This window comes from Fictibacillus nanhaiensis, assembly GCF_036213205.1.
Classification (GTDB): Bacteria; Bacillota; Bacilli; order Bacillales; family Fictibacillaceae; genus Fictibacillus; species Fictibacillus nanhaiensis_E.
In genome coordinates, this window is sequence record NZ_JARMFC010000006.1 from 282,938 (window position 1) to 398,280 (window position 115,343).

Below are 115,343 nucleotides of genomic sequence, written 5' to 3' on the forward strand. Positions count from 1 at the left end.
GCTACTCTGAACACAAACAAATGGAGTTCAGAAAAATTCATTCCTATGAAGAACTAGAAAATGTATACATGGATCTATATGAACCTAAGATAGATGTTACTTTGTGCATAGAGCCGTCTCAAATGAACATGATCCTCGTCCCAGGACTTGTATTTGATAAAGAAGGATTCAGAATTGGTTATGGAGGCGGATATTTCGATCGCTACTTACACTCATATGATGGTTCTAAACTTTCACTTGCTTACACCTTGCAGACTACGGATTCCCTTCCACATGAAAACTATGACATTCCTGTTGATTCGATCATTACGGAAGATGGACGGTTTAAGTAGATGATCTTCATACTTGGAGGTATCGCTTTACTTTCCATATTGTCAGCTTTATTTAAATGGCTAACGATCGCAGGAAGTATAACAGCGTTTATATTGGGAGTAATTATTTATCATGCGTTTAGTTGGCAAGGTTTGACCATACTCGGTCTCTTCTTCATAACTTCCACACTTTTAACTAAATGGAAGAAAGATAAGAAACAGGATCAAGACGCATTACACACCGAAGACAAAAAGGGGAGGTCTCTTCTTCAAGTACTTGCTAATGGTGGAGCAGCTCTACTTGCAGCAATAGGTCACCTGACCCTTTCAGATCCTGTATGGCTTATTGTGTTCGCAGCTACCTTTGCTACAGCTACCGCGGATACATGGGCTTCAGAGATCGGCGTCCTGTCAAAGAAAAGACCGTTTCATATTAAAGAATGGAAAAAGGTTGAACCTGGTTTATCAGGTGCCATATCGAGTCTAGGTACTATTGCAGCAGCGTTAGGAGCTTCTTTAATAGGTTTCAGCTTTTATTTACTCTATGATTCATCTATTACTATCGGGTTTTGTATTGCTTTCTCTGGATTCTTAGGGAACTTCGCAGATACACTATTTGGGGCATGGTTCGAACAAAAGTACGTTTGTTCCAATTGTAAAAGAGAAACCGAAAGTCACGTTCATTGTGGGGTTAAGACAATAAGAATATTTGGGTATCCTTTTTTTACAAACAATCTTGTGAACTTTTCTTCTACAATCATTGGTGGTTTAATTGCGGGAGGTTTATACGTATGGATCATGAGCTGACTGTTATAGGGGTTGTTCTTGCAGGCGGTGAATCTAGAAGGTTTGGCAGTCCAAAATTGTTCGCTAAATGGGGAGATACTACTTTTTTTGAAAAAGCGATGAACGCAATCGCTCCACATTCAGATGGGCTCGTAGCTGTCGTTCGTGAAGAATGGATAAAGAAATTAGACCAAAACCATTCTTATGCTGCAGAACTCATTTCCGATGTTGAAGCTTTTAAAGGCAAAGGTCCTTTAGCGGGAATATACAGTGCGATGATGAAAAGGAAAGGTGATTATTATTTGATCATCCCTTGTGATATGCCTATAATGACCAGCTATATGTACGGAAAATGGTTGGGTTTTGTTTATGAGGATCCGAAGTATGATTGTATCGTTCCCGTTTTGAATGGAAAAGTGTATCCGCTTAACGGCTTATACAAGAGAACATGTCTACCAGAAATAAAAAAGAATCTAATGATGGATAACTTAAAGGTTTTATCCTTATTAGAAAGTAAACAAACGAAATACATAGAGGTACAAAAAGAAGAGGCTCGCTTTTTCGAGAATGTTAACACGAAAGAAGATCTTTTAAATCTAAGTGACGAATAAAAAATGCAATCCAAACAGAAAGTAGTAACAAGGAGGTTTTCACATGAAAGGATTTGTGATAAAAAGCTTTTTGATATTCCTTGCTATTATGCTCGGTTACCGAATGAGATACCGTTTGATGAATAACGCGCTTGGTAACCCTTTGATCCGTCGTTTCTTAGTTGGGAGTGCTATGTCATTTCCTGGCTTGCGTTCTAAAATGATGGATGAAATCATTTAATTATGCAAACAAAAAAAACAGCATTCTTCTTTGATCTTGACAATACGCTGTTCGATTATGAAGCCTCCTTTAAGAAGGCTTCTTTATTTGCATTCCGTTCCATCTATTCTTCTGGAGAGCAAAATACGAAGATAGAAGAAAAATGGTTTATCCACTATAAGTATTTTTGTGATTCCTATTGGCAGGCGTATGAAAATCACAGGATTACTCGAGAAGAATATCAAAGCAAACGTCTGTTATCTTCCTTACGTGCAGCAGGATTAAGGAATTTTAGTCATTTAGAATTACAAAAATTTCAACAACTGTTTGAAGTGAATATACATTTATTTGTAGAACCCTATTCATGGATACGTGATATCTTTCAAGTCTTAACTCGTTACGAGATCGTATACGGAATCATAACTAACGGAAGTACTATTGTTCAAAGAAATAAAATAAAACAACTGCAACTACATATACCCGATAAACGGATATATATTTCATCGGAAATAAAAGTGGCAAAACCTAGTCCGGAGATCTTCCATCTTGTAAAAGAGAATACGACAGCATGTGACTTTTACTATGTTGGTGATTCTTATTCATTAGATATGGTCCCAGCTATTCTTGCAAAGTGGACTGCTATATGGTGGAATCCATTGAGACTTTCTGTAATGAATGACAATAATCCTCATCATAATTGCTACTCCAGCAATGAACTAATAGAGACCATCAAAAGATGTATTGAATGAGCTGGATGTTCTCCCCGTTTGATGTTTGGAAGAGAACGAATAGATATTTTTTGTCTTTACTGATTAAGATGAAAGGCATCGAACTTCCTATTGGACTTACTTTTTGTCCATTTTTTGTAGTGATTCCTAAAAAATAATTTTTGTATAAACCTTCCCACAGCTTTCCGATAATCTCCTGACTTTTGGATGGAGAGAAGCCAGGTAGTGGGTTGCTATTATAATCCGTTAGCGATTCTAATGAGATTACGTAATAATCGTTAAGATCAATCTGATAGAAGTTCGTTGTTTGTGTGAGTGTTTGTTGTAAATATTTATTTGTTTTTTCATCGAGTTCATTTTTAGCTTTTCGTTCATCGTTATCTTTAGCGATCTTAAAACCTGAAAACGTTTGATCCAGTTTTGCTGTATATAAAAAATCATTGCTCATTCTCTGTACAGACCGATACTTCTCTTCACTAAGGTGTATTTCTCCTTGGTGGAAGGAGATAGCCTCCCATAGCCCCGGTATTGAACTAATAATGTCTTTTTCTAGGTCAATCTTTGAAGCGGATGTTTTCCATTCTGTCATCTTGTTATTAAGTCTTCCGTTCTCAAAAATCATCGCAATATCCTGTCTCAGATAAACACGTTCAGAAGTCTCTGAGTTTACCTTCCAAAGCACGTCATATTTTGATGAAGTTCCATTTAGAAAAGATAGCTTCGTTTCCGCTTTTTTAAAAGAGAACGTATTATCTAATGGAAAGAACGTTATACTTTCACGTGCCTCTTTTTTGACAAACGGCTGGTAGATGATACCTATTACAAGTATAATAATTAACAGATAAATTGAAATTTTCCACTTCATACAAATTAGCCTCCCTTTCGGACAACTTGTTCCTAAATTTTATGCAATTCTGTCCAATTTAGAAGGGAAGTTCAAGAAAAGGTATGAAAGGGTAAGCGAAAGGGGTTAGTGTAATGGAAATACAAACAGAAGAGATCGTGAGTTACATTAAAGAACTCGTACATATCCCAAGCCCGTCTGGTAATACAGAAGCTGCAATCGAGTTTATGAAATCATTCTTTGAAAAAAATCAGGTGTCATTCAAAACAACGAACAAAGGCGCGGTGATTGCTACCATTTTAGGTGAGGATGATTCGAAACACCGCCTGCTGACTGCACATGTAGATACATTAGGAGCTATGGTGAAAGAGATTAAAAGCGATGGACGTCTAAAATTAGACTTAATCGGCGGATTTTATTGGAATACGATTGAAGGTGAATATTGTACAATACATACGAATTCAGGAAAAACCTTTAGCGGCACGATCATGATGCATCAGACAGCTGCTCATGTATATAAAGGAATGAACGAATTAAAACGGAATGAGAAAAACATGGTCGTTCGAGTGGATGAAGAGTTTCATACTAAAAAAGATGTCGAAGAGGCGGGAATCTCAGTAGGAGATTTTGTCTCTTTTCATCCAAGGTTTGAACAAATGGATAGTGGATTTATTAAGTCTCGTCATCTTGATGATAAAGCTAGCGTAGCGATTTTGATGCATGTAATCAAACAGATCAAGTTAAATTCGATTAAGCTGCCTTACACAACCCACTTTTTGATCAGTAACAATGAAGAAATCGGATATGGTGGTAATTCGAACATACCAACTGAAACAGTCGAGTATTTAGCGGTAGACATGGGGGCAATCGGTGACGGTCAGGCAACAGATGAATTTACAGTAAGTATCTGTGCAAAAGACTCTGGGGGACCTTACCATTATGGGTTAAGAAAACACCTTGTAGATTTAGCACAAAAACATAATATCGGATATAAAGTAGATATCTATCCTTACTATGGTTCAGATGCAACAGCAGCTATTCGTGCTGGCGCTGATATTATGCACGGACTCGTCGGACCAGGGATTGATGCTTCTCATGCTTTTGAGCGTACACACATCAAGTCATTAAAAAATACAGCAGAGCTTATTTACGCATATTTGAAGTCTTCTCTAGTTTAACCTTTAACCCCTTAGCCCATTAGCTAAGGGTTTTTCTTTTTTATTCAATGTCACAATTGAAATAATAAAAGAGTTTATAGCGATCGATCGTATTTGACCTAGGTATGAAACAAGAGAAGAAAGTGAAGGATGATAGGCAGAGGAGTGATGTAAAAAATGTCATATCTGCCCAAAAAACAACCTCTTTCACCAAATTTTGATGAAAACGTTCAGTATATGAAAAATCAACTAGGCGTTGACATAAGTTTTGATTGTATTCATCTTGACTTAGAATATGCCGGAAGAAGAATGGCTTTATTTATGGTAGATGGATTCGTTAAGGATGATATTCTACATTACTTAATGAAGTTACTAGCCGACCTTGAGCCTGGCCAACTAGATCCGGACCCACTTGTGAAGCTGATGAAGACGTATCTGCCCTATATAGAAATCTCTACTTCTGATGATTTGAATCAAGGAATCGATTGGGTATTAAGTGGACCAACCGTTCTGATCGTTGAGGGAGTTTCGGAGATCCTTCAAATCGATGCTAGAACATACCCGGTACGAGGACCCGAAGAACCGGATGTTGAGCGCGTTGTTAGAGGTGCAAGAGATGGTTTTGTGGAAACAATCGTATTCAATACCGCACTTACGAGAAGAAGAGTCCGTGATCGTTCACTACGAATGGAATACATGAGCATAGGCAGGCGTTCAAAGACCGATATATGTATCTCGTATATTGAAGATATTGCAGATCCGCACATTGTTGAACGTATTAAGGACTCATTGAAAAAAATCGATACAGATGGGCTTCCGATGGGTGAGAAAACAGTCGAAGAATTTATTTGTGGCCGGCATCTCAATCCTTATCCGTTAGTGAGGTATACAGAACGACCAGATACAGCAGCCGTTCATTTGTTTGAAGGACATGTCTTAGTTTATGTAGATGGATCACCATCTGTTTTAATTACTCCAACAACATTCTGGCATCATCTGCAGCATGCAGAAGAATACAGGCAGAAACCGGTCGTTGGTGCTTATTTAAGATTTGTTCGATTTTTAGCCGTGTGGATATCCATCTTTTTATTGCCATTGTGGTATTTGTTTTCCGTGCACAAAGAACTATTACCCGTAAACTTATCATTTATAGGCCCTGAAGAGATCGGTGTTGTTCCATTATTTTTGCAGTTTGTAATCATCGAATTAGGTATGGATATGCTGAGGATGGCCACAATTCATACGCCAACATCTGTATCCACTGGACTAGGATTAGTCTCAGCTATAGTAGTCGGACAAGTAGCAATTGAAGCAGGTTTATTTGTTAATGAAGTAGTACTCTATATCGCCATAGCTGCAATTGGAACATTTGCTACTCCGACTTATGAACTTAGCTTAGCAAATCGACTATTAAGACTTTCTTTGTTAGGTTTAACTGCATTGTTAGGTGTACCAGGATATGTTATAGGCTTTACCTTGGCCGTTCTGTTCTTTGTATCATTCAAATCCTTTCATATCCCATACCTTTGGCCATTCATTCCTTTTAATCCAAAAGCAATAAGAGATGTGGTCTTAAGAATCCCTATGCCGTTAAAGAACAGAAGGCCAATCGTATTACACCCGAAAGACCCTGATCGGTAATCGTTAAGGACAGCTGACGTTTTCAGCTGTCTTTTTCTATGTTAATTATGTGCAAAGGCTTGCATTTTTGCCTATATTATTTGTTATAATGACAAAGGTGATTATTATGAAAACAATGTATGATGTTCAACAGCTATTGAAAAGGTTTGGAACTTTCATATATACGGGAAATAAGATAGCTGATCTAGAGTTAACACAAGACGAAGTCAGAGAACTATACGAACAAAAACTTATTGATGTAAACGAATTCAAAAATGCGATCATCATTATTCGAGCAGAACACAATAAATTACAATAGAGGATGAGAAAAGATGGAGAAATGGTTAGTTGGTGTTGATTTAGGTGGAACGACAATTAAAATTGCTTTTGTAACATTAGACGGTCATATTGTAGAGAAATGGGAAATCCCTACCAATATAAGTGAAGATGGAAAGCATATTGTTTCAGATATTACTGAATCTATCCATTTAAAGCTAAAAGACTTATCACAACCAAAAGAAAAGCTTGAAGCGATTGGAATGGGCGCACCAGGTTTCATTGATATGAAAACAGGATTCATCTTTCATGCTGTTAACATCGGATGGAGAGATTATCCGTTAAAAGAAGAGCTAGAAAAAGCAACAGGTCTTTCAGTTATTGTTGATAATGACGCTAACATCGCTGCAATTGGAGAAATGTGGCGAGGGGCAGGTGATGGTGAAGGAAACCTACTGATGGTTACTCTAGGTACTGGAGTCGGTGGCGGAATAATCGTAAACGGACATATCATGCACGGAACTAATGGTATGGCTGGTGAGATCGGTCATATTACGGCTATACCAGCTGGTGGAGCACCATGTAACTGTGGTCGTACAGGCTGCATTGAAACGATCGCTTCAGCAACAGGTATCTCTCGCATTTCCAAAGAAAAAGCGCTCCAAGACGCTTCTTCGTCTCTTCATACATTAATAAAAGAAAATGGTGAGTTACAAGCTAAAGATGTTGTCGCAGCTGCTGAAAAGGGAGATCAAGTAGCGATTGACACGTTGGAAGAAGTAACATTTCATTTAGGATTAGTGATAGCAAACCTTGCTAACAGCATTAACCCCGGTAAGATTGTCATTGGTGGTGGAGTCTCTAAAGCAGGTCATACCTTAATGGAGCGATTAGAGCAGAAATTTAATCAATTTGCACTCAAGAGAGTTGCAGAAGGTGCTGAAATGAAAGTTGCTACGTTAGGCAACGATGCGGGCGTTATAGGAGGAGCATGGTTAGCTAAGCACAATCGTTAACTTAGCGTCGAATATTTTATAGGTAAAAAGAAGGAAATTTTTTCTGTGAATTTCACTAAAATAATTTGATTAAAACGTATTAAGGAAGTACTTAAAAAAAATGAGAGAAAAAGCGAACCGCTTCACTGTGGTTCGTTTTCATTTTTTTGAAACTTTTTTGGTACAAATTCGTCTAATGGTTTATGGATTTAAAAAAGGGGTAAAACTAATATAGTTTTGTTGTCCTATTTGTCAGAATCTTGAAATAGTACGTTAGGGTATTGAATTCTTGTGTGAAACCATTTAATATACTCTTTATGTAATCCTTTGATTAAGGTTTTGTAAATTTGTAAAGGATGAATTTACACTTATAATCAATGCTTACCGGATGCAAAGAGAGACAGTTAATAGGGATTAAAATGAAAAATCGAGAGTTCTTTTTGATTGAGGAGGTCAGAGAACATATGAAAGAAAAAATGAAACAAGCTTTTGCTGAATATAGATTTTTCTTTATCGCAATTGCTTTATTATGGATTAAAACATTTATCATTTATAAAACTGCATTTGAATTGCCTATGGACAACAAAGTTCAAGAGTTAATTCTGTTTATTAACCCAATCAGTTCTATTGTTCTTTTCTTAGGTATAACACTTTACTTTAAAGGAAGAACGCATAGAAGGATGATCGTAGCAGTCAGTGCGATCATGAGTTTTGTTATGTATGCCAATATGGTGTTCTATCGTTTCTTTAATGACTTTATTACCATTCCAGTCTTGTTCCAAACAAGTAACATGGGTGACCTTGGTAATAGTGTATTTGAATTGATTCAACCTACTGATTTATTAGTGTTTATCGATATCGTTATTTTGGCTTATTTCATGAGACGAGCTGATTACCGACCTGCACGTGCTTCACGCAAGCAGATCACGATTACTTTTGCTGCTGCAATCGTATTTTTTATCGTGAATGTTGGTATAGCGGAGACTGAAAGACCGCAATTGTTAACTCGTACTTTTGACCGTGAAATGTTAATTAAAAACATTGGTTCTTATAACTATCATATTTACGATTCCATCATTCAATCTAAAGCAAAAGCACAGCGTGCATTTGCCGATGGAAGTGAAATTACAGATATCGAGAACTATTCACGTGCAAATTACAAAGAACCAAATCCTGAGATGTTCGGTAAAGCAAAAGGCAAGAACGTATTCGTAATCTCAGTAGAATCAACACAGAACTTTGTTATTAATGAGTCTGTGAACGGTAAAGAGATCACTCCGTTTATGAATGATTTGATTAAAGACAGTTACTACTTCCCGAACTTCTATCACCAAACAGGGCAAGGTAAAACGTCTGATTCAGAGTTTTTATTAGATAACTCTTTATACCCACTTCCAAGTGGAGCAGTTTTCTTTACACACTCTCAGAACCAATACAATGCGACACCAGAAATTTTAAAAGAGCAAGGTTACTATTCATCCGTACAGCATGCTAATAACAAAAGTTTCTGGAATCGCGATATCATGTATGATAATTTCGGTTACGACCGTTATTATTCATTAAAAGATTTCGAGGTAACTCCTGAGAATTCAATTGGATGGGGCTTAAAAGATAAAGATTTCTTTAAACAATCTATACCGCATCTAAAAGAGATGCAGGCGATGAACAAACCGTTCTATACGAAGTATATTACGTTAACGAATCACTTCCCGTTCACATTAGAAGAGGAAGATGAAATGCTTCCTGAGTGGACGTCTAACGATGGTACAGTTAACCGATATTTCACAACGGTTCGTTATACAGACGAAGCATTGAAAGAATTTTTCGCTGATGTTAAAGAAGCTGGTCTTTATGAAGATTCAATCTTTATCATGTATGGTGACCATTATGGAATTTCTGAAAACCATAACGATGCAATGGGTCAATTCTTAGGAAAAGAAATTACTCCTTTTGAATCTACTCAATTGCAAAAAGTACCTTTAATCATTCACATGCCAGGGGAAAAAGGAAAGACAATGGATACAGTTGGTGGACAGATCGACCTTAAACCAACAATTCTACATTTGTTAGGTATTGATACAAAAGGTGACATTCAGCTAGGCTCAGATTTATTCTCAAAAGACAGAGAAGATTTTGCTGTCCTTCGTGATAATTCATATATCACTAAGGATAATGTGTTCACAGATGGTAAGTGTTATGACAAAGCAACGGGTAAACCTGTTGAAGGTGAGAACAATGCTTGTGAACCATACAGTGAACGTGCTAAGACTGAACTTGATATGTCTGACCGTATCATTTACGGAGATCTATTAAGATTCTACGATAAAGATAAAGCAAAAGATAAAGCTGTTAAACAAGAAGAAAAGCAAAAACAGTAAAGATTTAGAAGCACTCAACTTCGGTTGAGTGCTTTTTTTCTGCATATCTGCTTAGAGAGAACATACATCTTTAAGAGGAAGGTTTAAAGGGAGGGCTCTGTTTGGAAATTGTCATGCGTAACGGCGATTCATTTTGGTATTACTCACGTCTATTATCTATCCCTTACGTGTTGATCAAAGACTCTAATCCTAACGTAACAGCAGCGAATATGCATGCAGGGGAGAGCGTAGAGATCCCTGGAATGTTTTTAGAAAAATATAAGATAAAAAATGGTGATACCTTTTTTTCAATAGCTGATAAATTCGATATTCCTCTGGATTCCTTATATTTAGTTAATCAAACCGTTAAACCGAAGGAAATATTTACAAAGGATATCATCAATATTCCTAGAGTGTTACCATATTCATCAATTAAATGTCAGAGGAAATACAATACAGCTGCACTAAATCATGATATAGATAAACTTCTCAGCATTTATCCATTCATAAGAAAACAAGAGATTGGTAAATCTGTTCTTGGCCATCCAATAGTTATGCTTATAATAGGAAATGGAAAAAGAAAAGTGCATATCAATGGTTCATTTCATGGAAACGAGTGGATTACTTCAGGAGTTCTGATGAAGTTCATTAATGAGTATGCTGCTGCACTATCAAGTAATAAAGTTTTGAATGGGTACAAAGCTGAAGATTTATATAGGGATACTACACTTTACGCCGTGCCTATGGTCGATCCAGATGGAGTCGATCTCGTATTAAATGGTCCACCTGAAAATTCTGATTGGAAAGAGCTTGTTTTAAAATTAAATAAAAGAAGCAAAGACTTCTCAGGATGGAAAGCGAATATTCGGGGTGTAGACCTTAATAATCAATTTCCTGCAAGATGGGAGCTTGAACAAGTGAGAAAACCAACTTCTCCTGCTCCAAGGGATTATCCTGGTATCGCTCCATTAAGTGAACCAGAAGCTAGGGTGATGGCAGAGGTGACAGAAAAATACAAATTTGACCGGGTGGTAGCTCTTCATACGCAAGGAAAAGAATTATACTGGGGCTTTGAAGGGGAAGAGCCTATGCCCATATCAGGAAAGATCGCAGAAGAATTTGAGAGGGTTAGTGGGTATAAAGCGATAAGGTATGTGGATAGTTATGCGGGCTACAAAGATTGGTTTATCCAAGAATACAGAAAACCAGGATTTACGATTGAGCTCGGAATAGGGGTTAACCCACTTCCATTACGACAGTTTGATAAGATCTATGAAGATACAAGGGGAATCCTGTTAGCAGCTCTTTACATGTAAAGCTGTTTTATAGTCTTCTTCTGGAATCCAAGATTTTCATGCTTCCTCCAATCAACAGTCAAAGAAGGAAATAATAAAGATTTGAAAACAAGAATCTGTTAGAAACCGCCTTAAGAAAGAAAAAACCATCAGAAACTGATTTCTGATGGTTTTTTGAGTTCCTTTAATGGCCAGTAGAGCCGCCGCTGCCTACTAAAACGTCCAGAACAGTCATGACTGTAAACCAGCCAAAAACTGCAAACGTTAAAAAGGCAAAACCTGCTGCCATTAAATTTTTAATTTTTAACGAACGCAATAGTCCCAACGCAGCTAAAATAGCTACTAAGCCGAATATAATGGCTAATCCCATTATTCTGTGCCCCCTTGCTCTGGAGTAATACCAATCCTATGTATAACGCTTTCACACAGGTACAACCTTGTATTATTTTACTTGTTTTATTCGGGTTTGTCGAGTGCACATTGGAACAAAATGAACTCAATTGTTAGTTTATAGGCAGAAGCCCACTTTTTAACAAGGGGTTTATGGTGATTATCAATAATAAAATACAGATGGTTTTTATTTGTGAACTCAGCAATTAATTCTTCCTCTGCTTGAAGCAAAAACATCGTTTTTTCTTGTTCTTCTCCTTCCTTGATATAAAAGACACATATCATATCAAGATAAAGATACGTTTGATCTGAGTCAGAAGTAAATCCATAATCATCAAATAACAGAGTCGTTCTTATAGGTTTGATCGAAAGCAGTGGTATGGCTTCAAAAAGGTAATCATCTCTTTGAGAAGTAATGATCAGATCTTCTTGTTGATCATGCACAGACATAGGAGCGGGCATATCCAAATTTTCGTATCCGAAAAATACTTTCATGTGTTTCCTCCGAAATAATGTTTGTTTTAGTGTAAGATAGAAAGTAATAACTTGCAATTGGAGGCTAATATAATGAAGTGGAAAAAGTTAACGGTAGGCCCTGTACAAGAGAATACATATATTATCTACAATAATCAAAACGAAGCTATAGTCATCGATCCTGGCAGTGAAGGAAGAAGAATCTTACAAACATTAGAATCATTAAATGTAAGACCTTTAGCTGTTTTATTAACTCATGCTCATTTCGATCATATCGGAGCTGTCGATGACGTTCGTGAAAAATATAATATTCCTTTGTATGTTCATAAAAAAGAAGCAGATTGGCTGAGTGATACAAAAAAGAACGGATCAAAATATTTTGGTCAAAGCATCACAGCTAAGCCAGCAAGCCACATCTTAACGAATCAAGACAATACCTTAAAGATCGGAAGTTTTTCATTCGAGGTATTAACGACTCCTGGACATTCACCCGGAAGTGTTTCGTATTATCTGAAGAGCAGTGGAGCTGTTTTTTCAGGTGATGCTTTGTTTGCGGGGAGCATTGGAAGAACAGATCTGCATGGTGGGGATCAGGATCTACTGATCAATAGTATTCATGAAAAGCTGCTTAATCTGCCAGAAGAAACGGTCGTTTTATCAGGTCATGGGCCAGAAACAACAATTGGAATGGAAATGGATAGTAACCCATTTTTAAGCGGGTTCTGATCGTGTCACTCTCGAGCTTGCTGCAAAGAAAAATAAAACAATTTGAATGGATAACGATGGCTGAGTTCATGGAGCATGCTCTGTATCATCCGATAGAGGGTTACTACATGAAAGAGAACACGAAAATAGGTAAAAACGGGGACTTTTATACGGCTAGCCTTGTGTCAGACGTATTCGCCAAGGTGTGGGCTGATTTATTTATAAGAACGATAGCTGATAATAATCTTGATCCAATAGTCGTAGAATTTGGTGGAGGAAGTGGTCATTTCGCTCGACAAGTTCAAGATAGTTGGTCATTAACATCAATCAATCACATTTCATATGTAATTGTAGAACCCAGTCCGTATCATAAAAGTTTATTGGAAACAAAGTTATCTGGATTTCCAATTACGATTCTATCTTCATTGGATGAATTAATAGTGCGATACCCATCATTTAAAGGGATTATTTTCGCTAACGAAGTTCTTGATGCGTTTCCACTTCGAATCTTTCAACAAAAAAATGATGAGTGGTATGAAAAAGGAGTCTCTCTTCTCAAAAAAACTGAAGATCTTTGTTTTCTTTATAGGAAAATGGAGGACCCTTCTTTAGAAAAGAAATTAGGTGAAATCTTTTCTACTAGAGACAAGACTAATGACCTTGAGGTTTCCTTTTCCATGCTCACTTGGCTAAAAACCATTTACGAATGGATAGAAAAAGATACTTGCTTATTTTTTGTCGATTACGGATTGATAGGCGAAGAGTGGAACACTATACATGTAAAAGAGGGAAGTATAAGGGGGTATTATCGTCATCAAATAAAAAAAAATCCGTTAGCATTTCCCGGGATGATGGATATTACGTATCATATAGATTGGAAACAAGTGATAAAAGCAGGTAAAGATTCTGAAGTAACTACATTACGTTTAAAAAATCAAGGAGATTTCTTATTAGAGGAAGGACTATTATCATTGTTAAAGGATACACAGAGTCTTGATCCATTCTCAATAGAAAATAAGAGAAATCGGGCCATACGTTCATTCCTACTCGATCATACACTAGCGAATGGATTCCAAGTTATACAACAAAAAAAGCAGACCGTATCGTAACGGCCTGCTTTTTTGTAGCTACTTTAGAGAACTGATTAATGTCCTCCGCCAGCGCCAGGAGTCATCATAAACGTTGACCAGTATGTAAAACCAACAAAGAAAACAGTTAAATAAGCACCAAAGATATAAATATACATACGCTCAGATAAGTTCAAATACCCTAAAGAAACGAACATAATCGTTTGTCCTAAGAACAATAACGCCATGTCTTGCATATCGCCTAGATAAGCCATGACTCCGATGATTCCAGTCCAAAAGCCTAAAACCTTATACATTCTTGACATATGTATCCCCTCCTTTTTTCGCCAATACTTGTATCCTTTAGTATTATATATGAGTTTCCACTCTCTTGTAAATGCCAATTGTAAGCGGATAAATACACAATTAAAAGATAATTCATGAATATTAGCTGTTTTTTGGTTTATTATGCCTCTTTTAAAGGTAATGTAAACCAAAAGGAGTGAGTCTTATGAGTTCAATAACATTCTACACTTACCCAAGCTGCACCTCGTGCCGTAAAGCGAAAATGTGGCTTAAGCAAAATAAAGTATCGTTTGATGAAAGACACCTATTCAAAGAAACCCCATCGGTTGAAGAACTTAGAGAACTGTTGAAGCTTACAAAGTATGGAACAGAAGATATTTTGGCTAAAAGAAGTCAGTCCTTCAAATCACTTGATGTCGATATCTATGATCTTTCAACCAACGAACTATTAGCATTATTGACTAAAAACCCAAAATTGTTGAAGCGTCCATTAGTGACAGACGGGAAACAGCTCATTGCGGGATATAGTCCTGGAGATATGAAAAAATTATGTACAACAAAAGAAAAAGAACACATTTCTAGTCATGTGTCCTGAACATAGCACTCTTTGCTTTTAAAGAGTGTTATTTTTTTTTGGCTGGGCTAGCTGGATTCGAACCAACGCATGACGGAGTCAAAGTCCGTTGCCTTACCGCTTGGCTATAGCCCAATGCAACAATACTAGTATGAGCTCTGTCGAAATTTATATGCATTCATTTATAAAAAAATGCAGGAATTGTCGTTTTATGACAGAAATAATAAACTATAAACAAAAAGGGAGATGATACCACTTGCCGATAAAGTTGTTAGGCAATTCAATCCTTCATGAGGCAGCAGTTCAGAAAGCATCAGACATTCATTTTATACCGATAAAAAGGGGAGGTATCGTTCAATTTCGTATAGATGATCGGCTGATTGAACACAGAACTCTTACGCAAGAAGATTACATTAGGGTGCTCGCACATTTTAAATATTCCGCAAGAATGGACATTGGCGAACATCGAAAGCCTCAAAGCGGTTCAATGGACGTTATGATCAATAATCTAAATGTACATCTTCGGTTTTCATCCATACCATCCGCATTTAATGAATCACTCGTCATTCGATTACTTCCTCAACAAGAAACATTAACTCTTCATGAACTATCACTTTTTCCTCACGTGTTCCAAAAACTACTATCCCTAATTAAACGATCCAGCGGTCTCTTATTATTTTCTGGCCCGACCGGATCAGGTAAAACCACTATTTTATATTCCTTGCTTCATCACCTTCAGAAAAATTACAAACGTCAAATAGTCACACTCGAAGATCCCGTAGAACGCAAAGTAGATTCATTTCTGCAAATGGAAATTAATGAAAAAGCAGGTCTGACATATGGTGAAGGTTTTAAGTCATTATTGCGTCACGATCCTGATGTGATCATGATCGGTGAGATTAGAGACGAATCAACTGCAAGACTTGTTATTCGCGCATCATTGACGGGGCACCTTGTTCTGTCTACAATGCATGCTGCAGACTGTATTGGGTGTATTGAACGTCTTCGAGAATTTGGTATACAAGAAACGGAACTGCAACAAACATTGATGGGAATTGTATCTCAGCGGCTGATCTCCATACCATGTTCTTTTTGTGGAGACGATTGCGTAGATTTTTGTTTTAAATCCAGAACTTATAGAAGAGCGGGAATTTACGAGATGCTTTGTAATCAAGAATTATTAACTTCTTTAAGTAAGGAGAGTCGTGATAAGTCTGCTTACAAAAATCTCTCATTTTCCTTTAACCATGCCTTTGCAGCAGGTTATGTGACAAAAGAGAGCTATGAAAGATGGATGGGGGGGAGAAACAAAAAGTGATAAGAAGGGGCTGGAAACGGGCTTCTCAAGGGACGTTTCTTTATAAGCTTGGTTTTTTGTTAGATCAAGGCTATACCATTAACAAAAGCATTGAACTCGTCAGGTCTCAGCTTCCACAAAAAAGGCGTGAAGTTGCTGATACTATGCTAGAGATCCTTGCTTCTGGAAGTTCTGTTATCGAGATCTTTACCCCATTACAATTGCCAAAAGAAGTAGTAAGTTCTTTATCTATAAACAGCGCGAATGGCAACCTAACGAGAAGTCTCATGGAAAACGGTACTTTCATGAAGAAAAAAGCTGAATGGCGTGCACGGTTGACCAAAGCTATAAGATATCCCCTCTTCCTTCTATTCCTAACAGCTTGGATTGGGATCGTGTTTTATCAATTCTTATTTCCTCAATTTTCAAACCTATTTTCATCATTGGAAGTCGAAACCCCGATGTTTACTACATGGATGTTAACTTTTTTAGGGATTATACCACTCTTTGGAGTAAGTTTCCTCACCTTATGCATCACATTATGGATTGTTATTATCATGATGAGAAAGAAATCAAAGCCTTCTACTCAGATGGATCTACTCATGCGAGTTCCAATCTTAAGAAAATTTCTTGTTTTATTGAATACTCACTTCTTCAGTGTGAATTTCGGCTCGATGCTGCAAAGTGGTTTATCCGTTTCAGACGCCCTTTTTGTTATGGAGGATCACTTAAACAATGGTTTTTATAAAGAAGAAAGTCAGAGGCTTCACAAAGGTCTCATGAACGGCGCTGAACTAAATGATCTTTTGCTTGAAAAACCTTATTTTACGAGTGAATTGGCTGAAATTGTTCGATTTGGATTAGCTCATGGTGAACTTGGCAGAGAGTTAATTTCATATGGCGAATGGATTTTTAAAGAGCTAGAAGAAAAGATCTATTCATCGTTGCAAAAGGTTCAACCCATTTTATTTGCAGGAATCGGAGTGTTTGTCTTACTGATGTTTGCCTCGATGTTATTGCCTATGTTTACACTCATGGAAGCATTATGAGGAGGATGAAAATGAAAAATGAAAAAGGATTTACTTTGATTGAAATGATGATCGTGCTTTTAATCATTTCGGTGTTGATGCTTATCGCTCTGCCGAGTATGACGAAGAACAACAGTCTCGTTAAATCATTAGGGTGTGAAGCGACCATTGATCTTGTGCAAGGACAGGTTGGAGCGTATGAGGCAGAAAAAAATATACTGCCAACGATCGAAGAACTACATGCCGGAGGATATATTGATACAGTAACATGTCCGGACAAAAAACCATTGCTAATCGACAGTCAAGGAGTCGTTTCAGTGAGCAGTGAAGAGTGAGGAAAGGGTATGGGCACATAAACAAAAGTCAATTAGGTTTTAGTTTGATAGAAGTTATGATCGTCCTTCTAATCATTGCCACGATCGGTGCTGTTTCGTACCCTTCTTATGATAGTTTTAGAAAAAACCGGGAGACCGAATACTTTATCCGAACGTTCCAAAAAGATATTGTCCACATGCAGCAAAGAGCTGTAAATGAAAATCGAATCTATAACTTATCGATCGATAATGAAAACCATATGTATGAAATGCGAGGAAACGGTAGTAAAGAGCCTGTAAAAAAGAACATTCCTCCACACATCTGGTTTGAGAGCTTTTCGATGTTATTATCTGTGCAATTTAACCAGAATGGAAACATCAGCCGTGCAGGGACACTTTATATTCACTCTGCTAATACTTCATATAAGATGGTTTTTCAATTGGGTAAAGGCAAATTTTATGTTGCAAAACAATAATGGTTATCTCCTTCTTGAAGCTATGTTTAGTGTTTTGTTGTTCTCAGCAGTGTTTTCAATCTGTTTACCTTTCATCTATATTTCGTATCAAGAACAAAAAACATCTGAGCAACTATTATATGCGATGACAGAAGTAGATCATGCTGCTGCAATGAGTAGCATGAAGAAGCTTGAGACAGATGAGCTTGTTTGGATAGTTGACGGAATAGAATATAAGCTAAAAACAGGAAAAGGTGTGACGGATGAATACGAAACATGTATTTCGTTCAAAGCTTCTAACCAAAAAGATTATAAAACATGTGCAGGTTCATTGTAGATCTACAAAAGACAAAAACGGCTATACGCTTGTAGAATCCATAATTGCTCTAAGTGTCATATTCGTAACTGCTTTTGTAATTGCCCTGTTATTAACACACTTACAAAAGCATCCGCAATCTGTTCAGTCTGAAGAGGCCGCTTTATTTTTTTCCATGATTGGAAAAGAAATTAGAGAAGCAACGACTGTTGAGGTGAAGAACAACGCGTTATTCATTACATTATCAACGGGTGAAGTGATCAGTTTCACACGTTATCATTCTCTTATACGAAAACAAGTGAATGGATTGGGGCACGAAGTTTGGGTTCAAAATATTCAAGAGATGAAAGTAGAAGAAATAGAGGGTAGCTTTGTGAAGGTTACGCTGACGGATAAGGATGGGAAACAGACACGACGTGGTTTTAGGAGAATAGGTGATGAATGAGAGAGGAATGATTTATCCGTTAATCCTTACTCTTTGCTTTATCGTCTTAATTTTCTTTAGTTATCTAACAGAAAAAGTAGCTTCAGAACGGCATTTTGTATATATGCAAGAAGAACAGCTGAGACAAGTGCGGCTGATCCAGCAAGGTGTCGATCGAGCAATCGTTTTGGCAGATAATCTGACAGTTTATCCATCAGAACGTATATATAACGTTTATGAGGGGCAACTAAAGATGATGGTTACGCAAACATCTGTTGATGAAGTGATGTTTATGATTGAGGCTGTTACAACTCGGCAGTCTACAAAAAGGGTAAAAGTGTATTATAATATTACCCAGAAAAGCGTTACAAAATGGGTGGAGGGTTAAATTTGAACACCATATATTTAATAGGTTTTATGGGTTGTGGAAAAACATCTGTAGGAAGAGAGCTATCAAAACGCTTAGAGGTTCCTCCTTATGATGTCGATTCAACTGTTGAGAAAGATCGAGGACAAACGATAAAAGAAATATTTAAAAACGAAGGCGAAGAGGCGTTTCGTAATTACGAGTCTCTTGCCATTCGACAACTGCCCATACAGCATGCTGTTGTTATGACAGGAGGCGGAGCGGTCGTAAGAGAAGAAAACTTAACGTATATGAAGAACAATGGAATCGTCATCTATTTAAAGACAAGTTTTCCTGTACTTTGGACTAGGCTGATGAAAGAAGGAGAGAAAAACAAGCGGCCAATTCTTTTAACGTCTTCAAAAGAAGAGGTACAGAAACTCTTTAATGAGAGAAGTAAACATTATGAAAAAAGTGATATTGAGATTGTCACAGATCGATTAACAACTGAAGAAGTATGCCATCAAATTTTAGAAAAGTTAAGCCGTTTAAATACACAATAATTGGCCTAAACTAAGAAGTGATTGCTTCTATAAGGGAGTTTTGCCAATGGCCGCAGGATCAGATGTTATCAAGTTTCTTACACAGAGAGTCGTAAAATATTTGGACGAGCCAAAATCGGTAAGAAAAGAAAGGCGTATCACGAAAAAGAATGAGCGAGAGCCTTTACTCACTTATTTATTTGGTGTTGTTCCGATGGGGATTGGTCTAGTGTTTCGTAGAAAAAGAAAGAAATAAGGCTGGAAAAAGGAAGAGCCGGGATACAGTTCCCGGCTCTTATTTTTTATGCAAGATAGAAAAGTCCCCCATTAATGATCTCCACAATAATTTGTGGTTCATATTGGGTACGAAGTGCTTCTTTTTCAATGTGATAAGCTTCTGGTTTCGTTAAAGAATCCTCATAGAAACTCTCTAGTAGTTCCAAATCTTCATTCCATCTTTTTTTAGCATCTTCTGCCCACGTGTGATCATCTCTATCTATGACTTCCTGAATTTTGTTTTCCAGTCTTTTTATCGCACTCTGAGGCTTAATAAAAGGAGAGAGCGTATAACAAAAATCCGGTATTCTCTTCGTTAACAGCATTTTTTGAAGACGTTGGTGAAAATGATCTTCAATCGTTCCGTTGATAAGTTGAATGCCATATGACAATACTTGATCTTTTTTCTGATCGCACTGATATGTTACTTTAACGTTTAAGCATAGCCAGGGTTGTAGGGGTACTTGTGCTCCTTGCTGAGGTACAGATTCATACAGCCGAATGAAAGAGGCGAGCTTTTTTGTCGATCCAAAGATTTGATGAAGCCTTGGCGATCCAAAGTGGATAAATTCACCTTTTCCATCAGGAGCTTGCTGTTGACCTGTTACTAGAGTCAGAGTCATCGGATTAGGCGTGCCTCCCGTTTTCTCGAGATAGTGCCAGTAGAACGGACGATTCATTAGAACTTTATCAAGTTCAGTGGTCAGTTGAACTTTCATATAACTAAAATTCTTCTCTTGAATTCGGCATTCGTTCGCATCAAAATATCGCTCAAGAAAGCGATGAATCTCGTGTTGCTGCATGCTCTTCCCATCCTTTCTGCTTGATTCCGCCATCGAGGTTGATCAAGGAAGCAAGGTTATCCATCTTTACGCGGATCTCACCTTCACTTTCAGACGTATTCATGATGTCCGCAATATGACGCTCTATGTTTTTAATTTCAAATTTCGTTAAAATTTCATCAAGTTCCCCAATGACACTCTCAAACAGATTGATCTTGTTATAAAGCAAGTTTAAGATGTGCTCTTCAATCGTATTCTGAGTAGCGAAGTTATAGATATGAACGTCACCTTGCTGACCGATACGGTGGATACGTCCGATCCGCTGCTCGATCCTCATCGGGTTCCACGGCAGGTCATAATTGATGATATGCTGACAGAACTGCAAGTTAATTCCTTCACCACCAGCTTCCGTTGCGATCAATACTTGTGCTCGTGTTCTAAAGAGATGAGTCATCCAATCCTTTTTGCTTCGCTTAAATCCTCCTCTAAACGGCACTGAAGAGATTCCATGCTGTTGTAAAAACCATTGTAAATACAGTTGAGTGGCACGGTATTCTGTAAAAATGATAACCTTTGAATCAATCGATTGAATCAGTTCTAACGCTTTTAGAGCTTTAGAATTTTGATCAACAAGTTCAATTTTTTTCATTAATTCTAAGACTCGCTGTTCCATTAAGGAGTTTGAAACATCTTTTTGAAGCATATTTTTTAAAGTTAGAAAAACAGCTTCACGCGAACTGCATGCTTCTCGCTGCAGTGTTACGATTGAGAACTTACTTCGGTCAAAGTAAGAGTCTTTTTTTAGTTGAGAGATTTCATCATATAGATCACGTTCTGTTTTTGATAATGTAATAGGAATAGTTTGAACAAGGCGCTTTGGCCATTTAAGACCAGTCTCTTCTCGTCGATTACGAACCATCACCTTATTTACGAGCTGCTTCAGCTTTTCTTCATTTTTTAATGAATATTTATCCTCTTTATAATCTTTGTCAAAGTTCTCTCTATTTCCTAAATGGCCAGGCTTTAATAGAGATACAAGATTAAAAATCTCCTCAACTCTATTTTGAACCGGAGTAGCTGTTAATAGTAAGCAGAACTTCTTTTTTAATAACTGTACAAATTCATAGTTTTTCGTTTTTTTGTTCTTTAACTTGTGCGCTTCATCGATGATAACAAGATCATAGTCTTGATTAAGAACGATGTCTCGATGAGGTGCTCGTTTTGCAGTATCAATGGAGGACACGACTACATCACATTGTTCCCATACATACGCTTTTTTCTGAGCGATAGCAGGAATAAAGAACTTTTGATTCAGCTCGTTCGTCCATTGAATAACGAGTGAAGCGGGAACGAGGATCAAAATTTTCTTAGCGAGCCGGCGTATCATGTACTCTTTTAGAATCAAACCTGCTTCAATCGTTTTTCCTAGCCCTACTTCATCTGCCAAGATTGCTTTTCCGTTCATCTGTTCAATAACGGTAGTCGCAACGTCCAGCTGATGAGGCAAAAAAGTCATCTGTGGGAGGTGATCTGGAGCTTGAAGGCCTAAGAATTCAGGAATTGCTAGGTGGTGTTCTGCTTCAAGTGCTAAGTTATATAATTCCCAATTGGCCCAAGGTCCATCTTCTTCCACACGCTTTAAAAAGTCATCATGCCATTCTCGCTGAAACTGAACGTCGATTTTCATAAGAGATTTCCTTTCTTTAAAAAAGTTCGTTGCCTTTCCTTTTGTAAAAATGATAGGATAATAATGTAGTAAACATAGTAATAGTATGTGCGACCTTGGACAATAACATACTCGCGAATGAAAGTAAGAGGAGAGACTGCGTTAGCGGCGCCGAAGGAGCAAACAACTGTGAAACTCTCAGGCAAAAAGACTCTTGCTAGACGCATCTCTGGAGAGTGCTTTTTTATAGATGAAAGCCACCAACGAAGAAACTCAGGGGAGTTTACTTGAGAAACTTACAGGTTGCAGGACAGAGGATCCCATTATGAAGGGGTCTTTCTGTCCTTTTTTTTGTCCAGAAAAGTCCGAAAATTTTTAAGTATGAAAAAGGAGGAATTCACATGGCTACATTGTTACGAACACCGTTATTTGAGACATATAAAGAACACGGTGGAAAAGTAATTGATTTTGGTGGTTGGGAGTTGCCTGTTCAGTTCTCAAGTATCAAAGAAGAACACGAAGCAGTTAGAACGAAAGCCGGTTTATTTGATGTTTCTCACATGGGAGAATTTGATGTTCGAGGACCAAATGCCTTATCGTTTCTGCAATATACAATGACCAATGATGTTTCAAAACTTCAGAACGGCCAAGCGCAATATACGGCTATGTGCTATGAAAACGGTGGTACAGTTGATGATCTTTTGATTTATAAAAGAGATGAGAACGATTACTTGCTCGTTGTGAATGCCTCAAATATTGAAAAAGATTTCGATTGGCTTATGAGCAAGAAGCCTGAAGGAGTAGAACTTGTTAACGTATCTCCTGAATATGCGCAGCTCGCGATTCAAGGGCCAAAAGCAGAAGAAATTCTACAAAAACTTACGGATACAAATCTTTCTGAGATCGGATTCTTCCGTTTTAAAGAAGATGTATCACTAGCTGGAATATCTGCTCTTGTTTCTCGAACAGGATACACGGGAGAAGATGGCTTTGAGATCTATTTAAAGACGGAACATGCAGAAAAGCTGTGGAGATCCGTTCTTGAAGCAGGCGTTGAAGACGGCTTGCTCCCAGCTGGACTGGGGGCGCGCGACACTTTACGCTTTGAAGCTAAACTTGCTCTATACGGACAAGAGCTTACAAAAGAGATCACACCGATCGAAGCTGGAATTGGTTTCGCCGTTAAAACGGACAAAGAAGCAGATTTTATCGGAAAAGAAGTTTTAGCAGAACAAAAGAAGAATGGGGCACCAAGGAAGCTCGTCGGCATTGAAATGATCGATAAAGGTATCCCGCGTTCTCATTATGAAGTATACAAAGGTGATGTGAAGATCGGTGAAGTTACTACCGGTACACAATCACCAACACTAAAGAAAAACTTAGGACTTGCTCTACTAGAAAAGAATTTCACGGAGCTTGGAACAGAAGTAGAAGTACAGATTCGCCAAAAACGTTTAAAAGCAAAAGTAGTCGCTTCACCATTTTATAAAAGAGGAAAATAAGACATTTAAGGGGGAGAAACCATGACGTTCCGCTATTTGCCGATGACTGATCAAGACAAAAAAGAAATGCTTGAAACGATTGGAATCGAAACGACAGAAGATCTTTTTCAGGATATACCAGAAGAAGTTCGGTTTAAAGGACGCTTACAGATCGAGGAAGCTTTGTCAGAACCTCAACTAGTTAAAGAGATGGGCCGCTTGGCTGCATTAAACAAAAATACAAAAGATCATGCTTCCTTTCTAGGAGCTGGTGTTTATGATCATTACACACCATCGATCGTGAACCATATGCTTCTTCGTTCTGAGTTCTACACGGCTTACACGCCATACCAGCCTGAGATTTCTCAAGGTGAACTTCAAGCGATCTTTGAGTTCCAGACGATGATTTGTGAATTAACAGGTATGGATGTTGCTAACTCTTCTATGTATGATGGTGGAACTTCACTTGCGGAGGCTGGATTGCTATCAGCAGCTCAGACACGCAGAAAGAAAATAGTTGTATCCAAATCCGTTCACCCAGAATCTCGTGCAGTTCTGCACACTTATGCAAAAGGACAGCATCTTGAAGTAGTAGAAGTGGATACAGAAGATGGTGTTACTTCATTAAATGCATTACGTGCTGAAGTTGATGAACAAACAGCATGTGTGATCGTTCAATATCCTAACTTCTTCGGTCAGATCGAGCCGTTAAAAGACATCGAAGAAATCGTGCATAGTGCAAAAGGAATGTTCGTGGTTTCTTCAAATCCGTTGGCACTTGGCGCTCTAACTCCTCCTGGTAAGTTTGGTGCCGATATCGTAGTCGGTGATGCACAGCCGTTTGGGATCGCGCAAGGTTTTGGCGGACCACACTGTGGATATTTTGCCGTAACAACTAAGCTGATGCGTAAAGTTCCCGGCCGTTTGGTAGGTCAAACGGTTGATGAAGACGGGAAGCGCGGATTCGTTCTTACTCTTCAAGCGAGAGAACAGCATATCAGACGAGATAAAGCGACAAGTAACATCTGTTCGAACCAAGCGCTTAATGCACTTGCTGCTTCAATTGCTATGACAGCACTTGGAAAACAAGGCGTTAAAGAAGTAGCGCACCAAAATATACAAAAAGCTCATTATGCGAAAAAAGTTCTTGAGGAAAAAGGATTCAAGACAGCATTTACTGGTCCTTTCTTTAACGAGTTTGTTATTGAGTTAAAGTGTACAGCTAAAGAAGTGAATGCAAAACTATTAGAATCTGGCATTATAGGTGGCTATGATTTAGGTCTTTCTTATAATGAACTAAAAAACCATATGCTTTTAGCAGTTACTGAAATGAGAACAAAAGAAGATATCGATCAGCTTGCAAATGTATTGGAGGGATTAGCATGCGTACAGAACATCAGTCATTAATTTTTGAATTGTCTAAACCAGGTCGAGTAGGGTACAGTATCCCTGAACTTGACGTTCCAGAGATTAACGTAGAATCTATCATCCCTTCCGATTATTTGCGTACGGAAGAAGCGGATCTTCCTGAAGTATCAGAGCTTCAAATCGTTCGTCATTACACAGCATTATCCAATCGTAACCATGGTGTGGATTCTGGTTTCTATCCATTAGGTTCATGTACGATGAAATACAATCCTAAGATTAATGAAGATGTAGCACGTTTACCTGGTTTTGCACACATCCACCCTCTCCAAGATGAAGAAACGGTGCAAGGTGCGATGGAGATGATGTACCGCTTGCAAACATCACTTGCTGAGATCACGGGTATGGATGAAGTGACGCTTCAACCAGCTGCAGGTGCACATGGTGAATGGACAGGTCTTATGATGATCCGTGCTTTCCATGAAGCAAACGGTGATTTTAATCGTACAAAAGTAATCGTTCCTGATTCAGCACACGGAACAAATCCTGCTTCTGCAACAGTTGCTGGTTTTGAATCGATCACGGTGAAGTCCGATGAGCGCGGTCTAGTTGATTTAGAAGATTTAAAACGAGTAGTCGATCAAGATGTTGCGGCTCTTATGCTTACAAACCCGAATACGCTTGGTCTTTTTGAAGAGCATATTCTAGAAATGGCAAAGATCGTCCATGAAGCTGGCGGAAAGCTGTACTATGACGGTGCTAACGCAAATGCGATATTAGGATTTGCTCGCCCGGGAGATATGGGCTTTGATGTTGTTCACTTGAACCTGCACAAAACATTCACCGGCCCACACGGTGGCGGTGGACCTGGATCTGGACCAGTTGGAGTTAAAGCTGATCTGATTCCGTTCTTGCCTAAACCAGTTCTAATTAAAGAAGACGACCTTTATAAATTTGAATACGATCGTCCACAATCGATCGGACGAGTTAAGCCTTTTTATGGTAACTTCGGTATTAATGTACGTGCGTTTACGTACATCATGACGATGGGGCCTGACGGTTTGAGACAAGTTTCAGAGAACGCCGTATTAAATGCTAACTATATGATGCGACGACTTGAGCCACATTTCGATCTACCGTTTACGCAGCACTGTAAACATGAGTTTGTATTATCAGGACGTCGTCAGAAAAAACTTGGCGTAAGAACGCTTGATATCGCAAAACGACTCTTAGACTTTGGTTATCATCCGCCAACGATCTACTTCCCGTTAAGTGTGGAAGAAGCGATCATGATCGAGCCGACAGAAACGGAATCAAAAGAAACACTCGATGAATTTATTGAGAAGATGATTCAAATCTCAAAAGAAGCAGAAGAAACACCTGAATTGGTTCAAGAAGCTCCTCATACTACAGTTGTTAAACGACTGGATGAAGCAACAGCTGCGAGAAAACCAATCTTAAAATATACGAAACAAGTTTAAACACAAAAAAGCAGCCCGGATGAATTTCCGGGCTGCTTTCGAACGTTTAGTTTGATTTTACACGGCCCGTCCATTTGCGGAAGCCGCCATGTAGGTGATGAAGTTGGCCATATTTTTTCTTTTTAAGAAAATTGGCTGCACGAGCACTTCTGAATCCACTTTCACAATATAGATAAACAGGCTGATCGCTGCGCACTTCTTTTAAGCGCTGTCTCATTTGAGAGAGAGGAATGTTACGTGCTCCTAGTATATGTCCTTTTTTAAATTCTTCAGGCTCACGAACATCAATCAGCTGAGCTTTTCGATAACCTGCTTTAAACTCTTCCTCATTTAACGTCGTTAGAAATCTCTTCTGATATAACCCCATACCAATCACATAAATTAGTAGAGCTACTACAATACCTGCTAAAACTATCCATCCCATAACGCTTGCACTCCTTTAAACAATCTACCACAATTATAGCGGTGCTGGGCTCTATAGGCAAAAGAAAAATCTGACTTTAAGCGATTGTTTTGACACATTCGCCGAATTTGGTACACTAGTTACGAATGAATGGCAGGGAGACGAAAAACGTGGAAAAAGAAAACTGGTATTATATCGATTCTGGAAATTGCGAACCTGCAATTAATATGGCAATGGACGAGGCACTTCTAACTTGGCACAGTGAAGGAAAGATTCCACCTGTTATCCGCTTTTACGGATGGAATCCAGCAACTTTATCGATTGGTTACTTTCAAAAAGTAGAAAAAGAGATTAACCTTGATGCCGTAAAAAAATATGGGCTAGGCTTTGTTAGACGCCCAACAGGAGGACGCGGAGTTCTTCATGACCAAGAACTCACGTACAGCGTTATCGTATCTGAGTCACATAAAGATATGCCACAAAGTGTAACAGAAGCTTATCGAGTGATCTCAGAAGGTATTAAGGAAGGGTTTCAAGGTTTAGGCTTGGATGCTTATTTCGCTGTTCCGAAAACTGAAGAAGAGCGAGAAGGTTTGAAGAATCCTCGATCAGCAGTATGTTTCGACGCTCCTTCGTGGTATGAATTAGTCGTAGAAGGAAGAAAAGTAGCCGGTAGTGCTCAAACGAGGCAAAAAGGCGTGATTCTACAACACGGATCTATCCTTCTAGACTTAGACGAAGACAAATTGTTTGATCTGTTTAAGTATTCCAGCGACAGATTAAGAGAGAGAATGCAGACAGCATTTAAGAAGAAAGCTGTAGCGATCAATGCACTTCTAGATGTTCCTGTTACAATTGATGACGCGAAGACTGCCTTTAAAAAAGGCTTTGAGGACGGTTTAAACGTAAACCTTGTGCCGTATTCGCTTACAGACGATCAGTTGGCAGAAGTAGAACACATAGCCGAAACTCGTTATGGTAACAATGAGTGGACGTTCAGGCGTTAATATTGAAAAAAATCGAAATCTCATAGAGATCTCGATTTTTTATTTTTTGCACCAGAAAAAAGATGTCAAGATATTAATTTTTTTTGGAAGTTAGAAGGATATTTTGAAAAACACGAGTTTGTACGGCTTTTCAAAACTACCAAATTATACAAATCTAGAATAAAGCCAATTCATTGATAAAATCATAATAAATTTACAGCAATCATGGAATTGCTGTAAAATCCTCATGATTTTAAGTTTGACAATTTTTTTTCTTTGACATGAGGTTTACGTATATATAGTATAAGGGTAGAACTTATACATACAAGATATAGATATGCATCCGTATGTGATTTTAATAGAGGAGGAGAAATATGGACACAGTCGCAACTGTTAAAAAGGGTATTAACATTGACGCTCTCAACAGTGATATAGCTCAATTTCCACAAGTGCACCCCGTAACTTCTACGATGAAAACAACACACAAAGGTGTTTCTAGGCTGGTGATGCTAGACAGATACAGCTTTAAAGACACAGAGAAGAAAACGTTAAAACCGGGTGATTTTGTTGTATTAACAGTAAAAGAGGACCCGAAATTTCCAGCAAGAGGGCTCGGATTTATTCAATCTGTGAACTGGGACGATAAGAATGCGGTCGTATTGGTTGAAGATGAGTTTAAAGCAGTACTCGAAAAGCCAGAAGAAGCTGAATCTGGTTTGATCACGCGTTCACTTGATGTGATGGACAAGCCGTTAGAAGTTTACTACGAGCAGATCGCGCTCAGAAATGCAACAGGCTTAGCATCTGTAGAAACGACTGAGGAAAAAAGACAAGAATCATTTCAGAAGTTTTATAAAGAACTTTCTGAGATGAACTTTGTTCCTGCAGGACGCGTTTTATACGGAGCAGGTGCAGAAACGGATGTAACGTATTTTAACTGTTACGTAATGCCTTATGTAAAAGATTCGCGTGAAGGCATCTCTGATCACCGTAAGCAAGTGATGGAGATCATGAGCCGCGGCGGTGGTGTTGGAACGAACGGATCTACACTTCGACCGAAGAACGCTTTAGCAAGAGGCGTAAACGGAAAATCCTCTGGATCTGTATCCTGGCTGGATGATATCGCGAAGCTGACGCATCTGGTCGAGCAGGGAGGAAGTCGCAGGGGAGCCCAGATGATCATGCTGGCCGACTGGCACCCTGACATCATCGATTTCATTATTTCTAAGATGCAAAATCCTCGCATTTTACGTTACTTAATTGAAAATACAAATGACGAGAAAATTAAACAAGTCGCACAAGATAAATTAAAATTTACACCGCTGACACCAGCTCAAAAAGCGATGTACGAAGGAATTCTAAGGTATAAGGATATCCCAGGTACAGGTGGATTTGACTCAGACGTTTTACGCGATGCTGAGACAATGCTTCGCGATGGAGGAACGTACAGCGTTCATAATTCTGAGTTCTTAACTGGAGCGAATATTTCAGTTACGATCACGAAAGAATTTATGGAAGCAGTAGAAAGTGACACTGAGTATCTATTACGCTTTCCAAGTGTTGAGGCATACACGCCTGAAGAGATGAAAGCCTACAACAACGAGTGGCATGAGGTCGGAGATGTTCGAGTTTGGGAAGAGAAAGGCTATGGTATTCGAGTATACAAACGCATCCAAGCTCGTGAACTTTGGAACTTGATAAATATTTGTGCCACATACTCAGCTGAGCCAGGAATTTTCTTTATTGATAACGCCAATGACATGACAAACGCTACAGCATATGGACAAAAGGTTGTAGCAACGAATCCGTGTGGAGAACAACCACTTGCACCATACAGTGTCTGCAACCTTGCAGCTGTAAACCTTGGCAACATGGCAGACAAAGAAAACAAAATAGTCGATTTTGAAAAGCTGAAACAAACGGTTGAAGTTGGGGTACGCATGCAAGACAACGTTATTGATGCAACACCATACTTCTTGGAGCCAAATCGTGTTCAAGCGTTAGGTGAGCGTCGTGTAGGATTAGGAGTAATGGGACTTCATGACCTTTTGATCTATTGCGAGACCGTTTACGGATCTGAAGAAGGAAACAAGCTTGTTGATCAAATTTTTGAAACGATTGCTGTTACGGCGTACCGCACTTCAATTGATCTTGCTAAAGAGAAGGGAAGCTTCCCGTTCTTAGAAGGCGATACAGCAGAAACAACTAACGAGTTGCGTAAACGATTTACTGAAACAGGTTATATGAAAAAGCTTCCTGAAGATGTACGTGAAGACATCTTAAATTATGGGATTAGAAATTCTCACTTGTTAACAGTGGCTCCTACGGGTAAACTGATTGCCCCGAGTGTTTGTAAAAACGCTGCGTAAACTTGGCTATATGCGGGAAACTCTGAGTATCCTTTTGTACCAGTACCTTGCCAGTACATATTATGGTAAAAATCAAAAGGTGCAGACAATCCGCAGGGAAGTCATGGCTGACCCCTCAACGACTACATGCCGAGCACCAGAAACTTCATGTTTTTAACACCTTGGAATACCAATGCAAAGGTGATTGAAAATGGAGAAAAATTGTTTGAATTGCAACCAATTAATAAAGGTTAAACCAAGTCAATATGATAGGAAAAAATACTGTTCACGAAAATGCAAAGGTGAATATCAAACGAAATTTCCAATAAATCAACATTTATCCAAAAGAAAAAATGTTGAGTGTAACTTTTGCAAAAATAAATTGCTTCGAAAACCGTCAAACATATTTGTAACAAACTTTTGTAATCACACTTGTAAAGCTAATTACCAACGTTTAAACAATAATATTTTTAGCCATTTAATTAAACGAGTAAAATTACAATGTAAAGAATGTGGGAATGATTTTTATCTTACTCCTTACAGTGCTAAAACCGCGGTGTATTGTGGTAATGAATGCTCATACAAAGCAATATCTCGGAATGCAAAAATAAACTTTACTAGAAATCGTAAAGTAAGTTGTGCACTTTGTTCTAAAGAGTTTTACAAGAAACAAAGTGTTATCAAAAACTATAATTTTTGTAGTGGATATTGTATGGGTGTTTATTATTCTGAGTCCGGTTTATTTTCTGGCCAAAATAGTGGAACCTGGCAAGGGGGAGATACCAATTATTACGGTCCTAACTGGCGTAAACAAAGACGGGAAGCAAGAAAGCGTGACAAATATACTTGTCAAGACTGTGGTTTAACAGAAAAAGAACTGGGACATGAACTTTCGGTGCATCACATAATTCCTTTTAGAAAGTTTGAAGGGGACTGGGAAAAAGCAAATAGGCTTACCAATTTGATAAGTCTTTGTGAACACCCTTGTCACAGGAAAAAGCATTCAAACAATCAACTGGTTGATGATATAGTCTGATCCTTATGGCGACATAAGGAGTGGGTACTAATAATCCCACCCTCTGAAAAATCAGAGAGTAACAAAAATGAGCACAGGAACCATGGTTGGCGTCTCAACAGGATTAGAGCCTTACTTCTCATTCTCTTACTTCCGCAGTGGTCGTCTTGGGAAGTTTATTGAAGTGAAAGCTGATATTGTTAAAGAATTTTTAGACAACAATCCAGAAGCAAACGAAAATGAGCTGCCTGAGTGGTTTGTTGCCGCGATGGAGCTTGCACCAGAAGCACATGCAGACACGCAATGTGTCATCCAACGTTGGGTAGATAGCTCGATCTCAAAAACGGTTAACGCTCCTAAAGGTTACACGGTTGATCAAGTTCAAAAAGTTTACGAACGTCTTTATAAGGGTGGAGCAAAAGGTGGAACGGTTTACGTTGATGGAAGCCGTGACTCACAAGTTCTTACACTAAAAGCAGAAGAGACTTTTGAACAAACTGAGATCGATCTAGGTATGGAAGAAGAAAAAAGTAAAGTTGTTATTTTAGATACGATTACTGATCTTCGTTCTACAGATGTAACCATCGGTAACGAAGTTGGAAACACTTGCCCTGTATGTCGTAAAGGGAAAGTGAAAGAAATCGGTGGCTGTAACACATGTACGAACTGTAACGCACAGTTAAAATGCGGTCTATAAAAAGAAAGGGAAGGAACTGGAAATGTTCCTTCCTTTTTCTTTTGTGGTGAACTGCACATACTAACTCCATCATTTGTGATAAAAATTGTGGGGTGTATGACTATGGCAGGTGCCAATAAACCGTTTATGCCGCAGTTGATCTATTTTGAACCGCGTGCACTTGAGTATCCACTAGGTAAAGAACTGTATGATCGTTTTAGCAAGTTAGAAGTTGAGATCAGAGAGACAACATCACATAACCAAATTCGCGATTTGCCAGGAGATAATGATTTTCAAAAGTATAGAACAGCAAAATCAACGCTCGTGGTTGGTATCAGAAAAACGTTGAAATTTGATACATCAAAACCTTCTGCAGAATACGCGATCCCTCTTGCAACGGGATGTATGGGACATTGTCATTATTGTTATCTGCAAACTACACTCGGCAGCAAGCCGTATCTACGAACTTATGTGAATACAGATGAGATCTTTGCTCAGGCTGAAAAGTATATGCAAGAACGAGCGCCAGAAATCACGCGGTTCGAAGCTTCATGTACATCTGATATTGTAGGTATCGATCATCTTACTCATAATTTAAAAAGAGCGATTGAATTTTTTGGGGCCACCGATCTAGGAAGACTTCGATTTACGACAAAGTATCACCACGTGGACCATCTACTTGATGCAAAACACCAGGGTAGGACGCGTTTTCGTTTTAGCGTAAATTCACAATATGTGATTAAGAACTTTGAACTCGGAACAAGTCCGCTTGAGGAACGTATTAATGCTGCTATAAAAGTTGCTGAAGCAGGATATCCATTAGGATTTATCGTGGCACCTCTTTACCTTCATAAAGATTGGGAAGAAGGCTATAAAGAACTTTTTGATATCTTGGAAGCGAAAATTCCTAAGCATCTAACGAACGATCTTACGTTTGAGCTGATTCAACACCGTTTTACGAAACCTGCAAAACGAGTTATTGAAAAAAACTACCCAAAATCAAAGCTTGAGATGAATGAAGAAGAGCGAAAATATAAGTGGGGAAGATATGGGATCGGAAAATATGTTTATCAAGATGATCAGGCGACAAGACTGCGTGAAACGGTAGAAAATTATATTCATACGATGTTTCCTCAAGCTAAGATTGAATATTTTACTTGATAAAATGCAGAGACACCTTCCCTTGTCACGCTTACCATTCTATAGTATCCTTTTTATAGAGACCAAGCTGGTTTAGTATAGGGAGTGAACAATTTGCCGCCAACCCCAAGTATGGAAGACTATATAGAACGCATCTATGCCCTAATCGAAGAGAAAGGCTATGCTAGGGTATCAGATCTTGCTGAGAACCTAGAAGTGCATCCTTCTTCAGTAACCAAGATGATTCAAAAGCTCGACAAAGGCAAGTATGTCGTTTATGAAAAATACAGAGGCTTCGTTCTTACACCGAACGGAAAAAAACTCGGAAAACGTTTAGTGTACAGACACGAGTTACTTGAAGAATTCTTAAAAGTTATTGGGGTCGACCAAGAAAACATCTATCAAGATGTTGAGGGTATCGAACATCATTTAAGTTGGAACGCTATTGATCGAATTGGAGATCTTGTTCAGTTTTTTGAAGAAGATGAAAATAGGATAAAGTTATTAAGAGAAGTTCAAGCGAAAAATGAAGAACAAGAACAATCATAAATTTTATGGTTGTTTTTATTTTGGAATTTTTCTGTTTGCTGCGGTGAATGAAAACACAAGTGGACAGTATTTTGTAAGAAGTGGACAGTAAAATTTAAAAAGTGGACAGTATTTTTCTTAGAGTGGACAGTAATTGAAGAAAACTGGACAGTATTTTTTAAAAAGTGGACAGTAAATCTAATCTTTTAACCTACACCGACAAATCAAACGCTATGACAAAAGACTTTATTTTGAAGAATCGGTTATAAAGGACATCTTCTGCTGATTAGGATAATAGTGGAGGAGATGTTTATGCGAATTGATGGTGTTTTTTCAGGTGGAGGCATCAAGGCGCTTTCGTTGATTGGTGCTGTTGAAGCTGCTGAGAATCGAGGTCTTAGTTTTGAGAGGGTAGCGGGGACAAGTGCGGGGGCATTGATGGCTGCTTTGATCAAGGCAGGCTATACGGCGGGTGAAATGAAAGATATTATTGATAAATTAGACTTTAGAAAATTTCTTGATACAAGTAAAACAATAGTACCTGTACCTTTTATGAACTGGTTGAAGCTATATTGGAAACTAGGGCTGTTTAAAGGAGATTATCTGGAGAACTGGGTAGCTTCTCTGTTAGCGGCACGTGGAATTGTTACGTTTGCTGATATTCCTTATGGCAGTCTTAAGATTATTGCGTCTGATATTTCCAGAGGTAGGCTGATCGTATTGCCAGATGATCTCGAGGAATACGGTTTATTGCCAGAGCGTTTTCCGGTAGCACGAGCGGTAAGGATGAGTTGCAGTCTGCCTTATTTCTTTTATCCGATAAAACTTTTCAATCGTGTTGGACAAAAAAGTTTTATTGTTGACGGAGGTGTTTTGAGTAATTTTCCGATGTGGCTTTTCCAAAGAAAAGACAGGGTTCCGGTTCGCCCAGTGCTCGGTTTTCAATTGAGCTCTTACATCAACGATCATATTCCAACTCACAATGTGAAAAATGCGGTTCAGCTATTTAAAGCGTTGTTTGAAACGATGATGCAAGCGCATGATAACCGATATATCGATTCGCATGATGCTCGGGATATTATTTTTATGCCAGTCAAGCATGTATCTGTTATCGACTTTCAATTGTCTTCAGAAGCGAAGAATGAGCTTTATACGTGTGGTCACGATCGAGCTGAGCAGTTTTTGCAGAGCTGGATTGTAGGTAAGACTTATCCTAATCCAGCATATAAAAATCGAGCCTAATCCTTAAAAGGAGGCTCGATTTTTTTTCTTGTTCTTTTTTCCTTCGATCACGGTTAAGTGATGTTCACGTGTTTTCTTTCTCTGAGCGGAACTTTTTGCAGTCTTTTTGCTCGAAAACAACGGAGAGGCAGCCTTTGGTGGTTTTTGGTTGGTGCCGTAACGTTTCTGAGATTGTTTGACTGCTTTTCTATATTTGCCGTTTACACCCGATGAGGTTCTCCGAAAGATAAAGTAAAACACGGCGACCACTGCTGCTCCGATCAGAATGGTTGTAAATAATTGGCGAGGTGAAGTGACTAGTTGATAAAGAATACCGACAACAGCCAGTGAAATAACAAACCAAATGATAGGATGCAATCTTCTATTATTCTGTTGCAACAGGTTCACCTCCTTATGATTAAACGATTTTACTTGCGTTAAGTTCACTTTCATAGGATGCGTCACGACGTAACATTTCATTAAAAGAAATAATAGAAACTTCAATTTGTTTTTCATCTGGTTCTTTCGTTGTTAAAAGTTGAAGCCATAAGCCTGGATAACCTAGGTAACGAAGAACAGGAACATCTCTTAGTTTATTTGTTAACTGTAATACTTCAAAAGATACCCCTAAAACCACAGGAATAAGCGCGAGTCTGCATAAAATTCTTAGCCACAACGGATCTGATGGAAAGAAATAATAGATGAACATGCCGACGATCACGGTAAATAGAATAAAACTGCTGCCGCATCGGTAATGAAGCCTTGAATGCTTCTTTACATTTTCAACCGTGAGCTCGTCTCCTGATTCATAGGTGTTGATCACTTTATGTTCAGCTCCGTGATACATGAAGACTCTCTTGATCGCAGGTGTTAAAGAAACGAAATAGATATAGCTTAATAAAAAGATAAACTTGAACAGACCTTCTAACAGATTCTGTCCTAAGTGCCCGGGTACGATAAAACGAAAAGCTTCTGCTAAAAAAACGGGTACGAGCGTAAAAACAAATTTTCCAAAAAGAAAAGATAGGACACCGATGATGGCTAAAGAAAAGAAAAATGCAAATTTAGATGGTTTTTCTTCTTCCTCTTTTTCTTCTTCACCGGGGTTAACACCAAACCGCTCAGCTGAAAAATTTAAATGCTGAGTCCCATTCATACTTGCTTCAATAATGGCGATAAATCCTCTTAAGAAAGGAATCTTCTTTAATTTTGATAAAACTGGAGAAGGTTTTTTCTTAAGTTCGAAATACTCGATCGTATCATCATTTCTCCGTATTGCCGTTACATATGTGTGCTTTCCGGCAAACATAACCCCTTCTAATACGGCCTGGCCGCCGTAAGCGGGCTTTTTCTCTGTTGTCATGTTGAACCCCCAGCCTAAAGTTTTGTAGGTACTTTCTATTCTACAGGAAAGCGGGATATTCCTCCACAAAGGATGATTGTATTTTTCCCATTTTATACATGTTTTACACGGAATATGATTGGTTAAGAGTGTGAGAAGTTTGGGCATTGGTTTTGTGGACATACTAGAAGTGTTGGAGGTGGTCGTTAATGAGCGATTCAAAACTAGAGCAAAACAAACAAGAATCACAATCTTCATTCATGAGCAGAGTCGTTGGTGTTGGTTTCTTTGGAGGCTTACTCTGGTCTTCATTTGGATTTATCGCCTACTACTTAAATTTTTCAAAAGTGGGGCCAGCACTTGTTTTAGCACCATGGGCACTTGGAAAGTGGAAAACAGAATGGATAGGTCAACTCATCAGTATTTTGATTATTGCTTTACTTTCGATCTTAGTTGCAATCGCGTATCGCTATGCGTTTGCCAAGATTAAATCCATGTGGGCTGGTATCCTATTCGGTGTTGCACTATGGGGAATTGTCTTTTTCTTGCTTCACCCGATTTTTCCGGGATTAGAACCAATGAATACGATAGGTAAGAACACAATTACAACAACGCTGTGTATTTATATACTATATGGTGTTTTTGTAGGTTACTCGATCTCGTTTGAATACAGTGAACGTCATGGCCAGTCCCAAGGAAACAAGGAATCTACACAAAGTTCTTAACTATTCAAACGATCAGACGCTATGATAGAATGTTTTATGAACATTCTATTTTTTTATGCAAAGGCTAGGTGTTTCAGATGAAAAACAGAAACTTTCTTGTTATTAACGGACCGAACTTAAACCGATTGGGAAAACGGGAGCCTGGCATATATGGCAAGCATACATTGGAAGATCTAGAGGCGGAACTTGTATCTTTTTCAAAAGAGCTACTTATGGATACTTCGTTTAAACAGAGCAATAACGAAGGAGATATCATTGATTTCATTCACGGAGCTGAAGGTGAGTTTAGCGGTATCGTTCTAAACGCAGGTGCCTATACTCATTATAGTTATGCGATTCGAGACGCGATTGCCAGTGTGGATGTCCCTGTAATCGAAGTCCATTTATCAAATGTGCATGCTAGAGAGGATTTTCGACGTGAATCTGTTATTGCTCCAGTCACCATTGGACAGATTTCGGGTTTTGGTTTTGATAGCTATAAATTAGCTCTTCAAGCATTTCATAATCAACTCAAGGGGGATACGTTATGAATCGCGTAGAACGTGCAAGAGGTTTATTCGATACGTTTGATATTGACGCACTGTTAGTTACATCTTCTTCAAACCGTTTTTATTTGAGTGGTTTTAAAGGAAGTTCAGGCGTACTATTGATCACGAGAGAAGAAGCTGTTTTAGTAACTGATTTCCGATATAAGACTCAAGCGGCTGAACAGGCGGCAGGTTACCGTGTTGTGATGCACACCGATCCGATTCCACAAGAGATTGCAAAGTTAACGAAGCAGCTTTCTGTACGTAAGCTCGGTTTTGAGCAAGACCATGTTACATTTTCAACATATCGTACATATGAGACACAATTAGATAACAATACGACTGAACTCGTTCCAGTATCCGGTCTTGTGGAAAAGTTGCGCTTGATTAAGGATGAATCAGAGATTAAGATAGTAAAGGATGCAGCGTCTATTGCCGATGCCGCTTTTTCACATATTATCGAGTATATTCGCCCGGGACTTACTGAGCGAGAAGTATCAAATGAATTAGAATTCTTCATGAGAAAAAATGGAGCCATCTCTTCTTCGTTTGATATTATTGTGGCTTCTGGCTACCGATCAGCCCTTCCTCATGGTGTTGCTTCGGATAAGAAGATTGAAACGGGTGAATTGGTAACCTTAGATTTTGGAGCATACTACAAAGGTTATTGTTCGGATATCACTCGTACTGTAGCCATCGGAAATGTTTCGGATGAGCTTAAAGAGATCTATCAGGTCGTATATGATGCACAGATGCTAGGTATGAAAGGCATTAGACCAGGAATGACAGGTAAGGAAGCAGATGCTTTAACACGTGATTACATCACTTCAAAAGGATATGGTGATTACTTTGGACATTCTACAGGTCATGGAATTGGCTTAGATGTTCATGAAGGGCCAGCTCTATCCATGAAGTCTGACACGATTCTTGAACCAGGAATGCTTGTAACAGTTGAACCAGGTATTTATATTTCAGGACTAGGCGGAGTTCGGATCGAAGACGATGCACTCGTTACAAAAGATGGCAATGAATCACTTACCTACTCTACTAAAACCCTTTTAACGTTAAGTTAAGGTTATTTCAGGAGGATAAAAACATGATTTCAGTAAACGATTTTAAAACAGGATTAACGATTGAGGTTGACAACGGGATCTGGCAAGTTCTTGAGTTTCAACACGTAAAACCAGGAAAAGGCGCAGCATTTGTGCGCTCTAAACTTCGTAACCTTCGCACAGGTGGTATCCAGGAGAAAACGTTCCGCGGTGGAGAAAAAGTAGCAAAAGCTCATATTGAAAACCGTAAGATGCAATACTTATATGCATCAGGAGATACGCACACGTTCATGGATAACGAATCTTATGAGCAAATTGAACTTCAAGCTTCTCAAATCGAATACGAGTTGAAGTACTTGCTTGAAAATATGACTGTTCATATCATGACGTACCAAGGTGAGACGATTGGTGTTGAACTTCCAAACACAGTTGAATTGGTAGTTGCAGAGACTGAGCCTGGTATCAAAGGAGACACAGCTTCTGGTGGAACTAAGCCAGCAACGCTTGAAACAGGCTTGATCGTACAAGTTCCATTCTTCGTAAACCAAGGAGACAAGCTCATCATCGATACAAGAAATGCAGCTTATGTTTCTCGTGCATAGTCTATAACTTTTAAACCTCATTCCATTTTTGGAGTGAGGTTTTTTTGGTGTAAGCAGTTGGCAGGTGTGATGTAGTATGCAACGAACTGGATAAAAAGTTTGATCGGGTTGAGGGTATCTGCCATCTGTTAATCGTCGGATCATGTAGACTCGCGGATATATGGCAAAAACTCGAGGAATCAATCACAAAACTCGTGGAATCAAATCCGAAAATACAAGTATTTTAAGGACTTTTATTAAAAATACCCCCATCTGTATTAGCCGCAGCACAGTTTTTGAAGTAAGGAGCTCACTGATTTGGTTCGCTACATTAAAAAACAGCAATTATCTGATTGGAATAGCTAAATTTCATCAGATAACACTGCCTCTCATTTGAAATGTCTCACTAAAAAGAATAGATTCCACAGATATTTACTAACTATCTATCAAAAGCATCCTCTATCTTTCCTCCTAATTTCAAACCTACCTTTATTGGCATAAAGCTTAAATGTCTGCCATACGTTTATAGTACTAGCCTCTTAAAGGAGAAATGGGTCATGGAGACGATCTTTAAACTTTTTCCAGATACAATACAACAAACACTAAGAAATTTGCCATCATCTGTCCTTCAATCTGTAGAAGAGGTCAGGGTTAGAATTGGACAACCGATGGAAATCCTTTGTTCCGGTAAACCAATCTACCCGACCGAGCGTCCAATCTCGGCTGAAGAGTCACAAGTATTGCTCAATCGGTTAAGTCAGCATTCTCTTTACGCACTTGAAGAGGAACTAAAAAGAGGCTATATCACTATCTCAGGCGGTCATCGTGTAGGACTAGCAGGGAAGGTGATCACTGAACAAGGATTCGTAAAAGCCATTAAAGATATTAGTTCGTTAAACGTGAGGGTAGCAAGAGAGAAGATTGGAATGGCTGAACCGTTAATTTCATACCTCTACCAAAAAAAATGGCTCAATACATTGTTGATTGGTCCGCCGCAAACCGGGAAAACCACATTGTTAAGAGATATTGCGAGACTAGTTAGTTGTGGTGTTCCGCGAAAGAACATTCCGTCTTTTAAAGTTGGAATTGTAGATGAGCGCTCTGAGATAGCAGGTTCAATAAAAGGGGTACCTCAACATACCCTCGGAAGGCGAGTGGATGTTCTTGATGCATGTCCGAAAGCAGAAGGGATGATGATGCTCATCCGGTCGATGAGTCCTCAAGTGATGATCGTGGATGAAATCGGTCGAAAAGAAGATGGTGAAGCAATATTAGAAGCGATGCATGCGGGTGTTCAAATGATATTTACCGCACATGGCAGCTCCATAGAAGATGCACTGAAACGACCGGTGATGAAACCATTGGGAGATCTTTCCTTGTTCGAAAGGTATGTTATCTTGAGCCGTGATAAAGGGCCGGGAACCATTCAAAGAATCTATGACGGAGCATTGAATGAGATCTATAAATCTGGTGGTGCAGCATGATGAGTTGGATAGGTGCGATCGCTATTCTTTTTGCCACAACGATCTTTGGTTTTGAGTGGGCAAAGCGAGTAAGAGAAAGGCCGAAGAAGTTAAGAGAATTAAAAGTAACGCTACAAGCCTTGGAGGCGGAGATCATGTACGGATCTACCCCTCTTCATGAGGCATTTTTGCATATTGGAAGGCCATTAAAAGAACCATTGTCCACTTTTTTTCTTACCATATCAGAGCGATTAGCAGAAGGTGAGCTTTCAGTGCAAGAAGCCTGGGATCTTCAGTTAGCTGTTCTGGCAAAGGAAACCTCTTTTAAAATTGGTGAGATCGAAGTGCTTCGCCAATTTGGGTCGACACTTGGCCGTCATGACAAAGAGCATCAGCAGAAGCAGATTCAATTGACACTTGCTCACCTTAATCGCGAAGAAAAAGAAGCAAGAGACATACAAGAACGTTATGAAAAAATGTGTAAAAGTCTTGGCGTTCTAATGGGGCTTTTAATCGTTATTCTCTTAATGTAACAAGGAGGTTTCACCGATGGGATTGGATGTAAACGCAGTGTTTCAGATTGCTGGGCTTGGCATAATCGTCGCGATGCTTCATACCGTTTTGAAGATGATCGGAAAAGAGGATTATGCACATTGGGTCACTCTTTTAGGATTTGTTGTTGCCCTTTTTATGGTCATAACTCTTTTAGATGATTTATTTCAAAAGGTAAAAGATGTCTTTTTGTTTCAGAATTAAGGAGGGAGCCAGATTGGAAATAATCCAAATTGTTGGTTTTGGGCTGGTTGCTGCTTTTTTAGCCTTAGTTCTTAAAGAACAAAAAGCAAATTTTGCTTTTTTGGTCACACTCATGGTTGGAGCAGGTATCTTTTTCTTTTTGATCGATAAGATCGGACAGATTCTAGCGATGCTTCAACGACTTGCAATCAACGCAAACGTTAATATGGTCTATGTTGAAACGTTGTTAAAAATTATCGGAATCGCTTATATTGCAGAATTTGGTGCCCAGATCACACGTGATGCAGGTCAGGGGGCTATAGCATCTAAGATCGAACTAGGTGGGAAGATACTGATTCTTGTTATGGCGATTCCGATTCTAACGGTTATTATCGAAACTGTGCTGACGCTTATTCCGAAATAAGAAAGCGGGTTGTAAAGATGCAGAAAGTGATGGTGCGGACAAGCCTTTTCGTATTTCTAATCTTCTCTTTCATCCTAGTTGGTCCCATAGAATCCGTATCAGCGAACTCAATTACTTCAAAAATGGTTGATCAACAAGTATCCTCCATGCAGCTAGATGAAATCAAACAATTTTGGGATAGTATCACACACGAATATGGTGGATTTTTGCCAGAAAGCCAAAAAGGAACCCTTCTTGAATTTATTAAAGGTGAGAAAGAATTTTCGATAAAAGGCTATATGACCGGTCTTTTAAAGTTTATGTTTCATGAACTTGCTGTTCACGGAAAACTGCTTGGAACTCTAATCCTACTTACCGTTTTTAGTATGCTTCTTCAATCCATCCAGAATGCTTTTGATCGATCAGCGATTTCAAAAGTGGCGTATGGAATTATATATATGGTCTTGATTATTTTAGCTTTAAACAGTTTTCATGTTGCCATCACTTATGCAACAGAAGCCATTGATAACATGTTGAGTTTCATGATAGCACTCATACCTCTTCTTCTAGCCTTGATGGCAACTGTTGGAAGCATCGCTTCGGTCGCTTTTTTTCATCCGGTCATCTTGTTTTTAGTAAATACTAGCGGTCTTCTGATCAAAAATTTTGTTCTACCACTTCTTTTTCTATCGGCACTATTAAGCATCGTTTCTACAATGTCAGAGCACCACAAAGTCACACAGTTGGCCAAGCTGTTGCGGAATATCAGCATGGGAGCGCTCGCCTTTTTTTTCACTGTTTTCCTAGGTGTCATGAGTGTTCAGGGTGCAACAGCAGCAGTGGCAGATGGGATTACGATCAAAACGGCAAAATTTATTACAGGAAATTTTATTCCGGTAGTCGGCCGTATGTTTACAGATGCAACAGATACTGTCATGAGTGCTTCCATCTTGCTTAAAAACTCAGTTGGCATTATAGGGGCTCTATTGTTACTTCTTTTAGCTATATTTCCGGCCATTAAAGTTTTGATTCTAGCTTTTATATATAGCATGGCTGCAGCCCTCCTTCAGCCTTTAGGCGGTGGGCCGATCGTTGAATCATTAGGCATAATCGGTAAGAGCGTCATGTTTATCTTTGCTGCCCTTATGACTGTGTCTATTATGTTCTTTCTAGCAATAACGATAATAATCGCAGCAGGCAACGTTACGCTGATGGTTCGATAGGAGATGAGTCATGGCATTCTTAACGGAGTGGATAACTAACATTATTATTCTTGTATTGTTAGCGGGAGTTATCGAGCTGTTGTTACCTGGAAATCAATTTCAAAATTATATCAAGATGGTTGTAGGTTTGCTCATACTGCTTGCTATGCTCTCGCCACTGTTCAAACTAGTCAATTCAGATCTGGATCAAGTGTTTCTCGCCATGGATCTACCAACTGCTGCGAAAGAAGACGAAATAAAAAATTCGATAGAAGAGAATAAAAGTGAAATACAATCCGCTCAACGTGCATATATATTAGAGCAAATGGCTGTCCCAATGAAAAAACAAGTTCAAGAGGAGTTGAAACTGACTTATGAATTAGAGATTGTCGATCTTCATATTCGAACGGAAATCGGTAAAGAGCCGTTGGAGGCTGAAGATATAAGGGGTGCCAAAGTGGTACTAGCCAAGTATCACGACCAAGCAGAGATATCTGAAGTATCAGAAGTGGATGTAAGTGTTTCTGATCCAGAGAGAAAGGAATCACTCGAACAACCGGTTTCAAGCGAAGTCATTCAGTTCCTAGCTAGGGAGTGGCAGCTGGATGCAGACCAAGTTGATGTACATTTGGAAGGGGGAGAGGAGTTATCCCAATGAAACGTTCATTTTGGGAACAGATAAAAAAACGGCTGCAGCTGAGTGATAAAGCAGGGAATAAACAAAAGTACTTACTTGTCTTACTTCTATTGGGAATCTCTCTTATGTTTATTAGCAAGATGATAGACTCCCCTGCTCAAAAAAGTTCATTAACCGGGCTAGTGCCAGAAACGAAGGTTAAATCTGAGGCTGTTTTTAAACAAGCGAAAGAAGTTACAGACAAGAATATCAAAACGTATGAAGACCGTTACTCAAACGAACTGAAAGATCTACTAGAACAGATGCAAGGGGTAGGCAAAGTTTCTGTGATGGTAGAACTATCCGCAACAGAGAGAAAAGAGTTCGTTACAGATGATAGCACACAAAGCCAGACAACATCGGAAAATGATAAAAACGGCGGCAAGAGAACGATAGAAGATCAAAAGATAGATGAAAAAGTAGTTATCATCTCAAATGACGGAAGAGAAGAGCCGATCATCGTCACAACAGAAAAACCAAAGATTAAAGGTGTGGCTATATTGGCACAAGGTGCAGAAAACATCCAGACAAAGTCTATGATCATAGAGCTCGTTAAAAAAGTTTTTGATATAGGTAGTGACCAGATTTTCGTAGGACCAAAAAATCCTGAGGGGGAATAAACAAATGTTATTGAAAAAACAAACCGTTTGGCTTTTGACTATGCTTAGCTTAATCATTGTGTTGTCTGTGTATTACATTACTGCACCTGGTGGAACGGATGATCTTGCTTATTTAGAAGCAGGAAAAAAGTCAGGTAAGGAAGCGACTGTATCAGGTGTTGCCAACGACGATGTGTTCACTGCTCTGCGCCTAGAACGAGATGAAGTTCGTGATGAGATGAGCGCTGATTATGTTGCCGTTGCAGGATCTGAGGACGCATCTGCTGAGGTTCAAGCTGATGCATGGGCGAAGATGACAGAGCTCCAGTCACTTACTATGCAAGAATCAACAGTAGAAACGTTGATTAAATCGATGGGATTCAATGATGCTTTAGTAAGCACGATGAACAATGAGATCAAAGTAATCGTAAAAGCTGATAAACTATCGAAAAAAGAAGTTGTTGAGATTATGAATGTTGCAAACGAACACCTTGGTAGCAGCAAAACAGTAGCAGTTGAATATCATGCAAACAAATAAATAGTCTTACAAGAGTTTGAAAGCCGGAAATTCCGGCTTTTTTCTTTTTGTGTTTTCATGATATATTGGATAGAAACTTAAAGTGTCATTCAAGTTTGCATTTCTTTGTGACGGGAAATGATAGAAAAAAGTAAAGAGTAACCGTAAACGCTTACAATGCATGACGTAATCGTGTACTATTAACTTGAACATGATTCTAATGTATCCATGAAAAGATAAATGTGGTATATTACATGTGTTAAGACCTAGTCACAATAGAAGGTGCTAAATAAAAAATCTAAACTGGATAGGATTGTTAAAAGGAGTAGAGATCATGCTAAAAATACAAGAAATCCGTGAATTGATTAAACTTATTGACAAATCAAGCATTAATGAATTCAAATACGAAAATGATGGTTCTAAGATTGTTCTTAAAAAGGATAGTGGATCAGTAGTTTCTTACGGAGCAGAAGAAGTTGTTTCTCAGCCTATAGTGACTCAAGCGCCACCTGTAAAAGAACAAGCTCCAGCAGCTGAAACAGTTAAGCAAAATACAGAAGTTAAGCAAGAAACAAAACAGGCAGACGAAGACGCTAACTTACATAAAGTTGTTTCTCCAATGGTGGGAACGTTCTATGCTGCTTCATCTCCAGATGTAGATGCATTCGTTAAGCCAGGAGATAAAGTTTCAAAAGATAGCATCGTTTGTATAATTGAAGCAATGAAATTATTCAATGAGATCGAATCTGAAGTGAATGGTGAAATCGTAAAAGTATTAGTAGAGAACGGACAATTAGTAGAATACGGACAACCTCTGTTCCTTGTGAAAGCAGAATAGGAGGGTATGTCTATGATTAAAAAGCTATTAGTAGCAAACCGTGGTGAGATTGCTGTAAGAATTATTCGCGCATGCAAAGAACTTGGTGTTGAAACAGTAGCCGTTTATTCAGAAGCTGATAAAGATGCCTTGCATGTCCGTTTGGCAGATGAGGCTTATTGTATCGGACCGACTGCTTCAAAAGATAGTTATCTAAACTTCACTAATATTATGAGCGTTGCCACACTAACTGGCTCAGAAGCCATCCATCCCGGATATGGATTCTTGGCAGAGAACGCTGACTTTGCAGAACTTTGCAGAGAATGCAATGTAACGTTTGTTGGTCCAAGTGCTGAAGCAATAAACAAGATGGGTATTAAGGATGTTGCAAGAGCGACGATGGCGGATGCTGGTGTTCCTATCGTACCAGGTTCTGAAGGGATTATTAGGGACAAGGAAGAAGCCATTGAACTCAGCAATAAAATTGGGTATCCTGTAATTATTAAAGCAACAGCAGGCGGTGGGGGTAAAGGGATCCGCGTAGCTAAGAATGAAACGGAACTTTTAAAAGGCATTGCGATCACTCAGCAAGAAGCAGCAACTGCTTTTGGTAACCCGGGTGTGTATATTGAAAAATATATCGAAGACTTCCGTCATGTTGAGATACAAGTTCTTGCAGATAACCATGGAAATGTTATCCACTTAGGAGAAAGAGACTGCAGTATCCAAAGACGTCTTCAAAAGCTTTTAGAAGAGACACCATCTCCAGCTATCTCTCCATCAAAACGCCAAGAGATGGGTGAGGCAGCAGTAAAAGCAGCTGAAGCCGTTCAATATTCTGGTGCTGGTACCGTCGAATTTATCTTTGATCATAATACTGGTGACTTCTATTTCATGGAGATGAACACTCGAATCCAAGTAGAACATCCTGTAACTGAGATGGTAACGGGAATTGATCTTATCAAGGAACAGATAAAAGTGGCTTCAGGTCAGAGATTGCGATACAAACAAGAAGATGTCGAGTTTGATGGCTGGTCGATCGAATGCAGAATTAATGCAGAGAATCCAGAGAAAAACTTTATGCCATCTGCTGGGAAGATTGAAATGTATCTTCCACCAGGCGGTCTAGGTGTTCGAGTTGATTCGGCAGTTTATCCTGGCTACACGATCCCACCATTTTATGATTCTATGATCGCTAAAGTTATTACTTACGGTAATACTAGACAAGAAGCGATCGACCGTATGAAACGAGCACTGAGTGAGTTTGTTATCGAAGGAATTCATACAACCATTCCGTTCCACCTGCGTCTGTTAAACCATGAGACTTTTGTGAATGGTGACTTTAATACAAAGTTTTTAGAAAATCATGATTTAACTTCAAAAAGCGAATAAGTACGGAGGTGTTTTAATGATGAACGAACTATCATTTGAAATGGAAAGTTACTCATCAGAATTAGGAAAAGTGGAGATCTCACCTGAGGTCATCGAAGTTATCGCAAGTATTGCAGCTTCTGATGTAGAAGGTGTGGCTTCCATGAGAGGGAGCTTTGCAAGTGGCGTAGTTGAGCGACTTGGGAAGAAAACGCATGGCAAAGGCGTTAAAGTTGAACTTTCAGAAGCCGGCATTTCTATTGATGTATACGTATCAATGAAATATGGAGTTGCAATTCCAGATGTGGCTCAAAAAATTCAAGATTATATCAGACAAGCTCTTCTAGACATGACAGCACTAGAAGCAACAGATATCAACGTATTTGTAGTTGGTGTTCAATTTGATTCAAAAGAGAAACAGAGTGAAGCACCAGAAGTAGATTATTAAGAAGATCAAAGGGTGAGGTTTTACTTGCCCTTTGGTCTTTTTTCTTGTTGTTTATAGTGTGATGAAAACATTCTAGTTGAAGCGGGGGTATAGGCGGTGTAACAGAAGTCGACTGATGTCGACTCGCCGGTATATGGGCAAAACTCGCCGGATTAAGTCCAGAATTTCTAGAATTATCTCGTAAAGTTACAAAATTAACAGTCTAAATACCCCACCTCGTATCCACTTTAAGAGATTTAGAGTGCTGAAAATCGATAGCTTTCAAAGAGCCCACCTAGAAATAAAATAAAATACTTTTCATTTATCAAGTGACTCTCAACAGATTGAAAAAAACTGAATGTTCGGAAGGGTTAGTAAGTCCATTGTTCGGATTGTAACGAGTCCTAACAATATGGTATTATGCTAGATAGAAATTGTTCGCAAATAGAAAGGAAGTCGGATTATGAAACGCAGACTTGCCAGAGAAAAGGCATTTCAATCGCTTTTTCAAATTGAAGTAAGTGACATCTCAGCTAGTGAGGCTATGGAGCATGTTTTAGAAGGAGAGCCATCAGACGAATTCTTAACAAAGATGGTTCATGGTACAGTTGAAAAGAAAGAAGAAATCGAGCGTTTTCTAACGCCTTATTTAGAGAAATGGAGCTTTTCAAGACTAGCAAACGTGGAGCGTGTCGTTCTTCAGATGGCAGCTTACGAATGGTTGTTCATGGAAGAGGTTCCAAAGAACGTAACATTAAATGAAGCGATCGAAACAGCAAAAATCTTTGGCGGTGAAGAAGCAGGGCGTTTCGTAAACGGAGTCCTAGGAAAAATAATCAAAGATATTAACAATCAATAATTAAATAATAAAAACCAACTACTTTTGAGGGGGACTTTAGAATGGCTGTGTTAGACGGAAAACAAATTGCGAGAGAGATCAGAGAAAAACTTGCAAAAGAGATCCAAGACCTTAAACAAGAAGGAATTGTTCCAGGTTTAGCTGTTATTCTAGTAGGCGATCACCCAGCGTCTCGTTCGTATGTACTAGCAAAAGAAAGAACATGTAAAGAGCTCGATATGCATTCGGTATTGACGGAGCTTCCTGAATCTATTTCTGAGAATGAATTGTTACAATACATTCAAGCGTTTAACGATGACGAACAAATTGATGGGATTCTCGTACAACTTCCCCTTCCTTCACATATCAGTGAATCAAAAGTAATTGAGGCGATTTTGCCTGAAAAAGATGTAGACGGGTTTCATCCGATAAATATTGGAAGGATGCATGCAGGAGATGAGCAAGCATTCATACCTTGTACTCCACTTGGGATTTTAGAGATGGTTAAACAAACCGGTGAAGATATCTCAGGTAAACATGTGGTAGTTGTAGGCAGAAGTAACCTCGTTGGAAAGCCGGCTGGTCAGCTTTTCTTGCAAGAAAATGCAACGGTAACGTTTTGTCACTCTAGAACAAAAAATCTTCGTGAACAAACATTACAAGCTGATATTTTAATTGCGGCGGTAGGAAAACCGAACCTTATTACAGAAGATATGGTTAAAGCAGGTACTGTTGTCATTGACGTAGGTGTAAATCGCAAAGAGGATGGAAAGCTTTGTGGAGATGTTGACTATGAGGCTATTAAACCTAAAGCAAAACATATCACTCCTGTTCCAGGAGGCGTTGGTCCTATGACGATCACGATGTTAATGAGCAATACGGTTCTTGCTTCGAAATGGAGAAAGAAGCTAAAGGAAGTACATTAATGCAGAACAACAATCGGTATGTTCCAATATCGGCTGTAACCCGGTATATTAAGAGACTATTTGAAAATGACGGTAACTTACAAGATGTTTGGGTAAAAGGTGAGCTATCCAATGTTAAGCTCCATAGCAGGGGGCATTTGTATTTTACGTTAAAAGATGCAAACAGCAGAGTTTCGGCTGTTATGTTTGCAGGAAACAACAGATATTTAAACTTCAAACCTGAAGAAGGAATGAACGTTTTAATTCAAGGTTCGTTCTCTGTATATGAGCCTCAAGGGCAATATCAGCTATATGTCAGAACCATGCAGCAAGACGGCGTTGGCAACTTGTTCTTAGCATACGAAAACTTAAAGAATACGTTAGAACAACAAGGGCTTTTTGATCCAATACATAAAAAGCCGCTTCCTAAATTTCCTTCGACGATTGGTGTGATCACTTCACCAACAGGAGCTGCTGTAAGAGACATCGTAACTACCATAAAACGAAGGTTTCCGTTAGCTGCTGTCACGATCTATCCTGTACTTGTTCAAGGACCTGGGGCCGCTCCATCCATCGTTCGCGCGATCGAACAAGCGAATGCTTTGAATGCTTCAGATGTTTTAATCGTAGGACGTGGCGGAGGTTCGATAGAAGAGCTATGGGCGTTTAATGAAGAAAGTGTTGCAAGAGCGATTTTTCAATCACATCTGCCGGTTATTTCGGCTGTAGGACATGAAACAGATTTTACGATTTCAGATTTTGTAGCAGATCTAAGAGCACCAACACCAACAGCTGCTGCTGAGATGGCTGTACCTCATCTAGATGAATTAAAAGATCGATTATTCCAAAGAAATGTTCGTCTAAAAAGAGTGATGAACGAGTTCGTAGCCGGTCATCAACAGCATTTATCACGTCTTCAAAAATCGTACGCTTTTAAATACCCTACACAATTGATCAAACAAAAAGAGCAAGAACTTGATCGGTGTATGGATCAATTAAAACGTACAGTTGGGAGCTTTGTAGATCAACATCAGAATCAACTCTCACAAGTGAAGCGTCAACTTTTATTGTTTTCACCTAGAGGTCAGCTTCAAAAGGCAAACGAAAGAGTCGTCTCTTTGCATAAGACATTGCTAAAAGAAACAAACCGTCACGTAAGGCAGCACCAGAGGGATTTTTCTAACAAGATCTCTAGGCTCTCTTCCCTTAACCCTCTGGCAGTTATGGACAGAGGATACAGCTTGACCTATAAACAAGGCAAAGGCGAATTGGTTAAGTCCGTCTCACAGGTAAAGGCTGGAGATGCATTAACGATAAAGTTAAAAGATGGACAGATTGATTGTCACATCACTGGAACGGAGGCGTCTTTTACGAATGACTGAAAAAACAAGCAAAATTACATTTGAAGAAGCGATGGTACAGCTTGAAGAAATCGTTGAAAAACTTGAACAGGGAGATGTTCCTTTAGAAGAAAGTATCGATCTTTATCAACAAGGAATGAAGCTCTCGAAGTTATGTCACACAAAATTACAGAACGTTGAGAAGAAGATGGATACAATTCTGCATGAAGATGGAAAAGAAGAACCATTTGCTATTCAGGAGGAAGATCATTGATAGCGTTTGAACAATATCTTCGAGATAAAAAATCTTTGGTTGAAGAACAGATGGTCGGATACTTGGGTAAGCTAGATGCTCCAGAAACATTAAAGAAATCGATGTTATATTCTATTTCTGCAGGTGGAAAGCGAATACGTCCGATTCTAGCTCTTGCCGTTATGGAATCTTTTGAAAAGAATACAGCAGAAATAGCTGATATTGTTTGTGCCATTGAGTTTATTCATACGTATTCTTTAATTCATGACGATCTTCCTTCGATGGACAATGATGATTATAGAAGAGGGAAGCTCACAAATCATAAAGTTTTTGGAGAGGCTCAAGCAATTTTAGCAGGAGATGCTTTATTAACCGAGAGCTTTAGCTTGATTACGAACAACTCTTCTTTAACATCTGACCAAAAAGTTCAAATGATCGCTGTTTTATCAAAAGCTGCTGGAGCAACAGGTATGGTCGGTGGTCAAGTAGAAGATATAGAGGGAGAGAACAGAGACCTCACGTTAACCGAGTTAGAAAGCATTCATGAAAAAAAGACTGGTAAAATGCTAGAATGTTCAGTGATCATAGGGGGAATTGCAGCGGGAGCTTCTGATGAAGATCTAATGCACCTTACAAACTATGCACGACATATCGGAATTGCTTTTCAGATTCAAGATGACATCCTTGATGTAACAGGGAATCAAGAAGAAATAGGTAAACCTGTTGGAAGCGATGAAGCGAACTTGAAAACGACATATCCTAAGATTCTTGGTCTTGATGGCGCAAAGAAAGAAATGGAAAATCATATACATATTTCTTTGGAACATTTAAACAAGATCAATGGAAATACAGGCATATTAGCGTCCATTGCTGACTACATTATAAAAAGAAACCACTAAGAGATTGTTGCAAAATTGGAAGTATGATATGATATTATTTGCTTTGGAGTGGTGCAGTATTCTAGTCAGCCCCCCATTCCTGAAGGCGGGCCTAAAAATCCGCCAAAGGGCACATCGATGAAGTTCCTTGCATTGGCTTGAGGCGCCCAGCCTTGGGTCATCGCTGGGAGTTAAGGTTGAAGGGCGATCCACAATGGCATGTGGGCGATGACCCTTCTTCCGCGGAGGCCCCCATATTTGCGGTTTGTGTTCAAAAGACCTTACTGCGAAATGGGGTTTGAACCTGCTTTGCTAATTTTCTTGTTCACAGGAAAAAAAGGCGAGCAGCGTAGCCTGCCTTGAGTGGAGCTTGAGGGGATTATGGTGTGAAAAGCCTGTATCGGTTGGCCGCTGATTTTGAGCTTTATACCATATGAAATCTTCTCTGCAAAAGAGGCTAGGGAATGTGCGCGAGGCTGTTGAGGAAAACTCCTAGACTGTTCTGCCCTGACACCTTTTAGGGATTATAGTGCGGACTAAGTGGTAATCTAGTCTAACGTTTGGCGACAGCGTTAAGAAGAGAGTAAAGGGAAACCGCGAACATGGCGACATTTCGTACTCTTCTGGGAAAACCTACTGGACCTAAGCCGCAGTCTTTACTTAATAAGGTGACCACTCCCTATTACATAAAGTGACCAAAAAGTGAGGAGTTATGCATGAAGCATTCCTTTACTAAAACACTCAAATGGAGTACAAGCATTGCCGTTATCACTCTTGTGTTAGCGGCTATTTTTACAGTTGTATCCTCTTTTTTGTTAAATGGAGTTTCGTGGGCGATAGGGATGGGAATCGTCTTTCTAATCGTACTAACGGGGGTTCTGTTTGATATCGTTGGTGTAGCATCCACAGCTGCAAAAGAAGTTCCGTTTCATGCGATGGCATCCGAGAAGGTTCCCGGAGCGAGACATGCTATAATCATTACAAGGAACGCAGATCGCGTAGCGAATTTTTGTAACGATGTTATCGGTGATATCTCTGGAATCGTTAGCGGAACAGCATCTGCTGCAGTTGTAGTAGAACTTACACTTTCTATGGGAAATAGTTCTGGGTCAAACTCTGAGTATTTGATCTCGATCATCTTCACTAGTATAGTGGCTGCACTTACAGTAGGAGGCAAAGCATTAGGGAAATCATATGCAATCAACCACTCAACCTTTATTATTTTTCAGGTTGGGCGTTTATTATATTTTTTAGAGGAAAAATTAAGAATTAAACTGCTATCGCCTGCTAAAAGAGAGAAGAAAAGGCGTTAATGGAAAGAGAGGCATATTCCATGAACCTGGAAGAAATTCAAGATCCTCAGTTTTTAAAAACGTATGAAACTGAACAATTAAATACATTAGCTGCCGAAATCCGTTCTTTTCTAATTGAAAAACTTTCAGTTAGAGGAGGACATCTTGGTCCTAATCTTGGCGTTGTAGAACTAACGCTAGCTATGCATAAAGTCTTTGACAGTCCTAAAGATAAGTTTATTTGGGATGTTGGTCATCAAGCTTATGTGCACAAGATCCTTACGGGAAGAGCATCTCAGTTTGATACTCTTCGTCAGTATAAAGGTCTGTGTGGTTTTCCAAAGAGAATTGAAAGCGAACATGATGTTTGGGAGACGGGGCACAGTTCAACGTCACTTTCCGCTGCAATGGGTATGGCGATCGCTAGAGACCTCAAGAAAACAGATGATAAAGTTCTTGCGGTTATTGGCGATGGTGCTTTAACTGGTGGTATGGCTTTAGAAGCGCTCAACCATATTGGTCATGAAAAGAAAGACTTAATCGTTGTACTAAACGACAACGAAATGTCTATCGCACCAAATGTAGGAGCTCTTCACAACGTTTTAGGACGTATGAGAACAGCTAGAAAATACAACAAAGCAAAAGATGAACTAGAATCATTGATCCGTAAGATACCTGCGTTTGGCGGAAAATTAGCCGCAACTGCAGAACGTGTTAAAGACAGCTTGAAGTACTTGTTAGTATCCGGCATGTTTTTTGAGGAATTAGGCTACACTTATCTAGGTCCAGTAGATGGTCATGATGTGGACGATCTTATCGAAAATCTAACATATGCGAAGAAGACAAAAGGTCCTGTGATCATTCACGTTCTTACGAAAAAAGGAAAAGGATATGAACCTGCTGAAAGTGATAAAAAAGACAGCTGGCATGGTGTAGGTCCTTATAAGATTGAATCAGGTGAACAGATCAAACCACAGCAAGTAGGGCCTTCTTATAGCGGAGTTGTTAGTAAAACACTAGAGACTCTTTCACATAAAGATGATCGGATTGCAGTAATTACACCTGCCATGACCATAGGTTCTAAGTTAACAGATTACGGCAAAGCGTTCCCAGATCGCTTATTTGATGTTGGGATTGCTGAACAGCATGCAACAACAATGGCAGCTGGACTTGCGACACAGAATATGAAGCCTGTTTTATCGATCTATTCTACGTTCTTACAGCGTGGTTACGATCAAGTTGTTCATGATGTAGCGAGGCAAAATTTAAATGTTGTTTTCACAATAGATAGATCAGGTCTAGTTGGTGCTGATGGAGAAACGCACCAAGGTGTATTTGATATTGCTTTCTTGCGTCATATTCCAAATATGGTATTGATGATGGGAAAAGATGAAAATGAGCTTCAGCATATGGTTTACTCTGCTCTTAAGTATGAAGATGGTCCAATTGCGATTAGATTCCCTAGAGGTAACGGTTCAGGTGTACCGATGGATGAAGAGTTTGAAAACATCCCGATTGGATCATGGGAAGTGCTTAAAGAGGGAGACGACGTTGCGATTTTAACGTTTGGAACGACGATTCCAATGGCTCTAGAGGCTTGGGAAATACTTGCTAAATCAGGTGTCTCAGCACGCGTGATCAACGCCCGTTTTATTAAACCGCTTGACTCAAAAATGCTAAAAGAACTCTACGCGGAAAACATGCCTGTTTTGACTCTGGAAGAGGCTGTTCTGCAAGGTGGGTTTGGAAGTGCGGTTTTAGAACATGCGGCTGATCATCAGGCAAATGTTATTATCGACCGTATGGGTATACCAGATTGCTTTATCGAGCATGGCAGCGTAACAAAACTGTTAGAAGAGATCGGGATCACAACACCTGATCTAGTTGAACGTGTGAAAGCACTTGTTAAAAGAAAGGCAGAAAAGGGTCTTCTTACATGAAAAAAGAACGTGTAGATGTACTGCTTGTCAATCGAGGACTTTGTGAAACACGAGAAAAAGCCAAACGTTCTGTTATGGCAGGCCTCGTGTATTCAGGAACGAACCGAATGGATAAGCCAGGAGAAAAGATAGAGCAAGATGCGCCTCTTCAAGTTAAAGGTGATGTCATTCCTTATGTAGGAAGGGGCGGACTTAAGCTTGAAAAGGCACTTCAGATCTTTGATTTTGAAGTTAAAGAAAAGATTGGAATGGATATAGGAGCTTCAACAGGTGGATTTACGGATTGTGCTCTTCAAAACGGAGCCTCCTATATTTATGCGATTGATGTTGGCTACAATCAACTAGCATGGAAGCTAAGAAATGACTCTAGAGTAGCTGTGATGGAAAGAACAAACTTTAGGTATGTAACACCTGATCAGCTCCAACATGGGATTCCTCACTTTGCAACGATTGACGTCTCGTTCATTTCTCTACGAATTATACTTCCTGTGTTGACTCAGCTTATGCCAACTGGAGATGTGATCGCTTTGATCAAGCCTCAGTTTGAAGCAGGGCGTGAAGAAGTCGGGAAGAAGGGAATCGTTAGAGATTCGAAAGTCCATAAACGTGTGATCGAAGAGATTACTGATTTTGCCCGCAAAACGGGAATTAATCCTGTTGCTTTGTCCTTTTCACCTATAACTGGTGGGGATGGTAACATTGAGTTTCTAATGCATGGAAAAATGAATAGTGAGGACTCTCAAACAATAACTTCAGAACATATTGAGGAAGTTGTTAAGTCTGCTCATGAAACATTAAAGAAAGAGCGAGAATAACATTTACTCGCTCTTTTTATTATTCTATAAATGAAAAATTTACATCCTATGCACAATAGTATAAGATAAAGGCAGAATGTGACAGTGCAAATTGAGGTGGAATCACGAGTGAATAAAGGACAACGACATATAAAAATACGTGAAATGATCAGCAATCATGATATTGAAACACAAGACGACTTGGTGGAACTTCTGAAGAAAGCAAACTTTAATGTGACTCAAGCAACAGTTTCCAGAGATATTAAAGAATTGCATCTTGTGAAAGTACCAATGAACGATGGTCGCTATAAATACAGTCTTCCGGCTGACCAAAGGTTTAATCCGCTGCAAAAATTAAAAAGAACGTTAACTGACAGCTTTATTAGCATTGATTATGCAGATCACCTAATCATTATGAAGACACTTCCAGGTAATGCAAATGCCATTGGAGCGTTGATCGATAAGCTAGATTGGGAAGATTTAATGGGAACGATTTGTGGCGATGATACAATCTTAATTATTTGTCGTTCAAAAGAAGTTAGTTCTGATGTATCGCAGCGCTTTTTAGATATGCTGTAATTTTTAAAATAAGGTGTGATGTAATTGCTGGCAGAATTAAGTATTCGTAATTTTGCTATTATTGATTCTTTGAGTGTTTCTTTTAAAAAAGGATTAACCGTATTAACGGGTGAAACAGGAGCAGGTAAATCCATCATCATAGATGCGATCGGACTTTTGATCGGCGGCCGAGGTTCTACAGAATTTGTGCGCTATGGAACTCAAAAAGCAGAGATTGAAGGCTTGTTCCATATCCATCCAGGTCATCGTGTTTACGATAAATGTGAGGAATTTGGTATTACGATTTCGGATGAAGATGAGATGGTTGTGCTTAAAAGGGATATAACAGAGAACGGAAAAAGCATTTGCAGAGTAAACGGAAAGCTTGTTACGCTGTCTGTTCTGAAAGAAATCGGACAGGCATTAGTAGATATTCATGGACAGCATGAAACACAATATTTGATGCAGCCTGATAAACATCTTTTTTTACTCGATAGTTTTGGTGATAATGGTTTTAAAAAAGAATTAAACACGTATGAACAAACGTTCCGAGATTATAAAGAAATCAATAAGCAGCTTTCTGAGCTTTCTAGAAATGAACAAGAGATCGCACAAAGAATAGATCTCCTCGAATATCAATATCAAGAAATTGCAGGTAGCAATCTCATTCCTGATGAGGATGTTAAGCTAGAAGAAGAAAAACGTATGCTTTCGAACTTTGAAAGAATTCATGGCTCTCTTCAGGATGCATACCATAATCTTTATGGTGAAGGTAAGGCACTGGAGTTAGTCTCAAGTGCGTTAGCTGATTTCTCGCAAGTCGCAGCACTTGATGAATCATTAAAAGCTGACGAAGAGCAATTTGGCAACAGCTTCTATGTCCTTGAGGAGCTTACATATAAGATTCGGGATATGTTTGATTCATTAGAATACAATCCGGAAAGGCTCAACAGCATTGAGTCGCGTCTCGACGAATTAAGTAAACTTAAACGAAAATATGGTTCTTCTGTAAAAGAAATGATCCATTATAGTGAAAAGATAAAAAAAGAGTTAGAACTTATTCAAAATAAAGATAATCATATCGAAGAACTCAAAAAGAAGCAGGATAAGCTTGTCGCTAAACTTGAGATTTCAGGGAAGAAGCTGACGAAAAAGAGAGCGGAGACCGCAAAAGTCTTAAAAAACAGCATTCAGCAACAGCTAAAAGAACTTTATATGGAAAAAACCAAGTTTGAAGTCGTGATGAAGCGAATTGAGGATAATCAGTTTTTGAGAACTGGATTGGATTCTGTAGAATTTTATATATCACCAAATCCTGGTGAGCCCCTTAAACCGTTATCTAAAGTGGCATCAGGTGGTGAGCTCTCAAGGATCATATTAGCCCTAAAAACGATTTTTTCAGAAAATCAAGGAATTACCGCGATAATATTTGATGAAGTTGATACTGGAGTTTCTGGACGAGTCGCTCAAGCAATAGCGGAAAAGATCTACAGAGTTTCTGTTGGTTCACAAGTGCTTTGTATCTCTCACCTTCCACAAGTTGCAGCAATGTCAGATACGCATCTACACATCTCTAAAGATACGTTACAAGGAAGAACAGTTACGAAGGTTCTTACGTTAAAAACGGATGAAAAAGTAAATGAAATAGGCAGAATGATCTCAGGTGTTGAAATTACAGATCTTACAAGGCAGCATGCTAAGGAATTGTTAGAGCTTGCAGCGTCCATCAAAAAGACATCATAAACTTTATTCATGAAAAAGCTATCCATTTAAGGAATAGCTTTTTCTTTTTTCTTGGTTATAAACTCAAGGTCCGTAGGCTAAATTAAAGGTACAGCCATGGTGAGGGTGTGAGCTTGGAGCGAGGAGAGTGTATGATGTATAAGGATTTACTTCGGCGAATGATCGGCGTTATTCTCCTTGGAAGTTTAGTGGGAATCGGTTTTTTGTCTCCTGTGCGTGAGTATGTATCACTGCCAGAATCGTTTACCTTTTTTGAAGGACAGCATGTGATACAAGCCCTTCCTGTTGGAACAAATATGAATCAGGAAGAAACAAATATTTATACGACTGCAATGGAAAGCGAACATAAAGTTTCGATACAAGCCAAAACAAACGGTGATAGCATGGCAACTCTCGAAGCAGCAAGTTTTCCCATAAAAAAGATGAATGTAAAAGTGTTGTCTGATCTTAAAGTTGTGCCTGGTGGACAATCAATAGGAGTTAAGTTAAATACTCTAGGGGTATTGATTGTTGGGCATCATCTTGTAAACACAACAGCAGGAAAACAGTCTCCAGGTGAAATAGCCGATATTCAAGTAGGAGATATTATTACCAAAATTAACGGAAAAAATATTAAAAAAATGGGAGATGTAAGCCCATTTGTTAAACAATCTGGGGAAACTCGAAACCCTTTAGATGTAACCATCATTCGAGACGGTAAGACATTTCATAAAACACTTACTCCTCTGCAGGACAAGAATGACCAGTCTTATCGTATAGGACTATACATTCGTGATTCAGCAGCAGGTGTGGGTACGCTAACCTTTTTTGATCCTGCGTCATTTAAGTATGGTGCACTAGGTCATGTGATTTCAGATATGGATACTAAAAAACCTATAAAGGTAAACAACGGAGAAATCCTTGGTTCTACCGTAACCTCCATTGAAAAAGGTTCGAATGGTCATCCAGGAGAAAAGTTAGCGCGTTTTTCCAAAGACCAAAGAGTCTTAGGGGATATATCAAAAAACAGTCCATTTGGTATTTTTGGTAAATTAAATGATACGTTATCGAACGGTGACTGGAATAAACCGTTGCCTATTGCCCTATCTCATCAAGTAAAAGAGGGACCAGCGAAGATTTTAACTGTCGTTAACGGTTCAAAGGTACGAGAATTTGAAGTTGATGTTGTAAGCTCTGTTCCGCAAAAATTTCCCGCAACAAAAGGAATGGTCATTAAAATTACAGATCCAGAACTTTTAAAAATTACCGGGGGAATCGTGCAAGGAATGAGCGGCAGCCCAATCATACAGAACGGAAGAATTATTGGAGCAGTTACACATGTGTTTGTAAATGATCCAACATCTGGTTACGGCGTTCATATCGAATGGATGCTAGACGAAGCCGGAGTAGATATCTATAAAGACACAAAACAAGCGAGTTAAACCGAAAACCGGTAGAATTTTACCGGTTTTTTATTATACCTGGCAGTTGTACTATTATGGTTTCATCGGTTAGCACCAGGACTTCTCAATTTTATTTTATAAACGATATAAACTATAGACAAGTTACTTTGATTAAGGAAAGATTCAGGGTTTTCACCACTTGCCCTGTGGAATCATTCATTTAATTTTAGATAATTTAGACAATCCTATGAAAATTTTGTATAATGAGGGATATAAAGAAAATTCGACAAATCTGCATGTTGGGAATACAATAACTGTCGAAATTCAAAGTAAATTGAAGATAACAGCTCTATCTGCTACAAAAACAAAATAATTTTAAAAAATTTAAAACAAAATAAAGGGATTTAAGATTTATTGTTGAAATATTACATTGGGAAAAACAAGAAATTGTTGGATGGGGAGGAAATGATGGTGCAAAAAATTAAAGTTTGTCTAGCTGATGATAACCGTGAACTGATTAGTCTTTTGAGGGAGTATCTTTCAAGTCAAGATGATATGGAGGTAATCGGGGTTGCTTACAACGGTCAAGAATGCTTATCCGTTTTAGAGAATAAAGATCCTGATGTTTTAGTTCTAGATATTATCATGCCTCATTTAGATGGATTAGCTGTGCTTGAAAAGATCAGATCTAGTGATGATCTTCCTCAGCCGAATGTTATCATGTTAACAGCATTTGGTCAGGAAGATGTTACGAAAAAAGCCGTAGACTTAGGTGCTTCATACTTTATCTTAAAACCATTCGATATGGACAATCTAGCGAGTCAGATCCGTCAAATCTGTGGATCAGAAAAGTCAACTGTACAACGCGCATCCGGAAATAGTCGAAACAACTTCCAATCAACAATTAATAATAAACCGCGCAATTTGGATGCGAGTATTACAAGTATCATTCATGAGATCGGAGTTCCTGCTCATATTAAAGGTTACATGTATTTAAGAGAAGCGATCTCAATGGTTTACAACGATATTGAATTATTAGGATCAATCACAAAGGTTCTGTATCCTGATATCGCAAAAAAATTCAATACAACATCAAGTCGTGTAGAACGCGCTATACGCCATGCTATTGAAGTTGCATGGAGCCGTGGAAACATCGATAGCATCTCATCACTGTTCGGCTATACAGTATCCATGTCAAAAGCGAAGCCAACGAATTCAGAGTTCATCGCGATGGTCGCAGATAAACTAAGAATCGAACATAAGGTCATGGCATAAATACTTACTTAAAAATAACCATCTCTCAAGTATGAGAGATGGTTATTTTTTTCTATATTTTAACTGAACTTTATTTCTTTTGCGGTCTCTATAAAAGATAAATCCGCCTACAAAAGCTAAACCTGCTAAGAAGCTTAACAACCCAGCGATGAATTGTAGCCATAAGAACGGAAACGGAAACTGCAAAACTCCAAACAACGTGTCTCTCATCCATTTGATGCCCATCACGGCCATGATTCCAGGGATCAAAACTATTACCAATGCTGCATATCTGCTCATGAAGAATTCACTCCTCTACAAGTCTTATTGTACATAAAGTTAAAATTATTGTCGATGTAAAATAAGTTTGCAAACCCTTTCATAGTGAGCTATGATAAACATGTGAAAAATATTGCATGTTATAATGGAAAGGTGGGTTAATTGTTGCAAAGGATCATATTGCTGACAGCACAAGAAGAATCTGAACTGGTTCAACTGGTTAATCAATCTGAACTTTTTGAACTTGTAGCTATTTTGCAAGGATCTCTTCAATCGTTGCCGGCCAGTTTGGATAACAATCCAATAATTACATATTCTTCGGCGCCAAATGAAGAGATAGACGTTATTGTTTATTCGGATTCTCTTAAAGAAAGCGCAGATTGGTTATATGAGAATAAGTATCCTACGTCAGGGAAATTGACTACTTCTCAATTTCGATTTCTGTTATCCATTCCTAACCACACAAATAATAAAAAAGATTTCGGGCATCTGCAGCAGCTCAAAACCATATTAGACAACACACACGATGGCATGATCGTGATTGATCATGATCTAACAATCACTATTTTTAACAAGAGTGCTGAAAAAATGACAGGTTTATCGAAAGAGCAAGCTGTTGGAAAGTCTATTCTAGAAGTAATGCCTAACAGCCAGCTTCCGCGAGTAATGGATTCAGGCATAGAAGAAGTGAACCAAGAACAGATTTTAGCTAATGGTACGAAAATCTATACAACGCGCACTCCTATCCTCAATAATGAAGGACGAAAGCTGGGTGCATTTGCCGTCTTTAAAGATATAACTGAAATTGTTGATCTGGCAGAGGAAGTAACGAATTTAAAAAGCATACAAACGATGTTAAGATCCATCATTCAATCTTCCGAAGAAGCTATTTCCGTTGTTGATGAAGAAGGAAAAGGCATTATGATCAACCCTGCATACACAAAGCTCACAGGTTACACAGCAGAGCAAGTGATCGGAAAACCTGCAACAACTGATATATCTGAGGGTGAAAGTATTCATATGCAGGTTCTAAAAACACGAAAGCCTGTGAGAGGTGCTCGATTAAGAGTTGGGCCAAACCGGAAAGATGTAATCGTAAACGTTGCCCCTGTTATCGTAGATGGCCTATTAAAAGGCAGTGTAGGTGTTATCCACGATGTTTCAGAAATTAAAGGACTTACAGAAGAATTGAACAGAGCAAGACAGATCATTCGTACACTTGAAGCAAAATATTCCTTTGAAGATATTATCGGTACGTCAGAAGAGATGAATTTTGCGATCGATCAGGCTAAGCTTGCGGCTTCTACTCCAGCTACTGTTCTGCTTCGCGGTGAATCTGGAACAGGGAAAGAGCTTTTTGCTCATGCGATACATAATGCAAGTAGCAGAAAGTTTAACAAGTTTATACGTGTCAACTGTGCAGCGCTATCTGAATCTTTGTTAGAGAGCGAACTGTTTGGTTATGAAGAAGGAGCTTTTTCGGGTGCATTAAGAGGCGGTAAAAGAGGGCTTTTTGAAGAATCGAACGGTGGGAGTATTTTTTTAGATGAAGTGGGAGAGTTGTCGCAGAACACACAAGCTAAACTGTTGCGCGTGTTGCAAGAAAATGAAATCAGACGTGTTGGTGGCACAAAAGCGATTCCGATCAATGTGCGTGTTATCGCCGCAACCAATGTTAACCTTGAAAAAATGATCGCTGATGGCACGTTCAGGCAGGATTTGTACTACAGATTGAACAGGATGCCAATTTATATTCCGCCATTAAGAGCAAGAAACAATGATATTTTACTTTTAGCTTATCACCTTCTGCAAAAGTTAAATCAAGATTATGGGAGAAACATTGACTTTATCAATAAGGATGCCGAAGCTTTTTTATTAGCCTATCATTGGCCGGGAAATGTTAGAGAGCTTGAAAACGTTCTAGGTAGAGCGATCATCCATATGAGTCATACTGATACACAGATCAATCGAAGTCATATTTCGCTGCTATCTTTAGAACCACCAAAAAAAGAGAATGTTCATCTGCAAGATATGCCCGATGAGTCTGATGTTGAAAAGACTTTGGCTGAGCAAATGGATGCGGTTGAAAAGCGTATTTTAACAGAAGCTATAGAGAGGTTTCGCGGCAATAAAACGAAAACAGCTAAATCATTAGGTATTTCACTTAGAAATTTTTATTATAAATTAGAAAAATATGATCTTGATGAAAAACTGCGCAAATAATTTCATGCAAATTCTTGCAATGTATTTGCAGTTTACTGCATAGTTGAAATATAATTACTACATTTTTAGCATGTTAAATAGTTGGCATGAAAATTGCATAGATAATTAGGCGGTTAACAAGGGGGGATAGCATGCGTTTACAAAACTTGGTGAGCCAAGCCAAACATCAACAAGAGAAACCAGTCATCGCAGTGGCAGAAGCTGGGGATCAGGAGGTTTTGGAAAGCATACTGAAATCATATAAAGAGGGGCTCGCCCATTTTATTCTGTTTGGAAACGGCAACAAAATTTCTGACTGGTTAGAAAGAAATGCAGATATTCCGTTGGATGGAATAAAAGTTGTAGCTACCGATACATCTTCAGCTGCATTAATGGCGGTAAAAGCTGTCCATGATGAAGACGCTGATATTTTGATGAAAGGGCTTATCTCAACTTCTGCTCTTTTAAAAGCAGTCTTAAATAAAGAATTTGGTCTGCGTACAGGCAAAGTGTTATCTCATGTTGCTGCATTCGAAGTAGAAGGTTTTGAAAAGTTGATCTTCATCACAGATGCTGCCATGAACATAGAGCCTGACCTTAATCAAAAAGTACAGATTCTACAAAATGCTATTGATTTTGCGGCTAAAACTGGAGTGAAGGTTCCTAAAGCGGCTGTGCTTGCAGCTGTAGAGAACGTTAATCCTGCTATGCAAGCCACATTGGATGCAGCGAGTCTAACTGTTATGAATCTTAGGGATCAAATTACAGGCGGTATCGTTGAAGGTCCATTGGCTTTAGATAATGCAATTTCGAAGGAAGCTGCAGCTCATAAAGGGATTACAGGAAGTGTTGCAGGTGATGCAGACATCCTTCTCGTTCCAAATATTGAAACGGGAAATGTACTGTATAAATCGCTGATCTATTTTGCTCGTGCGAAAGTTGGAGCTGTGATCTGTGGTGCTAAAGCGCCGATCGTTTTAACATCCCGAGCTGATTCAGCAGAAAGTAAATATTATTCTATCGCTTTAGCTGTAAACTCAGTCATCACTGATAATTAAATCTTAGGAGGAAAACACTATGGAAATTTTTAAATATATGGAAACTTACGATTATGAGCAAATGGTGATCTGCCAAGATAAACAATCTGGTCTAAAAGCAATTATCTGTATTCACGATACGACACTTGGTCCTGCACTAGGCGGAACAAGAATGTGGACATACGAGACTGAAGATGCAGCGATTGAAGATGCACTTAGACTTGCTAAAGGCATGACTTATAAGAACGCAGCTGCAGGTTTGAATCTTGGAGGCGGAAAAACAGTAATCATTGGTGACCCTAAGAAAGACAAAAACGAAGAAATGTTCCGTGCGTTCGGTCGTTATATTCAAGGACTTAATGGACGTTATATTACAGCAGAAGATGTTGGTACAACGGTTGAAGACATGGATCTTATCTATCAAGAAACACAATTCGTAACAGGTGTATCACCTGCTTTCGGTTCAAGTGGAAATCCATCACCAGTAACAGCTTACGGTGTATACCGCGGTATGAAAGCTGCAGCAATGGAAGCGTTTGGAACAGATTCTCTAGAAGGAAAAGTGATCGCTGTTCAAGGTGTTGGACATGTTGCTTACACACTATGTAAACACCTTCACGAAGAAGGTGCATCATTGATCGTTACAGATATCAATAAAGAAGCTGTTCAACGTGCAGTTGAAGATTTTGGCGCAAAAGCAGTAGAAATTGATGAGATTTACAGCGTAGATTGCGATATCTTTGCTCCATGTGCACTAGGAGCTATTATTAACGACGATACGATTCCACAGATCAAAGCTAAAGTTATTGCAGGAGCTGCTAACAACCAACTGAAAGAAACACGTCACGGTGATGCGATTCATGAGATGGGAATCGTTTATGCACCTGACTATGTAATCAACGCTGGTGGAGTAATCAATGTAGCGGATGAGCTTAACGGCTATAACCGTGATCGTGCTATGAAAAAAGTAGAAACGATTTATGACAACATCGCGAGTGTTATTGAGATTTCAAAGCGTGATAACATTCCAACATATCTTGCTGCTGATCGTCTTGCAGAAGAGCGTATCGAACGCATGAGAATGTCTAGAAGTCAGTTCTTATTAAATGAAAGACATATCCTGTCAAACCGATCTCGTTAAGAGTTCGTATCAATGGAGGTTTGAAACGTGCATCAAAAAGAATATCGCATACTAGTGATCAATCCGGGGTCAACCTCTACTAAGATTGGAATTTTCGATAACGAACGGCCAGTATTTGAAAAAACGATTCGTCACGATACAGAAACCATCCATTCGTTTGATTCTGTTATTGATCAGTACACTTTTAGAAAAGAAACGATCTTAGAAGCCTTAGATCACGAAGGCATCAATATTTCAAAGCTGAGTTGTGTAGTCGGCCGCGGTGGTTTGTTAAGACCGATCGAAGGTGGAACTTACAGCGTCAATGAACCGATGCTTAAGGATCTGAAAAATGGTTACGCTGGTGAACACGCTTCGAATTTAGGTGGAATCCTGGCATTTGAAATAGCAGAAGGTCTGAACATTCCATCTTTTATCGTAGATCCGGTTGTAGTCGATGAGATGGATGAGATCGCAAGAATTTCAGGTGTCCCTGAAATGGAAAGAAAGAGTATTTTTCACGCGTTGAATCAAAAGGCTGTTGCGCGACGTGTTGCGAAACAGTTGAATAAATCTTATGACGCTCTTCGTCTTATTGTCGTTCACATGGGCGGAGGGATCACGGTAGGTGTCCACAAGGATGGCAGAGTGATCGATGTAAACAACGGACTACATGGAGAGGGACCGTTCTCTCCTGAGCGTGCAGGCACTGTTCCGATAGGTGACTTGGTATCACTCTGCTTCTCTGGCGAATATTACGCAGAAGAAGTAATGAAGAAGCTTGTTGGGCAAGGTGGTCTTGTTGCTTACCTGGGAACAAACGATGCAAGGACCGTTGAGGAAAGAATCGAGAACGGTGATAAAAAAGCAGAGCTTATCTATGACGCGATGGCTTATCAAGTCGCTAAAGAGATCGGATCAGCAAGTACCGTTCTCTATGGACAAGTTGATGCGATCATCTTAACAGGCGGTCTTGCTTTTGGAAAAGAATTTGTTAAGAAGATAACAGACCGCGTTGAGTGGATTTCAGATTGTATCATTCAGCCGGGAGAGAATGAGCTTCAAGCGTTAGCAGAAGGTGGCCTTCGTGTATTACGAGAAGAAGAAACAGCAAAGATTTATCCGGGAGGAAAAACGATTGCTAGAGTGTCACTGGATTAACTAACAGCAAAAGGAGATATGAGCGATGTCAAAAGACTTTGATTTGGTCATATTGGGCGGAGGGACTGGCGGCTATGTAGCTGCCATCCGAGCTGCTCAATTAGGAAAAACCGTTGCGGTTGTTGAAAAAGGAAAGCTTGGGGGTACTTGCTTACATAGAGGTTGTATACCAAGTAAAGCTTTATTAAGAAGTGCTGAAGTTTACAAAACAGCTAAAAAAGCTGCAGACTTTGGTGTTGATATAGAAGGACTAGGCTTGAACTTTTCAAAGATGCAAGAACGTAAGCAATCAATTGTTAATCAACTGCACATGGGTGTACAAAGTTTGATGAAAAAAGGAAAGATCGAAGTCTATGAAGGAATCGGTCGTATTCTAGGACCTTCCATCTTTTCTCCGATGCCAGGTACGATATCCGTTGAGTTTAATGATGGTACTGAAAATGAAATTCTTATCCCGCAGAACGTAATTATTGCAACAGGTTCTAGACCGCGTTCATTACCAGGATTAGAGATCGACGGTACTCATGTTATGTCTAGTGATGAAGCACTCCAGATGGAGAATTTGCCATCATCAATCATCATCGTTGGCGGGGGAGTAATCGGGATTGAATGGGCGTCTATGCTCAATGATCTTGGAGTGGAAGTAACGGTTCTAGAATATGCTGATAGAATCGTACCGACAGAAGACGAAGAGATTTCGAAAGAAGCAGCACGCGTTCTTAAGAAAAAAGGCATCAAGCTCGTAACGAGTGCAAAAGTCCTTCCTGATACTTTAGAAAAAGGCGAAGGCGTAATGATCTCGGCTGAACATAAAGGCGAGACAAAACAATTTAATGCTGATAAGATGCTCGTTTCTGTAGGACGCATGGCGAACTCAGAAGGTATCGGTTTAGAAAACACTATCATTAAAGTTGAAAACGGATACATTCAGACGAATGAATATTTCCAAACCGCAGAGAGTCACATTTATGCGATTGGTGATGTAATCGGGGGTCTTCAGCTTGCGCATGTAGCTTCGCATGAGGGGATTACAGCCGTAGAACACCTCTCTAACCTGAATCCTGAGCCGATCAACTACGATAATATTTCGAAATGTATCTATTCAAGTCCAGAGATGGCAAGTGTCGGTCTTACTGAGAAACAGGCAAAAGATCAAGGCTTTAACGTAAAAGTCGGAAAGTTTCCTTTTAAAGCGATAGGAAAAGCTCTTGTATATGGTGAAAGTGATGGGTTTGTTAAGATCGTAGCAAATAAAGATAACGATGATCTTTTAGGCGTTCATATGATCGGACCTCACGTAACGGATATGATCTCTGAAGCTGGCTTAGCGAAAGTTTTAGATGCAACTCCGTGGGAGATGGGTCATACCATCCATCCACATCCATCTCTATCAGAAGTATTTGGTGAAGCAGCGTTGGCTGTTGAAGGAAAAGCGATCCATTTCTAAGGAGGTAAAACAAATGGCAGAATTACGTCACGAACAATTAGGCTTAACCAATGAAGATGTAATCCATATGTATAGAACGATGTTATTAGCAAGAAAAATTGATGAGCGTATGTGGTTATTAAACCGCGCTGGAAAGATTCCTTTCGTTATCTCGTGTCAAGGTCAAGAAGCAGCACAAGTTGGTGCAGCGATGGCTCTAGATAATGAGAAAGATTTTGTGTTGCCGTACTACCGAGACATGGGTGTTGTTTTACAGTTTGGTATGACAGCGAGAGATCTTATGCTTTCTGGTTTTGCCAAAGCGGAAGATCCTAACAGCGGCGGTCGCCAGATGCCAGGGCATTTTGGTTCTAAAAAGCTTCGCATCGTAACAGGTTCTTCGCCTGTTACAACTCAGGTTCCTCATGCTGTAGGAATCGCACTTGGTGGAAGAATGGAAGGGAAAGACCTCGTAACGTTCACAACGTTTGGTGAAGGATCTTCAAACCAGGGAGATTTCCATGAGGGAGCAAACTTTGCTTCTGTTCATAAACTTCCTGTTATCTTTATGTGTGAGAACAACAAATACGCAATCTCGGTTCCAATCTCTAAACAGCTAGCTTGTGTGAACGTTTCTGACCGTGCGATCGGTTATGGTATGCCAGGCGTAACAGTGGATGGGAATGACCCACTAGCTGTTTATGAAGCTGTAAAAGAAGCTGCTGATCGCGGTCGACGTGGTGAAGGTCCTACTTTAGTTGAGACAGTAGCGTATCGTTTAACGCCTCACTCATCAGATGATGATGATCGTGCGTATAGAACTCGTGAAGAGGTAGAAGAAGCGAAAGCAAAAGATCCGATTCATACGTTTGCTGCTTACTTAAAAGAGAATGGTATCTTAACAGAAGAAATAGAAAAACAGATCTTAGACGAAATTCAAAAAGAAGTGGACGAAGCTACAGAATATGCAGAGAACGCAAAATATGCTAATCCTGAAAGCGCACTTCTTCATGTATACGCAGAGTAAAGGGGGAAAACGAGATGCCGGTAATTTCATATATTGATGCTGTAACACAAGCGATTCGCGAAGAGATGCAACGTGATAAGCGAGTATTTGTAGTAGGTGAAGATGTTGGTGTACGCGGAGGAGTTTTCCGTGCGACGACTGGGTTGATCGAAGAGTTTGGAGAAGAGAGAGTTATCGATGCTCCACTCGCAGAGTCTGCTATTGCAGGAGTAGGTATCGGTGCGGCCATGTATGGAATGCGTCCGATTGCAGAAATGCAGTTTGCTGACTTTATCATGCCAGCAGTTAACCAGATTGTTTCTGAAGCTGCTAAGATCCGCTACCGTTCGAACAATGATTGGACGTGCCCGATTACGATTCGTGCTCCATATGGCGGTGGAGTACATGGTGCGCTTTATCACTCACAATCTGTTGAAGCGCTATTCGCAAACGTACCAGGCTTAAAAATTGTTATGCCTTCTACGCCTTATGATGTAAAAGGACTATTGAAGTCTGCGATCCGTGATGAAGATCCTGTTCTTTTCTTTGAGCATAAACGTGCTTACCGACTGATCAAAGGTGAAGTGCCGAGTGAAGAATATACACTGCCTATCGGAAAAGCGGATGTGAAGCGTGAAGGTGAAGATATTACCGTTATTACATACGGATTATGTGTACACTTTGCCCTTCAAGCGGCTGAAAAGCTTGAAAAAGACGGAATTTCAGCTCATATTCTTGATCTTCGTACTGTGTATCCGTTGGATAAGGAAGCGATCATTGAAGCAGCTTCCAAAACAGGTAAAGTGCTTCTTGTAACTGAAGACAACAAGGAAGGAAGCATCATGAGCGAAGTTTCAGCCATCATCGCGGAAAATTGCTTGTTCGAATTAGATGCTCCTGTTCAACGTCTAGCTGGACCAGATGTACCGGCGATGCCATATGCACCAACGATGGAAAAGCATTTTATGGTTAATCCTGACAAAGTAGAAAAAGCCATGAGAGATCTTGCGGCATTTTAACAATAGGAGGGGACTTTAATGGCTACAGAAAAAATTACTATGCCCCAATTAGGGGAAAGTGTAACAGAAGGTACGATCAGTAAATGGCTCGTTCAGCCGGGTGATACGGTAAAAAAATACGATCCATTGGCTGAAGTGATGACAGATAAAGTTAACGCAGAAGTTCCATCATCTTTTTCTGGAACGATAAAAGAACTGGTTGCTGGCGAAGGAGATACACTTTCAGTTGGCGAGTTGATCTGCTATATCGAAACAGAAGGAGAAAGCGGAGGAAGTGCACCAGCATCTTCAACAGAAGACAAGCCTGCTGAAACAGCATCTTCTTCAACATCACAGAGTTCGAATTCTGCTAAGCCTGCACCGAACGTCGATCGAGTGGCGAGAGGACGTTTTTCACCAGCAGTAGTACGAATGGCATCTGAACATGGCATCGATCTAGACCAAGTAGAGGGATCAGGACAAAGCGGAAGAATCACTCGAAAAGATCTTCAAAAGATCATTGATTCCGGTCAGATTCCTACGAAAGAAAACAAGCCAGCTAGAGAAGTTGTTTCTGAAGCACCTGCTTCTTCTCAAGAAACGGCTCAACCTCAACAACCAGCGCCAGCATTAAAGCCGGTCTCTATAGACACAATGCCTGGTGATATTGAGATTCCGGTATCAGGTATCCGTAAAGCGATCGCTCAAAACATGGTCCGCTCAAAGCACGAAGCACCTCATGCATGGACGATGGTTGAAGTGGATGTAACGAACTTAGTAGAATATCGTAATTCTGTAAAAGGTGATTTTAAAACAAAAGAAGGGTATAACCTTACGTTCTTGCCTTTCTTTATCAAGGCTGTTGTAGAATCACTAAAAGAATTCCCGCAGATCAATTCGATGTGGGCAGGAGATAAGATAATCCAGAAAAAGGACATCAATATCTCAATCGCTGTTGCAACAGATGATGCACTGTACGTTCCTGTCATCAAACATGCTGATGAAAAGTCTATTAAAGGAATCGCACGCGATGTTAAAGAACTAGCTGATAAAGTAAGAACGAATAAATTAGCTGGTGACGACATGAAAGGCGGTACATTCACCGTAAATAACACAGGTTCTTTTGGATCTGTGATGTCAACGCCGATCATCAACTATCCGCAAGCTGCTATCTTGTCTGTAGAATCAATCGTTAAGCGTCCGGTTGTGATGAACAATGGTATGATCGCAGTGCGTGATATGGTTAATCTTTGTCTTTCTCTTGATCATCGTGTTCTTGATGGTCTCGTATGCGGACGCTTCTTAGCTTCAGTAAAAGCACGTTTAGAGAGCATGACAAAAGAAAACACATCCATTTATTAAAAAATGTTTTTTTCAGGTTTATGCGGGTTTTATTGCGGGTAGAGATAACTATCAACACCTCCAAACCCCATAACCCCCTAAGAAAAGTGCCGTACATGTTACGGCATTTTTCTTTTTTATATGTCCAAAATTGAGTACAATAAGAATGAAAGGAGCTGATTACGAATGAATTTTCAATTTAATCTTTTTAATGATGTAGTAGAAACGGCTCGTAAAGAAATGGTAGAGGCTGGCTATACGCAGCTATTCAAACCAGAAGATGTTGAAGAAGCTTTTAAAAAAGAAGGTACAACACTTGTAATGATTAATTCCGTTTGTGGCTGTGCTGGAGGAATCGCACGCCCTTCGGCTTCATATTCGGTAAAACAAGACGTTCGCCCGGACCATCTTGTTACGGTATTTGCCGGACAAGATAAAGAAGCAACAGAGACAGCGCGGTCTTATTTTACAGGCTATCCACCATCATCCCCTTCATTTGCTCTATTGAAGGATGGAGAGATTCAAATGATGGTCGAACGTCATGAGATCGAAGGCCACGAACCGATGGAAGTTGTAAACAAGCTAAGAAGTGCTTTTGAAACGTATTGTAAGTAGGAATATGAAGTATGTATGAACGAAAACTGGCTCGAAATTGAGCCAGTTTTTTTATTGCTCATAAAATGTGGGTAAAGCATAGGGTTTATGAGCGATTCTAGAGATTAGTGAGCGATTCCAAGGATTTATGCTCAATTCCAAAGATTTATCAAAGATCATAGAAATCAACGCTCACCATCCACAATAACTCACTCTTAATCCAATCCAAGCTCTTTTTTAACAGCCCAAACATGAGACGTATGAAATAGTAGTTCTTCAGCTTGATCAATACTCATCCACACTAACTCATGATCTTGATCTAGGGGATCATTTGCATACTCCCCAAAAGAACCTGTATAAAAATACCCATCATTCATCAGATATTCACCTTGTCTCGTTTTAAAATATTGCTTTGCATTTCCCACAAATTGTTCCATCTGAAAAGTAAATCCTGTTTCCTCGATACATTCTCTTTTCAAACAAACTACATGATCCTCGCCAGTTTCTATACCACCACCTGGTAAGAATCCTTTGCCGTTCTGAACCATGACGGCTATATTCTTATTTTCATCCAAAACTACAGCATACACTGCTTCTCGCATTCGATATATAACATCTTCCATCACTTCACCAAATCGCAAGTCAATCAACCACCTTACCTGAATGTATATAAATACATTCAGAATTATTAAAATACTTAATTTTGTATGTTTATGTGTTAATATTCATTTTAACGAATAAATATAAATGTTTTGTACAGGGGGATCAACAAATGAGAAGAAATCTATTTAGTATTTATTTTATCATAGTACTTGCGTTGTTAGCGGGATGTGGAGCAGTCGAAGAAAAGAGTTCTACAAGCACTGGGAGCGATTCGTCAGAGAAGACGTTAGTGATGGCTACTTCTGCTGATTATCCTCCATATGAATATGTGGAAACAGCAAAAGGTGGAGAGATCGTAGGCTTTGATATTGATGTTGCGAATCACATCGCAAAAAAATTAGGATACAAGGTTGAGATAAAGGACATGGACTTTAACGGGTTGATTCCTGCATTAGACAGCGGCAAAGCTGACTTCGTAATCGCGGGTATGACACCTAATGAAGAACGTAAAAAGACAGTAGATTTTTCAGATGAATATTATGCAGCTCAACAATTAATCGTTACTAAAGACAAATCCATTAAAAGGGTGGCAGATCTTGAAGGCAAAACAATTGGAGTTCAATTGGCTTCCATTCAAGAAAAAGAAGCAGATAAATTGTTAAAGGACCATAACTTCAAAGTTGTTCAGCGTAACAAAGTAACAGAATTGGTTCAAGAAATGAAATCAAACCGAGTTGATGCAGCGATTATTGAGGATGCTGTTGCTTACGAATTTTTAAAGAAAAATAAAGACCTTTCCTCGTTCGCACTTCCGAACACAGATGCTGCAGGATCGGCAATCGCTTTTCCTAAGGATAGTGAGCTAACAAAAGAGTTTAATGCGGAACTTCAGAAGATGAAAGAAGACGGTACATTGGACAAGCTTGTTGAAAAGTGGTTCGGTGTTAAAAAATAGAGAAAGAGAGTGGTAGGCATGAACTTGGATTTTGCCCAGCTCGTGCCTTCTATTCCGTATATCTTATACGGAATATGGGTTACGTTGCAGTTCGTGGCGGTATCGTTAGTACTTGGATTTATATGGGGGACCGTACTCTCCCTTTTTAAAATAGGTAAGATCACAATCTTAAGATGGTTTGCTGATGCATATACCTCGGTCTTTAGAGGAACGCCGTTAATTTTGCAAATGCTATTGATCTATTATGCAGTACCTCAGCTAACTGGAGTAGATATAGGCGCTTTTTCGGCAGGGGTTCTAACGTTTGCTCTTAATTCGGCCGCTTATATTTCAGAGATTATTCGTGCCGGTATCAATGCGGTCGACAAGGGACAGAAAGAAGCTGCGATGGCATTAGGTGTTCCGTATCGGACAATGATGTTGAAGATCATTCTGCCACAAGCCTTTAAGAATATTTTACCGGCATTAATGAACGAATTTATTACACTAACAAAAGAATCAGCGATCGTCTCTGTTATCGGTGCACTTGATATTATGAGACGAGCTCAAATCGTTGGCGCGAGCAACTATCGCTTTTTTGAACCATTATTACTAGCGGGTCTTGTTTATTATCTGTTAGTAATGATGTTGACATTGGCTGGTCGAGTTATGGAGAGGAGGCTTGCGAAGAGTGATTGATGTTCAAGGGTTGAAAAAGAGTTTCGGAAATAATGAAGTGTTAAGAGGAATATCAACTTCGATTAAAAAAGGCGAAGTTATCGCTGTGATCGGGCCTTCGGGATCAGGTAAGTCCACTTTTCTTCGTTGTTTGAATCTATTAGAGATACACGATGAAGGATCGATTAAGATAGAAGGTAAAGACATAAACGAGATGGAATTACATCTTCGTAAAAAGGTAGGAATGGTATTTCAACATTTCAATCTGTTTCCACATCTCACAGTTTTAGAAAACGTTACATTCGCTCCGTTGCAAGTATTAAAGATCTCGAAAAGCGAAGCTGAAAAGGAAGCTTTAGATCTTCTTAAAACAGTTGGGCTGAGTGATAAAGCGAACAGTTATCCTTCTAACCTTTCTGGCGGACAAAAGCAGCGTGTGGCCATAGCGAGAGCACTCGCTATGAAACCTGAAGTTATGCTTTTTGATGAACCGACTTCTGCTCTAGATCCAGAGATGGTAAAAGAGGTGCTACAAGTGATGAAGAACCTCGTCAAATTAGGCATGACGATGGTTATAGTGACACATGAGATGGGCTTTGCAAAAGAAGTTGCTGATCGCGTTCTGTTCATGGATGACGGGAAATTAGTAGAAGATCAAGAACCAGCTATTTTCTTTGAAAATCCGAAAACAGATCGAGCTAAAGCTTTCTTAGAAAAAGTGCTATAATGCTTAAAAAAGGACTTCTTAGCTGAAGTCCTTTTTCGTTTCTGAATTTCTTTGAAGTATGGAAAAATAGTACAAGTTGCAGAACGAGATGGGAAAGAAGGCATTCATTTTATGAAATTTACAATTGGCTATCGAACTTTAAAGACTGCAATCGGAGCAGGAATTGCTATCGCCTTAGCAGAGTGGCTAGGATTAGACTTTTATACGTCAGCCGGTATTCTAACTATTCTTTGTATTAAGATAACAAAAAAGAAATCGATCATCTCTTCATGGGAAAGATTTGCCGCTTGTATACTTGGAATAGGATTTGCGAGTGCGATCTTCTCACTGATCGGATATCATCCTTATGCTCTAACCATTCTTTTAATTCTTTTTATTCCAACACTCGTATCACTAAATTTGAAAGAAGGAATTATCACATCGTCAGTTATCATCCTACATTTATACACCCTTCAACAGATCACATGGGAAATCGTGCTGAACGAATTTAGCATCATCGTTATCGGTATAGGTATGGGACTGATCATGAATCTCTATATGCCTTCAGTAGAAAAAATACTGTTAAACATGCAAAGGGAACTCGAAAAAAGATACAAAGTTATCTTTCATGAATTTCATTTGTATTTAGCTCATGATAAACACGAATGGGACGGAAAAGAGATCACAGAATGTGCAGATCTAATCTCAAACGCGAAAAGCATTGCCTTTCGTGACATTGAAAATCATTTTCTACGCTATGAAAACCAGTATTATCACTACTTTAAGATGAGAGAAAAACAGTTTGAGATCATTCAACGAATGCTACCCATCATTTCTTCCATTGATAAGACATATGTTCAGTGTGAAAAACTAGGAAGCTTCTTCGAGCGCCTAAGCGCTGCTGTTCACCCAGGAAATACAGCCGTTTTGTTCTTAGATGATCTAGAAAACATGAGACAAGAATTCCGGGAGATGCATCTGCCAAAAGACAGAGACGAATTCGAAACACGTTCAAAGCTCTATCAGTTACTTCAAGACATCGAGGATTACTTGATCATCAAAAGTAAATTTAAGAAGTAGACCTAAAGTTTTTTGATTGCAATATTTTCATTTTTGTTTCACTTTCAAGATTAAACCTTGTCAATTTTATTTACTTCTCTTCATTGAAAAGTCGATCGGAGTTTAAGGTGCGAGACTCCTGGGGGATCAGCGTGCCTTCTGCTTGAATAATCATCTCGTAAGGCATGCGACGAGGAAGATCACTTCGGTAGCATTGCTAGTAGACGCAGGAGCAGATATGCTTCTAAGAATACATAAGAGGCTCACCGCACGCCCCCCGGAAAGCGAGCACCTGAAACGGAGATCGACTACCCTCATCTGGCTAAAAGAAAAAAACCAACAAAGCAACTCATGACTTCCCCTGCATTTACAAATACTAAGTAAAAAATGACAGGGTGATGAAAATGGGAAAACTCAAGTTAGCTTTTATCTTGTTATTTTCACCAATATGGCCGATCGGAGACGCACATGCTTTAGGAGATCCTTATTTAATCATTAACAAAACATCCAACAGACTTGCATACGTTGAAGATGGGGCCATTAAAGAAATCTATAAAGTAGCAACAGGAAAGTCAAAGGAACTAACACCAGAAGGCGAGTTTACAATCACCGTAAAAGCAGTTGATCCTTATTTTCGAAAAAAGGATATACCAGGTGGCGATAAAACGAATCCACTCGGCACACGATGGATCGGTTTTGATGCAAACGGAACGGACGGTCGCACCTTCGGAATACATGGAAATAATAATCCATCTGCCATTGGAAGATATGTTACGGCCGGGTGCATTCGTATGTATGAAAAAGATGTTCAGAGACTCTACAGCAAATTAAAGATAGGCACAAAGGTAAAAGTGATACACTCCCAAAAAAGTTTTGATGAAATCATAAAACAGTAACGTAAAACCCCCAGTCCATAGAGGACTGGGGGTTAACTATTTTATAAGAAAAAAGCGACTCCTGTTAAAAGACTGCTTAGAACGAGACAGATGATCATAACATACACAATCGTTTTTATAAGTTTTTGATTCAAAGCCATTACCCTCCTATAAACATTTCCATCTTAATTGTATCGTGTTTGGAAAGCAGAAACAAGAAATCCTAAAAGACCAATCTGCAAATTTAGTCGAAAATTTGCGCTTACAAGCAGGAAAAAGCGCTTACAAAACGAAAGATATTATGTTGAGACTATTTTGTTTGTTAAACAGGAGGCTTCTAATGGATAAACAACAGCGTATAAAAGAGTGGCAAGAAAAGACCGAACAATCAATGAATAGATTTCCAGAACGAAAAGAGAGATTTCATACTTCATCTGATATAGAGGTTGAAAGGCTGTATGGTACAGAGGCAGAGCATTATCCGATGGAATCATTAGGACTTCCCGGAGAATATCCTTACACACGTGGTTCTCAATCCACCATGTATCGTGCAAGGTTCTGGACGATGAGACAATATGCAGGGTTTGGTTCTGCTGAAGAAACAAACAAGCGTTTTCGCTATTTGCTGGATCAGGGGCAAACCGGGCTTTCTGTAGCATTCGATCTTCCTACACAGATCGGGTATGACTCTGATCACTCGATGTCACGGGGGGAAGTAGGAAAAGTGGGGGTAGCCATTGACTCCATCGAAGACATGGAAGCACTTTTAAAAGACATTCCGCTCGATAAGGTAAGTACTTCGATGACGATCAACGCACCCGCCTCTGTCCTGCTCGCTATGTATATCGCTGTTGCTGAGAAGCAGGGAGTAGGTCCAGAAAAACTATCAGGAACGATACAGAATGATATTTTAAAAGAATACATCGCACGTGGTACATATATTTTCCCTCCAAAGCCTTCCATGCGATTGATCACAGATATCTTCGGCTATTGTCAGGAATTTGTGCCAAAGTGGAATACGATCAGCATCTCTGGCTATCACATTCGAGAAGCTGGGGCGAATGCCGCACAAGAACTTGCTTTTACGATCGCAAATGGACTCGCATATGTAGATGCTGCGATAGAAGCAGGGTTAAATATTGATGACTTTGCTCCACGGTTAGCTTTTTTCTTCAATGCTCATAATCAGTTCTTTGAGGAAGTTGCGAAGTTCAGAGCAGCTCGTAGAATGTGGGCTAAACTTATGAAAGAACACTATGGAGCTAAGAATCCGAAGTCATGGCAGCTGCGTTTTCATACCCAAACAGGAGGCTCGACCCTAACTGCGCAGCAACCGGATAACAATATCGTACGTGTTACAACGCAAGCACTATCAGCCGTCCTAGGAGGAACGCAGAGTCTTCATACGAACTCACGAGATGAAGCACTTGCACTTCCTACAGAAGATTCGGCTCGAATCGCTCTTCGTACGCAGCAGATCTTAGCGCATGAAACAGGTGTAGCTGATACGGTTGATCCACTTGCGGGTTCTTATTACGTAGAACATCTAACAGATGAGCTAGAACGAAAAGCAAATGAATACATTGAAAAAATCAATCAGATGGGTGGCGCGGTTGCAGCTGTTGAACAAGGGTATATGCAGCGCGAGATTCACCATACGTCCTATGAAACACAGAAAAAGATCGAGAATGGCCAAGAAATCATCGTCGGTATGAATAAATTTAGTATTGAAAATGAACCTCAGCCAGAACTATTAAGAGTTGATCCGACTTTAGGAGAGAAACAGAAAGAAAAGCTACAAGCACTGAAAGCAAAGAGAGATCAGAACCGAGTGAGCGCTCAGTTGGATTCATTACGTGCTGCAGCTAAAGGTGATGATAACTTAATGCCGATCATTGTTGAGTGCGTGAAATCATATTGTACGATCGGAGAAATATGCGGTGTGCTTCGAGAAGAATTTGGAGAGTACACAGGCGTCTAAAAATAGAGAGGAGTGGAGAAACGATGAAGAAAACAATTCGTGTACTAATTGCAAAACCAGGACTCGACGGACATGACCGAGGAGCTCTTGTTGTTTCTCAAGCATTAAGAGATTATGGAATGGAAGTCATTTATACGGGGTTAAGACAAACACCCGAGCAAATTGCGGCTGCTGCTGTCCAAGAAGATGTGGATGCGATCGGCTTATCTTGTCTGTCAGGCGCACATAACGAACTTTTTCCAGAAGTGATGAGGCTTCTTCATGAAAAAGGAGCAGATGATATCATCGTTGTCGGTGGAGGTGTAATTCCATGGGAAGACATTCCGTTCTTAGAGTCCAAGGGGATACAAAAAGTATTCACGCCAGGAACTCCGACGATCGAAACAGCTAAGTTTATTGAACAAGCAGTCTATAAACGTGATGGGATCGCAAAAACGGTGTTAACAGGAGTGACGCCAGAACGGATCGATCATATTGGAATCGCTGTTAAATCACTAGATGAAGCACTTCCATTCTATGTCAATGTTCTAGGTCTTACGCTTGAAGCGATCGAGGAAGTTCCTTCACAAAAAGTGAAAGTGGCTTTCATAAAAATCGGTGAGACAAGGCTAGAACTGCTTGAAGCACTAACTGCAGAAAGTCCTGTTGCACAGTTTATTGACAAGCGTGGGCAAGGTGTACATCACGTTGCTCTTGGCGTTACAAACATACAAGACCGCATTGATGAGATGAAATCAAACGGGATCAAGATGATCCATGACGTTGCTGTACCAGGCGCAGGTGGTGCGTCAGTTGCCTTTATGCATCCTTCTTCCACTCACAAGGTGTTGTTTGAGCTTTGTGAGAAGACGAAAAGTAAGGAGGAAATAAAATAATGGACATCTATGACAAGATTAATGAACTTTATGAAAAGAAGACAGAGATTGAATTAGGCGGCGGTGATGACCGCATCGATAAGCAGCATGAACGTGGAAAGTTAACGGCACGAGAACGAATCGATCTTTTACTTGACGAAGGTACGTTTGTTGAACTAAACCCTTTCATGGAGCATCGTTCACATGATTTTGGCCTTTCTGGAATGAAAGCGCCGGGAGAAGGTGTAGTGACTGGCTACGGAAAGATTCATGGTCGTCCCATCTATTTATTTGCTCAAGATTTTACGGTATTTGGTGGCGCTCTTGGAGAGATGCACGCGAAAAAGATCGCTGCGGTTATGGATCTTGCAGCTAAGAACGGAACTCCTTTTATCGGGTTGAACGATTCAGGAGGTGCTCGTATACAAGAAGGAGTCATGTCTCTTGATGGGTATGGACACATCTTTTATCGAAACAGCATCTATTCTGGCGTGATTCCTCAAATCTCCGTCATTATGGGACCTTGTGCTGGGGGAGCGGTGTATTCTCCAGTGATTACTGATTTTGTGTTTATGGTAGAAAAAACCAGCCAGATGTTTATCACAGGACCAAAAGTAATCGAAACGGTTACAGGGGAAAAGATTTCTTCTGAGGATCTAGGTGGTGCTGAAGTTCATGGATCTAAGAGTGGGAACGCACATTTTACTGCACCATCGGAATCAGAAGTGTTAGAAGATGTTAGACGTTTAATCTCATACCTTCCGCAGAATAATAAAGAGAGAACGCCTGTATTACCTTGGGGAGATGAAGAGGATGATCGCCCTGAACTCACAGAGATCATTCCATTTGATTCAACACGCCCCTATGATGTAAGAACAGTTATTCAAGAAGTAGTGGATAAAGACTCATTCATGGAAGTTCATGCTCAATTTGCAAGAAATATAGTTGTAGGTTTTGCAAGGATAAAGGGTGAAGTGATAGGATTAGTATGTAATCAGCCAAAAGTCATGGCTGGAGGACTAGACATTGATTCTTCAGATAAAGCATCGCGTTTTATCCGTTTATGTGACTCTTTCAATATTCCAATCATCACGTTTGAGGATGTAACAGGATTCTTTCCTGGCGTAAAACAAGAACATGGTGGCATTATTCGTCATGGAGCAAAAATTCTTTATGCATACTCAGAAGCGACGGTTCCAAAGATAACGATTATTCTTCGAAAAGCATATGGCGGTGCATACGTCGCTTTAAATAGTAAATCTATTGGAGCAGATTTAGTATTTGCATGGCCGAATGCAGAGATCGCTGTTATGGGACCACAGGGAGCTGCGAATATCATCTTTGCTAAAGAGATCGAACGAAGCGAAGATTCTGAAGCGACGAGAGCCGCTAAGATTGAAGAATATCGTACGAAGTTTGCTAACCCATACATCGCTGCTGCAAACGGGATGGTAGATGATGTGATCGACCCAAGAGAAACAAGGATCAAGTGTATTCAGGCGCTTGACATGCTGCGCAACAAGAGTGAAGACAGACCTTACAAAAAGCATGGAAATATACCACTATAAGAAGCGAGGGAATACATAAATGGTAAATGCAGACCGTTTGTTAAACGAATTTTTAGAGCTTGTTCAAATTGATTCAGAGACTAGACATGAAAAAGAGATTTCAATCGTTCTTAAAAAGAAATTTGAAGAACTTGGTGTTGAAGTTTATGAGGATGATGCTGAATTAACGACAGAGCACGCAGCAGGAAATTTAATCTGTACGTTAAAAGGAAATAAAGAAGGCGTTGACACAATTTATTTCACTTCTCATATGGATACAGTAACTCCTGGTAACGGAATCAAACCTTCTATAAAAGACGGTTATGTCGTAACGGATGGTACTACGATTCTTGGAGCGGATGACAAAGCAGGTCTTGCTGCTATGTTTGAAGCAATTAAAGTGCTAAAAGAAAAAAATATCTCACATGGTGATATTCAATTTATCATTACGGTCGGAGAGGAATCTGGACTAGTCGGCGCAAAGGCAATGGATGCGTCAAAAATCACAGCTAAATACGGTTTTGCTCTAGATAGTGACGGCCCTGTTGGAGACATTATTGTAGCGGCTCCTACCCAGGCAAAAGTTCGAGCGAAGATCTATGGAAAATCTGCACATGCTGGTGTGGCTCCAGAAAAGGGAGTATCAGCTATAACGATTGCAGCTAAAGCGATCGCTCGCATGCCACTTGGCAGAATTGACGAAGAAACTACGGCAAACATCGGTCATTTTCATGGTGGAGGAACAGGAGAGCAAACTAATATCGTATGTGACACTGTTTTTGTACTAGCTGAAGCGCGTTCATTGATCAACGAGAAGATGGAAGTTCAAACAGCAAAAATGAAAGAAGCTTATGAATCAGCTGCTGCAGAATTAGGCGGTCGTGCAGAAGTGGAGATCGAAGTGATGTATCCTGGATTCAAGTTTGGTGAAGGTGATCATGTTGTTGAAGTTGCTAAAAAAGCAGCGGAGAAGATCGGACGACCTCACAGACTTCTTCATAGTGGTGGTGGTAGTGATGCGAACATTATCGCTGGTCACGGCATACCGACCGTAAACCTAGCTGTAGGTTATGAAGAAATCCACACAACGAATGAAAGAATGCCGATCGAGGAATTGACGAAGACTGCAGAAATGGTACTTGCGGTAATCGGAATAACAGCAGGCGAATAAGAAATATGACGAAACTTGGCGGATTTTCGCCAAGTTTTTATTGTTTAATAGGCCTTGTTGCCTGTTTTTGTTGCTCTTTAAAACAAAATGTCGCAAAAAGTTGACAGTCACTTTATGATTTATGTAAGATGTTTTTATCATAGAAATGAAAATATTGGTAATTCAAAAGAATCTTATTTCGGGGGAGGAAATGGGATGAGTCAACTATCTGACATGCATATGATGGTGAATTACATGCGTGGCGTTTATAAAGTTTTAGAAGAAGATTGGCAGAAAGCAGCGAAAGCCATTGGATTAACTCAGGCCGAGCAACATATTTTATGGATCGTTTCACTAGAAGAAGATATTACGATCTCTAAGATCGCTTATTACGGATTGTGGGATGTATCTACAGTTATGCAAGTGATCAAACGCCTAAAAGATAAAGGTTATGTGAGATTAGAAAAAAAGAACGATGACCGTCGAATATCTTATGTTTATTTAACAGATGAAGGATTGGTAAAACATAAGGAGTCTACGAGCTTCAACTGCCAAATCTATGGTTTCCTTCAAAAATGGATGGAAGATGAAAGTAAAAAGGACTTCTATCGAGATCTTATTCAATTACATAAAGATTTAAACAAGCATTTTCATGGTGAAGAGTTTGTTGAATGGGTAGAGGATACTGGAAAGCGGCTTCACAAGACAAGGTAGATAACCTTGTCTTTTTCTTTTGCTTGGACATCTTTCCTTTTGTTTTTAATGTCTGATCTAACATATACTAATAGATAAGTTTTGATAAAAGGAGTGTTCATGTGTATCAGTCTCCTGGGTCTAAAAGAAGAATCATATTTCATGTTGACATGAACAGCTTCTATGCTTCAGTAGAAATGGCTGAAAACCCTAATCTTCGAGGAAAGCCAGTCGCGGTAGCAGGAAACGTAGAAGAACGAAAAGGAATCATCGTAACATGTAGCTATGAAGCGAGGGAAAAAGGCGTTAGAACAACGATGCCACTATGGCAAGCTAGAAAGCTTTGTCCCAATCTTGTTGTTGTTCCTCCAGACTTTGAAACATACAAAATGTATTCATCACGCATGTTTCAGCTTTTGCAGGAATATACAGAAAAGGTAGAGCCTGTTTCCATCGATGAAGGCTACATGGATGTAACAGACTGTCAAGAACCACTTGAAATGGCAAAGGAGATTCAATCCAGATTGTTGAATGAGCTGAACCTGCCATCATCAATCGGTATCGGTCCTAATAAATTTTTAGCGAAAACAGCTTCAGATATGAAGAAGCCTCTCGGAATCACAGTTCTTAGAAAGAGAGATCTCAGTGAAAAGCTATGGCCGCTAAAAGTAGGAGAGATGCACGGAATTGGTAAGAAAACAGAAGAAAAGTTAAATAAATACGGTATCATGACAATAAAAGATCTCGCAGATGCCGTAGATTATGAAGTAAAGGCTCGTTTTGGCATCAATGGTATAAAGATGAAAGAAAGAGCAAACGGCATTGATACGCGTCCAGTCGATCCAAGTGCTGCAAGTGATTATCGGTCGATCGGAAATTCTACGACATTGAGTGAAGATCTTATTTCAGTTACGGAATCAGAAGCTGTTTTCAAAAAGCTCGCGGAAAAAGTATCTTCTCGGCTAAAAATAAAAGGATATGTAGCACTAACCCTCGCTATCACCATTCGCTATAGCGATCGGAAGACGATTACGAGAAGTACGATGCTTGCTAACGGAACACAGCATTCAGGAGATATCCGTAAAACAGCAGTTCAACTCTTTCGTCGACATTGGAATCAGGAACCTGTTCGATTATTAGGTATTACCGCTACAGAAGTGGTCGAAAAAGAACAAGCTACTTATCAGCTTGATCTGTTCTCTGTAGAAAAGAATGAAAAAGATGCACTGCTTCATGATGTATTATCTTCTATCGAGAGAAAGCATGGAGAGGGTATCATTAAAAAGGGAAAAAGTAACAGGAGCTGATCGTTCATGATCTTAAAGAACAGCGTGATAAGAACAGTAATGTGTATTGTTCTTTGCCTCGGGCTTTTTATTCTGTTTGCCTCTGTCTATAAACAATCAAGAGTGGAAGTTATTGATGTTTGGACGATGAAAAATGTGTCTGTCATCCATCAGCCTGTTTTAAATGAAGGTTTTACGTTCCTGACAAACATCGCTTCAAGGCCATATCAATTTGCCATCTTTATCTTTTTTGCAGTAATTTGGCTGATCGGTGAAAGAAAGTGGATAGAACCGTTTGTGTTAGGCGTTTGTCTAATCGGAATTCGCTTTGAAAACCAATGGTTCAAAGATTGGTTTGAAAGAGATAGACCGATGTACGATCGTGTTATTGAAATTACCGGTTATAGCTTTCCAAGCGGGCATGCTATGATCTCCATCGCTTTTTTCGGTTTGCTTTCTTATCTCCTCGTCCAAAATTATTCTATTCTGTTCAGATATCGAAAGTTTATGTATGGAGTTACTGCCCTATTTATTGGATTAGTTGGTTTTAGCAGAGTATATTTAGGTGTACATTACCCTACGGATGTACTAGGTGGTTTTGCTGCCGGAGGAACTTGGCTATTAATCTGCGTTCTGCTGTATAATGGGCTGAAGCATGTTAAGAGGAATGTATCATTGAAATAAGAAAAGCTGACTCTTTAAAGAGCCAGCTTTTAATGCTTACCAACCACGTTCATATTGTTTTGGGCTTTCAATCTCTGTTCCAAGATCTTGTGCGGCTGATCGGGGCCAATATGGATCTTTCAAAAACTCACGACCGATAAAAATAAGATCAGCTCGCTTGTTTTGTAAGATTTCTTCCGCCTGCCGGCCTGTTGTGATCAAGCCAACAGCTGCGGTTGCGATACCAGCTTCATTTTTAATCTTGTCTGCAAAAGGAACTTGATAGCCAGGAAACGTCGGAATCTTCGCAGGTACAACAGCTCCTGAACTGCAGTCAATAAGATCGACACCATCTTCTTTCATCCACTTCGAATAGGTCACAAAATCTTCGGGTGTATTTCCTTCTGGGTGATAATCATTCGCTGAAATACGAACAAACAGCGGGCCTTCCCATTCTAATCTGACAGCAGCAATGATCTCTTGTAAGAATCGGTAGCGATTTTCTTGGCTGCCTCCATAAGAATCAGTTCTTCTGTTAGACAGAGGGGAGAGGAACTCATTGATCAAATATCCATGCGCCCCATGGATCTCGATTACATCAAATCCTGCTGTCTTCGCTCTTTTTGCTGCACTTCGAAATTGATTCACGGTCTCTTCGATCTGCTGAAGTGACACTTCTTCTGGTGTCTTCATTTTTTCAGAAAACGCGATAGCAGAGGGGGCGATGATCGGTCCGTCTATCATAGCCTTGCGTCCTGCATGGGCGATTTGAATCGCTGCTTTTGAGCCGTTTTCCTGAATAGATGAAACGAGTTGAAACAAACCTTCTACATGGCTGTCATCCCAAATTCCTAAGTCTTCAGCACTTATTCTTCCTTGTGGGCTTACCGCTGCTGCTTCTGTCATGATCAGCCCGGTTTGACCCATTGCTCTAGACGTATAATGAGTCATGTGCCAAGGAGTCACAACTCCATCTTGTTCATAACAAGAATACATACACATAGGTGACATGACGATCCGATTCTTTAACGTTACATCACGGATGGTCAATGGTTGAAACAATAACGGTTGAATATAAAACAACTCCTTTTTCTTTAAGACAAGCTTTTTGAGCATCATTACTTTTCATTCTCATTGTAGTACGTTTAATCACTATTTTTGAAGAAATCTGCTCTTGGAATGTGGTGAAAGGCTGTTCAACACATCTCTTGCTAAAATCGGATAGTCGGTTATGATCGCTTCAGTATTCCACTCGAAAAAATACTTCATCCACTTCTTACTGTTAACCGTATAGGGACGAACAGGAATATTATTTCTTTTAAAGCCTTTCATGATGTAAGGGTGAAGAGATTTATAGTTGGGATGTGCACTTTGTGAACAAACGGCCTTCACATACTCCCAAGGTTCAAATAATCCAGAAGAATATAGAGGCGCCGTCTGTACATATTTGTTCAATCTTCTGATCTTGACTAGACTATAATGATTGAATGACGAAATCACTGTTCGATCCATCATCCCGTAGTGTTGCAACAATTGAAGTACCTTTTCCTCGAGCCCGTTGTATTCTACGATATTGTTTTTTAATTCAATATTAAGCAACATTGGGAGTGGTGTTATCCATTCTAAAAATTGTTGAAGAGAAGGAACGGATTCTTTATTAAATTTTTTTGAAAACCAGCTGCATGCATCTAATTGTGAAAGTTCATCATAGGTGTAATCGACAACATAACCTTTTCCATTAGTTGTCCGATCTACTTTCTCATCATGAATGATGACCGCTACCCCATCTTTAGAAAGCTGCACATCAAGCTCGATCCCATCAGCGCCATCTTTAAATGCTTTTTGGAATGCAGCCATTGTGTTTTCTGGACAATCCTTACTAGATCCTCTGTGAGCAAATATATAGGTCAAGCATGTAAGCTCCCTTCATAAAAAAGATATAGACAGTATAAGGTAAATGAAAACGGAGATAAAATGAAAGGGTTCGTAAGACTGTTTTTGTAAGCTTTGTTTCTTTCGGTAGTAGTTGATTTCTGTTCCAGATGCTCGCTTTCCGCGGAGCAGACGGTGAGCCACTGCTTCTACGCGTCCTTAGGAGTCTCCACCTGTCTAGTTGTAGTTGCTAGCCCCTCGAGGTCAAAAGTTGAGAGAACCACTTCTACATTTCGAACTGACCGCTCGTCCTATAAGAGTCCGCAACTATCACTTCAATCACCTCGCATGAAGAAGAGGAAAAAGGAAACAGCCTGCTATTCAATCTTTTATCAAGATGGTTTTTTTCAGTTATTGTACTTTAGTTTGACTTATAAACTAAGGTTCCTAAGTGCCTCAAGCATTAACTATACCCATCACTGATTAGGTTGATTGGAGTGAAAGGTGCGAGACTCCTGCGGGACGAGCGGTCAGGTGAGACACTTAAAGGCGCAAAGCGGCAAGTGGCTCACAGGTCGCCCCGCGGAAAGGGAGCACCTGAAACGGAAATCAACCACTTTCATTAGGAACAAAGTTATAGCCAGAATGAAAGAAACCCTTCCTGTTTGTAGAGGAAGGGTGAGTTATTTTCTGCGTCTAGAACGCTTCTTTTTTTCATCTCTGTTGTGTTCTTCAACAGTGGCTCCTTTTTCTGTCAGCCAGTGGATAAAAACAAGCTCTTTGTCAGTAAGAGATCGTTTTGTAAATTTTTCAAACTGAACGCGCAATTCAAGGTATCTTTGGGAAATTTCAACTTCGGTCACACAAATCCCTCCCTAAATCTAGCTCTAGCTTCTACTTAGATGATAAAGAGAAAGTAAAGGGCTTGTCAATTTTTTCTAATCGTCAATTTCTGCAGAGAAAATCAGAGAATTGGTGCAAAATAACGAAAAGGAGTTGATATGATGAAGGTTTCTATCAAGTTATTCTGCTTGATCATGGCCGGTTTTCTAGTGTGTAGTTCACTTCCGATTACAGTCTCAGCAGAAAGTGCAAGGGTACAAGAACCCGCTTATGCAAAATGGGGAAGGCTCGCTGTTTTTGAAACAGGGAAACGCTACCCCGATTATGATATCGTAGATTATTTATATGTTGGAAGAACGATCACTCAAAATGAAGATATTGTCGAAAGATTTAAGCTTTGGATCAAGAAAGGTTCTTCGGAAAAGGGAGTTATTATTTCAATCACGCTAACTCCAGGCGGTGTTTTTAAAACCATTTCATTTCAAGAGACAGCCCGTTAACGATTAGTTCATTCTCCCAAGTTCTTCAGACCGTTTTACTGCTCTTTTGATACAAGCTAAAAAGGCGTCTTGAACTCCGTATTGCTCTAGTTTACCGATTCCCGCCTCAGTCGTACCGCCAGGGCTAGTTACTTTTCTTCTAAGCTCGATTGGGGAATCTGTTGTTTGTTTAAGCATAAGTGAAGCACCTAAAAGCGTTTGAGAGATCAAAGTCTTTGCTTCTTCTTCGGAAAGATTTAATTCTTCAGCCGCTTTTTGCATAGCTTCAGCAATATAGTAAACATAAGCTGGACCGCTTCCTGAGAGGCCTGTAACGATATGAAGTTTTTCTTCTGGTACAAGTGTAACCGTTCCGATTGTTTCAAACAGCTCGAGAGATTTTTCAATATGGAACTGCTCTGCATATATTCCTGAGGAGAGTGCAGTAGCAGAATGTCCGATCGATGCGGATGTATTTGGCATTGCTCTTATGATAGGGTTTTGAAGTTGAAGCCAATCTGTTAACGTTTCAGTGGATATACCAGCCATAACAGAAATGATCAGCTGATGAGTCTTAACAAACGGCTTGATGGTGTTCACTGCATTATGCGCATCTTTTGGCTTCACTGCAAGAATGATAATATCAGCATCAACAACAGCTTCTTCTATCGTTGCAGCGGGTACTACACCATACTTAACTTGTAGCTCACTGACTCGTTGTATATTGTTTCGATTTTTTATTGTGATTAAATCAGCTTGCCATTTCTCTTTTTTGATCAATCCTTCCATAATGGCCTCAGCCATCGATCCGGCACCAATAAACGTTATTTTTTCTGTTCCCACGGGTAATCCCTCCCAGAATTTTGAGTATAAAAAAACTCCCAGTCCTATATAAAGGACGGATGGGAGTGATCCGTGGTACCACCTTTGTTGGCATGATTGCTTGCCCGCTCAAGATGTCTATATCGCAGAACTGCGCCAGATTTCTCCAGATTGCTCCAGGGCAGGTTCAGTAATTCCTTTACGGTGAAATCTTGCAGCCTATGGATTCCACTCTCTAAACGGAGGAGATTACCTACTAATCCCTTTCAACGCATTTATTTATTGGCCATATTTGGCATTTCTTTTATATTTTAAAAAACATTATGCTATGATTTCTATATGTATGTCAACTAGTTATTTTATTTGGAGGAAAAGATGAATCAAAAAACAGCAATTATCCCGATTACTCTTCCTACACCATTTGATGTAGGTCCTGTAAACTGTATCCTCCTAAAAAGTGATGCGGTTACGCTTGTTGATTCCGGAACAAAAACCGAAGAAAGCAGACAACAGCTCATCTATACTCTTAAGGATCACGGGCTCACTTTTAAAGATCTAGATTATTATATCTGCACTCACTACCATCCTGATCATGCGGGCCTATCAAAAGAGATTCAAGACAATGACGTTCAGACCCTCATGCTTAAAGAAGCTGTTCCTTACGTGAGTGGAGACAGTCATTTTATTGAACAAGGAGAAATGTTTTATACGAATCTCTATCATTCTTTCGGAGTCCCTGATGCTCTTGGAAGATTAGAACTTTTAAAGCTGCGAAAGTATCGTACGTTCTCAAGTGCGTTTGTTCCAGACGCTCTGCCTTTACCTGGCGATGAAGTGCCTGGTCACGAGGGATTTATCTTTTTAAAGACGCCCGGTCATGCCCCAGATCATCTTTCTCTCTATCATGAAGAAGACGGCATTTTAATCGGTGGGGATGTACTGCTGCCTCATATTTCGTCTAATGCCCTATTAGAACCTCCTGCTTTGAATGAAACCGAGCGGCCAAGAACATTGCTTCAATACCGTGAGACGTTGCAATACCTATACACGCTGAACTTACAAAAGGTATACCCTGGACACGGAGAGCCATTTGCGAATGCAACACAGTTGATCACAAAACGCTTACACGATCATACTGAGCGTGCAAAAGCGCTTGAACATCTTTTGAGCGATGAGCCGTTAACCGTTTTTGAACTGTGTCAGCGTCTGTTTCCAAAGCTATATGAAAAGCAGCTCGGATTAGTAGTTTCCGAAGTTGTTGGGCACCTCGATCTGCTTCAAGCAGAAGGTAGAGTGCGAGTAGAGGAAGAGAACAAGATATCACATTATCGCAGAACAGGAGTTATAAGATGAGTACATTAAGAAATAAAGTCGTGTTGATAACAGGAGCATCAGGGGGACTCGGTGCTCACCTTGCTATGGATGTTGCTAAAAAAGGAGCAACTCCAATCCTTACTGCAAGAAGAGAAGATCAGCTAAAAGTGGTACAGGAAGCGATCTTAAAAGCTACGAATGTAACAGCGCCTTATTACATTTTAGATGTTTCGAACACAGACAGCGTTGATGAAGTTTTTTCAGCGATCCTTCGTGAACATCAAAACATACATATTTTAGTGAACAACGCGGGTTATGGCATTTTTGAAGAGTTTGTTGATTCGCCATGGGAAAATATCGAAGGGATGTTTTCAACGAACGTTCTTGGGCTGATGGCTTGTACGAGAGCTGTTCTACCTCACATGCTTCAAAGAGGAAGCGGTCATATCGTGAATATTGCTTCTCAGGCCGGTAAGATCTCAACACCAAAATCCAGCGTGTACGCAGCAACGAAACATGCTGTGTTAGGATTCTCAAACGGGTTGCGTTTGGAAGTCGCACACAAAGGGGTAGACGTAACAACCATCAACCCTGGACCGATCGCGACCAACTTCTTTACACTTGCTGATCAGTCTGGTAATTACGTTAAAAACGTTCAAAAGCTTATGCTTCAGCCTTCACATGTTTCAGAAAAAATCGTTAGAGCGATGGAGCGTCCCGTTCGTGAGATCAACCTGCCATGGTGGATGAACGTAGGAAGCACGATGTATCAAGTGATGCCAAAATTGATTGAGACACTAGGTGGGAAATCGTTTAGACAGAAGTAAGTTTCAATAATATTATTATGTAAACAAAATTGAAGGTTGTAAGACTTTTAGAGCTGGTGACGGAACTCGTGGATTGAAGTCCAAAACTCGTGGATTGGAGCCCAAAACTCGTGGATTGAAGTCCAAAACTCGTGGATTGAAGGCCAAAACTCGTGGATTGAAGTCCAAAACTCGTGGATTGAAGCCCAAAACTCGTGGATTGAAGCCAGAAACTTGTGGATTGGAGTCCAAAACTCGTGGATTGAAGCCCAAAACTCGTGAATTGCAGCCCGAAATCATGGATTACCGATTAAAACCTCATCGATCACAGTCCAAACTTCACACACCATCATCAAAATAAACAGGTTCCCTCACCTAACGGCGGACCTGTTTATTTGTTTGCAAAATAATCATATACAGCGTCCTGAATGATGCTGTAAACAGCCTCATTTTGATCTGCCTCATGCATCTGGCGTAACACTTCTTCTTCGAGACTTCTCCATTCTTCATCCGTTAATATACAATCTTCTTCTTCCCATAAATAATCCTTCAACGATTGTTGAATCATTTTTCTTAGCAATAAGCGGTTCATTTCTTCACCTGTCTTTCCCTATAAATCCTAGACTTTTGGCTTAGAAACGTCAATCTGCGAAATTTGCTGAAAAAATTACCATTGTTATAAGAACATACATTCGGTTAAAATGGGTATACATATAAAGAACAGGTGTTCGTAAAAAAGAGAAAGGGGTGTGTCGAATGAACTATGATGAAATGCCTAAGCGCACCATCCTATGTATGGATATGAAAAGTTTTTATGCAAGCTGTGCTGCTGTTCGCTTAGGATTAAATCCGCTGACATGTCATTTGGCAGTTGTAGGGGATACGGAGAGACAGGGAAGCGTTGTGCTTGCAGCATCACCGAGATTAAAGGCTGATTTTGGTATTCGTACGGGGAATCGGCTGTTTGAGATTCCAAAGAATAAAAACATAATAGTTGTAAACGCGCAGATGGCTTATTTCCTAGAAAGGTCGATGGAGATTACGAAGATGCTGCACCGCTATGTTCCGCCAGAGTCAATTCACACATACAGCGTGGATGAAAGTTTTCTTCAAGCTGACGGAACAGAAAGGTTATGGGGAAGTGCACAAGAACTTGCTGAGAGGATCCGCCGTGACATCTGGCGAGAGTTTGGATTGCCATGTGCGATTGGAATCGGCCCGAACATGCTCATGTCAAAGCTTTGTCTCGATCTTGAAGCGAAGAAAAAAGGAGTAGCACAGTGGGGGTATGAAGATGTAGAGAAGAAACTATGGCCTCTATCTCCACTAAGTCAGATGTGGGGGATTGGTTCAAGAGTAGAGCGGACTTTAAACAGGATGGGGATTGTAACAGTCGGTGACCTCGCGCATTATCCTCTTGAACTTTTGGAGAAAAAATTCGGGATCATGGGAAATCAGCTTTATCATCATGCATGGGGCATCGATCTGTCTGAAATCGGTGCGCCCATCATGCAAGGTCAGGTCAGCTACGGAAAAAGTCAGATTTTACTTCGGGACTATACGGATATAACGGAGATCAAGCATGTTATTTTGGAGATGTGTGAAGAAGTGGCCAGACGTGCGAGAAGAGCAAGAAAAGCAGGACGGACGATCAGTTTTGGGTTAGGATACAGCAAAGATGAGGGTGGCGGCGGCTTTCATCGCTCTAAATCGATCGATCAGCCATCTAATATTACGATGGAGCTGTATGAAGTGTGTCTAGAGCTTCTTGGAACCTTTTATCAGGGAGAGACGGTGCGTAAGATTTCAATCGCTCTTTCTAACGTCTGTGAAGATACAGAAACACAGCTTACTTTGTTTTCTCTAGACCATCCAAAGAAAAGAAAGATCGGCTATGTCATGGATGATATTCGGCAAAAATACGGCTCCAACTCTCTTCTGCGGGCTGTTTCTTATACAAAAGGAGGAACAGCATTATACAGAAGCCGACTTTTAGGCGGACATAAGGCATAAGGGGGCGGAAGAACGGTGATTCGTGACAGAGGAACGATTAAGTGGACAGCGATGATGCTGCCGGAGCATGTGAAAATGCTAAGAGAGCATCAGGACGGTCTGGACTACGGAAAAAAGCCAGAATTAGATGAACAAAAGTACGAAGAATTTAATGAGACAATCTGTGTTGCAATGGAAGAGAACCAAGCGCTGAAATTTACGTATTTTGAAAAAGGAAGGGTGCTCGAGCTCATAGGCCATGTGCATTATATAGACGAATATAAAAAAGAGTTTAGGGTGTTAAATGAAGAGAAAAGAATGCATATCTTAAAAGTGACTGACATTATGGACGTTGAATACGCATAGACACATAAGAAATATAGGCATCAAAAAAAACAGCAAAAACTAACAGAAGATAGTTTTTGCTGTTTATTATTATCCAAAGATTTGAGTTAAGTAAATCATGATCAAGAGCCCGGCAATAAATGATAATGTAGCAGAGCGAGCGTGACCATCGCCATGGCTTTCAGGAATGAGTTCTTTGTAAACGATAAAGAGCATGGCACCGGCTGCAAAAGAAAGACCATAAGGGACAAGATTCTCTACATATGAAGTAAGAACATACCCAAGCATCGCCGTAACGATTTCAACCGCTCCCGTTAACGTTGCAATAAAGAACGCTTTTATTCTATTCATTTTTTGATGAATTAAAAAAAGTGCTACAAGCAGCCCTTCTGGTGCATTTTGAAGACCGATTGCAAAAGCGATCAAACCGCCAAGACCTGTATTTTCACTAGCATAACTGACACCTACAGAGAGCCCTTCAGGCAGGTTATGCAGTGTAATTGCTGCAATCACAAGAATAGCCTTCGAATCAATGCCTTTAAAAATCTTAGAATGATCGAGATCAACGTGTGGAACGAACCTTTCTAACAGCAAGAGTGTTAAAGTACCGAGTGTAATACCAATCGTAAGTACGGTTAAATTTGATAGTTCAAGAGCTTGAGGAATCAAGCTGAACGTTGAAGCAGCGACCATGATACCTGCGGTAAGAGCAAGCAGTATGTCGCGAAACCGGTGAGTTACCTGAGACCAGAAAAGAACAGGCAGTGCACCAAAACCGGTTGCTAATGCAGATAAAACACTTCCAAATAAAGCAGCTTCCATTCTGTTACCCACCTTAGTCAAATATCCAATTTTATAAAAATAGTCATATGGCTCTTTTAGTATACCGCCAAATCCTTTTTAATAGAAGTAAGCGCCATTTTTCATTTTTAAAATGCGCTTCTATCGGAGAAATAAGAAGGTGACAATTTTGAAAGTCATAATCATTGACCCGGGCCATGGAGGTAATGATCCAGGAGCGGTAAACAAAGAGCATTTTGAGAAAATATATAATCTGGCAATCGCCAAAAAAATACAAGCTAATCTTCAAAACAACTATGAGGTGACGGTCATCATGACCCGAGCGGATGATACAACTGTATCATTAGAGGAAAGAACGAATTTAGCAAACAGCAAGAATGCAGAGCTGTTTGTGTCTATCCACCAGAATATTGGCGGAGGAGAAGGCTTTGAAAGCTATGTGCACCAGCGTGCAGGTGTTGAAACGAAAAGGATACAAAATGTTTTACATGCATCAGTCGCGGCTGTTATGAGTAAGTACGGTGCGCGCGACAGAGGGCAAAAACAAGCTGATTTTCACGTGCTTCGTGAAACGAAAAAGTCTGCTGTGTTATTAGAAGTACTTTTCATGGATAATGAGAAAAACTTGACTATTTTAAAAAGAGAAGATTTTCAAAATGACGTATCTGTGGCAATTGCAAAAGGAATCGCACAAAGTCTTTCACTTCCCAAAAAACAGGTACAGATTACACAAACACAAATCTTTAATGTAATCGCAGGTGCGTTCGAACAAAAAGAGAACGCGGTTAATCGTGTATCGATTCTAGCTAAACAAAACGTTACAGCCTTTATTGATGAAATAGACAGCGGAAACAAAACCTATTACAGAGTTCAAGCGGGAGCTTTTCAGAATAGAGAATACGCAGAGGATTTTGCTAAAAAGATTCGTTCACATGGTGTAACGGATGCTTATGTGGTAGAGAAAAATACAAGTGAGCCGCCGCCAGTCCAAGAACCGCCAAAGCCAAATCCAGAGCCTCCAAAGGGACTGACTATACAAGGCTCATCGTTGCTATCTGCAGAAGAAATGGATGGGTTTGTAAAGAAAGTCAATCCCAACGCGCCATCTGTAGCTGCTCTTTACGTTCAGATCGGACAAGCGTACGGAGTCAGAGGGGATGTAGCATTCGCTCAGGCTATTCAGGAAACAGGGTACTTCCGCTTTGAAGGAAACGTTAAGGCTTCTCAGAATAATTATGCAGGAATCGGTGCCACAGGTAAGAACGAATCAGCCGTGTTTAAGACTCCTCAAGAAGGTGTTTTAGCACACATCCAGCACTTGTTTGCTTATAGCTCTACACAGCCCCTACCAACACAATATCCACTTGCTGATCCTAGGTTTCAATATGTCCAAAGAGGCAGTGCTATAACTTGGGCGCAATTGAACGGAAAATGGGCCATTCCAGGCACAACGTACAGTACAAAGATATTGGAGATTTATAAAAAAATGCTAGATGAGGCGAAAAGACCGCTGCAAACAAGAATTAACTCTATAAATGCAGTACTGAACGAATTGTAAAAAATGGATTTTGCGAGTGTTTCATTTTAAACAGCAAAAAAATAAGGCTTCGCATGAGATACAACTACATGCGAAGTCTTATTTTTTAATCATATTTCATAAACTTCCTACTTATGTTGCGGCGAACAATTTGCATTGGGGTGCGAATTTCTTCGAGCCACACTATTAAAGTAAGGAAGAATTAGCCAAAAAGGAGTAGCATGTTATAAAATAATGATAAAAACAATAAGATTAAGATTTACAGCTTGCAAAAAGTCCAGACGAAAGTATTTTTTCTTTTAGCTCAGTATTAGGCGGGTCGCAAATAATTTCAACAAGATCCTCTGGGTAGATAGATAATGCGATGATACCGAGAAAACTCTTTCCGTCGGCCGTTCGGTCTCCTTTTTGCACATAGATAGATTCTGTAAAACTGCCTGTTAATTCAACAAGTTTAGCAGCACGCTCTGCATATATAGGCCGAGTTGCTTTTACAATCATAATAGATGACCTCCTTTGCCAATCACACTATGTATGGATATGTGCATAAGAAGGAAAAATGCTAACTAAATGAAACTTTTACATGGAGGAAATATGAAACCTACAAAAAAATGGCTATATCTTTCGTTATTTGCTGCGGGAATAATCATTTTATTTCTCTGGTTGCAAAAAAATTATAAGGGATTTAGTCCTGAAGAATTTAGAAATTGGATCGTTCAGTGGGGATGGATTGCACCTTTCATCTTTGTTGTGCTTTATACATTGAGGCCGTTTGTGTTATTTCCATCTTCCATATTTGCCATAACAAGCGGTTTGTCTTTTGGATTTTATTGGGGATGTCTATATACATATCTCGGATCGCTAGGAGGAGGACTCCTTACGTATTTCGCGATCAACCGCTTTGGCCGTTTTAAGAAAAATAAACAATGGAAAAACGAAAACTACGAAAAAGTACGAAATAAAATTGAAAGAGAAGGTATTCGTTTCGTTCTATTGTTAAGGTTGCTTCCGGTACTAAATTATGATTTGGTAAGCTATTTAACGTCATTAACAAAGGTGAAGTTTAAAGACTATGCGATAGCTACAGCAATTGGGATCATTCCTGGAACAATCGCTTACACGTATTTAGGTACCTCCATGACGTCGGGAAGCAAAAAAGTCGTTTGGATCGGCACGACTCTTTTATTTGTTCTAGTCGGTCTACCCCTGATTTTTAAGAAGAAGATGAAAGCAAAGGTAGGATTATAGGTCTTAAGGATGTTGTTCATTGGGTATTAAGTTTCTAAGCAGATTGCATAATTTCAATGGCTTTATTAACTATATTTAGCAGTAACTTTCACTTTTTGAGAGCAGATTTGCTTCATAGCCGTAAGCCTCCTCAAAGAAATGATTGCTGATATATTTCCCATAAGTAAGGGGACCAAAACAGGGTCTTAAGTCCTGATGTGCAAAAACGTGAGAAACATGTAGTTCTTTAGAATATGAAAAAGAGTACAACCGTAAGTAAAACCTAGGCTGTACTCTTATTTTTATGCGTTTAATTTCGTTTTTTCACGCTTGGCCTGTCTTCTGAAGAATAACTCATATAGAACAGGTACGATGATCAATGTTAATAGTGTTGAAGTTGTTAGACCACCGATAACAACGATTGCTAATCCTTTAGAGATAAGCGTTCCTGACGACGTTGTCAATGCAAGTGGAATTAATGCTGCAATTGTCGCAAATGCTGTCATTAATATCGGACGTAAACGAGTTTTACCAGCTTCTAATAATGCTTCGCGAACCGGCATACCTTTAATTTCACGGTTTTGTCCGATGCGGTCTACTAATACGATCGCGTTCGTCGTAACGATACCGATCAGCATAAGTATTCCGATCATCGCACTTACAGACAATGGTTCATTGATCAAGTATAATCCTCCGATTGCTCCAACAGGAACGAATATGAGGGAAGAAAGGATGATGAACGGAATGCGTGCTCGACCAAACGTGATCAACATCGTTAAGTAAACGAGACCGATCGCAACTAACATCGCAAGACCAAGATCTTTGAACGTATCCATCGTTTCTTCGCTTCCTCCGCCACCTTCTGTGGATACAGAAGAAGGAAGGTCTACATTACCTTCAACGCCTTTAATAACGTCTTGTGTTACTTTTTGAACGTTGTCTCCTTTTACTTGTGCAGAGACTTGCGCATAGATCTTACCATCAAGCTTTTGGATTCCAGTTACTGTATCTTTTTCTGTAACTTCAGCAACGTCTGAGATCTTAACTGGACCAGATGAACCGAATACAGTAAGGTCCTTGATCTCATCTAGGGATTTAACTGCTTCGTCATATTCAACTTTCACATTCTTTTGATCGCCGTCTAATGTAAGTTCTCCTACTTCAACAGGTTTCGTTACATCTGATACAGCCCCTAGAATAGCGAAGCCTGATACGCCTTTTTCAGCTGCTTTTTCGGTATCGATATCAACAGCCCATTGTTTTTGCGTATCTTTAAAGTTGTTGGATACATATTTGATCGAATCAATCGTCTTCATGTACTCTTCAACATCACTTGCTGCTTTTTGCAGATCTTCTAAGTTGTTTGAATATAGATCAATATTGACTTCGTTATTAGCTGGAGGCCCGCCGCTTGAAACTTCCTGCAAGCTGATTACGGTTCCTTCTGCTTTTTCGTCTGTGATCTCTTTAATATCTTTTTCTAGCTCTCTTAATTCTGTATCAATGTTTGCTTCTTTTTTGAGGTTCACAAAATAGTTGGCAACATTTTGACGCTTAAGACCGGTTTGGAAATCACGAGAACCGATACCAGCTGTTACATCTTCAATAGTATCGCGCTTAGAGAGGTACTCTTCAACTTCTAAAGACACTTCGTTCGTCTTTGTGACGTTTGTACTTGCAGGTAATTCAACGTTAATCGTTAATGTTTTTTGCTCTTCATTCGGCAGGAACACCATTCCAAGCTTTGTTGCAAGGAAGAAAGATCCGCCTAAAAGAATGAATGAAGTGAGAAGAACTAGAACTTTATGGTTCAATGAGGCTTTGATCAATTTTTCATAACCACGCTGCAACGGACCATCGTTCTTTTCTGGTTTTACGGTTTTAAACGCATATTTTGCTAATATAGGTACGATCGTAACAGCAACGATCAGTGATGCTAATAATGCAAATACAACGGTTAAGGCAAACGGTAAGAAGAACTCACCTGTAATACCACCGACAAGACCAAGTGGCAAGAATACAACAACGGTTGTAATCGTAGAAGATACGATCGCTTTTAAAATTTCACGCGTGGAGTCAATGATCAGCTCATCACGGTCGTAGTCACCATCCGTTTTACGGATTCTTCTAAAGATATTCTCGATTACCACGATACTATCATCTACAACGCGTCCGACGGCAACTGCCATTCCACCGAGTGTCATAATATTTAATGTGATATCAAGACGGTCTAGGAAGATAGCTGACACGAGCAGTGAAAGCGGGATCGAGATGATCGCAATGATGGTTGCTCTAAAGTTTCGAAGGAAGATAAGTACTGCTAATGAAGCGAATAATGCTCCAAACAATCCTTCTTTAACAAGTGTGTTTACAGAATCTTTAATACCTTCTGCCTGGCCGAAACCAACAGCATAATCTAACTTATCATCGTATTTATTCTTGTTCAGGACTTCTAGTACTTTGTCAGCAACTTCGACCGTATTTGCATCTTGTTTCTTTGTTACGGCCATAGAGAGTGAAGCTTTTTGGTTATATCTTGTAATCTCACTAACATCATCTGTTTCTTTAACTTCAGCAAGATCACCAAGCTTTAAGCTTGCGGGTGCTTGAGCTGCTTGTGCTCCACCAGGTGCGCTTTGTCCGCCTGGAGCACCTGGAGCTCCAGGTTGACCTGTTTCACCAGGCGCTCCGCCGTCAGCTCCACCTGGAGATTGTGCAGGTGCGCCTTGACTTGAGGGAATTGTAATCTCCTTAAGTTCAGCAACCGTATCGACCACTTCTTCAACACGAACCGGAACTGTAATCGAGTCATCGGTTACGGTACCAGCAGGGAATGAAAGGTCACGGCTGTTGATCGCTTCTTTAACGGCGTTTAAGGTGATGCCGGCTTCTTTTGCTTTTTCTTTATCAAGTGTGATTGAGACGAATGTCTCTTTAACACCACCTACAGAAACGTTGTTCACACCTTGAATCTTTTTAAGTTCTGGAACCAATTCGTCATTAACGAATGCTTGAATGTTTTCTCCTTCTTTTTCAGGGAATAGAGAAATATTGTAGATAGGAATGGTTCCAAATGAGAAACGACTTACCTCCGGTTCTACATCTTCAGGGAGCTCCGTTTCAGAAATAATGGATTTGACTTGATCTTCTACTTCATCCATATTTGCGGTAAAAGGGAAATCCATACTGATGATAGATATACTTTCGTTTGAAGAACTCTTAACGGTTTTTACATCCTCTACTTGCTTCAATTGAGTTTCAAGTTTGTCTGTTACTTGTTCGTTCACATCTTCAGGAGATGCTCCTGGATAAACGGTTTGAACGGTCAGTTGTGGAAACTCAACATTTGGGAGCAGGTCCACTTTTAAATTCGTGAACGAGAAGACTCCACCAACAATAAGTAAAAATGAAAAGATGAATATTGCTACTGGATTTTTTAAACTAAATCGTGTTAACCAGTTCATTGTTTCCTCTCCTACGTATGTTTTTATTTTTCATATGTGTATTTTCACATATGTGTTTATCTATAATATAATAGCTGTATAAGATTTATATCAAGTATTAAGGATAAAAAAATTGTGAAAAATGTGTTACAATGCAAAACAGTACAGAAAGAAAGAAGGGTATCAAATGGCGTTAAGGTATGCGCTGTTAGGTTTATTGGCGAAAAATGAAGCAACAGGTTACGAGCTAACACAGCAATTTAAAGAAACAGTTATTCATTTTTGGACAGCTCATCACACGCAGATCTATAGAGAACTTTTAAAGATGGAAGAAGAGGGACTCACACAATCTAAGACCGTACAGCAGAGTGATTATCCTGATAAGAAGATATATGCAATTACGGACAAAGGTTTTGAACAGCTGCTTGAATGGATGCTGAATAAACCAGTAAATGTACCAAAGCTGAAAGACGATTTGCTATTAAGGGTATCCATGTTTCATTTTATACCAATTGACAAAGCGATTGCTTTTTTAGAAAAGAGTAAAGAACATCATCAGATGGGACTGATGATGACGAAAAAATGGCAAGAAGAGCATTTTCCAAAAGGAACGTATGGAAAAAACGAACTTGGCGAGTTTTTAACAAGTGAATACGGCATTCGATATATGGAAAGCTGGTTATCATGGTGTAACTGGGCGATTAAAGTTCTAAAGAAGAAAGGTGAGTCATAAGCAATATGGACATTTTATTTACAGATGCAGCATTGACCCGATTGGAAAAAAAGATACAGGGAAAAACAGGATACCTGAAACTCAAACATGATACAGAAGGCTGCGGTTGCGTAGTAAGTGGTGTTGCTGCTCTTGTCTTAGTCGATCAGATAGAGGACAACGATACAAAAATTGAGACGAATGGTCCAGATCTTTTCATGGAGTACAATACAGCTGTTTTCTTTGCTGAAAAGATGACGATTGATGCTCCTTCTGGCAATCACTTTTCATTAAAAAGCCCTGGAGAGACGTTGAATCCTTCAATGAAATATTACGATAGAACAAAGCAAAACACGGGCATGTAAGAAGCCCGTGTTTTGTTTTGTTAATGTTGAGGAACGTTCTTTAACAGTTGAAACTGTTTGCTTGAAACTGGTTTTGAAAGAAGAGGAGATATGTAGGCGGCAGCTTCAAGCAGTTTGTCTAGATGGATACCTGTTGATATTCCCATCTGAGAAAGCATGTGAACAACGTCTTCAGAGGCCACGTTACCTGAGGCTCCTGGTGCGAACGGACAACCGCCAAGTCCTCCAGCAGATGTATCGAAGCGGTCGATGCCAGCTTGAAGACTCGCAAAAATGTTAGCAAGAGCCATTCCTCTCGTATCATGAAAATGAGCGGTTAAAAGTGTTGTCCCGCGCAGATGATGTTTTAAAAGAGTGAACAGTTCAAGACACTCTGAGGGATTAGCCATACCGATCGTGTCTGCCACACTCAGTTCATCAACACCCATCTCTTCAAAGTCCAGACAAATTTTTAATACGTCCTGTTCATCGATCTTTCCTTCGAACGGGCAATAAAAACTAGTAGATATACAAGCTCTCACAAAAAATCCTCTGCGCTTTAAATCTTCAATAAGAGGTCTTAGTTCGTTCATGCTCTCTTCTGTTGATTTGTTTATATTCTTCTTATTGAACGTATCACTGACACCTACGAATACAGCAATATGTTTGACTCCAGATTCGACAGCTAATTCGATTCCTTTTTGATTTGGAGCAAGGACAAAGTTTCGATGTTCATCAAGGCAGCTGTCGATAATTTCAGATGCATCTTGCATTTGAGGAACCCATTTCGGTGAAACGAATGAGGTGAGCTCCATTTCTTGAAACCCCGCATTTTTTAAGAGTGAAATGAATTTTATCTTATTCTTTGCAGGTATTAAATTCTTCTCGTTTTGAAGGCCATCTCGCGGCCCGACTTCTATAAGCGTAACTCGTTCAGGTAAGTCCACTAGTGTAAACCCCTTTCTCGAAAGCGTTTTCCTACTGTTATTTTAACTAAAAAAAATCGTCAGTTGCAACACATTTAATTTGTTATGGTATGATAAAAAGGAATTTTCAGAAATTTAAAAAGAGATCTACAAGGAGGAGACTAGTCATGGTTTCAAGGGAGAGAGACGCAGTAGTTGTAAGCGCTGTCAGAACGCCGATCGGAAGCTTTATGGGAAGTTTCAAAAATGTTGCCGCAACAGATTTAGGAGCAATCGCGATTAAAGATGCATTAAAAAAAGCGGGTATCCCACATGATTCAGTAGATGAAGTCATCATGGGAAATGTTCTGCAGGCTGGCCTCGGACAGAACCCAGCCCGACAAGCAGCCATTAAAGCTGGATTGCCGAATGAGGTATCCAGTATGACGATCAATAAAGTATGCGGTTCAGGTCTTAAGGCTATTCATCTAGCGTGCCAAGCGATCTGGCTGGATGAGGCAGATATTATCGTTTGCGGCGGGATGGAAAACATGAGCCAAGCTCCTTATCTTTTGAACGGAGCACGAGATGGACTTCGAATGGGTAACGCTCCTATGGTAGATTCCATGATTCAAGACGGATTATGGTGTGCATTTGGTGATTATCACATGGGAATTACAGCGGAAAATCTATGTGAGACCCATTTATTGTCTCGTGAAGAGCTAGATGAGTTCGCAGCGGAAAGCCAAAGAAAATGTGCACAAGCTCAAGAACAAGGGAAATTTAATGACGAGATCACACCGGTTGAGATTCCTCAACGTAAAGGTGATCCGATTATAGTTGATACAGATGAATATCCAAAGCCGAGTTCAACGGCTGAAAAGTTAGGAAAACTTCGCCCTGCATTTAAGAAAGATGGCATGGTAACAGCAGGTAATGCGTCAGGCATCAATGACGGTGCTGCAGCACTTGTTGTGATGAGCAGAAAGAAAGCCGAAGAACTAGGACTGAAACCGATTGCCGTCGTAAAAGCAAACGCGAGCGCGGGTGTTGCACCAGAAGTGATGGGCATCGGACCAGTGGAAGCCGTTAAGAAAGTGTTACAGAAAACTGAGTTAAGCATGAATGACTTTGATCTTGTTGAAGCAAATGAAGCATTTGCGAGTCAATCGTTAGCGGTTGGTAAGGATCTTGAATTTGATAAAGAAAAATTAAATGTGAACGGTGGAGCGATCGCACTCGGGCATCCAATCGGAGCAAGTGGTGCAAGGATTGTCGTGACATTGCTTCATGAGATGAAACGCAGAAATGCAAAACGAGGACTTGCAACACTCTGTATTGGTGGTGGCCAAGGGGTAGCATCGGTCTTTGAGAACGAAGAAAAGTAAGTGACTGATTAAAGAAAATGATCGCATGAAAAGGAGAGAGAAAAATGAAACCAATATTGAACTCAGCACTTGAAGCTGTAGCAGATATAAAAGATGGATCTACACTTTTGGTAGGGGGTTTCGGGCTTGTTGGAATTCCTGAAAACTTAATCTTAGCACTAGTAGAAAAAGGAACGAAAGATCTTACCGTCATTTCGAACAACTGTGGAGTGGACGATTGGGGTCTCGGCCTTCTGTTAAAAAACAAACAGATCAAAAAGATGGTAGGTTCTTATGTGGGTGAGAACAAAGAGTTTGAAAGACAAGTATTATCAGGTGAGATAGAAGTAGACTTGATTCCACAAGGGACACTTGCTGAAAGAATTAGAGCAGGCGGTGCAGGAATTCCAGCGTTCTACACACCAGCTGGAGTAGGAACACCGATTGCTGAAGGTAAAGAAACACGTACGTTTAACGATAAGGAATATTTGCTGGAAGAAGGAATTGTAGCTGACTTCAGCTTGATTCGCGCAGCAAAAGGAGATAAAGCAGGGAACCTGATCTATAACAAAACAGCTCGTAATTTTAATCCGATGATTGCAGCAGCAGGAAAAGTGACGATTGCTGAAGTGGAAGAGATTGTTGAGATCGGTGATCTGCACCCGGATTACATACATACACCAGGTGTATATGTACAAAAAATGATTGTCGGAACTCAAGAAAAACGCATTGAACGACTCACTGTAAAACAAGGGTAAGAGGAGGGAGACCATTATGAATATTAGAGAAAGAATTGCAAAAAGAGCCGAAAGAGAGATCGAGTCAGGATTCTACGTAAATTTAGGGATCGGAATGCCAACGATGGTAGCTAATTTTATTTCCGACAATAAAGAGGTTGTGCTACAGTCAGAGAACGGCCTTTTAGGGATCGGTCCTTATCCGCTTGAAAGTGAGGTTGACCCCGATCTGATCAATGCAGGGAAGGAAACAGTAACGGCTATTAAAGGAGCTTCATATTTTGACAGTTCTGAGTCGTTTGCCATGATTCGCGGTGGTCACATTGATATCGCGATATTAGGCGGAATGGAAGTTTCAGAGAATGGAGATTTAGCCAACTGGATGATTCCAGGAAAGATGATAAAAGGAATGGGCGGGGCGATGGATCTTGTGCATGGAGCAAAGAAGATTATCGTCATCATGGAACATGTGAACAAAGCTGGTGACAGTAAAATCTTAAAACAATGTCAGCTTCCCCTTACAGGTAAAGGTGTCGTAGAACGAATCATTACAGACCGTGCTGTTATGGACGTTTCTGATCAAGGTCTCGTTTTAAGAGAAGTAGCAGAAGGATACTCCGTAGAAGATGTAGTAAATTCCACCGAGGCAAAGCTAACTGTTGCAGAGGATGTTAAGCTAAACGCTTATTAATAAGACCTTTTCGCTAAATGTCATGTTACGAAGAAAGTTTATGATTAATACAAGGTTCTTAATCTTTTAAATAAAGAGGTGCTACAACATGGCTATCTATCTAATAGATGGGGCTAGAACGCCGTTCGGATCATATGGAAAATCATTGACCGGTGTAAGTCCGACAGACCTAGGTGAGATATCTGCGGTAGAGGCGATGAAACGTGCCAATATTTCCCCAGCAGATATAACGGATGTAGTTTATGGTAATGTTATTCATTCGAGCAAGAATGCCGCATATGTAGCGAGACATACTGCCCTAAAAGCAGGAGTGCCATCAGATGTTCCTGCCATGCTCGTCAACCGCTTATGTGGCTCTGGCCTGCAAGCAGTCGTTTCAGCCATGCAGAACCTACGTGATCAGGAAGAAGGGATAGCGCTTTCTGGAGGCATTGAAAATATGTCGCAGTCGCCGCACGTTTCTTTTCACCACCGGTTTCATAATCAAAAGTTTGGTCCGATCACGTTTGATGATATGCTTCTTCAGACGTTAAGTGATGAATATATCGGGTGTGGCATGGGGATAACAGCTGAAAATTTAGCGAATCAATATTCCATTACAAGAGCAGATCAAGATGAGTTCGCAAGTCTAAGTCATAGAAAAGCGGCTGAAGCTAGAGAGAGTGGAAGATTTAATAAAGAGATCGTTTCAGTACCTTTAAAAAACGGAGCTCTCTTTACAGAGGATGAAGGGATCAAACCTGAAACATCTGTTTCTTTGCTTGGAGAGTTGAGACCATCTTTTCAAAAAGACGGAACAGTTACAGCAGGGAATTCGTCTTCTATTAACGATGGCGCCGTGTCGCTTATTCTTGCTCACGAGAAATCGGTTAAAGAAAAACGTTTAAAACCGCTCGTAGAGATCGTTTCGTGGGCAGTAACAGGGGTCGATCCATCGGTGATGGGAATTGGGCCAGTACCTGCGATTCAGAAACTGCTGCAAAAAACAGGTCTTTCCATCGATGACATTGGTTTGTTTGAAATCAACGAAGCATTTAGTTCTCAATATTTAGCTGTAGAGAAAGAATTACAGTTAGATCGTGAAAAAACGAATGTAAACGGAGGAGCGATTGCACTCGGTCACCCTGTAGGAGCGAGTGGTGCAAGACTGTTGCTATCATTGAGTTATGAAATGAAACAACGGCAAGAAAAGTATGGAATAGCAAGCCTCTGTATTGGTGGTGGGCAAGGAATTGCGATGCTACTAAAACTAGTATAAAAAAGTCCCGTGGAGCGATATCGCTTCAGCGGGACTTTTTCAATTGAATCATTCTCGGTGTGTATCATAGATTTCAGCTGGAAAAAGGGAGCGCAATGACTCTAACTCCCCTTCACTTAAAGGTGTAGAGTTAAAGGTTTTAATATTTTCTAAAAGTTGTTCAACAGAGCTTGCACCAGCAGCTGCAGTTGCCACCGGCTTTTGTCGCAACACATATTGCAAAGCTGCATGTATGATGTTCTTATCACTTAAGACATCTTTAAACTTCTCGATCCTGTTTTGTATTTCAGCGCCGTTGTAATGAAGAAACTTACCGTCAGCACTCTTTTGAAATGCTTTTTCACTCAACCAACCTTTTGCAACAGGACCTCTGGCAATAACGCTAATATCCTTTGAATCCAGATAAGGAAACAGTTCTTCAGGACGTCTATCCAATAAACTGTATTGCATCATAATACTTTGAATATTCGAGTTCTCTGCAAAATATTTAATGGTGTTTGGCCTTATTGATGAAATCCCATAATAACGGATATATCCTTCAGACACGAGTTCATCAAAAGCCTCGATCGTTTCATCAAGCGGATCATCAATCGTCCCTCCGTGAAGTTGGTAAAGGTCAATATAATCGGTTTGTAGACGTTTCAGGCTATCCTTTAACGCAGATTTAATATAAGCTTTCGAAGGATTCCATTTCCAACCATCCCCGTGTTGACTCCAATCATTTCCGCCTTTTGTAGCAAGAATGATGTCTTGTCGAACATCTTTTAGTGTTTTGCCAATAAACTCTTCATTCCACCCAAACCCGTATAAATCGGCTGTGTCAAAATAGTTAATACCATGATCGAGCGCAGTCTTCACGATTTTCTCGTTCTCGTTCCCAAGCTCAGGAGCAAGTGACATACATCCTAAGCTTAGTTCACTCACATACAGATCAGAAGAACCTAATCTTCTTTTCTTCATCCTTTTCACCTCTACTTCATTCGATTTGTTTCTGTCCTAAACCTATCATAATGCCCTGGAAAAAGAAAAAACTCCGCACAAAAAAAGATGCGAATAAAAAATTCACATCGTCAGCCGTCAAGGTGCGTTTATTTTTTCGGAGAAGTGGCGTTGATCCAGTCTTGAACAAGTTCATGCTGCTTACTATAATTTTGTAGCATATATTTGATCTGCCATGCCTTACCTACGAGCGTGATTCCTTTAGGTTGAAGATAGATCTTCATCTGCTATGCCTCCCTCATGGTCCTATTAAATGCAGTATTCCAAAGTATGATAGACTTTATGTAGAAAAGAAGATAAATAGACCATTGGAGTGTGGAAAATGGAAAACTTATATGAAAAAACAGTAAGCAAAGAACAGATATACAGTGGGAAAGTAATTGATCTATATATTGAAGAAGTAGAACTACCTAATAAAGAGTTAGGGAAACGAGAGATTGTTAAACACCCTGGAGCAGTAGCCGTATTAGCAGTAACAAAAGAAGGTAAGATGTTGATGGTAGAGCAGTTCCGCAAACCACTCGAAAAGACGATCATTGAAATTCCAGCAGGTAAGCTTGAAAAAGGAGAAGATCCTTTAGAATGTGCCAAACGTGAATTGCTAGAAGAAACGGGTTTTGCTTGTGAATCTTTGGAGTCCATAGGATCCTTCTACACTTCTCCAGGATTTGCAGACGAATTAATCCATCTGTACTATACGAACACTCTTACAAAGCAAGGTGATCAGATGACAGATGATGATGAATTCTTAAATGTACTTGAAATAAGCGTAGATGAAGCGAAAGAATTAATGAAACAAGAAAAAATTCACGATGCAAAAACAGCTTACAGTGTCATGTATATGGAGTTAACTCGTGCACTTAAAAAATAAACTTCTACAGTTCTTTGCCGATATGCACATACATATCGGCGCATCTCGAACGGGTAAAGCGGTTAAGATTACAGGTTCAAGATCCTTGACACTCCGTAATATCCTACGTGTAGCCAAACATGTAAAAGGTATGGATGTCATAGGAATCATTGATTGTCATTCCCCTGAAGTACTTCAGGAATTAATAGACCTTAAACATGATGGATACTTGCAAGAGCTAGAAGAAGGCGGTTTATCAATTGATGGCTTAACACTCATACCAGGAGCCGAAATCGAAATTAATGATGAATATTGTAAAGGACCGATTCATGTTCTTGTTTATATGCCTAGTATTGCTGCGATGGAGAACTTAAGTGCATGGCTAACACCTCGAATGAAGAACATCCATCTAAGCTCTCAACGGATGTACGGCAGTGCTCGTGAACTTCAGAAGTTTGTGAAGAATTTAGGTGGACTATTTATTCCCGCTCATATTTTTACTCCGTTTAAAAGTTTATACGGAAAAGGAGTAGGTTCTTCTCTAACAGAAGTGTTAGACCCAGCTATGATAGATGGGGTTGAACTAGGTTTAAGTTCAAATACCGAGATGGCATCTCGGCTTGAAGAGCTTTCTTCATTCACCTTCTTAACGAATTCTGATGCCCATTCATTAGAGAAAATCGCACGTGAATATCAAATGCTTTCCTTAAAGGAACCATCGTTTAAAGAATTTAAAATGGCTCTTCAAAATAAGAACGGGAGAGAGATTATTGCAAATTATGGTCTCAATCCGTATCTCGGAAAATACTATAATTCGGTTTGTGAATCATGTTTAGAAGTATATCTTCCAACCAATGAGAACTGCGTAAAATGTGGACGTAGGAAGTTCATAAAGGGAGTTAATGACCGGATTAATGAACTCCAAGGAACAGGGTCAACCAAAAATAATGTAAACAGACCTCCTTATATCCATCAAATTCCGCTCGAGTTCATACCAGGGTTAGGTCCTAAATCTTTATTGAAACTGCGTGAAGCGATTGGAACAGACATGGATATCATACATTCTTCTACACAAGATCAACTGAAGGAAATTGTTAAACCAGCTATAGCTGAACAAATACTATTTGCTAGAAACGGAGAGCTTTCTGTACAAAACGGTGGTGGTGGAGCTTACGGAAAAGTGATTGTAAACCATCCTAGTAAAAGTAAAAAATAAGACATACCTTCTCCACTGATTCATAGAATAGGATTAAGAGATTCGGTGGAGGAGGCTTACATATGGAGAGTGCGCGCTATTACATGCAACGGCATCTAGAAGAAAATAAGACGTTGTATGCGTTTGTTGGTGTTCTCTTTTTAATGGGTGTCATTTTTGGAGCAATTATCGTTAATTCATTAAGTCTTAATCAAAAACAAGATCTGTACACGTACTTGTCACGCTTTTTTGTTCAAGCTGCAGAAGGTGGCTTTACGAGCAAAACTGATATGTTTTTTCAAAGCTTTGGCCATTATTTAAAATACATGGGTCTCATGTGGATTCTAGGTTTATCCGTAATCGGGCTGCCTGTTATTTTAGTCATGCTGTTCTTAAAGGGAGTAGTGATCGGTTTTACTGTGGGATTCTTAGTGAACCAGATGGGATGGTACGGTTTTTTGTTATCATTTGTATCTGTTCTGCCACAAAACGTACTATTAATACCTGCTTTTATTATCGTGACAGTCGCTGCTGTTGCATTTTCTTTTAAAATGATACGTCAGCTGGCTTTTAAAAGGCACCACATGCCCTTTTTACCACAGCTATTAAGATATACACTATTGGTCGCGGGTGTAGGTGTTATGGTTTTGCTTGCTTCAACGATGGAGGCATTCTTTACGCCAGCTCTGATGGAACAAGTAATAAAATGGTCAATATAACTAGGAATAATAATTATTTGTTTATAATAAGTTTAAATCGTTAATTAAAATGAGTTTAAATTGACAACTTTTTTCTCCTTGCTTATAATTATCTTGTGCATACATAAGGAGGAAAAGGGTATGGAAAGCAGAATCGACCGTATCAAAAAACAGCTGCATTCACAAAGTTATAAGCTGACTCCACAGCGTGAGGCGACCGTGAGAGTCCTCCTCGAAAACGAAGAAGATCATTTAAGTGCGGAAGATGTTTATCTGCTCGTAAAAGAAAAAGCGCCAGAAATTGGATTGGCGACCGTTTACCGTACTCTGGAACTCTTAACCGAACTTAAGGTAGTAGATAAGATTAACTTTGGTGATGGGGTATCCCGTTACGATCTTAGAACTGAAGGTGCTGATCATTTTCATCATCATCTTGTTTGTATCGAATGTGGAGCGGTGGATGAAATACAAGAAGACCTTCTTGGCGATGTGGAAAAAGTAGTTGAAGAAGGCTGGAATTTTAAAATTAAAGATCATAGACTGACATTTCATGGAATCTGTCACAGATGTCATCCTAAGGATAATAATGAAGGTGAAGGAAGCGGAGAGTAACGCTTCCTTTTGTTTTGGCTGATTTTTCAGTCTCTAAATTAATAAGTGGATATAAATTAATTGAAGCAAGAAACACCGCACACTACACGGGAAGTGAACCCAAAACACCAATGTATACGATAAGCTATTTTCTAAAGGGTTGTTGCTTTTTAATCATTGTTCATTCGCTTCTTTGACAGTTTATTGGAGTGGAAGGTGCGAGACTCCTGCGGGACAGGTGGGCAGGTGAGACACTTAAGAGTGAAACGTACGAATGTGGCTCACCGCCTGCCCCGCGGAAAGCGAGCAACCTGAAACGCAAATAAACCACTATCAAAAGCAACAATGAATACAAAACAGACTTTATTTTAAATGCATTTACAAGATATAAAGCAAAGAATATTTACAAAGTCCAAAGAATCGGGTAACGTATGAGGTGTAGATTCAACTTTTATGTATAATCAGGGAACATGTGGGCATAACCTGTACTATATGAGGACAGGGGTGGACATGATGATTTCCTGGATGAAAATGGTTTGGAATACAACAAAGGTGTTCTTTGCTTTTTCAATTTGCACGCTCGTGTTTTATTTCGGTTTGCTTTGGATTAATCAAGAATATGAAAATTATCATAGATATGACGAACCAAAAGGTAAAGCTGTTAAGGTCTTTAACTTGAGTTCTGATAAGGACTCAAACGCTGTAAAAAGACTTTTCTATTTTTATCAGACGGGTGAGTAAGGAGGGGTAGAGTGAACGATCATGTTCAGGATTTTCTTCAATACATTATTGTAGAACGAGCCCTCTCAAAGAACACAATCGACTCCTATAAGAGAGATTTAACTCAATATGTGCGATATCTCGAAAAAGTCGAATCTCTTGAAACTATTCATGAGATTGACCGTAATCATATAATGGGATATCTTTTATTTTTAAAAGAGAATGGTAAGGCTTCCACGACGCTAGCGCGCAACATTGCGTCTATTCGGTCGTTTCACCAGTTTCTTTTAAGAGAGAAGGTCACGAGTCAAGACCCTTCTGTACATATTGAAACACCTAAAACAGAGCGAAAGCTTCCGAAAGTTTTATCCACAGATGAGGTTGAAGCATTATTAGAAACACCTACGTCGAACGATCCATTTTCACAAAGAGACAAGGGTATGCTTGAGCTATTGTATGCAACAGGCATTCGAGTGTCAGAGCTTGTGCAGCTCAATATAGGAGATGTCCATCTAGATATGGGATTCATCCGCTGTATAGGTAAGGGGAATAAAGAAAGAATCATCCCTTTAGGAAAAATGGCCCAAACAGCAATCGAACGATATCTGCAAAATGGACGTTCAATCATGTTAAAGAGCAAGAAGACTGATGCACTCTTTTTGAACCATCACGGAAATCGTTTATCTCGACAAGGATTTTGGAAGATATTAAAGCAACTAGCAAGAAAAGCTCATATTGAGAAGGAGCTTACACCGCATACACTTCGTCATTCGTTCGCAACTCATTTATTAGAAAACGGAGCGGATCTACGTGCAGTGCAAGAGATGTTAGGACATGCTGATATTTCCACAACACAAATCTATACACATGTAACAAAAACGAGATTAAAAGATGTATACTCCGCCTTCCATCCGAGGGCGTGAGCTTTCTTTTTTCGATAAGATGTCAGACTTCTGACATCATCAAGATTTTGTTTGTTGTTTCTGCGATAAGGAAATAGTAAATAAAGTGAATGTACGAATTTCAGGAGGACAAAATGAAACAATCACGTTTTAAGAGAACATTTTTAGTCGTAATGGATTCTGTAGGAATTGGTGAAGCACCAGATGCAGAAAAATTCGGAGATAAAGGAGCTCACACGCTAGGGCACATCGCACGTGAGATGAACGGCCTCAACGTTCCGAACATGGAGAAGCTTGGTCTTGGAAATATTGATTCAACTATGGAAGGTATTCAGAAAGCAACGAAGCCAATCGGACATTATGCGAAACTTCCTGAACTTTCAAATGGTAAAGATACGATGACAGGACATTGGGAGATCATGGGTCTTCACATAAAAGAGCCTTTTCAAACGTTTCCGGATGGCTTTCCTGATGAGTTAATCGATATGCTTACCGAAAAATGGGGTAGAGGAATTTTAGGGAACAAAGCTGCTTCAGGTACTGAAATTATTACTGAGCTCGGAGAAGAGCATGTGAAAACAGGAAAGTTGATCGTTTACACGTCTGCTGACTCTGTGTTGCAGATTGCTGCTCATGAGGATGTAGTTCCGTTAGAGGAATTGTATGAGATCTGTGAAACGGCGAGAGAAATGACGCGTGAAGGCAAGTATATGTTAGGAAGAATCATTGCTCGTCCGTTTAAAGGTGAACCAGGAGCATTTGAAAGAACGTCTAATCGTCACGATTATGCCCTAAAACCATTTGGAAGAACGGTTATGAACGAGTTAGAAGATGCAGGGTATGACAGCATTGCACTAGGGAAAATTTCTGATATCTTTGACGGTGAAGGTGTGACGAAAGCCATTCGAACAAAATCGAACATGGATGGAATGGACAAGCTGGTTGAGTCTATGAATGAGGATTTTACAGGCCTTAATTTCTTAAACTTAGTCGACTTTGATGCATTGTTTGGTCATAGAAGAGATCCTGAAGGCTATGGCAAAGCATTGGAAGAATTTGATGCTCGATTACCAGAAGTTCTAGAAAGATTAAAAGAAGACGATCTGCTGATTATTACAGCGGATCATGGGAACGATCCTGTTCATCATGGAACAGATCATACGCGTGAATATGTACCATTAATGGTATATTACAAAGGGATCGAAGAAGGTAAAGAACTAAACGTAGGTAAAACGTTCGCTGATATCGGTGCAACTATCGCTGAAATATATGATGTCAAAAAACCAAGTATCGGACAAAGCTTTTTAAATCAACTTTAAGGTTAAGTTAAGGGGGAAATGAACATGTCAAAACAATTACAAACATCTGCTGATTTTATTCAATCAAAACTTACTTCAACTCCAAAAATAGGTTTGATCTTAGGCTCTGGTTTAGGAATCCTAGCTGAAGAAATTCAAAACCCAGTAATTATTCCATACTCAGAAATTCCTGAATTTCCTGTTTCGACCGTAGAAGGTCACGCTGGACAGCTTGTTATTGGTGAGCTTGCTGGAAAACAAGTAGTTGCGATGCAAGGACGTTTTCATTATTACGAAGGATACTCGATGGAAAAAGTAACATTTCCAGTGCGTGTAATGAAACTGATCGGAGTAGAAACGATCGTTGTAACGAACGCAGCAGGTGGCGTTAATAAGGATTTCGAAGCTGGAGACCTTATGTTGATCACAGATCATATCAATAACTTTGGTAACAATCCATTAATTGGTGCTAATGATAATTCGTTTGGCGTTCGTTTTCCAGATATGAGTGAAGCTTACACATTGTCTCTTCAAGACGTTGCGCGTGGTGTAGCAAAAGATTTAAACATCACATTAAAAGAAGGTGTTTACGCAGGTAATACGGGTCCTTCATACGAAACGCCAGCAGAAGTAAGAATGCTTCGTGTTTGGGGAGCAGATGCTGTTGGAATGTCTACGGTTCCAGAAGTAATTATCGCACGTCATGCTGGAATGAAAGTCCTTGGAATTTCATGTATTTCTAATATGGCAGCGGGTATCTTAGATCAGCCGTTAACGCATGATGAGGTTATGGAAACAACAGAGATGGTAAAATCCAATTTCCTTTCTTTAGTTAAAGGAATCGTTAAAGAAATTTAACTGCAAGATCTAAGCGAATTTTAGAAACATTTATTAAAATAGGTTCATATGTAACGTTATAAGAAAGTGGTGCTTAAAACATGAGAATGGTTGACTTGATTCAAAAAAAGCGTGATGGAAAAGAATTAACAAAAGCAGAGATCGATTTTATTATTCAAAATTATACAAGCGGTGATATTCCGGACTATCAAATGTCTGCATTTGCAATGGCTGTATATTTTAAAGATATGACAACTGAAGAGCGTGCACATTTAACAATGGCGATGGTAGAGTCAGGTGATCAAATTGACCTTTCTGCGATCGAAGGAATTAAAGTAGACAAACACTCAACAGGTGGTGTTGGTGATACAACGACTCTTGTGCTAGCTCCTCTAGTTGCTGCGCTTGATGTGCCTGTAGCGAAAATGTCCGGAAGAGGACTTGGGCATACAGGTGGAACAATCGACAAATTGGAAGCTGTTCCTGGGTTCCACGTTGAAATCGACAACCAAGAATTTATTGACCTTGTAAATAAAAATAAACTTGCTGTTATCGGACAAAGCGGAAACCTGACACCAGCGGATAAAAAACTGTATGGTCTTCGTGACGTAACGGCAACAGTTAACTCTATCCCATTGATCGCAAGCTCGATCATGAGTAAAAAGATCGCAGCTGGTGCTGATGCAATCGTCCTGGATGTAAAAACAGGTGCGGGAGCATTCATGAAAACACCGGAAGAAGCGGAAGAATTAGCTAACGCAATGGTGAAAATCGGTAATGCTGTAGGACGTAACACGATGGCAGTTATCTCTGATATGAGCCAGCCTCTAGGTCTTGCGATCGGAAATGCTTTAGAGATCAAAGAAGCAATCGATACGCTTAATGGTAAAGGGCCAAAAGATCTTGAAGAACTTTGCTTAACTTTAGGTTCTCACATGGTGTATCTTGCGAAAAAAGCAGATTCACTCGAACAAGCACGTGAGATGCTAAAAGAAGTAATCGCTTCTGGAAAAGCACTTGAAACATTAAAAGTGTTCTTAAAAGCTCAAGGTGGAGACGAATCAGTGGTTGATCATCCAGAAAGAATGCCACAAGCTGCACATACATTTGAGTTAGCTGCAGATGAAGAAGGCTATGTTTCTGAAATTGTTGCAGATGAGATTGGT

General features: G+C 39.7%; 124 protein-coding genes, 1 tRNA gene, 2 pseudogenes, 1 riboswitch and 1 other annotated feature (2 of these 129 running past the window's edge). Of the genes and pseudogenes, 103 read left to right on the forward strand and 24 right to left on the reverse strand.

All coding sequences use genetic code 11. The annotated features are described in order from the left end of the window. The 5 genes in view from P4V41_RS08405 to P4V41_RS08425 are tightly spaced (at most 43 nt apart) and all read left to right on the forward strand, a layout consistent with a single transcriptional unit that may run on beyond the window. On the forward strand, window positions 1–332 hold the 3' portion of the coding sequence (locus P4V41_RS08405) for a 5-formyltetrahydrofolate cyclo-ligase (RefSeq protein ID WP_328084407.1). The gene continues 226 nt to the left of window position 1, outside the view; only the last 332 of its 558 coding nucleotides appear in the window; its start codon lies beyond the left edge, outside the window; the stop codon is at window positions 330–332. Beyond that, window positions 333–1,118, forward strand: a complete 786-nt coding sequence (locus P4V41_RS08410; RefSeq protein ID WP_328084408.1) for a DUF92 domain-containing protein — start codon at window positions 333–335, stop codon at window positions 1,116–1,118. It begins immediately after the preceding gene. Then, window positions 1,103–1,708, forward strand: a complete 606-nt coding sequence (locus tag P4V41_RS08415) for a molybdenum cofactor guanylyltransferase (protein WP_328084409.1) — start codon at window positions 1,103–1,105, stop codon at window positions 1,706–1,708. The genes P4V41_RS08410 and P4V41_RS08415 overlap by 16 nt, the downstream gene beginning before the upstream one ends. A 43-nt stretch (window positions 1,709–1,751) precedes the next feature. Further along, window positions 1,752–1,928: a hypothetical protein gene (locus tag P4V41_RS08420; protein ID WP_328084410.1), complete on the forward strand. Its 177-nt coding sequence runs from the start codon at window positions 1,752–1,754 to the stop codon at window positions 1,926–1,928. Window positions 1,929–1,930: 2 nt separating this feature from the next. Then, entirely contained in the window at window positions 1,931–2,656 is a 726-nt protein-coding gene (locus tag P4V41_RS08425) for an HAD family hydrolase (protein ID WP_328084411.1), read from the forward strand. Here the strand turns inward: P4V41_RS08425 and P4V41_RS08430 are convergent. Beyond that, window positions 2,637–3,500 carry a hypothetical protein gene (locus P4V41_RS08430; protein ID WP_328084412.1) on the reverse strand — a complete coding sequence of 288 codons (864 nt, stop codon included), beginning with the start codon at window positions 3,498–3,500 and terminating at the stop codon, window positions 2,637–2,639. The genes P4V41_RS08425 and P4V41_RS08430 overlap by 20 nt on opposite strands. Before the next feature lie 113 nt (window positions 3,501–3,613). On the opposite strand from P4V41_RS08430, the gene P4V41_RS08435 reads away from it, so the two are divergent. The 6 genes from P4V41_RS08435 (at window position 3,614) to P4V41_RS08460 (ending at window position 11,200) form a co-directional block, all read left to right on the forward strand. Beyond that, a complete protein-coding gene (locus P4V41_RS08435) occupies window positions 3,614–4,657 on the forward strand; it encodes a M42 family metallopeptidase (protein WP_328084413.1) in 1,044 nt (347 codons plus the stop codon). Window positions 4,658–4,813: 156 nt separating this feature from the next. After that, the gene (locus tag P4V41_RS08440; protein ID WP_328084414.1) at window positions 4,814–6,277 is read left to right on the forward strand and encodes a spore germination protein; all 1,464 of its coding nucleotides are present in this window, start codon (window positions 4,814–4,816) and stop codon (window positions 6,275–6,277) included. A gap of 106 nt (window positions 6,278–6,383) precedes the next feature. Next, window positions 6,384–6,575 carry a YqgQ family protein gene (locus tag P4V41_RS08445; protein ID WP_328084415.1) on the forward strand — a complete coding sequence of 64 codons (192 nt, stop codon included), beginning with the start codon at window positions 6,384–6,386 and terminating at the stop codon, window positions 6,573–6,575. A 13-nt stretch (window positions 6,576–6,588) separates the two neighbouring features. Beyond that, window positions 6,589–7,548 (forward strand): ROK family glucokinase, encoded by a 960-nt coding sequence (locus P4V41_RS08450; protein WP_328084416.1) that lies wholly within the window; start codon window positions 6,589–6,591, stop codon window positions 7,546–7,548. 443 nt (window positions 7,549–7,991) lie between these two features. Next, window positions 7,992–9,905, forward strand: a complete 1,914-nt coding sequence (locus tag P4V41_RS08455; protein WP_328084417.1) for an LTA synthase family protein — start codon at window positions 7,992–7,994, stop codon at window positions 9,903–9,905. A 101-nt stretch (window positions 9,906–10,006) separates the two neighbouring features. Beyond that, window positions 10,007–11,200 carry a M14 family metallopeptidase gene (locus P4V41_RS08460; protein WP_328084418.1) on the forward strand — a complete coding sequence of 398 codons (1,194 nt, stop codon included), beginning with the start codon at window positions 10,007–10,009 and terminating at the stop codon, window positions 11,198–11,200. A gap of 163 nt (window positions 11,201–11,363) precedes the next feature. Here P4V41_RS08460 and P4V41_RS08465 read toward each other — a convergent pair whose 3' ends face one another. Together P4V41_RS08465 and P4V41_RS08470 are read right to left on the reverse strand one after the other, a co-directional pair. Continuing rightward, window positions 11,364–11,549 (reverse strand): DUF2759 domain-containing protein, encoded by a 186-nt coding sequence (locus tag P4V41_RS08465; RefSeq protein WP_066242324.1) that lies wholly within the window; start codon window positions 11,547–11,549, stop codon window positions 11,364–11,366. Window positions 11,550–11,635: 86 nt separating this feature from the next. Continuing rightward, window positions 11,636–12,064 carry a hypothetical protein gene (locus tag P4V41_RS08470; protein ID WP_328084419.1) on the reverse strand — a complete coding sequence of 143 codons (429 nt, stop codon included), beginning with the start codon at window positions 12,062–12,064 and terminating at the stop codon, window positions 11,636–11,638. Window positions 12,065–12,136: 72 nt separating this feature from the next. Here P4V41_RS08470 and P4V41_RS08475 point away from each other — a divergent pair, with 72 nt between their 5' ends. Both P4V41_RS08475 and P4V41_RS08480 read left to right on the forward strand, forming a co-directional pair. Further along, window positions 12,137–12,769 carry an MBL fold metallo-hydrolase gene (locus P4V41_RS08475; RefSeq protein ID WP_328084420.1) on the forward strand — a complete coding sequence of 211 codons (633 nt, stop codon included), beginning with the start codon at window positions 12,137–12,139 and terminating at the stop codon, window positions 12,767–12,769. 2 nt (window positions 12,770–12,771) lie between these two features. After that, the gene (locus P4V41_RS08480) at window positions 12,772–13,857 is read left to right on the forward strand and encodes an SAM-dependent methyltransferase (protein ID WP_328084421.1); all 1,086 of its coding nucleotides are present in this window, start codon (window positions 12,772–12,774) and stop codon (window positions 13,855–13,857) included. A 35-nt stretch (window positions 13,858–13,892) separates the two neighbouring features. Here the strand turns inward: P4V41_RS08480 and P4V41_RS08485 are convergent, their stop codons facing one another. Beyond that, a complete protein-coding gene (locus P4V41_RS08485; RefSeq protein WP_066242314.1) occupies window positions 13,893–14,141 on the reverse strand; it encodes a DUF2626 domain-containing protein in 249 nt (82 codons plus the stop codon). Window positions 14,142–14,326: 185 nt separating this feature from the next. On the opposite strand from P4V41_RS08485, the gene P4V41_RS08490 reads away from it, so the two are divergent. Next, window positions 14,327–14,716 carry a Spx/MgsR family RNA polymerase-binding regulatory protein gene (locus P4V41_RS08490; protein ID WP_328084422.1) on the forward strand — a complete coding sequence of 130 codons (390 nt, stop codon included), beginning with the start codon at window positions 14,327–14,329 and terminating at the stop codon, window positions 14,714–14,716. 39 nt (window positions 14,717–14,755) lie between these two features. Here the strand turns inward: P4V41_RS08490 and P4V41_RS08495 are convergent. Further along, window positions 14,756–14,830, reverse strand: a tRNA-Gln gene (locus tag P4V41_RS08495). A gap of 121 nt (window positions 14,831–14,951) precedes the next feature. Here P4V41_RS08495 and comGA point away from each other — a divergent pair. From comGA to P4V41_RS08540, 9 genes are read left to right on the forward strand one after another with little or no spacing between them, the layout of a single operon-like run. After that, window positions 14,952–16,013, forward strand: coding sequence for a competence type IV pilus ATPase ComGA (gene comGA / locus P4V41_RS08500; protein WP_328084423.1), 1,062 nt, complete (start codon window positions 14,952–14,954; stop codon window positions 16,011–16,013). After that, window positions 16,010–17,041, forward strand: coding sequence for a competence type IV pilus assembly protein ComGB (gene comGB, locus P4V41_RS08505; RefSeq protein ID WP_328084424.1), 1,032 nt, complete (start codon window positions 16,010–16,012; stop codon window positions 17,039–17,041). Before comGA ends, comGB begins: the two co-directional genes overlap by 4 nt. Before the next feature lie 11 nt (window positions 17,042–17,052). Further along, the gene (gene comGC / locus P4V41_RS08510; RefSeq protein WP_328084425.1) at window positions 17,053–17,355 is read left to right on the forward strand and encodes a competence type IV pilus major pilin ComGC; all 303 of its coding nucleotides are present in this window, start codon (window positions 17,053–17,055) and stop codon (window positions 17,353–17,355) included. Further along, the gene (comGD, locus tag P4V41_RS08515) at window positions 17,352–17,810 is read left to right on the forward strand and encodes a competence type IV pilus minor pilin ComGD (RefSeq protein WP_328084426.1); all 459 of its coding nucleotides are present in this window, start codon (window positions 17,352–17,354) and stop codon (window positions 17,808–17,810) included. Before comGC ends, comGD begins: the two co-directional genes overlap by 4 nt. Then, a complete protein-coding gene (locus P4V41_RS08520) occupies window positions 17,794–18,126 on the forward strand; it encodes a hypothetical protein (protein ID WP_328084427.1) in 333 nt (110 codons plus the stop codon). Before comGD ends, P4V41_RS08520 begins: the two co-directional genes overlap by 17 nt. After that, complete coding sequence (comGF, locus tag P4V41_RS08525; RefSeq protein WP_328084428.1) at window positions 18,053–18,550, forward strand: competence type IV pilus minor pilin ComGF; 498 nt, start codon at window positions 18,053–18,055, stop codon at window positions 18,548–18,550. Before P4V41_RS08520 ends, comGF begins: the two co-directional genes overlap by 74 nt. Continuing rightward, window positions 18,543–18,917, forward strand: coding sequence for a competence type IV pilus minor pilin ComGG (gene comGG, locus P4V41_RS08530; protein ID WP_328084429.1), 375 nt, complete (start codon window positions 18,543–18,545; stop codon window positions 18,915–18,917). Before comGF ends, comGG begins: the two co-directional genes overlap by 8 nt. A gap of 2 nt (window positions 18,918–18,919) precedes the next feature. Then, window positions 18,920–19,438 (forward strand): shikimate kinase, encoded by a 519-nt coding sequence (locus P4V41_RS08535; RefSeq protein ID WP_328084430.1) that lies wholly within the window; start codon window positions 18,920–18,922, stop codon window positions 19,436–19,438. A 46-nt stretch (window positions 19,439–19,484) separates the two neighbouring features. Beyond that, window positions 19,485–19,673: a YqzE family protein gene (locus P4V41_RS08540; RefSeq protein ID WP_328084431.1), complete on the forward strand. Its 189-nt coding sequence runs from the start codon at window positions 19,485–19,487 to the stop codon at window positions 19,671–19,673. A gap of 46 nt (window positions 19,674–19,719) precedes the next feature. Here P4V41_RS08540 and P4V41_RS08545 read toward each other — a convergent pair whose 3' ends face one another. Together P4V41_RS08545 and P4V41_RS08550 are read right to left on the reverse strand one after the other, a co-directional pair. Then, complete coding sequence (locus P4V41_RS08545) at window positions 19,720–20,496, reverse strand: YqhG family protein (RefSeq protein WP_328084432.1); 777 nt, start codon at window positions 20,494–20,496, stop codon at window positions 19,720–19,722. Continuing rightward, the gene (locus P4V41_RS08550) at window positions 20,465–22,162 is read right to left on the reverse strand and encodes a DEAD/DEAH box helicase (RefSeq protein ID WP_328084433.1); all 1,698 of its coding nucleotides are present in this window, start codon (window positions 22,160–22,162) and stop codon (window positions 20,465–20,467) included. Before P4V41_RS08550 ends, P4V41_RS08545 begins: the two co-directional genes overlap by 32 nt. A gap of 117 nt (window positions 22,163–22,279) precedes the next feature. Continuing rightward, window positions 22,280–22,365, forward strand: a riboswitch (glycine riboswitch). 177 nt (window positions 22,366–22,542) lie between these two features. Between P4V41_RS08550 and gcvT the strand changes: the two genes are divergently transcribed. From gcvT to gcvPB, 3 genes are read left to right on the forward strand one after another with little or no spacing between them, the layout of a single operon-like run. Continuing rightward, window positions 22,543–23,643, forward strand: coding sequence for a glycine cleavage system aminomethyltransferase GcvT (gene gcvT, locus P4V41_RS08555; RefSeq protein WP_328084434.1), 1,101 nt, complete (start codon window positions 22,543–22,545; stop codon window positions 23,641–23,643). Window positions 23,644–23,664: 21 nt separating this feature from the next. Further along, window positions 23,665–25,029 (forward strand): aminomethyl-transferring glycine dehydrogenase subunit GcvPA, encoded by a 1,365-nt coding sequence (gene gcvPA, locus P4V41_RS08560; protein ID WP_328084435.1) that lies wholly within the window; start codon window positions 23,665–23,667, stop codon window positions 25,027–25,029. Continuing rightward, window positions 25,005–26,468, forward strand: a complete 1,464-nt coding sequence (gcvPB, locus tag P4V41_RS08565) for an aminomethyl-transferring glycine dehydrogenase subunit GcvPB (RefSeq protein WP_328084436.1) — start codon at window positions 25,005–25,007, stop codon at window positions 26,466–26,468. Before gcvPA ends, gcvPB begins: the two co-directional genes overlap by 25 nt. Before the next feature lie 46 nt (window positions 26,469–26,514). Here the strand turns inward: gcvPB and P4V41_RS08570 are convergent, their stop codons facing one another. Continuing rightward, window positions 26,515–26,892 (reverse strand): rhodanese-like domain-containing protein, encoded by a 378-nt coding sequence (locus P4V41_RS08570; RefSeq protein ID WP_328084437.1) that lies wholly within the window; start codon window positions 26,890–26,892, stop codon window positions 26,515–26,517. Window positions 26,893–27,041: 149 nt separating this feature from the next. On the opposite strand from P4V41_RS08570, the gene P4V41_RS08575 reads away from it, so the two are divergent. The 7 genes and pseudogenes from P4V41_RS08575 to P4V41_RS08605 all read left to right on the forward strand — a co-directional run bounded on the left by P4V41_RS08575 (window position 27,042) and on the right by P4V41_RS08605 (window position 34,806). After that, window positions 27,042–27,878, forward strand: a complete 837-nt coding sequence (locus tag P4V41_RS08575; protein WP_328084438.1) for a biotin/lipoate A/B protein ligase family protein — start codon at window positions 27,042–27,044, stop codon at window positions 27,876–27,878. A gap of 353 nt (window positions 27,879–28,231) precedes the next feature. Continuing rightward, a pseudogene (locus P4V41_RS08580) lies at window positions 28,232–30,187 on the forward strand (vitamin B12-dependent ribonucleotide reductase); the annotation flags it as partial. Window positions 30,188–30,431: 244 nt separating this feature from the next. Then, the gene (locus P4V41_RS08585; RefSeq protein WP_328084439.1) at window positions 30,432–31,241 is read left to right on the forward strand and encodes an HNH endonuclease; all 810 of its coding nucleotides are present in this window, start codon (window positions 30,432–30,434) and stop codon (window positions 31,239–31,241) included. A gap of 70 nt (window positions 31,242–31,311) precedes the next feature. Next, window positions 31,312–31,917 (forward strand): annotated as a pseudogene (locus tag P4V41_RS08590) (vitamin B12-dependent ribonucleotide reductase); the annotation flags it as partial. Window positions 31,918–32,019: 102 nt separating this feature from the next. Beyond that, entirely contained in the window at window positions 32,020–33,057 is a 1,038-nt protein-coding gene (splB, locus tag P4V41_RS08595) for a spore photoproduct lyase (RefSeq protein WP_198767755.1), read from the forward strand. A gap of 111 nt (window positions 33,058–33,168) precedes the next feature. Continuing rightward, window positions 33,169–33,585 (forward strand): transcriptional regulator MntR, encoded by a 417-nt coding sequence (gene mntR, locus P4V41_RS08600; RefSeq protein WP_144703387.1) that lies wholly within the window; start codon window positions 33,169–33,171, stop codon window positions 33,583–33,585. A 291-nt stretch (window positions 33,586–33,876) separates the two neighbouring features. Next, on the forward strand, window positions 33,877–34,806 hold the full coding sequence (locus tag P4V41_RS08605) for a patatin-like phospholipase family protein (RefSeq protein ID WP_328084440.1): 930 nt from the start codon (window positions 33,877–33,879) through the stop codon (window positions 34,804–34,806). Window positions 34,807–34,809: 3 nt separating this feature from the next. On the opposite strand, the gene P4V41_RS08610 is transcribed toward P4V41_RS08605, so the two are convergent. After that, a complete protein-coding gene (locus P4V41_RS08610; protein WP_328084441.1) occupies window positions 34,810–35,184 on the reverse strand; it encodes an SA1362 family protein in 375 nt (124 codons plus the stop codon). Between the two features lie 19 nt (window positions 35,185–35,203). After that, entirely contained in the window at window positions 35,204–36,148 is a 945-nt protein-coding gene (locus tag P4V41_RS08615) for a DUF1385 domain-containing protein (protein ID WP_328084442.1), read from the reverse strand. A gap of 188 nt (window positions 36,149–36,336) precedes the next feature. On the opposite strand from P4V41_RS08615, the gene P4V41_RS08620 reads away from it, so the two are divergent. The 27 genes from P4V41_RS08620 to spo0A all read left to right on the forward strand — a co-directional run bounded on the left by P4V41_RS08620 (window position 36,337) and on the right by spo0A (window position 60,420). Further along, window positions 36,337–36,852 (forward strand): YqhR family membrane protein, encoded by a 516-nt coding sequence (locus P4V41_RS08620; RefSeq protein WP_328084443.1) that lies wholly within the window; start codon window positions 36,337–36,339, stop codon window positions 36,850–36,852. 77 nt (window positions 36,853–36,929) lie between these two features. Continuing rightward, a complete protein-coding gene (aroQ, locus tag P4V41_RS08625; protein ID WP_328084444.1) occupies window positions 36,930–37,382 on the forward strand; it encodes a type II 3-dehydroquinate dehydratase in 453 nt (150 codons plus the stop codon). Beyond that, entirely contained in the window at window positions 37,379–38,452 is a 1,074-nt protein-coding gene (locus tag P4V41_RS08630) for an aminopeptidase P family protein (protein ID WP_328084445.1), read from the forward strand. Before aroQ ends, P4V41_RS08630 begins: the two co-directional genes overlap by 4 nt. 23 nt (window positions 38,453–38,475) lie before the next feature. Next, window positions 38,476–39,033: an elongation factor P gene (gene efp / locus P4V41_RS08635; RefSeq protein WP_066396040.1), complete on the forward strand. Its 558-nt coding sequence runs from the start codon at window positions 38,476–38,478 to the stop codon at window positions 39,031–39,033. Window positions 39,034–39,569: 536 nt separating this feature from the next. After that, a complete protein-coding gene (gene spoIIIAA, locus P4V41_RS08640; RefSeq protein ID WP_328084446.1) occupies window positions 39,570–40,496 on the forward strand; it encodes a stage III sporulation protein AA in 927 nt (308 codons plus the stop codon). After that, the gene (spoIIIAB, locus tag P4V41_RS08645) at window positions 40,493–41,008 is read left to right on the forward strand and encodes a stage III sporulation protein SpoIIIAB (protein ID WP_328084447.1); all 516 of its coding nucleotides are present in this window, start codon (window positions 40,493–40,495) and stop codon (window positions 41,006–41,008) included. The genes spoIIIAA and spoIIIAB overlap by 4 nt, the downstream gene beginning before the upstream one ends. Window positions 41,009–41,024: 16 nt before the next feature. Beyond that, complete coding sequence (gene spoIIIAC / locus P4V41_RS08650) at window positions 41,025–41,231, forward strand: stage III sporulation protein AC (RefSeq protein WP_328084448.1); 207 nt, start codon at window positions 41,025–41,027, stop codon at window positions 41,229–41,231. Continuing rightward, complete coding sequence (gene spoIIIAD / locus P4V41_RS08655) at window positions 41,209–41,634, forward strand: stage III sporulation protein AD (RefSeq protein ID WP_328084449.1); 426 nt, start codon at window positions 41,209–41,211, stop codon at window positions 41,632–41,634. Before spoIIIAC ends, spoIIIAD begins: the two co-directional genes overlap by 23 nt. Window positions 41,635–41,651: 17 nt before the next feature. Then, on the forward strand, window positions 41,652–42,836 hold the full coding sequence (gene spoIIIAE / locus P4V41_RS08660; protein ID WP_328084450.1) for a stage III sporulation protein AE: 1,185 nt from the start codon (window positions 41,652–41,654) through the stop codon (window positions 42,834–42,836). A 10-nt stretch (window positions 42,837–42,846) separates the two neighbouring features. After that, the gene (spoIIIAF, locus tag P4V41_RS08665; RefSeq protein WP_328084451.1) at window positions 42,847–43,473 is read left to right on the forward strand and encodes a stage III sporulation protein AF; all 627 of its coding nucleotides are present in this window, start codon (window positions 42,847–42,849) and stop codon (window positions 43,471–43,473) included. Then, window positions 43,470–44,111, forward strand: a complete 642-nt coding sequence (gene spoIIIAG / locus P4V41_RS08670; RefSeq protein WP_328084452.1) for a stage III sporulation protein AG — start codon at window positions 43,470–43,472, stop codon at window positions 44,109–44,111. The genes spoIIIAF and spoIIIAG overlap by 4 nt, the downstream gene beginning before the upstream one ends. A 4-nt stretch (window positions 44,112–44,115) precedes the next feature. Then, complete coding sequence (locus tag P4V41_RS08675) at window positions 44,116–44,628, forward strand: SpoIIIAH-like family protein (protein WP_328084453.1); 513 nt, start codon at window positions 44,116–44,118, stop codon at window positions 44,626–44,628. A gap of 313 nt (window positions 44,629–44,941) precedes the next feature. Then, the gene (accB, locus tag P4V41_RS08680; RefSeq protein ID WP_328084454.1) at window positions 44,942–45,445 is read left to right on the forward strand and encodes an acetyl-CoA carboxylase biotin carboxyl carrier protein; all 504 of its coding nucleotides are present in this window, start codon (window positions 44,942–44,944) and stop codon (window positions 45,443–45,445) included. 12 nt (window positions 45,446–45,457) lie between these two features. Then, window positions 45,458–46,816 (forward strand): acetyl-CoA carboxylase biotin carboxylase subunit, encoded by a 1,359-nt coding sequence (gene accC / locus P4V41_RS08685; protein ID WP_328084455.1) that lies wholly within the window; start codon window positions 45,458–45,460, stop codon window positions 46,814–46,816. A gap of 19 nt (window positions 46,817–46,835) precedes the next feature. Beyond that, window positions 46,836–47,243, forward strand: a complete 408-nt coding sequence (locus P4V41_RS08690; RefSeq protein ID WP_328084747.1) for an Asp23/Gls24 family envelope stress response protein — start codon at window positions 46,836–46,838, stop codon at window positions 47,241–47,243. 442 nt (window positions 47,244–47,685) lie between these two features. Beyond that, window positions 47,686–48,081 (forward strand): transcription antitermination factor NusB, encoded by a 396-nt coding sequence (nusB, locus tag P4V41_RS08695; protein WP_328084456.1) that lies wholly within the window; start codon window positions 47,686–47,688, stop codon window positions 48,079–48,081. Between the two features lie 41 nt (window positions 48,082–48,122). After that, entirely contained in the window at window positions 48,123–48,986 is an 864-nt protein-coding gene (folD, locus tag P4V41_RS08700) for a bifunctional methylenetetrahydrofolate dehydrogenase/methenyltetrahydrofolate cyclohydrolase FolD (protein ID WP_328084457.1), read from the forward strand. Continuing rightward, window positions 48,986–50,347, forward strand: coding sequence for an exodeoxyribonuclease VII large subunit (xseA, locus tag P4V41_RS08705; RefSeq protein ID WP_328084458.1), 1,362 nt, complete (start codon window positions 48,986–48,988; stop codon window positions 50,345–50,347). Before folD ends, xseA begins: the two co-directional genes overlap by 1 nt. Continuing rightward, on the forward strand, window positions 50,340–50,579 hold the full coding sequence (locus tag P4V41_RS08710; RefSeq protein WP_328084459.1) for an exodeoxyribonuclease VII small subunit: 240 nt from the start codon (window positions 50,340–50,342) through the stop codon (window positions 50,577–50,579). Before xseA ends, P4V41_RS08710 begins: the two co-directional genes overlap by 8 nt. Beyond that, entirely contained in the window at window positions 50,576–51,457 is an 882-nt protein-coding gene (locus P4V41_RS08715) for a farnesyl diphosphate synthase (protein ID WP_328084460.1), read from the forward strand. The genes P4V41_RS08710 and P4V41_RS08715 overlap by 4 nt, the downstream gene beginning before the upstream one ends. A gap of 695 nt (window positions 51,458–52,152) precedes the next feature. After that, window positions 52,153–52,749 (forward strand): hypothetical protein, encoded by a 597-nt coding sequence (locus P4V41_RS08720; protein WP_328084461.1) that lies wholly within the window; start codon window positions 52,153–52,155, stop codon window positions 52,747–52,749. Between the two features lie 20 nt (window positions 52,750–52,769). Beyond that, window positions 52,770–54,668, forward strand: coding sequence for a 1-deoxy-D-xylulose-5-phosphate synthase (gene dxs / locus P4V41_RS08725; RefSeq protein WP_328084462.1), 1,899 nt, complete (start codon window positions 52,770–52,772; stop codon window positions 54,666–54,668). After that, window positions 54,665–55,483: a TlyA family RNA methyltransferase gene (locus P4V41_RS08730; RefSeq protein ID WP_328084463.1), complete on the forward strand. Its 819-nt coding sequence runs from the start codon at window positions 54,665–54,667 to the stop codon at window positions 55,481–55,483. The genes dxs and P4V41_RS08730 overlap by 4 nt, the downstream gene beginning before the upstream one ends. A gap of 108 nt (window positions 55,484–55,591) precedes the next feature. Next, window positions 55,592–56,041 carry a transcriptional regulator AhrC/ArgR gene (gene ahrC / locus P4V41_RS08735; protein ID WP_144699169.1) on the forward strand — a complete coding sequence of 150 codons (450 nt, stop codon included), beginning with the start codon at window positions 55,592–55,594 and terminating at the stop codon, window positions 56,039–56,041. Window positions 56,042–56,065: 24 nt separating this feature from the next. Continuing rightward, on the forward strand, window positions 56,066–57,763 hold the full coding sequence (gene recN, locus P4V41_RS08740; RefSeq protein WP_328084464.1) for a DNA repair protein RecN: 1,698 nt from the start codon (window positions 56,066–56,068) through the stop codon (window positions 57,761–57,763). A gap of 134 nt (window positions 57,764–57,897) precedes the next feature. After that, entirely contained in the window at window positions 57,898–59,184 is a 1,287-nt protein-coding gene (gene spoIVB, locus P4V41_RS08745) for a SpoIVB peptidase (RefSeq protein WP_328084465.1), read from the forward strand. A gap of 432 nt (window positions 59,185–59,616) precedes the next feature. Beyond that, window positions 59,617–60,420: a sporulation transcription factor Spo0A gene (gene spo0A, locus P4V41_RS08750; protein ID WP_328084466.1), complete on the forward strand. Its 804-nt coding sequence runs from the start codon at window positions 59,617–59,619 to the stop codon at window positions 60,418–60,420. 42 nt (window positions 60,421–60,462) lie between these two features. Here the strand turns inward: spo0A and P4V41_RS08755 are convergent, their stop codons facing one another. Next, a complete protein-coding gene (locus P4V41_RS08755; RefSeq protein ID WP_144699175.1) occupies window positions 60,463–60,699 on the reverse strand; it encodes a DUF2627 domain-containing protein in 237 nt (78 codons plus the stop codon). A gap of 141 nt (window positions 60,700–60,840) precedes the next feature. Between P4V41_RS08755 and P4V41_RS08760 the strand changes: the two genes are divergently transcribed. From P4V41_RS08760 to P4V41_RS08800, 9 genes are all read left to right on the forward strand, one after another. After that, entirely contained in the window at window positions 60,841–62,901 is a 2,061-nt protein-coding gene (locus tag P4V41_RS08760; RefSeq protein WP_419181295.1) for a sigma 54-interacting transcriptional regulator, read from the forward strand. A 131-nt stretch (window positions 62,902–63,032) separates the two neighbouring features. After that, entirely contained in the window at window positions 63,033–63,938 is a 906-nt protein-coding gene (gene yqiS / locus P4V41_RS08765; protein ID WP_328084467.1) for a phosphate butyryltransferase, read from the forward strand. A 19-nt stretch (window positions 63,939–63,957) separates the two neighbouring features. Then, window positions 63,958–65,058: a branched-chain amino acid dehydrogenase gene (gene bcd / locus P4V41_RS08770; RefSeq protein ID WP_137788943.1), complete on the forward strand. Its 1,101-nt coding sequence runs from the start codon at window positions 63,958–63,960 to the stop codon at window positions 65,056–65,058. Between the two features lie 27 nt (window positions 65,059–65,085). Next, window positions 65,086–66,198: a butyrate kinase gene (gene buk, locus P4V41_RS08775; protein ID WP_328084468.1), complete on the forward strand. Its 1,113-nt coding sequence runs from the start codon at window positions 65,086–65,088 to the stop codon at window positions 66,196–66,198. 25 nt (window positions 66,199–66,223) lie between these two features. Further along, window positions 66,224–67,645, forward strand: a complete 1,422-nt coding sequence (gene lpdA / locus P4V41_RS08780; protein WP_328084470.1) for a dihydrolipoyl dehydrogenase — start codon at window positions 66,224–66,226, stop codon at window positions 67,643–67,645. Between the two features lie 13 nt (window positions 67,646–67,658). Continuing rightward, a complete protein-coding gene (locus tag P4V41_RS08785; protein ID WP_328084471.1) occupies window positions 67,659–68,651 on the forward strand; it encodes a thiamine pyrophosphate-dependent dehydrogenase E1 component subunit alpha in 993 nt (330 codons plus the stop codon). Between the two features lie 14 nt (window positions 68,652–68,665). Then, window positions 68,666–69,649, forward strand: a complete 984-nt coding sequence (locus P4V41_RS08790) for an alpha-ketoacid dehydrogenase subunit beta (protein WP_066395978.1) — start codon at window positions 68,666–68,668, stop codon at window positions 69,647–69,649. Between the two features lie 18 nt (window positions 69,650–69,667). After that, window positions 69,668–70,990, forward strand: coding sequence for a dihydrolipoamide acetyltransferase family protein (locus P4V41_RS08795; RefSeq protein WP_328084472.1), 1,323 nt, complete (start codon window positions 69,668–69,670; stop codon window positions 70,988–70,990). A gap of 165 nt (window positions 70,991–71,155) precedes the next feature. Further along, window positions 71,156–71,584, forward strand: a complete 429-nt coding sequence (locus tag P4V41_RS08800) for a BrxA/BrxB family bacilliredoxin (RefSeq protein WP_144699187.1) — start codon at window positions 71,156–71,158, stop codon at window positions 71,582–71,584. A 194-nt stretch (window positions 71,585–71,778) separates the two neighbouring features. Here the strand turns inward: P4V41_RS08800 and P4V41_RS08805 are convergent, their stop codons facing one another. Then, on the reverse strand, window positions 71,779–72,204 hold the full coding sequence (locus tag P4V41_RS08805) for an NUDIX domain-containing protein (RefSeq protein ID WP_328084473.1): 426 nt from the start codon (window positions 72,202–72,204) through the stop codon (window positions 71,779–71,781). A 131-nt stretch (window positions 72,205–72,335) separates the two neighbouring features. Between P4V41_RS08805 and P4V41_RS08810 the strand changes: the two genes are divergently transcribed. The 5 genes from P4V41_RS08810 to P4V41_RS08830 all read left to right on the forward strand — a co-directional run bounded on the left by P4V41_RS08810 (window position 72,336) and on the right by P4V41_RS08830 (window position 76,439). Further along, window positions 72,336–73,121, forward strand: coding sequence for a transporter substrate-binding domain-containing protein (locus P4V41_RS08810; RefSeq protein WP_328084474.1), 786 nt, complete (start codon window positions 72,336–72,338; stop codon window positions 73,119–73,121). An 18-nt stretch (window positions 73,122–73,139) separates the two neighbouring features. After that, window positions 73,140–73,799, forward strand: coding sequence for an amino acid ABC transporter permease (locus P4V41_RS08815; protein ID WP_328084475.1), 660 nt, complete (start codon window positions 73,140–73,142; stop codon window positions 73,797–73,799). Then, window positions 73,792–74,505 (forward strand): amino acid ABC transporter ATP-binding protein, encoded by a 714-nt coding sequence (locus P4V41_RS08820; protein ID WP_328084748.1) that lies wholly within the window; start codon window positions 73,792–73,794, stop codon window positions 74,503–74,505. Before P4V41_RS08815 ends, P4V41_RS08820 begins: the two co-directional genes overlap by 8 nt. 111 nt (window positions 74,506–74,616) lie before the next feature. Beyond that, complete coding sequence (locus P4V41_RS08825; protein ID WP_328084476.1) at window positions 74,617–75,564, forward strand: aromatic acid exporter family protein; 948 nt, start codon at window positions 74,617–74,619, stop codon at window positions 75,562–75,564. 383 nt (window positions 75,565–75,947) lie between these two features. Then, a complete protein-coding gene (locus tag P4V41_RS08830) occupies window positions 75,948–76,439 on the forward strand; it encodes a L,D-transpeptidase (RefSeq protein ID WP_328084477.1) in 492 nt (163 codons plus the stop codon). 41 nt (window positions 76,440–76,480) lie between these two features. Here P4V41_RS08830 and prli42 read toward each other — a convergent pair whose 3' ends face one another. Beyond that, window positions 76,481–76,573 (reverse strand): stressosome-associated protein Prli42, encoded by a 93-nt coding sequence (gene prli42, locus P4V41_RS08835; RefSeq protein WP_197130929.1) that lies wholly within the window; start codon window positions 76,571–76,573, stop codon window positions 76,481–76,483. Between the two features lie 185 nt (window positions 76,574–76,758). On the opposite strand from prli42, the gene P4V41_RS08840 reads away from it, so the two are divergent. The 7 genes from P4V41_RS08840 to P4V41_RS08870 all read left to right on the forward strand — a co-directional run bounded on the left by P4V41_RS08840 (window position 76,759) and on the right by P4V41_RS08870 (window position 84,613). Continuing rightward, complete coding sequence (locus P4V41_RS08840) at window positions 76,759–78,399, forward strand: methylmalonyl-CoA mutase family protein (protein ID WP_328084478.1); 1,641 nt, start codon at window positions 76,759–76,761, stop codon at window positions 78,397–78,399. A gap of 23 nt (window positions 78,400–78,422) precedes the next feature. Beyond that, window positions 78,423–79,274: a methylmalonyl-CoA epimerase gene (gene mce, locus P4V41_RS08845; protein WP_328084479.1), complete on the forward strand. Its 852-nt coding sequence runs from the start codon at window positions 78,423–78,425 to the stop codon at window positions 79,272–79,274. Beyond that, on the forward strand, window positions 79,274–80,821 hold the full coding sequence (locus P4V41_RS08850) for an acyl-CoA carboxylase subunit beta (RefSeq protein ID WP_328084480.1): 1,548 nt from the start codon (window positions 79,274–79,276) through the stop codon (window positions 80,819–80,821). Before mce ends, P4V41_RS08850 begins: the two co-directional genes overlap by 1 nt. A 19-nt stretch (window positions 80,822–80,840) precedes the next feature. After that, on the forward strand, window positions 80,841–81,971 hold the full coding sequence (locus P4V41_RS08855) for a M20/M25/M40 family metallo-hydrolase (protein ID WP_328084481.1): 1,131 nt from the start codon (window positions 80,841–80,843) through the stop codon (window positions 81,969–81,971). Window positions 81,972–82,166: 195 nt separating this feature from the next. Next, the gene (locus P4V41_RS08860; RefSeq protein ID WP_328084482.1) at window positions 82,167–82,664 is read left to right on the forward strand and encodes a MarR family transcriptional regulator; all 498 of its coding nucleotides are present in this window, start codon (window positions 82,167–82,169) and stop codon (window positions 82,662–82,664) included. Window positions 82,665–82,765: 101 nt separating this feature from the next. Then, window positions 82,766–83,950 carry a DNA polymerase IV gene (locus P4V41_RS08865; protein WP_328084483.1) on the forward strand — a complete coding sequence of 395 codons (1,185 nt, stop codon included), beginning with the start codon at window positions 82,766–82,768 and terminating at the stop codon, window positions 83,948–83,950. Between the two features lie 6 nt (window positions 83,951–83,956). Further along, complete coding sequence (locus tag P4V41_RS08870; RefSeq protein ID WP_328084484.1) at window positions 83,957–84,613, forward strand: phosphatase PAP2 family protein; 657 nt, start codon at window positions 83,957–83,959, stop codon at window positions 84,611–84,613. 36 nt (window positions 84,614–84,649) lie between these two features. Here P4V41_RS08870 and namA read toward each other — a convergent pair whose 3' ends face one another. The 3 genes from namA to P4V41_RS08885 all read right to left on the reverse strand — a co-directional run bounded on the left by namA (window position 84,650) and on the right by P4V41_RS08885 (window position 87,327). Continuing rightward, a complete protein-coding gene (namA, locus tag P4V41_RS08875; protein ID WP_419181300.1) occupies window positions 84,650–85,708 on the reverse strand; it encodes an NADPH dehydrogenase NamA in 1,059 nt (352 codons plus the stop codon). Window positions 85,709–85,744: 36 nt separating this feature from the next. Then, window positions 85,745–86,503: a glycerophosphodiester phosphodiesterase gene (locus tag P4V41_RS08880; RefSeq protein ID WP_328084485.1), complete on the reverse strand. Its 759-nt coding sequence runs from the start codon at window positions 86,501–86,503 to the stop codon at window positions 85,745–85,747. Between the two features lie 644 nt (window positions 86,504–87,147). Beyond that, the gene (locus P4V41_RS08885) at window positions 87,148–87,327 is read right to left on the reverse strand and encodes a hypothetical protein (RefSeq protein WP_328084486.1); all 180 of its coding nucleotides are present in this window, start codon (window positions 87,325–87,327) and stop codon (window positions 87,148–87,150) included. 141 nt (window positions 87,328–87,468) lie between these two features. Between P4V41_RS08885 and P4V41_RS08890 the strand changes: the two genes are divergently transcribed. Further along, on the forward strand, window positions 87,469–87,807 hold the full coding sequence (locus P4V41_RS08890; protein ID WP_328084487.1) for a DUF3889 domain-containing protein: 339 nt from the start codon (window positions 87,469–87,471) through the stop codon (window positions 87,805–87,807). A 3-nt stretch (window positions 87,808–87,810) separates the two neighbouring features. Here P4V41_RS08890 and proC read toward each other — a convergent pair whose 3' ends face one another. Next, window positions 87,811–88,629, reverse strand: coding sequence for a pyrroline-5-carboxylate reductase (gene proC, locus P4V41_RS08895; protein WP_328084488.1), 819 nt, complete (start codon window positions 88,627–88,629; stop codon window positions 87,811–87,813). Between the two features lie 48 nt (window positions 88,630–88,677). Continuing rightward, window positions 88,678–88,887, reverse strand: a binding site (T-box leader). Between the two features lie 96 nt (window positions 88,888–88,983). Between proC and P4V41_RS08900 the strand changes: the two genes are divergently transcribed. Then, window positions 88,984–89,961, forward strand: coding sequence for an MBL fold metallo-hydrolase (locus P4V41_RS08900; RefSeq protein ID WP_328084489.1), 978 nt, complete (start codon window positions 88,984–88,986; stop codon window positions 89,959–89,961). Next, window positions 89,958–90,749, forward strand: a complete 792-nt coding sequence (locus tag P4V41_RS08905) for an SDR family oxidoreductase (protein WP_328084490.1) — start codon at window positions 89,958–89,960, stop codon at window positions 90,747–90,749. The genes P4V41_RS08900 and P4V41_RS08905 overlap by 4 nt, the downstream gene beginning before the upstream one ends. A gap of 370 nt (window positions 90,750–91,119) precedes the next feature. Here the strand turns inward: P4V41_RS08905 and P4V41_RS08910 are convergent, their stop codons facing one another. Further along, window positions 91,120–91,320: a YqzH family protein gene (locus tag P4V41_RS08910; RefSeq protein WP_328084491.1), complete on the reverse strand. Its 201-nt coding sequence runs from the start codon at window positions 91,318–91,320 to the stop codon at window positions 91,120–91,122. A gap of 164 nt (window positions 91,321–91,484) precedes the next feature. Here P4V41_RS08910 and P4V41_RS08915 point away from each other — a divergent pair, with 164 nt between their 5' ends. Both P4V41_RS08915 and P4V41_RS08920 read left to right on the forward strand, forming a co-directional pair. Next, window positions 91,485–92,741 (forward strand): DNA polymerase thumb domain-containing protein, encoded by a 1,257-nt coding sequence (locus P4V41_RS08915; RefSeq protein WP_328084492.1) that lies wholly within the window; start codon window positions 91,485–91,487, stop codon window positions 92,739–92,741. Window positions 92,742–92,756: 15 nt separating this feature from the next. Continuing rightward, the gene (locus tag P4V41_RS08920) at window positions 92,757–93,086 is read left to right on the forward strand and encodes a YolD-like family protein (RefSeq protein ID WP_328084493.1); all 330 of its coding nucleotides are present in this window, start codon (window positions 92,757–92,759) and stop codon (window positions 93,084–93,086) included. 69 nt (window positions 93,087–93,155) lie between these two features. Here the strand turns inward: P4V41_RS08920 and P4V41_RS08925 are convergent, their stop codons facing one another. Further along, on the reverse strand, window positions 93,156–93,887 hold the full coding sequence (locus P4V41_RS08925) for a ZIP family metal transporter (protein ID WP_328084494.1): 732 nt from the start codon (window positions 93,885–93,887) through the stop codon (window positions 93,156–93,158). Between the two features lie 139 nt (window positions 93,888–94,026). Here P4V41_RS08925 and P4V41_RS08930 point away from each other — a divergent pair, with 139 nt between their 5' ends. Then, on the forward strand, window positions 94,027–95,424 hold the full coding sequence (locus P4V41_RS08930) for an N-acetylmuramoyl-L-alanine amidase (protein WP_328084495.1): 1,398 nt from the start codon (window positions 94,027–94,029) through the stop codon (window positions 95,422–95,424). A 231-nt stretch (window positions 95,425–95,655) separates the two neighbouring features. On the opposite strand, the gene P4V41_RS08935 is transcribed toward P4V41_RS08930, so the two are convergent. After that, window positions 95,656–95,904: an HPr family phosphocarrier protein gene (locus tag P4V41_RS08935; protein ID WP_328084496.1), complete on the reverse strand. Its 249-nt coding sequence runs from the start codon at window positions 95,902–95,904 to the stop codon at window positions 95,656–95,658. 93 nt (window positions 95,905–95,997) lie between these two features. Between P4V41_RS08935 and P4V41_RS08940 the strand changes: the two genes are divergently transcribed. Then, window positions 95,998–96,651, forward strand: a complete 654-nt coding sequence (locus P4V41_RS08940; RefSeq protein WP_328084497.1) for a TVP38/TMEM64 family protein — start codon at window positions 95,998–96,000, stop codon at window positions 96,649–96,651. Window positions 96,652–96,932: 281 nt separating this feature from the next. Here P4V41_RS08940 and P4V41_RS08945 read toward each other — a convergent pair whose 3' ends face one another. Next, window positions 96,933–100,094, reverse strand: a complete 3,162-nt coding sequence (locus P4V41_RS08945) for an efflux RND transporter permease subunit (protein ID WP_328084499.1) — start codon at window positions 100,092–100,094, stop codon at window positions 96,933–96,935. Window positions 100,095–100,260: 166 nt separating this feature from the next. On the opposite strand from P4V41_RS08945, the gene P4V41_RS08950 reads away from it, so the two are divergent. Next, window positions 100,261–100,806 carry a PadR family transcriptional regulator gene (locus P4V41_RS08950; protein ID WP_328084500.1) on the forward strand — a complete coding sequence of 182 codons (546 nt, stop codon included), beginning with the start codon at window positions 100,261–100,263 and terminating at the stop codon, window positions 100,804–100,806. Between the two features lie 5 nt (window positions 100,807–100,811). Continuing rightward, window positions 100,812–101,150 (forward strand): iron-sulfur cluster biosynthesis family protein, encoded by a 339-nt coding sequence (locus P4V41_RS08955; protein ID WP_328084501.1) that lies wholly within the window; start codon window positions 100,812–100,814, stop codon window positions 101,148–101,150. Between the two features lie 20 nt (window positions 101,151–101,170). Here P4V41_RS08955 and P4V41_RS08960 read toward each other — a convergent pair whose 3' ends face one another. Further along, window positions 101,171–102,076 carry a hydroxymethylglutaryl-CoA lyase gene (locus P4V41_RS08960; RefSeq protein WP_328084502.1) on the reverse strand — a complete coding sequence of 302 codons (906 nt, stop codon included), beginning with the start codon at window positions 102,074–102,076 and terminating at the stop codon, window positions 101,171–101,173. Window positions 102,077–102,222: 146 nt separating this feature from the next. Here P4V41_RS08960 and P4V41_RS08965 point away from each other — a divergent pair, with 146 nt between their 5' ends. The 4 genes from P4V41_RS08965 (at window position 102,223) to P4V41_RS08980 (ending at window position 106,087) form a co-directional block, all read left to right on the forward strand. Then, the gene (locus P4V41_RS08965) at window positions 102,223–103,422 is read left to right on the forward strand and encodes an acetyl-CoA C-acetyltransferase (protein WP_328084503.1); all 1,200 of its coding nucleotides are present in this window, start codon (window positions 102,223–102,225) and stop codon (window positions 103,420–103,422) included. 44 nt (window positions 103,423–103,466) lie between these two features. Beyond that, window positions 103,467–104,159, forward strand: coding sequence for a CoA transferase subunit A (locus P4V41_RS08970; protein WP_328084504.1), 693 nt, complete (start codon window positions 103,467–103,469; stop codon window positions 104,157–104,159). Window positions 104,160–104,175: 16 nt separating this feature from the next. Next, window positions 104,176–104,829, forward strand: coding sequence for a CoA transferase subunit B (locus P4V41_RS08975; RefSeq protein WP_328084505.1), 654 nt, complete (start codon window positions 104,176–104,178; stop codon window positions 104,827–104,829). 88 nt (window positions 104,830–104,917) lie between these two features. After that, window positions 104,918–106,087 (forward strand): thiolase family protein, encoded by a 1,170-nt coding sequence (locus P4V41_RS08980; RefSeq protein ID WP_328084506.1) that lies wholly within the window; start codon window positions 104,918–104,920, stop codon window positions 106,085–106,087. A gap of 48 nt (window positions 106,088–106,135) precedes the next feature. On the opposite strand, the gene P4V41_RS08985 is transcribed toward P4V41_RS08980, so the two are convergent. Further along, entirely contained in the window at window positions 106,136–107,047 is a 912-nt protein-coding gene (locus P4V41_RS08985) for an aldo/keto reductase (protein ID WP_328084507.1), read from the reverse strand. Window positions 107,048–107,175: 128 nt separating this feature from the next. After that, complete coding sequence (gene mciZ / locus P4V41_RS08990) at window positions 107,176–107,310, reverse strand: Z-ring formation inhibitor MciZ (protein ID WP_066395881.1); 135 nt, start codon at window positions 107,308–107,310, stop codon at window positions 107,176–107,178. Between the two features lie 98 nt (window positions 107,311–107,408). On the opposite strand from mciZ, the gene P4V41_RS08995 reads away from it, so the two are divergent. The 9 genes from P4V41_RS08995 to P4V41_RS09035 form a co-directional block, all read left to right on the forward strand. Beyond that, window positions 107,409–107,957, forward strand: a complete 549-nt coding sequence (locus P4V41_RS08995) for an NUDIX hydrolase (RefSeq protein WP_328084508.1) — start codon at window positions 107,409–107,411, stop codon at window positions 107,955–107,957. 22 nt (window positions 107,958–107,979) lie between these two features. Further along, complete coding sequence (locus tag P4V41_RS09000) at window positions 107,980–109,152, forward strand: endonuclease Q family protein (protein ID WP_328084750.1); 1,173 nt, start codon at window positions 107,980–107,982, stop codon at window positions 109,150–109,152. A gap of 62 nt (window positions 109,153–109,214) precedes the next feature. Next, entirely contained in the window at window positions 109,215–109,850 is a 636-nt protein-coding gene (gene spoIIM, locus P4V41_RS09005; protein WP_066395870.1) for a stage II sporulation protein M, read from the forward strand. Between the two features lie 120 nt (window positions 109,851–109,970). Continuing rightward, window positions 109,971–110,441 (forward strand): Fur family transcriptional regulator, encoded by a 471-nt coding sequence (locus tag P4V41_RS09010; protein WP_066395868.1) that lies wholly within the window; start codon window positions 109,971–109,973, stop codon window positions 110,439–110,441. Window positions 110,442–110,930: 489 nt separating this feature from the next. Continuing rightward, window positions 110,931–111,161 (forward strand): YqzK family protein, encoded by a 231-nt coding sequence (locus P4V41_RS09015; protein WP_370568628.1) that lies wholly within the window; start codon window positions 110,931–110,933, stop codon window positions 111,159–111,161. 11 nt (window positions 111,162–111,172) lie between these two features. After that, the gene (gene xerD, locus P4V41_RS09020) at window positions 111,173–112,063 is read left to right on the forward strand and encodes a site-specific tyrosine recombinase XerD (protein WP_328084509.1); all 891 of its coding nucleotides are present in this window, start codon (window positions 111,173–111,175) and stop codon (window positions 112,061–112,063) included. A gap of 113 nt (window positions 112,064–112,176) precedes the next feature. Further along, on the forward strand, window positions 112,177–113,361 hold the full coding sequence (gene deoB, locus P4V41_RS09025; protein WP_328084510.1) for a phosphopentomutase: 1,185 nt from the start codon (window positions 112,177–112,179) through the stop codon (window positions 113,359–113,361). A 24-nt stretch (window positions 113,362–113,385) separates the two neighbouring features. After that, entirely contained in the window at window positions 113,386–114,198 is an 813-nt protein-coding gene (locus P4V41_RS09030) for a purine-nucleoside phosphorylase (RefSeq protein WP_328084511.1), read from the forward strand. Between the two features lie 80 nt (window positions 114,199–114,278). Next, window positions 114,279–115,343: the 5' portion of a pyrimidine-nucleoside phosphorylase gene (locus tag P4V41_RS09035; protein ID WP_328084512.1), read on the forward strand. The gene runs 240 nt beyond the window's last position; 1,065 of the gene's 1,305 nt are visible here — the first part of the coding sequence; its start codon is at window positions 114,279–114,281; the stop codon falls past the right edge of the window.

Coding starts and splice junctions, on each gene's coding strand:
- P4V41_RS08410 (WP_328084408.1), top strand. CDS start 333: ATGATCTTCATACTTGGAGGTATCGCTTTACTTTCCATATTGTCAGCT.
- P4V41_RS08415 (WP_328084409.1), top strand. CDS start 1,103: ATGGATCATGAGCTGACTGTTATAGGGGTTGTTCTTGCAGGCGGTGAA.
- P4V41_RS08420 (WP_328084410.1), top strand. CDS start 1,752: ATGAAAGGATTTGTGATAAAAAGCTTTTTGATATTCCTTGCTATTATG.
- P4V41_RS08425 (WP_328084411.1), top strand. CDS start 1,931: ATGCAAACAAAAAAAACAGCATTCTTCTTTGATCTTGACAATACGCTG.
- P4V41_RS08430 (WP_328084412.1), bottom strand. CDS start 3,500: ATGAAGTGGAAAATTTCAATTTATCTGTTAATTATTATACTTGTAATA.
- P4V41_RS08435 (WP_328084413.1), top strand. CDS start 3,614: ATGGAAATACAAACAGAAGAGATCGTGAGTTACATTAAAGAACTCGTA.
- P4V41_RS08440 (WP_328084414.1), top strand. CDS start 4,814: ATGTCATATCTGCCCAAAAAACAACCTCTTTCACCAAATTTTGATGAA.
- P4V41_RS08445 (WP_328084415.1), top strand. CDS start 6,384: ATGAAAACAATGTATGATGTTCAACAGCTATTGAAAAGGTTTGGAACT.
- P4V41_RS08450 (WP_328084416.1), top strand. CDS start 6,589: ATGGAGAAATGGTTAGTTGGTGTTGATTTAGGTGGAACGACAATTAAA.
- P4V41_RS08455 (WP_328084417.1), top strand. CDS start 7,992: ATGAAAGAAAAAATGAAACAAGCTTTTGCTGAATATAGATTTTTCTTT.
- P4V41_RS08465 (WP_066242324.1), bottom strand. CDS start 11,549: ATGGGATTAGCCATTATATTCGGCTTAGTAGCTATTTTAGCTGCGTTG.
- P4V41_RS08470 (WP_328084419.1), bottom strand. CDS start 12,064: ATGAAAGTATTTTTCGGATACGAAAATTTGGATATGCCCGCTCCTATG.
- P4V41_RS08475 (WP_328084420.1), top strand. CDS start 12,137: ATGAAGTGGAAAAAGTTAACGGTAGGCCCTGTACAAGAGAATACATAT.
- P4V41_RS08485 (WP_066242314.1), bottom strand. CDS start 14,141: ATGTCAAGAATGTATAAGGTTTTAGGCTTTTGGACTGGAATCATCGGA.
- P4V41_RS08490 (WP_328084422.1), top strand. CDS start 14,327: ATGAGTTCAATAACATTCTACACTTACCCAAGCTGCACCTCGTGCCGT.
- comGC (WP_328084425.1), top strand. CDS start 17,053: ATGAAAAATGAAAAAGGATTTACTTTGATTGAAATGATGATCGTGCTT.
- P4V41_RS08520 (WP_328084427.1), top strand. CDS start 17,794: ATGTTGCAAAACAATAATGGTTATCTCCTTCTTGAAGCTATGTTTAGT.
- comGF (WP_328084428.1), top strand. CDS start 18,053: ATGAATACGAAACATGTATTTCGTTCAAAGCTTCTAACCAAAAAGATT.
- comGG (WP_328084429.1), top strand. CDS start 18,543: ATGAATGAGAGAGGAATGATTTATCCGTTAATCCTTACTCTTTGCTTT.
- P4V41_RS08540 (WP_328084431.1), top strand. CDS start 19,485: ATGGCCGCAGGATCAGATGTTATCAAGTTTCTTACACAGAGAGTCGTA.
- P4V41_RS08545 (WP_328084432.1), bottom strand. CDS start 20,496: ATGCAGCAACACGAGATTCATCGCTTTCTTGAGCGATATTTTGATGCG.
- P4V41_RS08550 (WP_328084433.1), bottom strand. CDS start 22,162: ATGAAAATCGACGTTCAGTTTCAGCGAGAATGGCATGATGACTTTTTA.
- gcvT (WP_328084434.1), top strand. CDS start 22,543: ATGGCTACATTGTTACGAACACCGTTATTTGAGACATATAAAGAACAC.
- gcvPA (WP_328084435.1), top strand. CDS start 23,665: ATGACGTTCCGCTATTTGCCGATGACTGATCAAGACAAAAAAGAAATG.
- gcvPB (WP_328084436.1), top strand. CDS start 25,005: ATGCGTACAGAACATCAGTCATTAATTTTTGAATTGTCTAAACCAGGT.
- P4V41_RS08570 (WP_328084437.1), bottom strand. CDS start 26,892: ATGGGATGGATAGTTTTAGCAGGTATTGTAGTAGCTCTACTAATTTAT.
- splB (WP_198767755.1), top strand. CDS start 32,020: ATGGCAGGTGCCAATAAACCGTTTATGCCGCAGTTGATCTATTTTGAA.
- mntR (WP_144703387.1), top strand. CDS start 33,169: ATGGAAGACTATATAGAACGCATCTATGCCCTAATCGAAGAGAAAGGC.
- P4V41_RS08605 (WP_328084440.1), top strand. CDS start 33,877: ATGCGAATTGATGGTGTTTTTTCAGGTGGAGGCATCAAGGCGCTTTCG.
- P4V41_RS08615 (WP_328084442.1), bottom strand. CDS start 36,148: ATGACAACAGAGAAAAAGCCCGCTTACGGCGGCCAGGCCGTATTAGAA.
- P4V41_RS08620 (WP_328084443.1), top strand. CDS start 36,337: ATGAGCGATTCAAAACTAGAGCAAAACAAACAAGAATCACAATCTTCA.
- aroQ (WP_328084444.1), top strand. CDS start 36,930: ATGAAAAACAGAAACTTTCTTGTTATTAACGGACCGAACTTAAACCGA.
- P4V41_RS08630 (WP_328084445.1), top strand. CDS start 37,379: ATGAATCGCGTAGAACGTGCAAGAGGTTTATTCGATACGTTTGATATT.
- efp (WP_066396040.1), top strand. CDS start 38,476: ATGATTTCAGTAAACGATTTTAAAACAGGATTAACGATTGAGGTTGAC.
- spoIIIAA (WP_328084446.1), top strand. CDS start 39,570: ATGGAGACGATCTTTAAACTTTTTCCAGATACAATACAACAAACACTA.
- spoIIIAB (WP_328084447.1), top strand. CDS start 40,493: ATGATGAGTTGGATAGGTGCGATCGCTATTCTTTTTGCCACAACGATC.
- spoIIIAC (WP_328084448.1), top strand. CDS start 41,025: ATGGGATTGGATGTAAACGCAGTGTTTCAGATTGCTGGGCTTGGCATA.
- spoIIIAD (WP_328084449.1), top strand. CDS start 41,209: ATGTCTTTTTGTTTCAGAATTAAGGAGGGAGCCAGATTGGAAATAATC.
- spoIIIAE (WP_328084450.1), top strand. CDS start 41,652: ATGCAGAAAGTGATGGTGCGGACAAGCCTTTTCGTATTTCTAATCTTC.
- spoIIIAF (WP_328084451.1), top strand. CDS start 42,847: ATGGCATTCTTAACGGAGTGGATAACTAACATTATTATTCTTGTATTG.
- spoIIIAG (WP_328084452.1), top strand. CDS start 43,470: ATGAAACGTTCATTTTGGGAACAGATAAAAAAACGGCTGCAGCTGAGT.
- P4V41_RS08675 (WP_328084453.1), top strand. CDS start 44,116: ATGTTATTGAAAAAACAAACCGTTTGGCTTTTGACTATGCTTAGCTTA.
- accB (WP_328084454.1), top strand. CDS start 44,942: ATGCTAAAAATACAAGAAATCCGTGAATTGATTAAACTTATTGACAAA.
- accC (WP_328084455.1), top strand. CDS start 45,458: ATGATTAAAAAGCTATTAGTAGCAAACCGTGGTGAGATTGCTGTAAGA.
- P4V41_RS08690 (WP_328084747.1), top strand. CDS start 46,836: ATGAACGAACTATCATTTGAAATGGAAAGTTACTCATCAGAATTAGGA.
- nusB (WP_328084456.1), top strand. CDS start 47,686: ATGAAACGCAGACTTGCCAGAGAAAAGGCATTTCAATCGCTTTTTCAA.
- folD (WP_328084457.1), top strand. CDS start 48,123: ATGGCTGTGTTAGACGGAAAACAAATTGCGAGAGAGATCAGAGAAAAA.
- xseA (WP_328084458.1), top strand. CDS start 48,986: ATGCAGAACAACAATCGGTATGTTCCAATATCGGCTGTAACCCGGTAT.
- P4V41_RS08710 (WP_328084459.1), top strand. CDS start 50,340: ATGACTGAAAAAACAAGCAAAATTACATTTGAAGAAGCGATGGTACAG.
- P4V41_RS08720 (WP_328084461.1), top strand. CDS start 52,153: ATGAAGCATTCCTTTACTAAAACACTCAAATGGAGTACAAGCATTGCC.
- dxs (WP_328084462.1), top strand. CDS start 52,770: ATGAACCTGGAAGAAATTCAAGATCCTCAGTTTTTAAAAACGTATGAA.
- P4V41_RS08730 (WP_328084463.1), top strand. CDS start 54,665: ATGAAAAAAGAACGTGTAGATGTACTGCTTGTCAATCGAGGACTTTGT.
- spoIVB (WP_328084465.1), top strand. CDS start 57,898: ATGTATAAGGATTTACTTCGGCGAATGATCGGCGTTATTCTCCTTGGA.
- P4V41_RS08755 (WP_144699175.1), bottom strand. CDS start 60,699: ATGAGCAGATATGCAGCATTGGTAATAGTTTTGATCCCTGGAATCATG.
- yqiS (WP_328084467.1), top strand. CDS start 63,033: ATGCGTTTACAAAACTTGGTGAGCCAAGCCAAACATCAACAAGAGAAA.
- bcd (WP_137788943.1), top strand. CDS start 63,958: ATGGAAATTTTTAAATATATGGAAACTTACGATTATGAGCAAATGGTG.
- lpdA (WP_328084470.1), top strand. CDS start 66,224: ATGTCAAAAGACTTTGATTTGGTCATATTGGGCGGAGGGACTGGCGGC.
- P4V41_RS08785 (WP_328084471.1), top strand. CDS start 67,659: ATGGCAGAATTACGTCACGAACAATTAGGCTTAACCAATGAAGATGTA.
- P4V41_RS08790 (WP_066395978.1), top strand. CDS start 68,666: ATGCCGGTAATTTCATATATTGATGCTGTAACACAAGCGATTCGCGAA.
- P4V41_RS08795 (WP_328084472.1), top strand. CDS start 69,668: ATGGCTACAGAAAAAATTACTATGCCCCAATTAGGGGAAAGTGTAACA.
- P4V41_RS08800 (WP_144699187.1), top strand. CDS start 71,156: ATGAATTTTCAATTTAATCTTTTTAATGATGTAGTAGAAACGGCTCGT.
- P4V41_RS08810 (WP_328084474.1), top strand. CDS start 72,336: ATGAGAAGAAATCTATTTAGTATTTATTTTATCATAGTACTTGCGTTG.
- P4V41_RS08815 (WP_328084475.1), top strand. CDS start 73,140: ATGAACTTGGATTTTGCCCAGCTCGTGCCTTCTATTCCGTATATCTTA.
- P4V41_RS08825 (WP_328084476.1), top strand. CDS start 74,617: ATGAAATTTACAATTGGCTATCGAACTTTAAAGACTGCAATCGGAGCA.
- P4V41_RS08830 (WP_328084477.1), top strand. CDS start 75,948: ATGGGAAAACTCAAGTTAGCTTTTATCTTGTTATTTTCACCAATATGG.
- P4V41_RS08840 (WP_328084478.1), top strand. CDS start 76,759: ATGGATAAACAACAGCGTATAAAAGAGTGGCAAGAAAAGACCGAACAA.
- mce (WP_328084479.1), top strand. CDS start 78,423: ATGAAGAAAACAATTCGTGTACTAATTGCAAAACCAGGACTCGACGGA.
- P4V41_RS08850 (WP_328084480.1), top strand. CDS start 79,274: ATGGACATCTATGACAAGATTAATGAACTTTATGAAAAGAAGACAGAG.
- P4V41_RS08855 (WP_328084481.1), top strand. CDS start 80,841: ATGGTAAATGCAGACCGTTTGTTAAACGAATTTTTAGAGCTTGTTCAA.
- P4V41_RS08860 (WP_328084482.1), top strand. CDS start 82,167: ATGAGTCAACTATCTGACATGCATATGATGGTGAATTACATGCGTGGC.
- P4V41_RS08870 (WP_328084484.1), top strand. CDS start 83,957: ATGATCTTAAAGAACAGCGTGATAAGAACAGTAATGTGTATTGTTCTT.
- namA (WP_419181300.1), bottom strand. CDS start 85,708: ATGCTCAAAAAGCTTGTCTTAAAGAAAAAGGAGTTGTTTTATATTCAA.
- P4V41_RS08890 (WP_328084487.1), top strand. CDS start 87,469: ATGAAGGTTTCTATCAAGTTATTCTGCTTGATCATGGCCGGTTTTCTA.
- P4V41_RS08900 (WP_328084489.1), top strand. CDS start 88,984: ATGAATCAAAAAACAGCAATTATCCCGATTACTCTTCCTACACCATTT.
- P4V41_RS08905 (WP_328084490.1), top strand. CDS start 89,958: ATGAGTACATTAAGAAATAAAGTCGTGTTGATAACAGGAGCATCAGGG.
- P4V41_RS08910 (WP_328084491.1), bottom strand. CDS start 91,320: ATGAACCGCTTATTGCTAAGAAAAATGATTCAACAATCGTTGAAGGAT.
- P4V41_RS08915 (WP_328084492.1), top strand. CDS start 91,485: ATGAACTATGATGAAATGCCTAAGCGCACCATCCTATGTATGGATATG.
- P4V41_RS08925 (WP_328084494.1), bottom strand. CDS start 93,887: ATGGAAGCTGCTTTATTTGGAAGTGTTTTATCTGCATTAGCAACCGGT.
- P4V41_RS08935 (WP_328084496.1), bottom strand. CDS start 95,904: ATGATTGTAAAAGCAACTCGGCCTATATATGCAGAGCGTGCTGCTAAA.
- P4V41_RS08940 (WP_328084497.1), top strand. CDS start 95,998: ATGAAACCTACAAAAAAATGGCTATATCTTTCGTTATTTGCTGCGGGA.
- P4V41_RS08945 (WP_328084499.1), bottom strand. CDS start 100,094: ATGAACTGGTTAACACGATTTAGTTTAAAAAATCCAGTAGCAATATTC.
- P4V41_RS08950 (WP_328084500.1), top strand. CDS start 100,261: ATGGCGTTAAGGTATGCGCTGTTAGGTTTATTGGCGAAAAATGAAGCA.
- P4V41_RS08955 (WP_328084501.1), top strand. CDS start 100,812: ATGGACATTTTATTTACAGATGCAGCATTGACCCGATTGGAAAAAAAG.
- P4V41_RS08965 (WP_328084503.1), top strand. CDS start 102,223: ATGGTTTCAAGGGAGAGAGACGCAGTAGTTGTAAGCGCTGTCAGAACG.
- P4V41_RS08970 (WP_328084504.1), top strand. CDS start 103,467: ATGAAACCAATATTGAACTCAGCACTTGAAGCTGTAGCAGATATAAAA.
- P4V41_RS08975 (WP_328084505.1), top strand. CDS start 104,176: ATGAATATTAGAGAAAGAATTGCAAAAAGAGCCGAAAGAGAGATCGAG.
- P4V41_RS08980 (WP_328084506.1), top strand. CDS start 104,918: ATGGCTATCTATCTAATAGATGGGGCTAGAACGCCGTTCGGATCATAT.
- P4V41_RS08985 (WP_328084507.1), bottom strand. CDS start 107,047: ATGAAGAAAAGAAGATTAGGTTCTTCTGATCTGTATGTGAGTGAACTA.
- mciZ (WP_066395881.1), bottom strand. CDS start 107,310: ATGAAGATCTATCTTCAACCTAAAGGAATCACGCTCGTAGGTAAGGCA.
- P4V41_RS08995 (WP_328084508.1), top strand. CDS start 107,409: ATGGAAAACTTATATGAAAAAACAGTAAGCAAAGAACAGATATACAGT.
- P4V41_RS09000 (WP_328084750.1), top strand. CDS start 107,980: ATGCACATACATATCGGCGCATCTCGAACGGGTAAAGCGGTTAAGATT.
- spoIIM (WP_066395870.1), top strand. CDS start 109,215: ATGGAGAGTGCGCGCTATTACATGCAACGGCATCTAGAAGAAAATAAG.
- P4V41_RS09010 (WP_066395868.1), top strand. CDS start 109,971: ATGGAAAGCAGAATCGACCGTATCAAAAAACAGCTGCATTCACAAAGT.
- P4V41_RS09015 (WP_370568628.1), top strand. CDS start 110,931: ATGATGATTTCCTGGATGAAAATGGTTTGGAATACAACAAAGGTGTTC.
- deoB (WP_328084510.1), top strand. CDS start 112,177: ATGAAACAATCACGTTTTAAGAGAACATTTTTAGTCGTAATGGATTCT.
- P4V41_RS09030 (WP_328084511.1), top strand. CDS start 113,386: ATGTCAAAACAATTACAAACATCTGCTGATTTTATTCAATCAAAACTT.